This is a genomic window from Bradyrhizobium sp. Ken51 (assembly GCF_055807435.1).
Window position 1 is genome coordinate 223,003 of record NZ_JBVVPB010000002.1, and the last position, 110,459, is coordinate 333,461.

General features: G+C 64.2%; 116 protein-coding genes and 1 pseudogene (1 of these 117 running past the window's edge). 55 read left to right on the forward strand and 62 right to left on the reverse strand.

All coding sequences use genetic code 11. The annotated features are described in order from the left end of the window. Positions 1–47: 47 nt before the first annotated feature. The 3 genes from AC0L27_RS04600 to AC0L27_RS04610 all read right to left on the reverse strand — a co-directional run bounded on the left by AC0L27_RS04600 (position 48) and on the right by AC0L27_RS04610 (position 912). Positions 48–302, reverse strand: a complete 255-nt coding sequence (locus tag AC0L27_RS04600; RefSeq protein ID WP_275171867.1) for a hypothetical protein — start codon at positions 300–302, stop codon at positions 48–50. A gap of 172 nt (positions 303–474) precedes the next feature. Continuing rightward, positions 475–678 carry a hypothetical protein gene (locus AC0L27_RS04605; protein WP_247297420.1) on the reverse strand — a complete coding sequence of 68 codons (204 nt, stop codon included), beginning with the start codon at positions 676–678 and terminating at the stop codon, positions 475–477. 63 nt (positions 679–741) lie between these two features. Next, complete coding sequence (locus AC0L27_RS04610; protein ID WP_275171866.1) at positions 742–912, reverse strand: Flp family type IVb pilin; 171 nt, start codon at positions 910–912, stop codon at positions 742–744. 345 nt (positions 913–1,257) lie between these two features. Between AC0L27_RS04610 and AC0L27_RS04615 the strand changes: the two genes are divergently transcribed. Then, a complete protein-coding gene (locus AC0L27_RS04615; RefSeq protein WP_275171865.1) occupies positions 1,258–2,562 on the forward strand; it encodes a M15 family metallopeptidase domain-containing protein in 1,305 nt (434 codons plus the stop codon). A 10-nt stretch (positions 2,563–2,572) separates the two neighbouring features. Here the strand turns inward: AC0L27_RS04615 and pdxY are convergent, their stop codons facing one another. The 3 genes from pdxY to AC0L27_RS04630 form a co-directional block, all read right to left on the reverse strand. After that, positions 2,573–3,385, reverse strand: coding sequence for a pyridoxal kinase (gene pdxY / locus AC0L27_RS04620; protein ID WP_275171864.1), 813 nt, complete (start codon positions 3,383–3,385; stop codon positions 2,573–2,575). Between the two features lie 46 nt (positions 3,386–3,431). Further along, positions 3,432–4,073, reverse strand: a complete 642-nt coding sequence (locus AC0L27_RS04625; RefSeq protein ID WP_275171863.1) for an FMN-binding negative transcriptional regulator — start codon at positions 4,071–4,073, stop codon at positions 3,432–3,434. A 92-nt stretch (positions 4,074–4,165) separates the two neighbouring features. Then, the gene (locus tag AC0L27_RS04630; RefSeq protein ID WP_473317983.1) at positions 4,166–4,741 is read right to left on the reverse strand and encodes a TetR/AcrR family transcriptional regulator; all 576 of its coding nucleotides are present in this window, start codon (positions 4,739–4,741) and stop codon (positions 4,166–4,168) included. A 156-nt stretch (positions 4,742–4,897) separates the two neighbouring features. Between AC0L27_RS04630 and AC0L27_RS04635 the strand changes: the two genes are divergently transcribed. Both AC0L27_RS04635 and AC0L27_RS04640 read left to right on the forward strand, forming a co-directional pair. Continuing rightward, complete coding sequence (locus AC0L27_RS04635) at positions 4,898–5,563, forward strand: O-methyltransferase (protein WP_354203792.1); 666 nt, start codon at positions 4,898–4,900, stop codon at positions 5,561–5,563. A 164-nt stretch (positions 5,564–5,727) separates the two neighbouring features. After that, complete coding sequence (locus AC0L27_RS04640; RefSeq protein ID WP_275171860.1) at positions 5,728–6,072, forward strand: DMT family transporter; 345 nt, start codon at positions 5,728–5,730, stop codon at positions 6,070–6,072. Positions 6,073–6,140: 68 nt separating this feature from the next. On the opposite strand, the gene AC0L27_RS04645 is transcribed toward AC0L27_RS04640, so the two are convergent. Both AC0L27_RS04645 and AC0L27_RS04650 read right to left on the reverse strand, forming a co-directional pair. Then, on the reverse strand, positions 6,141–6,449 hold the full coding sequence (locus AC0L27_RS04645; protein WP_275171859.1) for a hypothetical protein: 309 nt from the start codon (positions 6,447–6,449) through the stop codon (positions 6,141–6,143). Between the two features lie 84 nt (positions 6,450–6,533). Further along, positions 6,534–6,740, reverse strand: coding sequence for a hypothetical protein (locus tag AC0L27_RS04650; RefSeq protein WP_342761057.1), 207 nt, complete (start codon positions 6,738–6,740; stop codon positions 6,534–6,536). A gap of 111 nt (positions 6,741–6,851) precedes the next feature. On the opposite strand from AC0L27_RS04650, the gene AC0L27_RS04655 reads away from it, so the two are divergent. Continuing rightward, the gene (locus tag AC0L27_RS04655) at positions 6,852–7,130 is read left to right on the forward strand and encodes a DUF3551 domain-containing protein (protein WP_275171858.1); all 279 of its coding nucleotides are present in this window, start codon (positions 6,852–6,854) and stop codon (positions 7,128–7,130) included. 19 nt (positions 7,131–7,149) lie between these two features. Here the strand turns inward: AC0L27_RS04655 and AC0L27_RS04660 are convergent, their stop codons facing one another. The 3 genes from AC0L27_RS04660 to AC0L27_RS04670 form a co-directional block, all read right to left on the reverse strand. Continuing rightward, positions 7,150–7,428 carry a hypothetical protein gene (locus AC0L27_RS04660; RefSeq protein WP_275171857.1) on the reverse strand — a complete coding sequence of 93 codons (279 nt, stop codon included), beginning with the start codon at positions 7,426–7,428 and terminating at the stop codon, positions 7,150–7,152. A gap of 174 nt (positions 7,429–7,602) precedes the next feature. Next, positions 7,603–8,589 carry an SH3 domain-containing protein gene (locus AC0L27_RS04665; RefSeq protein WP_354254948.1) on the reverse strand — a complete coding sequence of 329 codons (987 nt, stop codon included), beginning with the start codon at positions 8,587–8,589 and terminating at the stop codon, positions 7,603–7,605. A gap of 168 nt (positions 8,590–8,757) precedes the next feature. Continuing rightward, positions 8,758–10,680 (reverse strand): FAD-binding monooxygenase, encoded by a 1,923-nt coding sequence (locus AC0L27_RS04670; RefSeq protein WP_354203796.1) that lies wholly within the window; start codon positions 10,678–10,680, stop codon positions 8,758–8,760. A gap of 103 nt (positions 10,681–10,783) precedes the next feature. Here AC0L27_RS04670 and AC0L27_RS04675 point away from each other — a divergent pair, with 103 nt between their 5' ends. Together AC0L27_RS04675 and AC0L27_RS04680 are read left to right on the forward strand one after the other, a co-directional pair. After that, positions 10,784–11,248 carry a MarR family winged helix-turn-helix transcriptional regulator gene (locus AC0L27_RS04675; RefSeq protein ID WP_354203798.1) on the forward strand — a complete coding sequence of 155 codons (465 nt, stop codon included), beginning with the start codon at positions 10,784–10,786 and terminating at the stop codon, positions 11,246–11,248. 177 nt (positions 11,249–11,425) lie between these two features. Next, positions 11,426–11,854 carry a COG4315 family predicted lipoprotein gene (locus AC0L27_RS04680; protein ID WP_354203800.1) on the forward strand — a complete coding sequence of 143 codons (429 nt, stop codon included), beginning with the start codon at positions 11,426–11,428 and terminating at the stop codon, positions 11,852–11,854. A gap of 7 nt (positions 11,855–11,861) precedes the next feature. Here the strand turns inward: AC0L27_RS04680 and AC0L27_RS04685 are convergent, their stop codons facing one another. Then, complete coding sequence (locus AC0L27_RS04685; protein WP_275171852.1) at positions 11,862–12,479, reverse strand: L,D-transpeptidase; 618 nt, start codon at positions 12,477–12,479, stop codon at positions 11,862–11,864. 354 nt (positions 12,480–12,833) lie between these two features. Here AC0L27_RS04685 and AC0L27_RS04690 point away from each other — a divergent pair, with 354 nt between their 5' ends. The 4 genes from AC0L27_RS04690 (at position 12,834) to AC0L27_RS04705 (ending at position 15,310) form a co-directional block, all read left to right on the forward strand. Beyond that, positions 12,834–13,853, forward strand: a complete 1,020-nt coding sequence (locus tag AC0L27_RS04690; protein WP_354203802.1) for a hypothetical protein — start codon at positions 12,834–12,836, stop codon at positions 13,851–13,853. A gap of 371 nt (positions 13,854–14,224) precedes the next feature. Then, positions 14,225–14,455, forward strand: coding sequence for a DUF6894 family protein (locus tag AC0L27_RS04695; RefSeq protein ID WP_007591727.1), 231 nt, complete (start codon positions 14,225–14,227; stop codon positions 14,453–14,455). Positions 14,456–14,546: 91 nt separating this feature from the next. Continuing rightward, positions 14,547–14,936 (forward strand): hypothetical protein, encoded by a 390-nt coding sequence (locus AC0L27_RS04700; RefSeq protein ID WP_275171851.1) that lies wholly within the window; start codon positions 14,547–14,549, stop codon positions 14,934–14,936. Between the two features lie 110 nt (positions 14,937–15,046). Next, positions 15,047–15,310: a hypothetical protein gene (locus AC0L27_RS04705; protein WP_473317987.1), complete on the forward strand. Its 264-nt coding sequence runs from the start codon at positions 15,047–15,049 to the stop codon at positions 15,308–15,310. Between the two features lie 12 nt (positions 15,311–15,322). Here AC0L27_RS04705 and AC0L27_RS04710 read toward each other — a convergent pair whose 3' ends face one another. The 5 genes from AC0L27_RS04710 to AC0L27_RS04730 form a co-directional block, all read right to left on the reverse strand. Beyond that, positions 15,323–15,508, reverse strand: a complete 186-nt coding sequence (locus AC0L27_RS04710; protein WP_219683905.1) for a hypothetical protein — start codon at positions 15,506–15,508, stop codon at positions 15,323–15,325. A gap of 176 nt (positions 15,509–15,684) precedes the next feature. Next, positions 15,685–15,966 (reverse strand): cell division topological specificity factor MinE, encoded by a 282-nt coding sequence (gene minE / locus AC0L27_RS04715; protein ID WP_275171849.1) that lies wholly within the window; start codon positions 15,964–15,966, stop codon positions 15,685–15,687. Next, positions 15,963–16,778 carry a septum site-determining protein MinD gene (gene minD, locus AC0L27_RS04720; RefSeq protein ID WP_007591740.1) on the reverse strand — a complete coding sequence of 272 codons (816 nt, stop codon included), beginning with the start codon at positions 16,776–16,778 and terminating at the stop codon, positions 15,963–15,965. Before minD ends, minE begins: the two co-directional genes overlap by 4 nt. Positions 16,779–16,797: 19 nt before the next feature. Continuing rightward, positions 16,798–17,496 carry a septum site-determining protein MinC gene (minC, locus tag AC0L27_RS04725; RefSeq protein WP_354203809.1) on the reverse strand — a complete coding sequence of 233 codons (699 nt, stop codon included), beginning with the start codon at positions 17,494–17,496 and terminating at the stop codon, positions 16,798–16,800. A gap of 283 nt (positions 17,497–17,779) precedes the next feature. Continuing rightward, positions 17,780–18,796, reverse strand: a complete 1,017-nt coding sequence (locus AC0L27_RS04730) for an ABC transporter substrate-binding protein (protein ID WP_354203811.1) — start codon at positions 18,794–18,796, stop codon at positions 17,780–17,782. A gap of 101 nt (positions 18,797–18,897) precedes the next feature. Between AC0L27_RS04730 and AC0L27_RS04735 the strand changes: the two genes are divergently transcribed. The 6 genes from AC0L27_RS04735 to AC0L27_RS04760 all read left to right on the forward strand — a co-directional run bounded on the left by AC0L27_RS04735 (position 18,898) and on the right by AC0L27_RS04760 (position 24,108). Beyond that, a complete protein-coding gene (locus AC0L27_RS04735; RefSeq protein ID WP_007591743.1) occupies positions 18,898–19,545 on the forward strand; it encodes a TetR/AcrR family transcriptional regulator in 648 nt (215 codons plus the stop codon). A gap of 84 nt (positions 19,546–19,629) precedes the next feature. Continuing rightward, a complete protein-coding gene (locus AC0L27_RS04740; RefSeq protein ID WP_275171845.1) occupies positions 19,630–20,400 on the forward strand; it encodes an ABC transporter permease in 771 nt (256 codons plus the stop codon). A gap of 30 nt (positions 20,401–20,430) precedes the next feature. Further along, positions 20,431–21,468, forward strand: coding sequence for an NAD-dependent epimerase/dehydratase family protein (locus tag AC0L27_RS04745; RefSeq protein WP_354203814.1), 1,038 nt, complete (start codon positions 20,431–20,433; stop codon positions 21,466–21,468). After that, positions 21,455–22,276 carry a GNAT family N-acetyltransferase gene (locus tag AC0L27_RS04750; protein WP_354054953.1) on the forward strand — a complete coding sequence of 274 codons (822 nt, stop codon included), beginning with the start codon at positions 21,455–21,457 and terminating at the stop codon, positions 22,274–22,276. Before AC0L27_RS04745 ends, AC0L27_RS04750 begins: the two co-directional genes overlap by 14 nt. Positions 22,277–22,282: 6 nt before the next feature. Beyond that, positions 22,283–23,338 carry a dihydrodipicolinate synthase family protein gene (locus tag AC0L27_RS04755; RefSeq protein ID WP_473317992.1) on the forward strand — a complete coding sequence of 352 codons (1,056 nt, stop codon included), beginning with the start codon at positions 22,283–22,285 and terminating at the stop codon, positions 23,336–23,338. Then, entirely contained in the window at positions 23,326–24,108 is a 783-nt protein-coding gene (locus AC0L27_RS04760; RefSeq protein WP_354203817.1) for an ABC transporter ATP-binding protein, read from the forward strand. The genes AC0L27_RS04755 and AC0L27_RS04760 overlap by 13 nt, the downstream gene beginning before the upstream one ends. Before the next feature lie 122 nt (positions 24,109–24,230). On the opposite strand, the gene AC0L27_RS04765 is transcribed toward AC0L27_RS04760, so the two are convergent. From AC0L27_RS04765 to AC0L27_RS04775, 3 genes are all read right to left on the reverse strand, one after another. Next, complete coding sequence (locus tag AC0L27_RS04765) at positions 24,231–25,322, reverse strand: TRAP transporter substrate-binding protein (RefSeq protein ID WP_473317995.1); 1,092 nt, start codon at positions 25,320–25,322, stop codon at positions 24,231–24,233. A gap of 144 nt (positions 25,323–25,466) precedes the next feature. Further along, positions 25,467–25,724, reverse strand: a complete 258-nt coding sequence (locus AC0L27_RS04770; RefSeq protein ID WP_275171839.1) for a hypothetical protein — start codon at positions 25,722–25,724, stop codon at positions 25,467–25,469. A gap of 79 nt (positions 25,725–25,803) precedes the next feature. Further along, positions 25,804–26,754 (reverse strand): DUF2778 domain-containing protein, encoded by a 951-nt coding sequence (locus tag AC0L27_RS04775; RefSeq protein ID WP_354203821.1) that lies wholly within the window; start codon positions 26,752–26,754, stop codon positions 25,804–25,806. Positions 26,755–26,988: 234 nt separating this feature from the next. Between AC0L27_RS04775 and AC0L27_RS04780 the strand changes: the two genes are divergently transcribed. Then, positions 26,989–27,429, forward strand: coding sequence for a DUF1810 domain-containing protein (locus AC0L27_RS04780; RefSeq protein ID WP_354203823.1), 441 nt, complete (start codon positions 26,989–26,991; stop codon positions 27,427–27,429). Positions 27,430–27,526: 97 nt separating this feature from the next. Next, a complete protein-coding gene (locus AC0L27_RS04785) occupies positions 27,527–29,608 on the forward strand; it encodes a methyl-accepting chemotaxis protein (protein WP_354054966.1) in 2,082 nt (693 codons plus the stop codon). Positions 29,609–29,736: 128 nt separating this feature from the next. Here AC0L27_RS04785 and AC0L27_RS04790 read toward each other — a convergent pair whose 3' ends face one another. Beyond that, complete coding sequence (locus AC0L27_RS04790; protein ID WP_354203826.1) at positions 29,737–30,327, reverse strand: NADPH-dependent FMN reductase; 591 nt, start codon at positions 30,325–30,327, stop codon at positions 29,737–29,739. Positions 30,328–30,376: 49 nt separating this feature from the next. After that, positions 30,377–31,324 carry an AraC family transcriptional regulator gene (locus tag AC0L27_RS04795; protein ID WP_354203828.1) on the reverse strand — a complete coding sequence of 316 codons (948 nt, stop codon included), beginning with the start codon at positions 31,322–31,324 and terminating at the stop codon, positions 30,377–30,379. A gap of 302 nt (positions 31,325–31,626) precedes the next feature. On the opposite strand from AC0L27_RS04795, the gene AC0L27_RS04800 reads away from it, so the two are divergent. From AC0L27_RS04800 to AC0L27_RS04810, 3 genes are read left to right on the forward strand one after another with little or no spacing between them, the layout of a single operon-like run. Next, entirely contained in the window at positions 31,627–32,733 is a 1,107-nt protein-coding gene (locus AC0L27_RS04800) for a DUF2336 domain-containing protein (protein WP_473317998.1), read from the forward strand. Beyond that, complete coding sequence (locus tag AC0L27_RS04805) at positions 32,730–33,056, forward strand: PilZ domain-containing protein (RefSeq protein ID WP_354203832.1); 327 nt, start codon at positions 32,730–32,732, stop codon at positions 33,054–33,056. The genes AC0L27_RS04800 and AC0L27_RS04805 overlap by 4 nt, the downstream gene beginning before the upstream one ends. A gap of 48 nt (positions 33,057–33,104) precedes the next feature. Continuing rightward, positions 33,105–34,226, forward strand: a complete 1,122-nt coding sequence (locus AC0L27_RS04810; RefSeq protein WP_354203834.1) for an HD-GYP domain-containing protein — start codon at positions 33,105–33,107, stop codon at positions 34,224–34,226. A gap of 363 nt (positions 34,227–34,589) precedes the next feature. Here AC0L27_RS04810 and AC0L27_RS04815 read toward each other — a convergent pair whose 3' ends face one another. Further along, a complete protein-coding gene (locus tag AC0L27_RS04815; protein ID WP_354203836.1) occupies positions 34,590–35,267 on the reverse strand; it encodes a nitroreductase in 678 nt (225 codons plus the stop codon). Positions 35,268–35,395: 128 nt separating this feature from the next. On the opposite strand from AC0L27_RS04815, the gene AC0L27_RS04820 reads away from it, so the two are divergent. Then, positions 35,396–36,358 carry an alpha/beta hydrolase gene (locus AC0L27_RS04820; protein WP_354204547.1) on the forward strand — a complete coding sequence of 321 codons (963 nt, stop codon included), beginning with the start codon at positions 35,396–35,398 and terminating at the stop codon, positions 36,356–36,358. Between the two features lie 40 nt (positions 36,359–36,398). On the opposite strand, the gene AC0L27_RS04825 is transcribed toward AC0L27_RS04820, so the two are convergent. Further along, on the reverse strand, positions 36,399–36,770 hold the full coding sequence (locus AC0L27_RS04825) for a nuclear transport factor 2 family protein (RefSeq protein ID WP_354203838.1): 372 nt from the start codon (positions 36,768–36,770) through the stop codon (positions 36,399–36,401). A 101-nt stretch (positions 36,771–36,871) separates the two neighbouring features. Here AC0L27_RS04825 and AC0L27_RS04830 point away from each other — a divergent pair, with 101 nt between their 5' ends. Next, positions 36,872–37,435: a TetR/AcrR family transcriptional regulator gene (locus AC0L27_RS04830; RefSeq protein ID WP_275171828.1), complete on the forward strand. Its 564-nt coding sequence runs from the start codon at positions 36,872–36,874 to the stop codon at positions 37,433–37,435. A 15-nt stretch (positions 37,436–37,450) separates the two neighbouring features. Here AC0L27_RS04830 and AC0L27_RS04835 read toward each other — a convergent pair. Beyond that, positions 37,451–37,921, reverse strand: a pseudogene (locus tag AC0L27_RS04835) (cupin domain-containing protein). Positions 37,922–38,125: 204 nt separating this feature from the next. On the opposite strand from AC0L27_RS04835, the gene AC0L27_RS04840 reads away from it, so the two are divergent. Both AC0L27_RS04840 and AC0L27_RS04845 read left to right on the forward strand, forming a co-directional pair. After that, a complete protein-coding gene (locus AC0L27_RS04840) occupies positions 38,126–38,374 on the forward strand; it encodes a hypothetical protein (RefSeq protein WP_354203841.1) in 249 nt (82 codons plus the stop codon). Between the two features lie 220 nt (positions 38,375–38,594). Continuing rightward, positions 38,595–39,686, forward strand: a complete 1,092-nt coding sequence (locus AC0L27_RS04845; RefSeq protein ID WP_354203843.1) for a type II asparaginase — start codon at positions 38,595–38,597, stop codon at positions 39,684–39,686. Between the two features lie 129 nt (positions 39,687–39,815). Here the strand turns inward: AC0L27_RS04845 and AC0L27_RS04850 are convergent, their stop codons facing one another. From AC0L27_RS04850 to AC0L27_RS04860, 3 genes are all read right to left on the reverse strand, one after another. Continuing rightward, positions 39,816–40,691, reverse strand: coding sequence for an MBL fold metallo-hydrolase (locus tag AC0L27_RS04850; RefSeq protein WP_354203845.1), 876 nt, complete (start codon positions 40,689–40,691; stop codon positions 39,816–39,818). A 72-nt stretch (positions 40,692–40,763) separates the two neighbouring features. After that, positions 40,764–42,386, reverse strand: coding sequence for an ABC-F family ATP-binding cassette domain-containing protein (locus AC0L27_RS04855; RefSeq protein WP_354203847.1), 1,623 nt, complete (start codon positions 42,384–42,386; stop codon positions 40,764–40,766). A 123-nt stretch (positions 42,387–42,509) separates the two neighbouring features. Next, positions 42,510–44,117 carry a multicopper oxidase family protein gene (locus tag AC0L27_RS04860; RefSeq protein ID WP_354203849.1) on the reverse strand — a complete coding sequence of 536 codons (1,608 nt, stop codon included), beginning with the start codon at positions 44,115–44,117 and terminating at the stop codon, positions 42,510–42,512. A gap of 236 nt (positions 44,118–44,353) precedes the next feature. Between AC0L27_RS04860 and AC0L27_RS04865 the strand changes: the two genes are divergently transcribed. The 3 genes from AC0L27_RS04865 to AC0L27_RS04875 are packed head-to-tail and all read left to right on the forward strand — an operon-like array spanning position 44,354 to position 48,272. After that, positions 44,354–47,125, forward strand: a complete 2,772-nt coding sequence (locus tag AC0L27_RS04865; RefSeq protein WP_354203851.1) for a xanthine dehydrogenase family protein molybdopterin-binding subunit — start codon at positions 44,354–44,356, stop codon at positions 47,123–47,125. After that, positions 47,122–47,646 (forward strand): (2Fe-2S)-binding protein, encoded by a 525-nt coding sequence (locus tag AC0L27_RS04870; protein WP_354203853.1) that lies wholly within the window; start codon positions 47,122–47,124, stop codon positions 47,644–47,646. The genes AC0L27_RS04865 and AC0L27_RS04870 overlap by 4 nt, the downstream gene beginning before the upstream one ends. A gap of 8 nt (positions 47,647–47,654) precedes the next feature. Then, positions 47,655–48,272: an Isoquinoline 1-oxidoreductase subunit gene (locus AC0L27_RS04875; RefSeq protein ID WP_354204549.1), complete on the forward strand. Its 618-nt coding sequence runs from the start codon at positions 47,655–47,657 to the stop codon at positions 48,270–48,272. A gap of 120 nt (positions 48,273–48,392) precedes the next feature. Here AC0L27_RS04875 and AC0L27_RS04880 read toward each other — a convergent pair whose 3' ends face one another. Then, positions 48,393–49,181, reverse strand: coding sequence for an autotransporter outer membrane beta-barrel domain-containing protein (locus AC0L27_RS04880; RefSeq protein WP_473318003.1), 789 nt, complete (start codon positions 49,179–49,181; stop codon positions 48,393–48,395). Further along, positions 49,178–51,484, reverse strand: coding sequence for a pectate lyase-like adhesive domain-containing protein (locus tag AC0L27_RS04885; RefSeq protein ID WP_473318004.1), 2,307 nt, complete (start codon positions 51,482–51,484; stop codon positions 49,178–49,180). Before AC0L27_RS04885 ends, AC0L27_RS04880 begins: the two co-directional genes overlap by 4 nt. 371 nt (positions 51,485–51,855) lie before the next feature. On the opposite strand from AC0L27_RS04885, the gene AC0L27_RS04890 reads away from it, so the two are divergent. Beyond that, positions 51,856–52,653: a helix-turn-helix transcriptional regulator gene (locus AC0L27_RS04890; protein ID WP_473318006.1), complete on the forward strand. Its 798-nt coding sequence runs from the start codon at positions 51,856–51,858 to the stop codon at positions 52,651–52,653. Between the two features lie 68 nt (positions 52,654–52,721). Further along, complete coding sequence (locus AC0L27_RS04895; protein WP_354203858.1) at positions 52,722–53,072, forward strand: hypothetical protein; 351 nt, start codon at positions 52,722–52,724, stop codon at positions 53,070–53,072. Positions 53,073–53,186: 114 nt separating this feature from the next. Here AC0L27_RS04895 and AC0L27_RS04900 read toward each other — a convergent pair whose 3' ends face one another. Next, positions 53,187–53,891, reverse strand: a complete 705-nt coding sequence (locus AC0L27_RS04900; RefSeq protein ID WP_275167139.1) for a GrlR family regulatory protein — start codon at positions 53,889–53,891, stop codon at positions 53,187–53,189. 330 nt (positions 53,892–54,221) lie between these two features. Here AC0L27_RS04900 and AC0L27_RS04905 point away from each other — a divergent pair, with 330 nt between their 5' ends. Continuing rightward, on the forward strand, positions 54,222–54,680 hold the full coding sequence (locus AC0L27_RS04905; RefSeq protein WP_275167140.1) for a hypothetical protein: 459 nt from the start codon (positions 54,222–54,224) through the stop codon (positions 54,678–54,680). A 64-nt stretch (positions 54,681–54,744) separates the two neighbouring features. Here the strand turns inward: AC0L27_RS04905 and AC0L27_RS04910 are convergent, their stop codons facing one another. The 4 genes from AC0L27_RS04910 to AC0L27_RS04925 form a co-directional block, all read right to left on the reverse strand. Further along, positions 54,745–55,566, reverse strand: a complete 822-nt coding sequence (locus AC0L27_RS04910) for a tetratricopeptide repeat protein (RefSeq protein ID WP_473318225.1) — start codon at positions 55,564–55,566, stop codon at positions 54,745–54,747. A 32-nt stretch (positions 55,567–55,598) separates the two neighbouring features. After that, complete coding sequence (locus tag AC0L27_RS04915; protein ID WP_354203860.1) at positions 55,599–56,282, reverse strand: substrate-binding domain-containing protein; 684 nt, start codon at positions 56,280–56,282, stop codon at positions 55,599–55,601. Positions 56,283–56,300: 18 nt separating this feature from the next. Next, a complete protein-coding gene (locus AC0L27_RS04920) occupies positions 56,301–57,002 on the reverse strand; it encodes a GrlR family regulatory protein (RefSeq protein WP_354203862.1) in 702 nt (233 codons plus the stop codon). Between the two features lie 194 nt (positions 57,003–57,196). Next, positions 57,197–58,231 (reverse strand): glutamine synthetase beta-grasp domain-containing protein, encoded by a 1,035-nt coding sequence (locus AC0L27_RS04925; protein WP_354055017.1) that lies wholly within the window; start codon positions 58,229–58,231, stop codon positions 57,197–57,199. Positions 58,232–58,772: 541 nt separating this feature from the next. On the opposite strand from AC0L27_RS04925, the gene AC0L27_RS04930 reads away from it, so the two are divergent. Continuing rightward, positions 58,773–58,973 (forward strand): DUF2735 domain-containing protein, encoded by a 201-nt coding sequence (locus AC0L27_RS04930; RefSeq protein WP_473301368.1) that lies wholly within the window; start codon positions 58,773–58,775, stop codon positions 58,971–58,973. Positions 58,974–59,087: 114 nt separating this feature from the next. Here AC0L27_RS04930 and AC0L27_RS04935 read toward each other — a convergent pair whose 3' ends face one another. Continuing rightward, a complete protein-coding gene (locus AC0L27_RS04935) occupies positions 59,088–59,399 on the reverse strand; it encodes an MliC family protein (protein ID WP_354203865.1) in 312 nt (103 codons plus the stop codon). A gap of 71 nt (positions 59,400–59,470) precedes the next feature. On the opposite strand from AC0L27_RS04935, the gene AC0L27_RS04940 reads away from it, so the two are divergent. Continuing rightward, entirely contained in the window at positions 59,471–60,244 is a 774-nt protein-coding gene (locus tag AC0L27_RS04940) for a tyrosine-protein phosphatase (protein WP_275167146.1), read from the forward strand. Here the strand turns inward: AC0L27_RS04940 and AC0L27_RS04945 are convergent. Beyond that, on the reverse strand, positions 60,234–60,977 hold the full coding sequence (locus AC0L27_RS04945) for an SGNH/GDSL hydrolase family protein (protein ID WP_275167147.1): 744 nt from the start codon (positions 60,975–60,977) through the stop codon (positions 60,234–60,236). The two genes, AC0L27_RS04940 and AC0L27_RS04945, sit on opposite strands and share 11 nt — an antisense overlap. A gap of 117 nt (positions 60,978–61,094) precedes the next feature. Between AC0L27_RS04945 and AC0L27_RS04950 the strand changes: the two genes are divergently transcribed. The 3 genes from AC0L27_RS04950 (at position 61,095) to AC0L27_RS04960 (ending at position 62,975) form a co-directional block, all read left to right on the forward strand. Continuing rightward, positions 61,095–61,775 carry an SDR family oxidoreductase gene (locus AC0L27_RS04950; RefSeq protein WP_354203868.1) on the forward strand — a complete coding sequence of 227 codons (681 nt, stop codon included), beginning with the start codon at positions 61,095–61,097 and terminating at the stop codon, positions 61,773–61,775. 112 nt (positions 61,776–61,887) lie between these two features. Next, positions 61,888–62,574, forward strand: a complete 687-nt coding sequence (locus AC0L27_RS04955) for a DUF2161 domain-containing phosphodiesterase (RefSeq protein ID WP_354203870.1) — start codon at positions 61,888–61,890, stop codon at positions 62,572–62,574. Between the two features lie 95 nt (positions 62,575–62,669). Then, entirely contained in the window at positions 62,670–62,975 is a 306-nt protein-coding gene (locus tag AC0L27_RS04960) for a hypothetical protein (RefSeq protein ID WP_007591844.1), read from the forward strand. Positions 62,976–63,054: 79 nt separating this feature from the next. Here AC0L27_RS04960 and AC0L27_RS04965 read toward each other — a convergent pair whose 3' ends face one another. The 7 genes from AC0L27_RS04965 to AC0L27_RS04995 all read right to left on the reverse strand — a co-directional run bounded on the left by AC0L27_RS04965 (position 63,055) and on the right by AC0L27_RS04995 (position 69,615). Then, positions 63,055–63,684 carry a GNAT family N-acetyltransferase gene (locus tag AC0L27_RS04965; protein ID WP_354055029.1) on the reverse strand — a complete coding sequence of 210 codons (630 nt, stop codon included), beginning with the start codon at positions 63,682–63,684 and terminating at the stop codon, positions 63,055–63,057. A 149-nt stretch (positions 63,685–63,833) separates the two neighbouring features. Beyond that, positions 63,834–64,235 carry a PaaI family thioesterase gene (locus AC0L27_RS04970; protein ID WP_473318011.1) on the reverse strand — a complete coding sequence of 134 codons (402 nt, stop codon included), beginning with the start codon at positions 64,233–64,235 and terminating at the stop codon, positions 63,834–63,836. Between the two features lie 171 nt (positions 64,236–64,406). Then, positions 64,407–65,609, reverse strand: coding sequence for a kynureninase (gene kynU, locus AC0L27_RS04975; RefSeq protein ID WP_354203873.1), 1,203 nt, complete (start codon positions 65,607–65,609; stop codon positions 64,407–64,409). 8 nt (positions 65,610–65,617) lie between these two features. Then, positions 65,618–66,457, reverse strand: coding sequence for a tryptophan 2,3-dioxygenase (gene kynA / locus AC0L27_RS04980; protein ID WP_027569723.1), 840 nt, complete (start codon positions 66,455–66,457; stop codon positions 65,618–65,620). Positions 66,458–66,490: 33 nt separating this feature from the next. Continuing rightward, the gene (locus tag AC0L27_RS04985) at positions 66,491–67,300 is read right to left on the reverse strand and encodes an alpha/beta hydrolase (protein WP_354055036.1); all 810 of its coding nucleotides are present in this window, start codon (positions 67,298–67,300) and stop codon (positions 66,491–66,493) included. A 257-nt stretch (positions 67,301–67,557) separates the two neighbouring features. Next, positions 67,558–68,835: an ArgE/DapE family deacylase gene (locus tag AC0L27_RS04990; protein WP_473318013.1), complete on the reverse strand. Its 1,278-nt coding sequence runs from the start codon at positions 68,833–68,835 to the stop codon at positions 67,558–67,560. A gap of 54 nt (positions 68,836–68,889) precedes the next feature. Then, complete coding sequence (locus tag AC0L27_RS04995; RefSeq protein WP_354055040.1) at positions 68,890–69,615, reverse strand: pyridoxamine 5'-phosphate oxidase family protein; 726 nt, start codon at positions 69,613–69,615, stop codon at positions 68,890–68,892. Positions 69,616–69,689: 74 nt separating this feature from the next. Here AC0L27_RS04995 and pdxR point away from each other — a divergent pair, with 74 nt between their 5' ends. Both pdxR and AC0L27_RS05005 read left to right on the forward strand, forming a co-directional pair. Then, a complete protein-coding gene (gene pdxR, locus AC0L27_RS05000; RefSeq protein ID WP_354203878.1) occupies positions 69,690–71,162 on the forward strand; it encodes a MocR-like pyridoxine biosynthesis transcription factor PdxR in 1,473 nt (490 codons plus the stop codon). A gap of 71 nt (positions 71,163–71,233) precedes the next feature. Beyond that, positions 71,234–71,482, forward strand: a complete 249-nt coding sequence (locus AC0L27_RS05005; protein ID WP_027517580.1) for a DUF6719 family protein — start codon at positions 71,234–71,236, stop codon at positions 71,480–71,482. A gap of 3 nt (positions 71,483–71,485) precedes the next feature. On the opposite strand, the gene AC0L27_RS05010 is transcribed toward AC0L27_RS05005, so the two are convergent. From AC0L27_RS05010 to AC0L27_RS05020, 3 genes are all read right to left on the reverse strand, one after another. Beyond that, positions 71,486–71,848: a hypothetical protein gene (locus AC0L27_RS05010; protein ID WP_354203880.1), complete on the reverse strand. Its 363-nt coding sequence runs from the start codon at positions 71,846–71,848 to the stop codon at positions 71,486–71,488. 35 nt (positions 71,849–71,883) lie between these two features. Beyond that, positions 71,884–72,048: a hypothetical protein gene (locus AC0L27_RS05015; RefSeq protein ID WP_354203882.1), complete on the reverse strand. Its 165-nt coding sequence runs from the start codon at positions 72,046–72,048 to the stop codon at positions 71,884–71,886. A gap of 658 nt (positions 72,049–72,706) precedes the next feature. Then, positions 72,707–73,255, reverse strand: a complete 549-nt coding sequence (locus AC0L27_RS05020) for a CreA family protein (protein WP_354203884.1) — start codon at positions 73,253–73,255, stop codon at positions 72,707–72,709. Positions 73,256–73,463: 208 nt separating this feature from the next. On the opposite strand from AC0L27_RS05020, the gene AC0L27_RS05025 reads away from it, so the two are divergent. From AC0L27_RS05025 to AC0L27_RS05040, 4 genes are all read left to right on the forward strand, one after another. Next, on the forward strand, positions 73,464–75,062 hold the full coding sequence (locus AC0L27_RS05025) for a L,D-transpeptidase family protein (protein WP_354203886.1): 1,599 nt from the start codon (positions 73,464–73,466) through the stop codon (positions 75,060–75,062). A 91-nt stretch (positions 75,063–75,153) separates the two neighbouring features. Continuing rightward, positions 75,154–75,723 carry a glutathione peroxidase gene (locus tag AC0L27_RS05030; RefSeq protein WP_354055048.1) on the forward strand — a complete coding sequence of 190 codons (570 nt, stop codon included), beginning with the start codon at positions 75,154–75,156 and terminating at the stop codon, positions 75,721–75,723. Positions 75,724–75,890: 167 nt separating this feature from the next. Next, the gene (locus AC0L27_RS05035) at positions 75,891–76,919 is read left to right on the forward strand and encodes a polysaccharide deacetylase family protein (RefSeq protein ID WP_354203888.1); all 1,029 of its coding nucleotides are present in this window, start codon (positions 75,891–75,893) and stop codon (positions 76,917–76,919) included. An 8-nt stretch (positions 76,920–76,927) separates the two neighbouring features. Then, positions 76,928–77,479, forward strand: a complete 552-nt coding sequence (locus tag AC0L27_RS05040) for a dihydrofolate reductase family protein (RefSeq protein WP_354203890.1) — start codon at positions 76,928–76,930, stop codon at positions 77,477–77,479. 11 nt (positions 77,480–77,490) lie between these two features. Here the strand turns inward: AC0L27_RS05040 and AC0L27_RS05045 are convergent, their stop codons facing one another. Then, positions 77,491–77,943, reverse strand: a complete 453-nt coding sequence (locus tag AC0L27_RS05045) for a DoxX family protein (protein ID WP_354203892.1) — start codon at positions 77,941–77,943, stop codon at positions 77,491–77,493. Between the two features lie 261 nt (positions 77,944–78,204). Continuing rightward, positions 78,205–80,514 carry an NADP-dependent malic enzyme gene (locus tag AC0L27_RS05050; protein WP_007609425.1) on the reverse strand — a complete coding sequence of 770 codons (2,310 nt, stop codon included), beginning with the start codon at positions 80,512–80,514 and terminating at the stop codon, positions 78,205–78,207. Between the two features lie 245 nt (positions 80,515–80,759). On the opposite strand from AC0L27_RS05050, the gene AC0L27_RS05055 reads away from it, so the two are divergent. After that, positions 80,760–82,730: a hypothetical protein gene (locus AC0L27_RS05055; protein ID WP_473318017.1), complete on the forward strand. Its 1,971-nt coding sequence runs from the start codon at positions 80,760–80,762 to the stop codon at positions 82,728–82,730. A 157-nt stretch (positions 82,731–82,887) separates the two neighbouring features. On the opposite strand, the gene aspS is transcribed toward AC0L27_RS05055, so the two are convergent. Next, positions 82,888–84,660 (reverse strand): aspartate--tRNA ligase, encoded by a 1,773-nt coding sequence (gene aspS / locus AC0L27_RS05060; RefSeq protein ID WP_275167165.1) that lies wholly within the window; start codon positions 84,658–84,660, stop codon positions 82,888–82,890. Between the two features lie 194 nt (positions 84,661–84,854). On the opposite strand from aspS, the gene AC0L27_RS05065 reads away from it, so the two are divergent. Further along, positions 84,855–86,330, forward strand: a complete 1,476-nt coding sequence (locus tag AC0L27_RS05065) for a protein adenylyltransferase SelO (protein WP_354203897.1) — start codon at positions 84,855–84,857, stop codon at positions 86,328–86,330. Between the two features lie 126 nt (positions 86,331–86,456). On the opposite strand, the gene AC0L27_RS05070 is transcribed toward AC0L27_RS05065, so the two are convergent. Then, positions 86,457–86,990 (reverse strand): REP-associated tyrosine transposase, encoded by a 534-nt coding sequence (locus tag AC0L27_RS05070; protein WP_354203899.1) that lies wholly within the window; start codon positions 86,988–86,990, stop codon positions 86,457–86,459. Between the two features lie 198 nt (positions 86,991–87,188). Here AC0L27_RS05070 and AC0L27_RS05075 point away from each other — a divergent pair, with 198 nt between their 5' ends. From AC0L27_RS05075 to rnd, 5 genes are all read left to right on the forward strand, one after another. Continuing rightward, positions 87,189–88,040 (forward strand): phosphodiesterase, encoded by an 852-nt coding sequence (locus tag AC0L27_RS05075; protein ID WP_473318019.1) that lies wholly within the window; start codon positions 87,189–87,191, stop codon positions 88,038–88,040. A gap of 1 nt (position 88,041) precedes the next feature. Further along, positions 88,042–88,989 carry a carbohydrate ABC transporter permease gene (locus AC0L27_RS05080; protein ID WP_354203901.1) on the forward strand — a complete coding sequence of 316 codons (948 nt, stop codon included), beginning with the start codon at positions 88,042–88,044 and terminating at the stop codon, positions 88,987–88,989. Then, entirely contained in the window at positions 88,986–89,855 is an 870-nt protein-coding gene (locus AC0L27_RS05085) for a carbohydrate ABC transporter permease (RefSeq protein ID WP_354203903.1), read from the forward strand. The genes AC0L27_RS05080 and AC0L27_RS05085 overlap by 4 nt, the downstream gene beginning before the upstream one ends. 11 nt (positions 89,856–89,866) lie before the next feature. Next, positions 89,867–91,198, forward strand: coding sequence for an ABC transporter substrate-binding protein (locus AC0L27_RS05090; RefSeq protein WP_354203905.1), 1,332 nt, complete (start codon positions 89,867–89,869; stop codon positions 91,196–91,198). Positions 91,199–91,609: 411 nt separating this feature from the next. After that, positions 91,610–92,761, forward strand: coding sequence for a ribonuclease D (gene rnd, locus AC0L27_RS05095; protein ID WP_007591909.1), 1,152 nt, complete (start codon positions 91,610–91,612; stop codon positions 92,759–92,761). Positions 92,762–92,946: 185 nt separating this feature from the next. Here rnd and AC0L27_RS05100 read toward each other — a convergent pair whose 3' ends face one another. The 5 genes from AC0L27_RS05100 to AC0L27_RS05120 all read right to left on the reverse strand — a co-directional run bounded on the left by AC0L27_RS05100 (position 92,947) and on the right by AC0L27_RS05120 (position 96,502). Beyond that, entirely contained in the window at positions 92,947–94,329 is a 1,383-nt protein-coding gene (locus AC0L27_RS05100; protein ID WP_275167172.1) for an aspartate aminotransferase family protein, read from the reverse strand. A gap of 158 nt (positions 94,330–94,487) precedes the next feature. Beyond that, complete coding sequence (locus tag AC0L27_RS05105; RefSeq protein WP_275167173.1) at positions 94,488–94,658, reverse strand: hypothetical protein; 171 nt, start codon at positions 94,656–94,658, stop codon at positions 94,488–94,490. Between the two features lie 30 nt (positions 94,659–94,688). Continuing rightward, the gene (locus AC0L27_RS05110; RefSeq protein ID WP_275167174.1) at positions 94,689–95,252 is read right to left on the reverse strand and encodes an isochorismatase family protein; all 564 of its coding nucleotides are present in this window, start codon (positions 95,250–95,252) and stop codon (positions 94,689–94,691) included. Positions 95,253–95,277: 25 nt separating this feature from the next. Beyond that, the gene (locus AC0L27_RS05115; protein WP_275167175.1) at positions 95,278–95,898 is read right to left on the reverse strand and encodes a GNAT family N-acetyltransferase; all 621 of its coding nucleotides are present in this window, start codon (positions 95,896–95,898) and stop codon (positions 95,278–95,280) included. Next, positions 95,885–96,502, reverse strand: coding sequence for a hypothetical protein (locus tag AC0L27_RS05120; RefSeq protein ID WP_354203909.1), 618 nt, complete (start codon positions 96,500–96,502; stop codon positions 95,885–95,887). Before AC0L27_RS05120 ends, AC0L27_RS05115 begins: the two co-directional genes overlap by 14 nt. 71 nt (positions 96,503–96,573) lie before the next feature. Here AC0L27_RS05120 and AC0L27_RS05125 point away from each other — a divergent pair, with 71 nt between their 5' ends. After that, positions 96,574–97,614 carry a LysR family transcriptional regulator gene (locus AC0L27_RS05125; protein ID WP_275167177.1) on the forward strand — a complete coding sequence of 347 codons (1,041 nt, stop codon included), beginning with the start codon at positions 96,574–96,576 and terminating at the stop codon, positions 97,612–97,614. 78 nt (positions 97,615–97,692) lie between these two features. Here AC0L27_RS05125 and AC0L27_RS05130 read toward each other — a convergent pair whose 3' ends face one another. Beyond that, complete coding sequence (locus AC0L27_RS05130; RefSeq protein ID WP_473318022.1) at positions 97,693–98,847, reverse strand: autotransporter outer membrane beta-barrel domain-containing protein; 1,155 nt, start codon at positions 98,845–98,847, stop codon at positions 97,693–97,695. Positions 98,848–99,225: 378 nt separating this feature from the next. On the opposite strand from AC0L27_RS05130, the gene AC0L27_RS05135 reads away from it, so the two are divergent. Continuing rightward, positions 99,226–99,432: a cold-shock protein gene (locus AC0L27_RS05135; RefSeq protein ID WP_007591938.1), complete on the forward strand. Its 207-nt coding sequence runs from the start codon at positions 99,226–99,228 to the stop codon at positions 99,430–99,432. Positions 99,433–99,531: 99 nt separating this feature from the next. On the opposite strand, the gene purN is transcribed toward AC0L27_RS05135, so the two are convergent. Both purN and purM read right to left on the reverse strand, forming a co-directional pair. After that, positions 99,532–100,185, reverse strand: coding sequence for a phosphoribosylglycinamide formyltransferase (purN, locus tag AC0L27_RS05140; protein WP_354203914.1), 654 nt, complete (start codon positions 100,183–100,185; stop codon positions 99,532–99,534). Between the two features lie 14 nt (positions 100,186–100,199). Next, positions 100,200–101,273 carry a phosphoribosylformylglycinamidine cyclo-ligase gene (gene purM / locus AC0L27_RS05145; RefSeq protein WP_354203916.1) on the reverse strand — a complete coding sequence of 358 codons (1,074 nt, stop codon included), beginning with the start codon at positions 101,271–101,273 and terminating at the stop codon, positions 100,200–100,202. 155 nt (positions 101,274–101,428) lie between these two features. Here purM and AC0L27_RS05150 point away from each other — a divergent pair, with 155 nt between their 5' ends. The 4 genes from AC0L27_RS05150 (at position 101,429) to ppx (ending at position 106,580) form a co-directional block, all read left to right on the forward strand. Next, positions 101,429–101,971: a CDP-alcohol phosphatidyltransferase family protein gene (locus AC0L27_RS05150; protein ID WP_027569696.1), complete on the forward strand. Its 543-nt coding sequence runs from the start codon at positions 101,429–101,431 to the stop codon at positions 101,969–101,971. Between the two features lie 93 nt (positions 101,972–102,064). Next, positions 102,065–102,742, forward strand: a complete 678-nt coding sequence (locus AC0L27_RS05155; RefSeq protein ID WP_354203918.1) for a P-loop NTPase family protein — start codon at positions 102,065–102,067, stop codon at positions 102,740–102,742. A gap of 127 nt (positions 102,743–102,869) precedes the next feature. Further along, entirely contained in the window at positions 102,870–105,062 is a 2,193-nt protein-coding gene (locus tag AC0L27_RS05160; protein WP_354204551.1) for an RNA degradosome polyphosphate kinase, read from the forward strand. Positions 105,063–105,077: 15 nt separating this feature from the next. Then, positions 105,078–106,580: an exopolyphosphatase gene (ppx, locus tag AC0L27_RS05165; RefSeq protein ID WP_354203920.1), complete on the forward strand. Its 1,503-nt coding sequence runs from the start codon at positions 105,078–105,080 to the stop codon at positions 106,578–106,580. Positions 106,581–106,585: 5 nt separating this feature from the next. Here the strand turns inward: ppx and AC0L27_RS05170 are convergent, their stop codons facing one another. The 3 genes from AC0L27_RS05170 to AC0L27_RS05180 all read right to left on the reverse strand — a co-directional run. Continuing rightward, positions 106,586–107,710 carry a PepSY-associated TM helix domain-containing protein gene (locus AC0L27_RS05170; protein WP_473318025.1) on the reverse strand — a complete coding sequence of 375 codons (1,125 nt, stop codon included), beginning with the start codon at positions 107,708–107,710 and terminating at the stop codon, positions 106,586–106,588. Position 107,711: 1 nt separating this feature from the next. Continuing rightward, the gene (locus AC0L27_RS05175; protein ID WP_354204554.1) at positions 107,712–109,643 is read right to left on the reverse strand and encodes a TonB-dependent receptor; all 1,932 of its coding nucleotides are present in this window, start codon (positions 109,641–109,643) and stop codon (positions 107,712–107,714) included. Positions 109,644–110,265: 622 nt separating this feature from the next. Beyond that, positions 110,266–110,459, reverse strand: the final stretch of a protein-coding gene (locus tag AC0L27_RS05180; protein WP_275167185.1) for a TerC family protein. It continues 667 nt past the right edge of the window; the window shows 194 of its 861 coding nt (coding positions 668–861); the start codon falls outside the window, past its right edge; its stop codon occupies positions 110,266–110,268.

The window sequence follows — 110,459 nt, forward strand, 5'->3', positions numbered from 1 at the left end:
CGAGCCTGCATCACGTTAGCTTGATGTTGGCTTGTGGCGCCCCCAGATCAGCGGGCGCTGCCGGTCGTGACATCAGCCGTCTTCACCTTGCGCGGCGAGAGAACGCGGGCCTGGTGGATCGAAGCAACGTTGGTGGGTGCCGAGGCCTGCTGCTCGACATGCGCGGCACCGAGCACGCGCACCTGCATCGGGGACACCGGAAAGCCGTTGGCCTCATAAGTCGGCAGCTCGCCGGCGAAAGCCGCGGTGCTGCCCGCGATCGTCAGGATGGCGGCGGCGATCGACAGAGTCTTGTTGTTCATGGGTGATGCTCCTTCAGTGGAAGATTCGGAGCACATTTAAGCGCGTTTTGCTGCATTGCGACATGCGTTGTTGCAACGCAACAACGCGCCGGGTGCATGGCAATATGTTTAATGCGCGCGACGCTTTGGCAAAATCACCGCCCGGCGCGACATGACGCTTTTATGGGCGGCGTCAGCCGCCGAGCACGTGGCCCCAGCCGTCGAAGACGTAGGCCTTCCAGATCACGGTTCCGTCCTGGCCCGGCCGGCTGGCACGCCTGAAATCGTCGGCCTGCTCAGCGGTCCACGTGATGATCGTATCGGAGAGCTGGTCGTGCAGGATGGCGGGCTCGGTGGGGTCGAAGGCGTCCATGGGACGAAGCGAGGAATGCGTCATGGGCGCCTAACGCGCTAGCCGCAGCAAAGTTGCCGCAAGGCGTCGGGCGCCACTCCACACAGCTCATTTCAACGCCGTCGCCAGCGATTGCAGTTTTGCGACGAGGTTGGTGCCGAGGGCGTAGATGATCTCGATGATCGCGAGCGCGATGCCTGCTGCGATCAGTCCGTATTCGATCGCGGTGGCGCCGGATTCATCGGCGGCGAATTCAGCCCATTTGCGTTTCAGTGTCATGCGCGTGTCCTTCCCAACTCTGCCGGAATCGCCGGCGCGGGAGACTTGCACGACCACAATCCAAGATTGAGTAAATTCAACCGCCTCAAGTTGACGACAATGATACTGCATTTGCAGGCCCTTTCGGCTGTGCCACCCCTGGAACGCAATGGAACCCGCGTTGCCCGCGCGCAACACTTGCTCGAAAAGCCCGCTTTCGCCGAATTGCGCCATTGCGCCGCCACACCGTCCTCCGAACAATCGACGCGCGGCGTGCCTTTTCGTGCAAGACTGTTTTGTCAAGACTGTTGGTCAAGACTGTTCGGAGAAGACGAGGTTCGACAGAACCGTTTGGAGGCAGGGATCATGAATGATCGGCGGTCTCTTCTGGTGGCGGTCTCCTGCCCCTCGGCGGTTCTCGCCGGCTGGTTGGCGCTCTCTTTGTCCGCCTATGCCCCTGCCCTCATCGAGAACAGCGGCGCCAATGCTTCTGCCGTCTCGCGCGCGAAGGATCTCAGCCGGCTTGACCTCGCAGACATCCCGCACGCTGCGGCCATCGAGGACGGCGTCGCCCTGACCGCCGATATCGCGGCCGCCGTCGCTGCGACACCAGGCACGGTCACCGCTGAAGCGGCAGCGCCCGAGGCGCCAGCTCCGGCCATCAAGCTCGCCTCGGCCGACCCAGTGCTGATCTTGCCGACCGAAGCGCCGCTCGCGCCGCAGATTTCGCCTGACCCGACACCAGTCGCCAGCGAGGTTGCTCCGGCTCCGGCGCCGGAGCCCGTGATAAAGCTCGCATCCGCCGATCCCACCGAGATCGTGACGACGGACGCGCTGTCGCCCGCGACGATCGCGACCGGCCCTGCGCCTGCCGCGAGCAAGGCCTCGCCGTCGGCGGACACGACCGCAGTACTCGACGAATGCTACGTCATGGAAGCCTGTATCGACCGGTATCTCTGGGCGCTCTACCAGCGCACGGCCAAGGAAGACTCGATCAAGGTCACAGATCGCCGCGCCGTCACCGTCAAGCGCAAGGGCAAGGTGGTGACCGTGATGCGCAGCTTCACGAAACTGGTCGACGAGGACTTTGGCTGGAAGGATCCGAAGGCGGCCGACCGCGCCGGCATGTCGATGATGGACTACGTCATCGGCGGCATGGACAAGAGTTTCAAGAAAAAGCTGTTTCGCACGTTGCTCGCGGCTGAGGCTGCCGGGCTTTCGCCGGGCATCACCAGCGCGTTCCGCGACGACTATCGCCAGTCGATCGCGAGCGGCCTGAAGGCCGCCTCCGACCGCTCCTATCACGGCGGCAGCACGCGCGGCGGCTACGGCCACGGCATGGCGGCCGACATCGTCAGCACCAAGGGCGACAACCGCGCGCAACGCTGGGTCTCGACCGAGGTGCTGTGGAAGTGGGTCGATGCCAATGGCAAGGCGCTCGGCATCGGCCGCCCCTATCTTGGCCGCGATCCCCCGCATGTCGGCCCGGTCGACGGGACGGAATACGTCTCCCGCCGAGGCACGTCGGACCGTAAGGAAGCCAACGTCAAGCCCAGGAAGGCGCGGGCCGTGGCAAGCGCAAAGCCGCCAAAGGCGCAGGCGACGCGCGAGCAGAAGGTCCCGGCAAAGCCGCAGAAATCAGCGCAATCGGCCGCGAAGCGCGCGACCTGAGTATGGCGGTCTACCGTCCGGGCGTCGGCAGCGGCACGAGCCGCATTTCGGCGGTGCCGGCCTCCTGCGTGCGCACCAGCACTGCGAAAATGGTTTCGACTGCGAGCCGCACCGCCGCCTCGGTCACTGTGCCCCTAGCCAGATGTGCCGCGATCAGGCCGGTGAGGAGATCACCGGTGCCTGAGGGGCGGATCGGCAGGCGCGGCGTCGCAAAGCGCGACAACTGACCGTCGGCGCACAGAATCGTTTCCACCTGCCCTTCCGCCGTATCAGTGAGCGTGCAACCGGTGGCGACCACGTCGATGCGACCGGTTCCGGCCAGCGCCGCGCACGCCGCGCGCAGACCCTGCGCATCCAATATGTCGAGGCCTGTGAGCAGCCCGAGTTCGAACTGGTTCGGCGTGGTCAGATTGGCAGCCGGCAGCAGCCGGTGCCGGACCACGTCCAGGATGCCGTCCGCGACATAGACCCGGCCGTCATCGCCGATCACGGGATCGCAGAGATAGACCAGCTTTGAATTGCGGGTCAGCGCCCGCTCGACGAAATCGGCAATGACAGCGGCATTGCCGGGCGAACCGAGATAGCCGGTGACGATTACCGCGGCCTCGTCGACGAGATCGCGCTCCTCGACGCCTCTCAGCAGATCTGCAACGAGCTCGGTCTCCAGCACCCGCCCGCGCACGGTCGGATAGCGCGGATGGTTCGACAGCAGCGTTGTCGGCACCGCCGCGACATTCACCCCTTCCGCCTGCATGGCATAGGCAGCGGCGCTGTTGCCGACATGGCCGTGGACCACCTGGCTTTGAATGGAGATGACAAGCATGAAAGTCCGTAGGGTCAAATGCCGCGCGAGACAAGGGTCGCCCGGATCACCAAAGACCATACCCAAGCCCGGGCCGCAGCGCCTGCATCTTCCGCGCCAGCCGCCGATGCCCGGTCTCCTCCGACCGCGCCAGCCGGTCCACGACCGCGACGTGATCCGCATCGCTCTTGTGCTGGTTGAGCTTGGCCTGCCCCTCGACGGTATCTACCACGAGATCGATGACGCGAATGGCGGCCAACATGGTCTCGCGCTTGTCCGGCTCCATCTGTGCCAGGTCCCAGGGCGCCTTCGGCAGCCGCGCTTCGGCGACCGCGAGTAGCGTATCGCCGTGCCCGCGGTTCTCGTCGAGCCCGCGCAGATGCGCCACGCCGGACAGGTGCACGGCCTCGTAAAGCCAGGTCGAGACGTTGTCGCGCGAAGAATACCAGTCATTGGAGATGTAGGCGTCGTCGCCGACAACAATCAGCAGGAAGCGCCGCGTGCCGTCCGCGAGCAGAGCGAGCGGATTCCTGGCGGTGAAATGGATTTGCACGATCGTGCGCCCGTCGCGCTGCTCCAGCACGAACGGCACGTGCGAGGCGCGCGGCCCGCGCTCATCCGCCGCCACGATCATGCCGAAGCCCCGTCGGGTTGCGAATTCCAGCGCTTGCTGCTCCTCGATGCGGAATTGGGGGCGGAGGACATGCATGGCGGCGCGCTCGTTGACTGGCTGGAGGACAAACCGAGGCTAACTCATGATCCAGTCAAGTCGGAAACGATATTGGCCCGCGAACGCGGATGTCAGGAATGACTTCGTCGCCGCGCAAGCTCATCGATATAGGCGCAGAACATGTCGGCCATTGCGTCGGCATGACGCGCGATCTCCGCCTCGTTGCGCGGTGTCTCCGAGAACCGCTTGCCAACCTCGCTCAGCGTCGTCTTGATCAGCTCGCCGGCAAGCTCCCGCGTCGCATCCGGCGCCTCGGGCAGGGCCTCCCGCATGAAGGCCGCGACGATGCCCTTACCGGCGGCCCGCGCGTCGTGTGCTTCGGGCGCGTCGCGATAAAGTGGTGCGGCGTCATCGAGCGCCCCACGGATCGCAGCCTCCTCGCACTCGGAACGAATGAAGGCGTGGACCAGCGCGCGCAGCCGCACCAGTGGCGGTTCCGCCCGGTGCGCCAGGATGCCGCGCAGGAGCTCGCTCGTGCGCCGCCACTCGTCGCTCTGGAGGCGGAACAGGATCGCCGCCTTGTTCGGAAAATATTGATAGAGCGATCCGACGCTCACTCCGGCCCGCTCGGCCACCCGCGCCGTCGTGAAGCGCTGCGCCCCCTCCTTGGCCAGGACCTGAACAGCCGCATCCAGAATGGCCGCCACCAGCTCGTTCGAGCGGGATGTTTTCGTGAGGAAACTGAACGGCTTCGGCGATCGGCCATGGCGCCCTCGGGCAATGCGAATAGCGAATGCGACGAATTAGTCGTATTTCAATTCTCACGCAAGCACTCGCCTCGCGGCGACATCTGGAGACTACACATGACCACCCCGACCATCATATCACTTGCGCCACTGCTCGATCGTCTGTTCGACCAGGACGAAGCGGCGCGCGGCGCGATGCAAGCCGCCTTCGCCGATGTGACCGACGCCGACCGCACACGGATGATGCAGAGCAAGACCGCTTACCGCGACCTCTACGGGCGGCTGAAGGACGCACCGCTCGCAGTCTCCCGCGAGACCGGTCACCTGCTTTACATGCTCGCACGCAGCTCCCGCGCCAAAGCGATCGTCGAGTTCGGCACCTCGTTCGGCATCTCGACCCTGCACCTTGCCGCGGGCTTGCGCGACAATGGCGGCGGTCGCCTCATCACCACCGAATTCGAACCGTCCAAGGCGGCCCGGGCGCGCGAGAACCTCGCGGCCGGCGGGCTGCTGGACCTCGTCGAAATCCGCGAAGGCGACGCGCTGAAGATGCTTCAAGTCGACCTGCCCGACACGATCGATCTCGTGCTGCTCGACGGCGCCAAGGCGCTCTACGCCGATATCCTGGATCTGGTCGAAGGCCATCTCCGGCCGGGCGCGATCATCGTAGCCGACAACGCCGACGACAGCCCCGACTATCTGGCGCGCATGCGCAGGCCCGGAAGCGGCTACATGTCCACGGCCTTTGCCGAGGACGTTGAACTCTCCGTACGGATCAACTAACGCCGCCACCAATGAGCCGCCGCGCGAACCATCGCGCGGCGGTTTCGTGCTGCGCTCCGCCGTGTCGCAGGCTCGTCACTGACACGTGATAGCTGGACCCGGGCAAACGTCACATTCCCCGTACCGCGCGGTATCTTTCTCTGCGCAACACGCCCGAGCCCGTGATGACTTCCGCCTTCAATGCCTACGCAGCGCTTGCGCTCGCTATCGTCCTCGAGGTCACGGCGTCCGCCTTCCTCCAGCAATCCGTGCAGTTCACGCGGCTGTGGCCGACACTGGCGATGGTGCTGTTCTATGTCGCCTCGTTCTACGCGCTGTCGGTCGCGATCCGGGTCATCCCCCTGAGCATCGCCTACGCGATTTGGGGCGGGGTCGGCATCATCCTGACGGCAACCGTCTCCTTCGTGCTATTTCGCCAGATGCTCGACGCTGCGGCCTTCGTCGGCATCGCGCTGATCGTGTCCGGGGTCGTGGTCATCAACCTGTTCTCGGCGACCACGGTGCATTGACGCCGGCAGCACTGTATTCACCGGCAAGGCCTTCGGCTTCGCGACGCCCTGCGGCAGCCGACTCACGCCTACTGGCTTTGCGACGACTTGGGAGGACGCGGCCCGGATCGCTTCGCGCCAGGTTTGGCCGCAGCCGGCGCCGTATCGACCGATTCCAGATAGGCGGCAAGCGCCTTGGCTGTGTCCGAACTGGTTGCGTAATGGTCCTTCAGGAACCAGGACAGCGTCAGGGTGAAGCGTCCCTTGGCAAGGCCGCGCGGGCTGCGATGGCAGGTCGCGCACCCATCGGCGAAGAGCTTTTGCGGCGACTTGCCGGCATCGAGATTTTGCGCGGCGGCAAATGTCGCCGTCAGGACGGCGGCGGCTGCAAGAGTCATCGTTGGAAGAGTCGTCAAGGGCGCGATCAGGCCGCGCCCCTGTCGAAAGTGCGAAATCAATGTCGTCCCTGCCCCGTATTGCGGTCAGGCCGCCAATAGCTGATCGAATTCGGGCGGGGCGTAGGCCTTGCCGTCCTGGTCGGTGATGACGACCTTCCACCCCTCGCTTGCCCAAACCTTTGCCTTCGCCACGATCAGCAACCGGCTCTCACGGGCAAAACTGCACTTCTCATTGTCGCGTTCTGCGATCATCTTGTAGGCCAATGCGCATCCCCTTGCGTTGCCCTGCACCCGGTCTCGTCGTGGCAGCGGGCTTTGGCGGCAATTCGCCGGGAGCGTGGCAATTTGATGCCATCCAAGGCAGCATTGTGCCTGGTTCCGGCCGAACGATGGAGGTTGATTGTGCGTCGCGTCATGAATGCGATTCTGCTTGTCGCGGGCTTGCCTGGTGCGGGCTTGCTCGGCGTGACGCCGACAGCCGCGCAGACCTACGACCCGCGCCATCCCGTCTGCATCGAGATCTACACGATCGACGGCCGCAGCATCGATTGCAGCTTTGCGACGATCGCGCAGTGCGCCGCGACCGCCTCCGGGCAATCCGCGCAGTGCTACGCCAATCCTTATGCCACGCAGAGCCGGCAGCTGAGCTTGGTTCCGTCGCCGCCGCGACGAAGCCGATAGCATCAGGTCTGCGCTCCGATCAGTGGACGCGAATGATGTGGGGGCGGCCAAGATCAATCAGCCCCTGCACCGCCGAGAGGCGGTCGTCGAGGGCTGCGATGGTCAGCAACAGATTGTTGCGGCGTTCGTCGAGAAGGCCCATCTCGGCGCCGGAGAGTTTGGTGCTCGATCGCTCCTTGTGAATCATCTCGAGAGATTGGCGCAATCCGGCAATCAGGCCGGACAGCTGCTTGGCCTCCTTGGTCATCGACCGCTTCGCGACATTGTGGCGGCGCGTCTCCGCCTGGTTCTGTCTCATCGTCGTCATCCTCCCGTGCCCCGCTGCCCCGAGTGGAATGCTTGCAGCTTTGAGTAGACATATTACGATCGATGAAATCTGCCCGCGAAGAACTTTCTTAAATTATACGCGCCGGGAACCCGGTCCGGCCCAAGCAGAAAGCCCGGCGCGAGGGCCGGGCTTTCGTTGGCAAATTTAGTGCTTCTGGTGGCCGCCACCTGGGCCGCCTGCCGGCGCACCGCCGCCGCGCGGCGCGGCGTTGATGTGAGGAGCGCCGCCGCCATGCGGCATCGCGGGCGCAGCCGCGCGCGGCGCCGGTGCCGGCATTTGGGCACGAGCATTCATCGGCGAGCCGTGGCTCAAACTGGGCTGGGCCACATGCGGCATCGCGGGCCGGCTTGCGGGAGCGGCTGACACCCGCGGCGCCTCATGCGGCCGCGCCATCGGTTGCGCACGCACAGCCGCGCGGCTCGCGGCCTGCTCGTGCATGATGCGGGCCTGTGCATCGCGCGGATTGCGGCTCTGCAGATTGGTCCGCTCATGCGCGATGCGCTCGGTTCGTCCAGCACGGCTCCGGTCCGTCGTCACCGCAGTCTCGCGCTTGGCGATGGCGGCGTCGTGCCGTGAAGTTGCGGCATCACGGCCGGAGACCGCGGCCGCGCCCTTGACACTGTCCCTGGCATTCGCTCCGTTGCGCCCGAGTGCGACCGCCGCATCGCGCGTTGCCGCGCGGCCGATGCGAGCCGCGCGCGGATCGATCGTCATCCGCGTCGCTTCGCGCTGATGCGAAGTCCAGTAGCTATTCCAATGGGCATGCCGCCGATACCAGGGCCGCCCCTCATAATACCTCGACCAATACGAGGTCAGCACGAAGGGAACGATCGGCACGTCTATCTCATCGACATAGTCGGGGAGATAGACGTAGTGATTGCGGTAGAGATATTCGAGATATTGCGACGACACCCAGCCACGGTCATCCGAGAAGCTCACGTCGCACCAGGCTTTGCTGCGCAGGCAGCCATGGATGTCGACGCGGGCGCCCTCGGGGATGCGATCGACCAGCGGAAAGCCCGAACCCGGCCCGGCGCGCAGGCCGGTCGAGACGGTGACCATGCCCGGTGCGGCCATTGCGGCCGTCGGGGCGAGCAGCAATGCGGCTAACAACACGCTTCGGAATTTCATGGCGTAGTCCTCCTCTTTCGAGTCGGAACGCGCTAGCGGAACGGGCGTTCCGCGTACGAAGGTCTCATCCGCCAAAAGATCGGGACGGATGCCGCGCGCGGTTCAATATTCATTCGCCGTTCATCGACACCGCGCGCAGAGAGAGCCTACGGGTGCGCCGCCGGCCCGTCAGTTCACTTGCAGCATGAAGCCGTCGAAGTACGCAGCAAGCGCAGCAAAATCGTCCAGCGGCAACACGGTCGCGACGTACTGATCCGGCCGCACCACGACCATGCAGCCGACCTTGCGATCGATGCCGCGCATGGTGAAAACGTCCTGACCATTCTTGAGGTCCGGACAGAACATCTTCTCGTAGTCGATCAGGCCGTACCGGCCCTTGCGCGGAAGCAGCAGCGCGGGCATCGCCTCGACGGCGAGCTCGCGATGATCTTGCTGGAAGACCGCCCGCAGGTCGATCACGCTGTCGACGTCGGCGGCCGCGGGCGTGTAACGCCGGACCGGCGACTCCCGCGCCTCGGAGAGAAAACTGCACAAGGCGCGAATGGCCGAGCCGGCTGCTGCGGGATTCTCAGCGCCAGAGAAAGCGTAGATGCGGAAGCGGCCATCCGCCGGCGCAGCGTGACCGAGATGCACGGGCTTCGCATCCGCAAGCCGGATCACCGGTGCGGAATGAAAGCGCGTGCCGATGACGAACCCTTGCGCGAGATGCTGGTGCGACGTCGCTCCGGTCAGAACCGACGGACGGTAATGCGTCGCGGTGCCCGCGGTGTAGCGACCGTGCCTTACGAAATAGTCCTGCGTCTTGGCGGCATCGGCGCCGCCGGCCTTGGCGGCGGACGCAAGAATCCCCGCCCATTCGCGGTCGAAATCGATCAGCTCTTTCGCGACCGCCTGGCGCTCGGCCGAATAGGAATGCAGCAGGCTCGGCGCAGACTGCTTCCGCAGAACGGCAGCGAGCTTCCAGCCGAGATTGAAGGCGTCCTGCATCGAAACGTTCATGCCCTGCCCCGCCTTCGGGCTGTGGGTGTGGCAGGCATCGCCGGCGATGAAGATCCGCGGCAGACGCGTAGCGATCTCGGTCTCCGGCACGTCGTCGAACTTGTCGGTCAGTCGCTGGCCGATCTCGTAGACCGACCACCAAGCGATCTCCTTCACATCGAGCGCATGCGGCTTCAGGATCCGCTGCGCTTTCGCGATCACGTCATCGGCGGTGATGTTGCGATTGGCGACGCGCTCGCCGATGTCGAGCTTGGCGAGTTCGACGTAGAGGCGGACCATGTAGCCGCCCTCGCGCGGGATGATCAGCAGGCTGCCGTCCTTGGCGGACTGGATCAGGGCCTTGAAGCGGATGTCCGGAAAATCGGTCACCGCCAGCACGTCCATCACGCCCCAGGCATGATTGGCGGAATCGCCAAGCAACTCGCGGCCAATCGATTTGCGCACCATGCTGCGGGCGCCGTCGCAGCCGACGACATAGCGCGCCTTGATGGTCTCGACCTTGCCCTCGTTCCCGGCATCGACCCGTTCGAGCCGCGACGTCACGGCATGGCCGGCGGGCCCCGCGGCCGGATCGACCTGAAGGTCGAGCAGGCGCCGGCTGTAATGGGGCTCGAGCCTGGCCGGCGCTTTGCGCATAACGTCGAGAAAGCCATCATGGATGCGCGCCTGGTTGAGGATGACGTGGGGGAATTCCGACAAACCGTCCTCGACGTCCTGCACCCGGCCGCTGCGGACGATATTTTCCGGCGCCCGCTCGTCCGGTTTCCAGAACGTCGTCTCGTTCACCCAACAAGCTTCCTTCAGGACGCGCTCGCTGAATCCGAAGGCGTGGAACATCTCCATGGTGCGGCATGCGATGCCGTCCGCCTGCCCGACCAGCAAGCGGTCCGGCTTCTGCTCGACGATGCAGGTCTTTATGTCGGCAAACTGCGCAAGCTGGGCGGCGAGCGTCAGGCCCGCAGGGCCACAGCCCACGATGAGGACATCCACTTCGTCAGGCACGGCCCCGGTGGCGCCGGAGGCCTGAATGCGCGCGGCGGGATCGGCGATGTCAGGATCGCCCGGCTGAAATCCATTGAGATGGAATTGCATGAGCACCTCTCCCGTCGATGTTCTGCTTGGATATTGCTCAGTATGCTGACTATCAGTATACTTGTCAACGACACCGGCCGACCTGCCCCAATGGAGAAATTCGGTGAAAGACAACAACGACATGCCCGGACATCTTGCGCGCCGATTCCAGCAGATCGCGGTCGCGGTGTTTCTGGCCGAGGTTGGAGACGCCGGCTTCGACCTTACGCCGGTGCAATACGCCGCGCTCGCGACCATCAAGGCCAATCCGGGCTTAGACCAGGTGACGCTCGCAGGATTGATCGCCTACGACCGCACCACCATCACCGGCGTGATCGACCGGCTCGTGCAGAAGGGGCTCGCGGAGCGCCGCGCCTCGAGCCGCGACCGTCGTGCCAGCGAACTGGAGGTCACCGACGAAGGCCGCCGCACGCTGCGCAAGATCACACCGGCCGTCGAATCCGCGCAACGCATCATGCTGCGCGGCCTCAGCGCCAAGGAAGGTTCGGATCTGATGCGGCTGTTGCACAAGGCCATCGCCGCCGGCAACGAGCTCAGCCGCGCCCCGCTGCGCCAAGCGCAGGCTTAGAGCGGTTTTCGAGAGGGGATATCGGTTCGCGTCAAGAAAACGCGCCAGGACGATCAGCCCCGTAATTCTACCCGTCATTGTCGTAGATCTGCGAAACCAGGAACTAACCTTCGGCTGTTAGGGTCGGCCGCATTCGGCGTTTAACGCGCGATTAACTTTGCCGGTCTGGAGTTTCGGATGTTCAGGTTCCTCATTGCGGCGGCGGCCATCGCACTCTCGACCGTTCCGGCGCTCGCGAATGGCCATGGTGGCGGCGATGCCCCTCCTCCGCCGAAGCCCGCGACCTCACCGGCGAAGGTGATCCTGACCAAGCAGGGTCCGACACTCGTCGACCTCAACGGGATGACGCTCTACTATTACGAGCGCGATACCACCGGCAAGTCGTCGAACTGCAACGGCAAATGCGTCGAGAGCTGGATTCCGCTATCGGCAACGGCCGATGCCAAGGCGATCGGCGATTTCACCGTGATCAGCCGCAACGACGGCAGCAAGATGTGGGCATATCGCTATCGTCCGCTCTACACCTCGCCGGCCGACAAGGCGCCGGGCGAGGCCAACGGCAATGCCACGACGCTGCAATGGCGCATTGCACGTCCCGAGAACTAGGGCGACCTCACCCGCGCCAGCTGGGCCGCGCCTCGACCTGCGCGTTCTGTCCGGGCGGCAGCACCACGACCATCGAATTGAGCTTCACGCGGTCATAGAGATCGATCACGTCCTCGTTGCGCATCCGGATGCATCCGGACGAGATCGCCTGCCCGATATATTCCGGCTGGTTGGTGCCGTGGATGCGGTAGAGCGTGTCCTTGTTGCCGGCATAGAGATAGATGCCCCGCGCACCCAGCGGATTGGCAGGACCGCCGGGCACGCGCGCCGGATAGGGTCCGAGCCGCGCCTGGATGTCCGCCGTCGGAACCCAGTCCGGCCATTCCGCAAGACGACCGACCCGCGCCACTCCGGAGAACGCCATGGCTTCCTCGCCGACCGCGACGCCGTAGCGGATCGCCTTGCCGTCGGGCAGCACGAAATAGAGATAGCGCGCATCGGTATCGACCAGGATCGTGCCCGGCTGCTCCTTGCGCGGATAATCGACGATGTGACGCAGATATTGCTCGGGCACGCTCGCCTGCGCGTAAGGCGTATGCGCGAGCAGCTGCCGGTCGCGCGGCGTCATGCTCGCGTCCGTCGATGGCGAAAGCGTCGTCTGCATGCAGCCGCCCAGCGGAAGCATGGCAAGGACGAATAGAACGAATAAGGATCTTGGCACCGCCGGCCCCGATAGCGATAGCAGCACCCCCAGCAACACCAGATGCTGCCAAAATCGTGCTGAAAACAAGGCATTGCGGAACACGTGCCCGTGTTTGATGTACCGGGTTCCATCACCACAAACGGCGCAAGAGCGTCGCACAGTCTCCATCCCCTCGCCTTGCTTTGGTCAAACCCGGCTGGACTCGTGCGTCATGTGCTTGGGCCTCGGGGAATGGATGGGCTCGTCTCACGGATCCGCTCGCGCGAATGCGGACGGCCAAAACTTCAACTACTCAACACCTGGTCTTCAAAAAACCCAGGCTTTAAAGGAGCTGCGATGCTCGCGACGCTGAACTCTCGGCAAATCGTCGATGAGATCGTGAAGGACACGGTCACGAACAACGACCCGCACGACGCCGTGCAGATTTCGCCTGACATTGTGCTGGCCTCGCGCCCTCTCAGCGTCGCGCCCGCGCTCGCGCCTGAGATCACGACTCGTCCGGAAGTCAAAATAGATCCGGCGTTCACACTGAAGTCCAGAATGGATCCGGAGCCGAAGTTCAGTCCCGTCCGCGAGCCGCAGGCGGCAGCGCCCTCGGTCGACACCGCGGTGCGCGTCGCACCCGGTGATGGTCTCAGCCGGCAGAAGCGCTCCTCCGCCGGTAAATGGCTGCGCGGTGCGTTCGTCACGATGCTGTTTGCGGGCGGAAGCGCGGCCGCCACTGTCGCCTGGGAGAAACATGGCGACACCGCAAAACAGATGCTCGCCGAATGGACCCCGGCAGTGGCGTCGCTGCTGCCTTCGACGTCGCAGACGGCACCGGTCGCCGCCGCACAGGCCGCGCCGCCCGCGGACCAGGCCGCGACGGATCAAGCCGCAACAGATCAAGCGGTCGATCAAGCTGCGGCTCCGCCTGCAACCCAGATTGCAGCAGCGGTGCCCACGGCAACACAATCCGATGCTGTACAATCGGTGCAGTCGATGACGCGCGATCTCGCCGCGATGGCGCAGCAGGTCGAGCAGCTCAAGGCCAACATCGCCGAGTTGAAGGCCGGGCAGGAGCAGATGGCACGCGAGATGGCGAAGCCGCCCGCGGCGAAGCCGGTTGCCGATGCCAAGCCGCGCATCGATCCGCGCGCGCAAATGTCCGCGCTGCCGCCGCGGCCCGCGGCGCCGCCGGTTCGCAAACCCAAGCCGGTCGTGTCGCACACCTACACGCCGGCTTATTCGCCGGCACCGCTCGCTCCGCCGCCGTCGCAGGCTGCCGCAGTGCCTCCGCCAGCTGCCATGACGACGACGCAGGCCGTTGCCGACGACGACGGACCTGTGGTGCGCCCGCCAATGCCGCTGCGCTGAACGATCGCACGCGAGGGCATGAAGCGTCGCGCCAGGGACGCTGTCCGAGTCGATGTGATGCGTTGAGTCCGGGTGACTACGGGAAGCAATGCTTCCATTGTTTTCCATCAAGAGAAAAGGCCGTCGGGATCTATGCCGGCGGCCTTCTCTTGCAGCTGCCGGTTCCCGGAGCCCGGTTCTGCTGCAATTCCATGGCTCATGATCACGCCGACATATTTAATAAAATCTTAACACGCTTGAATGTTGCACATCATTTCTGCGCCATAAGCACAGAGATTGCGCGCGCCGTTCATTCGATAAACATCGACTCAGTGGTACCATCAGTCATGTGTTGAAAGCCGAAGCTCAATTCGTCACACCGGGGAATTCGGATGCCTTACTATTCCTTCGATCTCGTGGTTGGTGAAGAGTTCAAGAACCAGGGCGGTATCATCCTCGAAGACATCGAGGTCGCCTCCGATCGTGCCGTTCAACTGGCCACCGAGCTGTCACAGGTGAAGCCCGAGTTGCAAAGCAAGGGTTGCGCTGTGCGCGTCACCGACCGCGATCACAAAGAGGTCTACCGCACGCCGCTCGATCCCGTGCCGGCCTGGCGGCGCTAGCTCGCCGGCCGCTTCGCTCCCGCACGCCATCCCCATTGCGGAGCGGCGCGCCAGCCGCTAGCCTTCCCGAAAATTCGGGGAGGTACCAAGGATGCGGACTGGTTTTCTGATGACGGCTCTGTTGCTGCTGGCGGCGCCGGCCCAAGCGGCCGACCATCCACGTTCGACCTATGTCACGTTGGTCTTGCAGGCCTTCGCCGCCAAGGTCGAATGTCCCGGCACGGATGTCGTCTACCAGGATCTGGTGCAGAAGGCGGAGCAGATGCAGCTGCCCGAGGGCACCACCGAGAAGGTCCGCAAGGCGATCGCCTGGATGCACACCGGCGGCAAGATGGGCGAGAAGCAGGACGACGATCTGATGGCCGAAGTCGCGGTGGCCACCCAGGCGACCGACCTCAACCAACGCCGCCTCGGCATGCCCAGCTGGTGCGAGGCCCAGAAGACCAACCTCGCCGGCCTGATCCGCAGCAAGGGCGGCTAGGGTTCTCAAGTGGCGTTAAGCACGCCGCGCCGGAACTTTTGCTTCGGCCAATAATCGTCACAATCCTCGCCAGCATGCGGCTCTCTTCGAAACTCGAACAGGGGAGCCCCATGCGGATCAACCATGTCTTTCTCGCCGTCGCGTTTGCCGTCGCTTCGATGCTGACTGCGCCCGTGCTGGCGAAGAATTCCGATGCCCAGAAGGGCGAGGACAAATCGACCTCGTCGTCATCGTGCAGCGCCTATCAGCAGGCGCCGGACGGCTCTTGGGAGCCGCTCCCCTGCAAGGAGACGGGCGAGCGCTCCCAGCCGACACAAATCGCACGTCGCCACAGGGCGCCGATCGCGGGGAGCGTTGAACGCGGGGAACCTTGACGCGCGAGGGTGTCAGCTCTGGTGCGGGCCGCGTATGATCTTCATCGCGTCGGCGATGTGACGCCACTCTTTGGCCTCGTCGCCCTCGCCGCGGCCCTCGCAGGCCCTGGCCTGTTCGGCGGCCTTCGCGATCGCCGCAAAACCATGCTGTTCCAGCATCTGGCGCGCGACGGTGTGGACCTGGACCTCGGTCATCATGGGCGTTCTCCCGTTTGACGAAACCGCGGTGCATCGCGCCGCCGCGGGTTGTTCACAACGATTGAGCCCCTGACCTCGTTCCGCAGCGTTCACGTCAGCAAGCAAAAGCGGCCCGCTATGCCCAGCGGACCGCCTTCTCACCCACCCCAAATTTTGAAGCGTCGCGGCCGAGGTCCCTACCCGACCGCCGCGCGCCTGCGCTCGAAATCGTTGGGCACCTCGATATCGACCTCGAGGGTCGAGACCTCGTCGCCGCGATCGAGCCGGACGATGACCTTGGTCGGGTCCAGCGTGACGTGCCTGGAGACGACCGCGAGAATTTCCTCACGCAGCACACCGAGCAGATCGGGCTGGCCGCGCAGTCCGCGTTCATGGGCAAGCAGAATCTGCAACCGTTCGCGTGCGACGGGTGCAGAGGCCTTGTTGCCGCGGAGAAGCCGAAGCAGACCCATGCTCATGCGGCCCTCCGTCGCAGCAGGCGGTCCATGAAGCCCTTGCGCTCGGTCGGCACCTGCATCGGCACGGTGTCGCCGCAGAGCCGTCGCGCCGCATCGATATAGGCCCGCGCCGGGGCGCCTTCCGCGTTCGACAGCGTTACGGGCGTCCCGACGTTGGAGGCACGCAATACGTCCTGGCTCTCCGGGATGATGCCGAGCAAGGGTGTTGCAAGAATTTCGAGGATGTCCTCGATGGTCAGCATCTCGCCGCGCGCGGCGCGCGAGGGATCATAGCGGGTGATGAGGATGTGCTTTTCGACCCGTTCGCCCTTCTCGGCCCGCACCGTCTTGGAATCGAGCATGCCGATGATGCGATCGGAATCGCGCACCGAGGAGACTTCGGGATTGGTGACGATCACGGCTTCGTCGGCAAAGCGCATCGCCATGGAGGCGCCGCGCTCGATGCCGGCCGGGCTGTCGCAGATCACCCAGTCGAAACGACTGCGCAGATCGTCGATGACCTTGCCCACGCCCTCTTCGGTCAGCGCGTCCTTGTCGCGGGTTTGCGAGGCCGGCAGCAGCCAGAGGTTCTCCAGCCGCTTGTCCTTGATCAGCGCCTGCGGCAGCTTTGCGACCCCCTGCACCACGTTGATGAGGTCGAACACGACGCGGCGTTCGGCGCCCATCACGAGGTCGAGGTTGCGCAGGCCGACGTCGAAATCGACGACCACGACCTTTTCGCCGCGTTGCGCGAGCGCAGCCCCCAGTGCGGCGGTCGTCGTCGTCTTGCCGACGCCCCCCTTGCCTGACGTTACGACCAGTACCTTGGCCATCTCTGAAATCTCCTTCTGGTCAGTTCAGCGCAGTAATTCGCATGGTGTTGCCCTGGAGCCAGGCCTGGGCCGGCTTGCCGCGCAGGGCCGCGTCGATATCGTCGGCGGTCTGGTAAAAGCCATCGATTGCAAGCAGTTCGGCCTCGATCTTCTGACAATAGATGCGTGCGCTCGTGTGACCGTTCACGCCCGCCATGGCGCGGCCGCGCAGCGCGCCGTAGATGTGAATGGAACCGCCGGCGACGACCTCGGCGCCGGAGCCGACAGAACCCAAAATGGTGACATCGCCTTCGGGGAAGATCACGGTCTGACCGGAGCGCACCGGGCTTTCGAGCAGCAGGGACGTCGGCTTGGTTTCGATCTTCGCCTCAACCTTCTTGGGCGCACTCGGCTCGACCACGCAGCTCCGCCCGCCCGAAAGCAGCGGCGGCATCATGGGGGTCAGCCGGCTCTCCTCCACGCCCTCGATCCCGAGCACGCGGATGTTGCGGTCCTGAAGGCTGGTGAGGAGATGGCCGATGCCGGATTGGCTGAGATCGACCGAGGACAGGTCGATCACCACGGGGCGGCCGGCGAAGAAACCCGGCGAGCGCGCGATGGTGGTGTCGATCTCCTGCAGCCAGTCCTGGATGGGAACCGTCGGCACGAACACGAAGGCCACATAGGAGCGCCCGCGTAAGCGCACCATTTGGCGTTGAGGTTTTACTGCAGCCTCCATAGCGGCCGACTCGTTCCCTGTTATTGAATGGTTAACGATGCCGCCGATATGGTTAATGGCCGGTTAATTTCTCCGTGGGGTTACGTGGGGGCGGGCGTCGGGCCGTGGCCCTCGGCGGCGGGCAGCCGCCCCAGATCTCCGGTGTCGTCCTGGCGAAAGCCAGGACCCATACCGCGGAATCCATCGATGCGGACGGTGGGAGTACCGAACCACGAGTCTTCGCCAAACCACGCCCTGGGGTAATGGGTTTTGGCTTTCGCCAGGACGACGATAAGGAAGCCCCCTACTTCTTCACCTTGCTCGCATCCATCTTGATGGCGGGATCGAGCATTTTGGTCGTGAACGCCGTCGTGACGTCGAACGGCTTCTCCATGCCCAAATAGGTCTGGACCAGATCGTAGTCCTTCTTCATGCGCTCGCCGTCGATCCAGCCGAGCGACTTCGTCGTCGTGAATTCGTCGGTCATCAGGAATTTGATGCGCTCCCACTGGCGCTCCTGGTTCTCCTTGTCGAGACCGGAGACCTGATCGAGCAGCGCCTTCAGGCAGGGCGCGGCGTCGGCGACGCAGGTCGCGAAGGCCTTTTGCGTGACCCGCACGAACTCCTCGACCAGCTTCGGGTTCTTCTGCAGATAGCCGCCATTGACGATCAGCGAATTGCCGTAAGGATTGAGCCCGATGTCCTTCCAATTGACGTAGCCGAGATCGCTTCCGAACTCGATCACCTTCAAATCGTGCTCGTTGTAGAAGTCGCTGATGATGTCGACGGTATGGCTCTTCAGCGCAGCGATCTTCGCCGTCGGCCCGACATTGACGAAGCCGACGGAGTCGGGCGCAAGCCCTGCGGCCTTGGCGAAGGCCGGCCACATCACGCGCGAGGCGTCCCCCGGCGGATTACCGATCTTGTGGCCGGCAAAATCCTTCACCCCGTTCACGCCGTAGCTCTTCAGCCAGTAGAAGGTCTGGCCGGTGTTGGCGTAGACGCTCATCACGGCCACAGCGTCAGCCCCCTTGCTCTTCGCCACCAGCATGGTGGCGAGATCGGCGACGCCGAACGGCGAGCCGCCGGAGCCGACCTTGGCGGCGGAGACGCCAGAGCCCTTGCCGACCTCGATGGTCAGATCGATGCCCGCCTTCTCGTACCAGCCTTGCGCCTTGGCGTAATAATAGGGCGAGTGATCGGCCGTCGGCGCCCAGTTCAGGATCAGATTGACCGCCTCGCCCGCGCTCGCCGGCATCGCCGGTGAACCGAGCATCAGGGCCACAGCCAGGGCCGAGCCCGCCGCCTGCAAACGCTTCATCGCATCTCTCCTCGTTGCCCGCGACCCGGCTTGTCGCTCTCCCCCTGTGAGGATACCAATGCAACAAGGCCGCCCTTCACTTGTCAACTGTTTGGTTGGAAATGCCCGCAAAACGTTCAGGCGACACCGTGCCGCAGCGGCGCGACCCGGTCGCCACGCGCAAGAAGCTGCTCACGGCGGCGCGCGAGGAGTTCGCCCGGCACGGCTTTGCCGGCGCCCGCGTCGACGAGATCGCGGAGCGCGCCGGCGTCAACAAGCAGCTCGTCTACCACTACTTCGGCGACAAGGACGCGCTCTATCTTGCCGTCCTCGAATGGGTTTACGCCGATATTCGCGAACAGGAGCGCCAGCTCAATCTCGAAGGCCTGCCCCCGGAAAAGGCGATCCGGAAACTGATCGAGGCCTCGTTCGATTACCTCGCGACAAACCCCGATTTCATCGTGCTTCTGAACGACGAGAACCGCGGCGGTGCCCGCCACGTCCGCGGCTCCACGCGGCTCGAGGCGATGCATTCGCCGCTGGTGAAGAGCGTGTCCCACATCCTTCACGAGGGCGTTCGCGCCGGCATGTTCCGCAAGGGGATCGACCCGATCCAGCTCTATATCTCCATCGCGGGCCTCAGCTATTTCTATCTCTCGAACACGCCGACGCTGTCGGCGATCTTCGGCAAGGACCTGTCGAGCCGGGCCGCGCGCCGCGCCCGCCGCCGGCACGTCGCCGATCTCGTGCTGCATTCGCTCCGGCCGTAATCAACCAACTGGTTGAAACTTCCCTCCGGGACGGGTAGGCTTGCGACCAGCGGCAAGGTGGCCGCTGATAACAGGGAGCAACCGGTGACAGGAGACGGCGCCCGCAATACGCGCAGCTTTGCGATCGTCCTGATCGTGCACCTCGCCGTGCTCGTGCTCTGGCAGGTCCTGGTCGACGCCTTCCACGTGCCGAAGTTCATCCTGCCCTCGCCGCTCGCGACGATCCAGACGCTGGGAACCGCGAGCTACGCCTGGGGCGCCAATACGCTGGTGACCGCGATCGAGATCCTCGGCGGCTTTGCGCTCGGCGCATTCGTCGGCGTCACGTTTGCCGTCATCTTCAGCTGGGCACCGTTGCTCAGCCTCGTGCTGCTGCCGCTGTTCGTGACGCTGAACATGATTCCGAAGGTCGCGCTCGGCCCGCTCCTCATCGTCTGGTTCTCCTACGGCATCGTGCCGAACATCCTGATCGCCTTCAGCATCTGCTTCTTTCCGATCCTGCTCACCACCGCGCGCGGCTTGCGCGAGGTCGAGCCGGATCTGCTCGATCTCGTCAAATCGCTGCGCGGCTCGCGCTGGACGCTATTCCGCAAGATCCAGCTGCCGGGATCGCTGCCTTACATCTTCTCCGGCATGAAGGTCGGCGCCATCCTCGCGGTGGCCGGCGCCATCGTGGGCGAGTTCATCGCCTCCGAACGCGGGCTCGGCTACCTCATGATCCAGGTGCAGTCGTCGCTCGACACGCCCGCGATGGTGATGGCCGTCGTGCTGCTGACGCTGCTCGGCGTCGCGCTTTACGGCTTCGTGCTCGTCCTCGAACGCATGTTCGTGGTCGGTGACGCAACACCGACATGAAACGGCAGAGCCAGACCAAGGACCAAAACCATGCTCCTCACCCGCCAGACACTGCCGAAGACCATCCCTGATATCGCCGCGCTCGACGATCTCCTGTGCCGGCCGACGCAGGCACTGATCGACGACCTCGCCAGGGTCGAAGGCGACATCATGATCCTCGGCGTCGCCGGCAAGATGGGGCCGACGCTGGCGGGGCTTGCCAAAGCTGCAGCGCCCGATCGCCGCGTCATTGGCGTCGCCCGCTTCAGCGACGCCGGCGTCAAGGACTGGCTGCACGCGCGTAGCGTCGAGACCATCAATTGCGACCTGATGGACGAGACCGCGATTCAGGCGCTGCCGAAGGCGCCCAACATCGTCTTCATGGCCGGCCGCAAATTCGGCGCGGAAGGCGATCTGTCGCTGACCTGGGCGATGAATGCGCACGTGCCGGCGCTGGTCGCGCAGGCCTTCCCGTCGTCGCGGATCGTGGCGTTCTCGACCGGCTGCATCTATCCCTTCGTTCCCGTCGACGGCAAAGGCTCGAGCGAGGACATGGCGCCGAACCCGCCCGGCGAATACGCCCAGTCCTGTGTCGGCCGCGAGCGCATGTTCGAGTATTTTTCGCGCAAGCTCGGAACGCCCGGGCGGCTGTTCCGCCTCAACTACGCGATCGACATGCGCTATGGCGTCCTCCACGACATCGCACTGAAAGTGCTCACGGGCACGCCGATCGATGTCAGCATCGGCCACGTCAATTTCATCTGGCAGGGCGATGCCTCGTCCCAGGCGCTGCGCTGTCTCGCGCATTGCACGGCGCCGACCTCGCCGATCAATGTCAGCGGCCACGAGATTTTGGCGGTGCGCGACCTCGCAGCACGATTCGGCGCCAGGTTCGGCCGCGCGCCGGTCCTGACAGGAAACGAACAGCCGACGGCATGGCTGACCGACACGTCCAAGGCAGTCGAGCTGTTCGGCCTGCCGGTCGTCGACACCGAGCAGCTGATCGCCTGGACCGCGGATTGGATCTCCCGCGCCATGCCGAGCCTCGGCAAGCCCACCAAATACGAGGTGCGCGATGGACGCTACTGACGCTCCGCGCGTCATCCGGCTTGGCGTCGAGGATGCTGCGGCAGGCCTCGCGCTCTCGACAGAGGCGCACTGGAACCAGAATGAAGACGACTGGCGCTTTTTCCTAAGCGACGGCATCGTGTTCGGCATCCGTGATGGCACGCAACTGGTCGCGACCGCGGCGCTCTTGCCCTACCCCGGCAACAACGCCTGGATCAGCATGGTGCTGGTGACGGCAAGCCACCGCCGGCGCGGTCTCGCCACGCGGCTCGTCGACGCCTGCCTGGCGACGGCACGCAAACGCAACCTGACGAGCTGGCTCGACGCTACGCCGGATGGTGCCGCCGTCTATGGGCCGCTCGGGTTCACGCCGACCCTGCAGTTGCGCCGCCTCAGGCTGGTGAAATCCGCTTCAACGTCGGAGCAGGCACCTTCATCCGCGCCGCTCGACGCGCTCCGCGCGCGTGACCGGCGCGCTACGGGCCTCGATCGAACCGCCCTGCTCTCTGCCTTTGCGCAGCGGCCCGGCTCACGCATCGTCTCCGCGAGCGGCGCCATCGCGCTGGTTCGCGACGGACGCACGGCGCGCCATATCGGCCCGCTGTTTGCCGACGACGCCGCAGCCGCGCTGACCTTGGTCGATGCCATCGCGCGATCGGAAACCGGCCCGCTGCTGCTCGACGCCGTCGCGTCGCAACCTGGGTTCCCTGAAGGATTGACCGCATCGGGCTGGAGCATCGAACGTCCGTTCCAGCGCATGCGGTTCGGCCCCGCCACTGCCACAGGTGAAGAAATGCCATTCGCCGTCGCCGGCCCTGAATTCGGATAGGACATCATGCACCACAGCCAGATCAACAGCGAGATCCGCAAGCTGATCGCCGACGGCACCGTGCTGCCGGCGCATCCCCTCGCGCTCACCGCCGAACGCCAGCTCGACACAAAGCATCAGCGCGCGCTGACGCGCTATTACATCGACGCCGGCTCCGGCGGCCTTGCGGTCGGCGTGCACACCACGCAGTTTGCGATCCGCGATGTCGGCCTCTACCGTCCCGTGCTCGAACTCGCCGCCGAGACTGCGGCGAACTGGACCAAGCGTCCGCTGGCGCTGGTCGCGGGCCTCGCCAGTCCGACCAGGCAGGCCACCATCGAAGCCCGCACCGCGCGCGACATCGGCTACCACGCAGGGCTCCTCAGTCTCGCTGCGATGAAGGGCGCGTCGGAGGACGAGATCATCGCGCATTGCGCAGCGGTCGCTGCCGAAATTCCGCTGGTCGGCTTCTATCTTCAGCCGGCCGTCGGCGGCCTGGTCCTGTCGAGCCGGTTCTGGCAGCGTTTTGCCTCGATCGACAATGTCATCGCGATCAAGATCGCGCCCTTCAACCGCTACAGGACCCTTGATGTTCTGCGCGGCGTCGCGGCGGCCGGCGCGCTCGACCGCGTTGCGCTCTATACCGGCAATGACGACCACATCCTGCTCGATCTGATGCTGCCGTTCGACCTCCGTGACAACGGAATCACCACGCGCACTTATTTCAAGGGCGGACTGCTCGGCCACTGGTCGGTTTGGACCGCGAGCGCCATAAAACAGTTCGAGCGCTGCAGAGCGGCACGGCACAAGGACAGCGTCCCGGCCGATTTGCTCGCGCTCGATACCCGCGTCACCGATTGCAACAGCGCATTCTTCGACGTCGCCAACGATTTTCACGGCTGCATCGCCGGCTGCCATGAGGTGCTGCGACGGCAGGGCCTGATGCAGGGCCTGTGGTGCCTCGATCCGAACGAGGGCCTTAGCCCCGGCCAGAAGAATGAGATCGACCGCGTCTACCGCGAGCATTCCGACCTCAGCGACGACGCGTTCGTGGCCGCAAACTTGAACAAATGGCTGGCATGAGCTCAAACCCCTTCATCAGCCTGCAAGGCGTCCGCAAGGTGTATCGCAGCGGCGGAGCCGAATTCCTGGCGGTGTCCGACGTCACCATGGACGTGCAGGAGGGTGAGCTTGTCTCGCTGGTGGGCCCATCCGGCTGCGGCAAGACCACGGTGATGAAGATTTTGGCCGGCCTGCACGACGCCGACGGCGGCACGGTGAACATCGGCAATGCCAAAAGCCCGTTCGATCCGACCCGCGACATCGGCATGGTGTTCCAGCAGGCGCTGCTGCTGAAATGGCGGACGATCCTGGACAATGTGCTGCTGCCGGCGGAGATCGTCGGCCTTCCCATGAAGGCCGCGCGCGAGCGGGCGCGCGATCTGCTCAATCTGGTGGGACTTGCCGGCTACGAGCAGAAATATCCGCGAGAGCTCTCCGGCGGCATGCAGCAGCGCACCGCAATCGCGCGCGCCTTCATTCACGACCCGAAACTGATTCTGATGGACGAGCCGTTCGGCGCGCTCGACGCCTTGACGCGCGAGCAGATGAACCTGGAGATGCTGCGGATCTGGCGCGAGAGCGGCAAGACCATCATCTTCATCACGCACTCGATCCAGGAGGCCGTGTTCCTGTCCTCGCACTGCGCCGTGCTGACGGCAGGCCCGGCGAAGATGGCCGATTATTTCCCGATCGACCTGCCCTTCCCGCGGGCTCTGCCGCTGAAGACGACGGACGCGTTCGGCGCCTATGCACGGCGGATTTACGAGAAGCTGGGTCTGGGCGCGGCTTAATTCACCACACGATAGATGCCGTAGGGTGGGCAAAGCGAAGCGTGCCCACCATGGCGACTCAAGCAAGCAGTGGTGGGCACGGCGCAAGCGCGCCTTTGCCCGCCCTACAGGAGTTTGCGCACTCAAGCCTTGTTGCGCATCTTGCCGAGCAGATAATTGTCGTAAAAATTCTCCGCGATCTGCGTGTAGAACAGCAGCTCCTTCATATAGGCGTCGTGGCTTTCCTTGGTGCGCTTGAACAGGTCGCTCTTGGTGGCGAGCTCGTTCAGATGCTCCTGGGTCGCGGCGTAGCAGGCCTCCAGCACCGGCTGCGGAAACGCCTTCAGCTCCGCGCCATTGGCGATCAGCCGCTTCAGCGCCGCCGGATTGACGCTGTCGTATTTCTCGAGCATCCAGGCGCCAGCGGCTGACGCGGCCTGGTTGACGATCGCCTGGTACTGCTTGGGCAGCGACGCCCACTTCTCGTCGTTGACGATCATGTGCAGCATGGCGCCGCCCTCCCACCAGCCCGGGAAGTAGTAGTATTTGGCGACCTTCTGGAAGCCGAGCTTTTCGTCGTCATAGGGGCCGACGAATTCGACCGCGTCGATCGTGCCCTTCTCCAGCGCCGGATAGATGTCGCCGCCCGCGATCTGTTGCGGCACCACGCCGAGCCGCGCCAGGACATGGCCGCCCATGCCGGCGATGCGGAATTTCAGACCCTTGAGATCGTCGACGGTCTTGATCTCCTTGCGGAACCAGCCGCCCATCTGGGTGCCGGAATTGCCGCAGAGGATCGCATGCGCCTTGAACGGCTTCAGCGCCTCGTTGGTAAGGTCGGCGCCGCCGCCGAAATGCCACCAGGACTCCTGATGGCGATGGTTCATGCCGAATGGCGCGCCGGTCGCATAGGCCAGCGCCGGCTCCTTGCCGATGTAGAAATAGAGCGGGGTCTGCGCCATGTCGACAGAGGCTGTGCTGGCGGCGTCGAGCGCCTGCAGGCCGGGGACGAGCTCGCCGGCAGCAAAGGTCTGGATCTGGAATTTGTTGTCGGTGGCCTCGGCAACATATTTCGCAAAAGTCTGCGCGGTGCCGTAGATGGTGTCGAGCGATTTCGGGAAGCTCGACGTCAGGCGCCATTTGATCTCGGGCGCGCTCTGCGCAATCGCGGGTGCGGCAACCAGCGTCGTCGCGCCGGCGACAGCGCCGCCCTTGAGAAATGTACGGCGTTTCATGATGGGTCTCTCCCTGAACTATGTTTCAACGTATCGGCTTGAGCGCGATCTTCGCAGACCATTGCCTGTTGCTATAGCGGAGTTCAACCTGTGCGCGGTAGCCCGGATGGAGCGCAGCGCAATCCCGGCCACGCAGGGTTGCTCCTAGAGCAGCTTTGCGCTCACGAACAGCGCGCGCACGGCGTTGGTCGCCTGCACGACGAGCATGGCGTTCTCGGCGGCGCCTTCGAGCGCTGCGACCGCGTCTTCATGCAGCGAGCGGAATTCCATCCACTCGACCGATTTGAAGTTGGTGAGGAATTGATAGGCCTGGCCGACGGTCGCAATCGCCAGCGTGTCGCCGTTCAGCTTGATCTTGAACGTCGTGCGCAGCGGGGTCTCGGAATTTTGCGGATCACTCATGGGCTGCTTCTGGACGATGACGGCTTAACGAAGGGAAAACGGCAGCCCCGCCGTAGCAGGCAAATATCAGGCGCAGATATCAGGACTCAGTGCTCGCGCGCTGCGAGGCAGTCGCCGACGGGGTCAGCCGGGGCACCACGACCAGACGGTTGAACTCACCGTTGTCGTAGGCCTTCATGAATCGATCATAGTCCTTGATCGAAACGCAACCGTTGGAGTCGCCACGGGGCCCGAGCATGTAATTATGGGTGAGCAAGCCGACGCGGCCGAGCGCGCTGGTGCCCTCGGTGGGCGTCAAGCGCAGTGCGCGGACGCCGTGAAACAGTTTCTCGCGCGGCTTCAGGTCGTAGGTCGCGGGCGGGGTGGCGCCAACCATGCGCTGGTCGACGTGCTCCGGGTCGTCCATCAGCGCGCCCATGCCCGAATGCGCTTCCAGCGCGAGGCCGCTCGGCAGGTAAAGCGCCTTGGCCGAGATGTCGTAGACCGCGGTGCGCGAATCGTAACCGAGCGCGGCGAGATCGGGCGCCTTGCCGAACAGGCCGCTGTCGGGCGTCAGCGAGGCCAGCCTGATCTTGTCGGTGAATTTTTCGAAGAAGTTGCGGTTGTCGACCCGGGGGTTGGTCTCGGCATAGGCCTGGCTCGAGGCGATCTGGGCAGAGATGTCGGCTTGGGGCGGGCGCGAGCGCGGCATCGGGATGGCGTCAGCACGCTGCGAGAGTCTCGCCTCCTCGGACATGTGCCGGTCGTCGTCGGTCAGGGTCGAGCGCCAGTCGTCGCCCTGGAGCTTCTGGGCGAGCATCGCCTTGGCGTCGCGCAGCTTGAGCTGGACTGCACTCACTGCCGAGCGCTCTAGCGTCCGCAGGCCTAGCTCGCGGGCGGGCGGGCTGCCCGATGCCGAAGCGAAACGATCATCGAATGAAGGCGCATTGGCCGGCGGCAGTGCGGCGGTAACGAGCGAGGCCGAACCGCCGATATCCGCGACCCAGGCGGCGGCGCCCAGTGCCAGCGCGACGGCGGCCAGGGACAGCAATATCGTCTCGGCTCGCCCAATACGGCGGCGCGACAATAGCCTCTCGGCTTGTGCCCGGTCGGAAACCATCAGCTCCCCAAAATCGTCCCCCCGGGGGGACCCACCCCCACCCGGAGATTCTATACCAGCTACCACATTGGGAGCCAAAAGTTAGGCATAATCGGGGCCGGCAGGGGTCTGGCAAGGGTCTGGCAAGGCTCCGGCAAGCCATTCCGGGGTATCCCAAGGTATCTTATGACCGATCCGTTCGATCTGGAACGCTTTGTCCGGGCCCAAGACCCGGTCTATGGCGACATCCAGGAGGAGCTGACCCGGGGCCGAAAGCAGAGCCACTGGATGTGGTTCGTCTTCCCCCAAATCGCCGGCCTCGGCTTCAGCGCCATGTCGCAGCGCTACGCCATCGCCTCCCGCGCCGAGGCCAGCGCCTACCTCGCCCACCTCATCCTCGGTCCGCGCCTGATCGAATGCACGAGGCTCGTGCTTGCCGTCGAGGGCCGGACCATCAACGCCATCCTCGGCGCGCCCGATGACGCCAAATTCCGCTCGTCGATGACGCTGTTCGACGCGGTGTCCGATGAGCCCGTTTTCGACGAGGCACTCGCCCGATATTTTTCGGGCAAGCGCGATCAGGCAACGCTCGATATCCTCGCCGCCCTCGACCGCAAGGCCAGGTGACCGCGGCTGCCGGCGGCCACCAGCGTAAACCCGGGATTAACATCGCCTGCCTATTGTCCGTGCAAACAATTTCCCGCGCCAGTTGCCGGACACAATCATGAAAATCGGTACGCTCCTGACCACCGCCATCGTTTCGCTCTCGACTGTGGGCGGCGGCCTCGCCGTCTACGTCGCCGTGACAAAATACCAGACGATGGAGCGGATCACCGAAGCCCAGGGGCGGCTGGCGATCGTCCGGGCCGTCAGCGACATCCCGCGCTACCTCAATCCCGAGCGCGGCTTTTCCACCAACATCCTGTATGGCCCTCCCGCCGTCGACCCGGCGCTGCTTGCCGAGCAGGGCAAGCTGCGAAAGCAGACCGATGCCGCCCGCGACACGATGAACGCGCTGCGCAAAGACCTGCCCGGCCCGTTTGACGACGGCAACACGACCGGCGGCAACATCGACGCCATCAACTCGAAGTTCACCGCACTGCGCGAGGCCATCGACAAGGCGATGTCGGGCCCGCCTGAGGCGCGCAAGGACGCTGCCAAAAAGATCGTTGCCGACAACGCCGTTCTTAACGCCGGCGTGACCGCGCTGCTCAACGAGCAGGTCCGCCGCATGGCGATCCTCAACGGCGATGCCTATCGGCAGGCCAGCTACGCCAACATCGCGATGACATTGCGCGACGTGGGCGGCTTCAACTCCAGCCTGCACAAGAATCTCGTCGGGGGCAAGAAGCCGGCGACCGACACCGAGAAGGCCGAGATCAGCCGCTCGCAGGGCCGCAACGATCAGATCGTGATGTCGCTGCTGGAGTTGCGCGGCAATCCCGCAACGCCGGCGAACGTCGCCGCCGCGCTTGAAAAATTCAACGCGATCTACATCGAGGAGTTCGGCCGCGAGCTCAAGCTGGTGAAGGAGGGTGCGGTCAGCGGCAAGTACGAACACGACATGGACACCTATTACACCGCTACGCAGCGCGGCCTCAGCACTATCATCGAGGTTCGCGACGCGTTCTACGACAACGCCGAGCAGATTCTCGCCGGTGCCTCGACCGCCGCCCACACCAGCTTCACCATCGCACTCGCGGGCCTCCTCGCCGTGCTGATCGCCAGCGCCGGCCTCATCGTCACGGTCCGCCGCCGGGTCTGCGCTCCGATCGTCAACCTGACGACGCGGATGTCGCGGCTTGCCGACGGCGAGGTCGCGGAAGAGATTCCCGGCGCCGAGCGTTCCGACGAAATCGGCGCGATGGCCGCGGCTGTCCGGGTCTTCAAGGACAACATGATCCGGGCCGACAGCCTCGCGGCGGAGAAGCAGGCCGAGAACGACGGCAAGATGCGCCGCGCACAGGCGCTCGACGGGATCACCCGCGCGTTCGAAGCCAAGGTCACCGAGCTCGTCGGCGGACTATCGAAAGCCTCCTCCACCATGGAAAGCACGGCGCAGTCGATGACCTCGACGGCGGCCCAGACCAACAGCCAGGCCGCGGTCGTCGCCGCCGCCTCGCAGCAGACATCGAGCAACGTGCAGACCGTCGCGAGCGCCACCGAAGAGCTGACCTCTTCGATCTCGGAGATCGGCCGTCAAGTGGCCCAATCCACTGAGATCGCGGCCCGCGCCGTCGACAACGCCCGCCGCACCGGCGACACCGCCCGCGCGCTGGCCGAGGGCGCGCAGAAGATCGGCGACGTCGTGACGCTGATCCAGAGCATCGCCGAGCAGACCAATTTGCTGGCGCTGAACGCGACCATCGAGGCCGCCCGCGCCGGCGAGGCCGGCCGCGGCTTTGCGGTGGTTGCTGCCGAGGTGAAATCGCTGGCGGGCCAGACCGCCAAGGCCACCACCGAAATTTCCGAGCAGATTTCGGCGATCCAGGCCGCGAGCGACGAGACCGTGACCGCGATCCGCAACGTCGCCGACGTGATCGGCGAGATCGACCAGATCGGCACCGCGATTGCGGCCGCGATCGAGGAACAGGGCTCGGCGACCAAGGAGATCGCCCGCAGCGTCCAGGAGGCCGCGCGCGGCACCCAGGAGGTCAACACCAACATATCGGGCGTGCAGCGCGCCGCCGACGACACCGGTACGGCCGCGCGGGAGGTGCTGGGCGCCGCCGAGCAGCTCTCGACCCAGTCACGCGACCTCGCCGGACAGTTCGACCGCTTCCTCGGTGAGGTCAGGTCGGCGTAAGCGCGGCAAACGCGCAGCTTCGTAGCCCGGATGGAGCGAAAGCGTAATCCGGGAATCGTGCCGCAAACACCGGCGGCCCCGGATTGCGCTGCGCTCCATCCGGGCTACGGGACCGTCAATACGGGACGTCAATAAGGCGGCGCCTTGCGCGCCCGTTGCGCCTTGGCGGCCTCGATCCACCAGGCGAGATCGTCGGCGAAGCGCGGGAACGAGCGTTCCAGCGCCTTGCCGCCTTCGCCGATCGGTTCGCCCGCCTCCGACAGCGTCTGAGCGATCGGGCCGACGCCGATGGTGCTCGACACCACCACCATGCCCATCTCCGAGAGCGTGCCATGCCAGGCGGTCGAGGCACGCGCGCCGGACAGGCGGCCGGCCGAGTAGCTCACGATGGCGGCCGGACGCCAGAACCACTCCTCGAGGAAGTGGTCGGTAAGATTCTTCAGGCCGGGCTGGATTCCCCAATTGTATTCGCCAGTGACGAACACGAAACCATCCGCGCCGCGGATATCTCCGGCCAGCTTCTCCAGCGCCTCGGGTGCGGTGCCCTTGGGATATTCCTTGTACATGCGATCGAGCATCGGCAGGCCGATCGCCTTGGCGTCGATCAACACGACGTCGTCGCCGCGGGCGCGCAGGCGATCGATGACGAAATTCGCAAGGCGGATGCCCATGCGGTCGGAACGGTAGGAACCGTAGAGGACGAGGATGCGATTGCTCATGACCGGTACTATAGCACGGATCATCAGACCGGCCTCAACGTTTTGACGGCTAGGTTCGCCGTCCGCATTCAAGCGTTTGCGACGGTGTCTCGCCGAACTGGTCCCGATAGCTTCTGGAGAAGTCGCCGAGATGCCAGAAGCCGAACGCCAGCGCAACGGCCTTGACGCTGTCGGCACCGGCGAGCAGCCGCTGGCGCACCAGCCACAGCCGCCGCAGGCGCAAGTAGCGGTGCAGGCTCATGCCGCGATAGCGGCGGACGACGTCGTGCATGGTGCGAACGGACAGACCGAGCTTGCGCGCGATCTCGTCGCTGTAGATGGGCTGCGAGAGGTCGTCGGAAAGCAGCGCGCGGATGTCCTGAAAGACCTTGAAGTTGCGCTCGTCATTGGGGCGCAGGGTCCATCGCGCAGGAACGATGCTTTCGAAAACTGCGTCCACAGCGCCGAGCAGGGTCTCCTTCATGGCGGCCGCCTTCAGCGGCACGTCGGGCGCATCGACCGGCTCCGAAGCGGCTGCCAGCACCTCCCGAACCACACCGCGGAGCCGGTTCAAGCCCGCCGCGGTCGTTTCGAAGATGTTGAAGCAGAAGGCTGCTTGTGGCCAACCGCGATCCGTCACCTCCGGCCTGAACACCACCGAGGCGATTTGCCGCTGCACCTCCTCGATGGTGGTGTAAGCCGCGCCGCCGCTGCCGATGACGATGACGGGTCGTGTGCGCTGCGTGCCGTTGAATCGAACCGGCACATCCAAATCGTCCATCGTGAATCCGATCGCCGTACAATTCTCGACGAGCTGTGCGTCGACGACCCGCGGAAATGCCCGCGTCAGATTCACGTCGCAGCCGGGCAGCGACAGAATGGTCTGCTCGGCCGAAATCCTCCGTACGAAAGGCGTGAACTCGAAGTTCAGGCCTCGTATGGCACTTCGAAATTCATCGACGTCGGTGAAACGAAATACCTTCGGCGCCAGCGTCGGCGCATCATCACTTCTGTTCATGGCAATGTGAAACTTCGCGTCGCAACACACGCGCGTCCGGCGACGATGCTGGCCCAACTTCCCCGTTCCGGTGTCCCCTTAAGTCTGAAAGAATCACTTCGAACTATGCTGACCAGTTGGCGAGCGTTGAAGTCCAAGGACAAGGCGACGCATCAAATCTCGCCAATTTTCGATAGCGTTTCCCGTGTGGCCTGCGGTGCACATATACCTAGACGAGCAAAATCCAAATTTCAAATTAACGTTTGTCGAGCGGAATAGGCGCAGTTCGATAATCCAAATTAATTTTGAGTCAGGCCCCTGCCATGATGGCAAATTCGCCTGCTGATATTCTTGCTGAATTGGAAGAGACGGTCGCAACGTGCCCGGCGGAGCGTTGCGCACGCATTCTCTCCGGCATGGTGCAGTTGCTCATTGGCAGCCGCGACCAGTGCCGGGAATTGCTCAGCAACGTGGTCGACGGCGTTCTGCTGCGATTGACGGAACGGGTCGAGGCCAGCGCACTGGTCCAGCTCAGCACGGCGCTCGCCGAGCTTGACATCGCGCCTCCCGAAACATTGTGGCGTCTCGCCTCGCACGATAATCCGGACGTGGCATGTCCTGTGTTGCTCAAGTCGCGTGCACTTTCCGCAGCCGATCTCGAGGCTGTCATTGACTCCCGTGGCGAGTGGCATCGACGCGCGATCGCCGACCGCAGCGACATCGCGCCGGCCGTGACCGAGGCGTTGATCAAGCACGGCGGCCCGATCTGCCTTGCCCTGATCAAGAACCCGGGAGCGAAATTCTCTGACGCAGCCTATGCAGCGCTGATTGCCAAGGCCGACCAGGACGGCGAGATCACGAAGGCGCTGGTACTCCGGCCCGGCACGCCCGACCTGGTCGTGCGCAAGCTGCTCTCCGTCCCACCAATCCGGAAGGCACCGGCGACGCCCAACCCATCCGCCGCGGCGCCGGTGCCGGAAGCGGAGCCGGCTGCGCCAAAGCGGCCTTGCCGGGCCGACTACGCAAGCGCGAGGCCGGAGATCGTCGTCCTCAACCGAATCGGCAAGCTCAATGATTCCACGGTGAACCGTTTTGCGATCCGCGGCGAGACGGCCAACCTGTTCACGGCGCTGTCGGTGCTTTCAGGGGCGCCGCTTGAAATCATCGAGCATGTCCTGAGCGACGACGATTGCGAGGGGCTGGTCATGGCGTGCCGGGCTTCGCGGCTGAACTGGCAGACCACCCTTACCATCCTGAGCAACCGCAGCCGCAAAAGGCTCTCCTATGCCGAGCGCGAGCGCGCGCAACGGATCTTCGAGACGCTGCTTCTGTCCACCAGCCAATGGACAGTGCGATGGGGGGAAATAGCGGCAAGCGCCAACACGAGCGATCCGGCAAATCGCGGCGCGAAGATGGGGGTTGGCCGATGAAGTTCGACGGTCGCAAGGCGCAGCGCGTGAAAATGGATCACAAGCAGCCGGTCAATCTGATGGGCTCGGACGGCACGTGGCGGCGCAGTTGCGTTCTGCTCGACATATCGCAAAGCGGTGCGAAGATCGAAGTCGAGGGCACACTCGACGTTCTGCGGGCCAAGGAATTCTTCCTGCTGCTGTCGTCGACGGGGCTCGCCTACCGGCGCTGCGAATTGGTCTGGATCGACGGCACCACGGCCGGCGTGCACTTCGTCACCGTAGACGGAAAGAGGAAACCGGCAGCCGCCGCTGCCGCTGCCGCTGCCGCTCAGAGCAAATAGGCCCAAGGATTCATCGGTCACATCCACTCAGCATAATTCAGGTCAACCGTGCAGAACGCGCAAATTATATCCCGCCCCGTCAAAGGCGACGGCGGCATCCGAGAGAAGGAAGCGGCACGCCCGTGCGTGCATGTGCTGGCTGATTCCTCAGACAAATTATCGAGCGTCTGTTCGATTCTCGAGCAGCAGTTTGCCGTCTCAGGCGAACGGCTCGACGCGGAAGCCAAGCTGTCCCAGATGCCGTTCGCGATCGTCATCCGTGCGGAATTGCGTGACGTCCGCACCATTGCGGCCATCAAGAAACGAGCCGTAAAGCTCGCGAAGGCAACGAAGCGCATCTTCCTGGTCGAGCACTCCTCTCACATGAGTATTTCGCAGGCCTACGCGCTCGGGGCCACGCTCGTCCTTCCCGGAACGATCGACAAGATCAAGCTGCTGGCAGCGCTGGCGGAGCCCGCCGAAGTGGCGTCTGCTTTCTCAGGTCACGCGGCGCAGCCGGACGATGCAGTCGAGACCGCGGCGACCGCGATCGCATCGATGTTCACCTCGGTGACATCGGGCCAGCCGATCGACGTCAACGGCGCCAGAGAAGCCGGCCGCCAAATCGCCGATCGCATCAGCCAGCATGGCCTGTCGGAATGGCTCACGACGGTGCGGCGCCATCACGAGGGGACCTATCAGCATTGTCTCCTCGTCACCGGCGTCACCATCGACTTCGGCCTGAGCCTCGGCGTCGGCAGGCCCGATCTGGAGCGCCTGTATACGGCGGCCATGTTCCACGACATCGGCAAGGCCCGGATCCCTCTTGCCATCCTCGACAAGCCCGGCCGTCTCGATCCGGAGGAACGTGCGATGATCGAGACTCACCCGGCAGCGGGCTACGATTTTCTGAAAGACCACGATGATATCTCGCCGGAGATCCTCGATGCCGTGCGGCATCATCACGAATATCTCGACGGCAGCGGCTATCCGGATGCGCTCGGGGCCGAGAGCATTGGCGACATCGTGCGGATTCTCACGATCTCGGACATCTTCGCGGCCCTGATAGAGTATCGGCACTACAAGCCGACGCTGCCACGCGGCGAGGCCTATGACATCCTATGCGGGATGAGCGGAAAGTTGGAGAAGGCACTGCTGATCGCGTTCAGGCAGGTCGCGCTCACGCGATAAGCGCGTCACACCCGTCTCGACTCCAGTCTAGTGCGCGGCGCGATGTCTGGTGCGGCGCGGAACGGACCGGCAGGCGAGCCCGTTGGCCAGCAGCTTCATGTCCTCATGCCGGCCGCTACGGATCAGCCGGCCGAACTCTTCGGGGGTGAAAGGAAGACTTGGATCATCATCGATCGGACGCCGCACTCGCGGGCCGAAGAACCGTCGAACCAGGCTAGCGAGCCGCCGCATGTCAATTCCCTCGCGCCAGCATCAAACCTTTCAGTCCGCACATTGTTCCTCCCGCACGATCGAGATTGCAAGAGGCCGCCAAGCGGTCCGCACCAAAAATTTCAGGCGAGAGAATAATCTCCTCTGCCTGCACTACTCCGCGAATCCGACGTAGCGCACGAAATCGTCGTTGCCCTCACGATCGGAACGCACGGCGTTCGCGGCAAAGTTGTCGTCGGGATAGCCCATCGCGACGCAGGTCATGATCACCTCGTCCTCCGGAATGTTCGCGACCTCGCGCACGATGTCGGAACGCATGATGCCCTGCCCGTTGATCACCGAACCGAGACCACGGTCCCAGGCCGCGAGCACGATGCCGTAGCAGAGCGCGCCCAGATCGAAATGGCAGACCGCGCCGGGATCGAGCACGCGGTCATAGGTCAAGACCAGCGAGACCGGCGCGTCGAACTGGCGGAAGCCGCGCAGCACCCAGTCCTGCCGCATCGGCTTGTCGTCGCGCGCGATTCCCATCGCGCCGAACAGTTTCTTGGCGACGTCGACTTGCCGCGTGCGGTGCACGCCCTGATATTCGCCATGGCTGACGATGTCGCGCTTGACCTTGGCGCCGCCGACCATTTCCTCCATGTTGCGGCGGCGCAGCTGTTCCAGCGGTCCGCCTGTGAGCACGTGGACATGCCAGGGCTGGGTGTTCATCGACGACGGCGCACGTTTGGCGCTGTCGATGATCGCCTCGATCACCGCGCGCGGCACCGGCTCGTTCTTGAAGCCACGCACGCTGCGGCGCGACTGGACCAGCGTTTCGAATTCCACCTCAAGACCTCCCTGCCCGTTCATTCCCGGCATTGCCACATGCGAGCGGTTGCCGATGCGGCGCGCAAAATCTATGCTAACCCTCAACCAAGACCAAGAACCCTGTGAGGATCCCCATGAAAGCCAAGATGGCCGCACCGCTCGATCCCGTCATCGCCCAGATCATTCCGCTGCTGCCGATGCGCGATCACACGACGATGACGCCACAGAGCGCCCGCGATTCCTTGCGCGCACTGGCTGCCTCGCGCGCGGCCATACCGCCGCCGCCGGTCGACATCGTCTCGGATATCAAGGTGAAAGGCGGCGCCGGCCCGCTCGATGCACGTGTCTACCGGGTCGGCACCACGCCGGCGCCGACCGTGGTGTTCTTCCATGGCGGCGGCTGGGTCGCGGGCGACCTCGAGACCCACGACCGGCAGGCACGCAACCTTGCGATCGAGACCGGCGCGGTCGTCGTCTCCGTCGACTATCGCCGCCCGCCCGAAACGCGCTTTCCCGGTGCGTTCGAGGACGCCTTTGCCGCGGTCAGCGACGTGTTTGGCCGCGTTGCGGAATTTGGCGGCGATGCAAAACGTCTCGGCGTTGCCGGCGACAGCGCCGGCGGCAATCTCGCAGCCACCACCGCGATCGCCTGCCGCGACGCCGGCATCAAGCTCGCGGCGCAACTCCTGGTCTACCCCGTGACCGACGTCCTCGGGAGTTATGCGGACGCGCGCGAGAACGCACGCTTTCCCTCGCGCGCCGAGAATGCCGAAGGCTACTTTCTCTCACGCGCGGTGATGGAGTGGTTCTGCGGCCATTATCTCGCCGATCCCTCGCACGCCACCGACTGGCGCGTTTCACCGCTGCGCGCGAAGTCGCTTGCCGGCGTCGCGCCCGCGATCGTCACCACCGCCTGGTTCGATCCCCTGCGCGACGAAGGTGCCGCCTATGCACGCGCGCTGGAAGCCGCCGGTGTGCCGGTGAAGCATCATGAGGGCCCCGGCCTGATCCACGGCTATTTCGGCCTCGGCGACGCCTCCGAGGTGGCGCGGGCCGAAGCGCGGCGTGCACGGGCGGACTTCAAGGCGCTTCTCGCGCGGGGCGTATGATGTCGGGAGCGGCAGGGTCGACCGCCGCGCCGGCCAGCGGTCAGACCTTGGCAGCGGGCACCTCGAAGAAACCCGTCGCCTGAACGAGCCGGCCGTCGTCGCCGAAGCGGCCGAAGCTCTCGCCCGTGACGAACACGTCACCGGCGCCGTCATACATTGTCCAGCGAAAAAGCCCCTGATCATGGTGCTCGAGGAAGCTGTCATTCCTGAAATGCGCGCCAGGAAACTTGAGCTGGGTTTGACCAATGCGCGCCATCAAGGCGTCACGTCCCTCAATCTGCGAGCCCGGATCGGTATACACGCAGTCCGCGGCAACGCTTTGCTCGAGCAGCCGACGCCGCTCGTCCTCATCGATGGGTCCCCACGCCGCCTGATAGGTGTTCCAGGTCTTCAATCGCGCTTCATCGTTCATCTCGCAGAACCTCTCATGGCCTCATGCAGCTTTCTGCAAATTGACAATTATCGTTATTTTGTCAATATGGCCGACGTTCAGTTCCGACCCTCGTGAGGCTCATGGCTCGTTCCGGCATTTCGAAAGAAGAGCTCGCCGTCGGGGCTGCGACGGAAGTCTTCTCCCGCTACGGCCATGCCCGCACGACGATGGGCGACATCGCCGCCAAGGCGGGAATGTCGCGGCCGGCGCTCTATTTGCTCTTCCCCGACAAGGATGCCGTGTTCGCGGCGGTGATCCAGCGAATGGACGAGCAGAAGCATCGGGAGATCAGGGCCGCCATCGCGCGCCTCGACGGCCTTCACGCCAAGCTGCTCCATGCCTGTAAATCCTGGGGATCGCATGGCTTCGACCTGATCGAGGCGCATCCCGATTCGGCAGATCTGTTCGACCTCCGTTTCCCCGCGGTTCGGAAGGTCTACGACAACTTCCAGTGTTTGGTCGCCGACCTCATCCGCGATCAGGTGAAGGCCGCTGGGATAGCGGACGAGCCGGAAGTGCTGGCGCGATGCCTGGTGTTCGGCATGCGGGGGCTGCGCGAAACCGCCCGAAGCGGCAAGGAGATGCGGCGGCTGATCGCCGTTCAGGTCACCGTGCTCGTCAGAAGCATCGATGACGGCCGTTGAGCTGCGAAGAGCCGCCTATCGGGCGCTCCGCGCCCGTTGCGCGTCGGTGTGCCCCCACGTCTGGTCCCAATCCTGACCGGCGGCATCGACGACGCGGCCGTCGGCTTCGAAGAACTTGTTCGGCACCTGGAAGATCGCCAGGATCAGGGCGCCCTCCGGGCACTAGGCAGCATGCCGGCTGCCCGCCTCGCGCCAGATGAATTCGCCGGCCTTGCAGGCGATGCCGCTGGCCGGTCCCTCGTTGTCGACGAGAGCGCCCTCGATGACATAACTCTGCTCGACGCCGACATGCTCGTGATCGGGCAGCACCGATCCCGGCGCAAAGCGCATCAAGGCCGTCATCAGACCGCTGCTGCGATCGAACAGCAGCGTCTTGGCCTCGCAGCCGGGAAAGCGCGTCTTTTGCCATTCCATCTCTTGCGGCCGAACCAGGTGAGAATGCCGGTCGGAAGCGGCATTCGGCATGTTCGCAATCAGGGTCTCCATCACAATGCTCCCTCCGGCTAAACTCGCCCGAAGCTAGCAGGATTGCCCGGCCCGGTCAGCGAGCAGTGCAGCAGGCGGTGGGCCCTGTCGCACCCGCGCTCGGAAAATCGCTGGGAAGACCGGACGGCAGGCGCTCATCCAGCTTGATTGCGCCACGATTCCCGGCTCCAATCCGCGCGCCATTTCTGGTTTAGGGAGACAATTATGATGAAGCGGATTTTCCTGGCTGCGATCGTTGCCACGTTTGCAGCGGGTTCGGCCTTCGCGGACGACACCTGCGAAAGCAGGGCCGTCGGCAAGGACGGCAAGGCCCTGGCGGGTGCCGCGAAGACCTCGTTCATGAAGAAGTGCAAAGCCGACGCCTGCGCGCCCAAGGCCGTCAGCGCCGAGGGCAAGCCGCTCGCCGGTGCCGCAAAGAACAGTTTTATGAAGAAGTGCGAGATGGGCGCGTAAGGCGTCGCGAATTCGCTGCATCTTTAGCGGGCAATCGCCAAACGAACACTGTCATGGCCGGGGCTTGTCCCGGCCATTCGCGTTTGTGCTTCCAATGCCGGCGTCCAGACCAAATCATCCGAAAGTCGCCACCCTAGACAGGAGCTCTCGACTGACCGATCATGCGGTGCTGAGCGAAGCGGGGCGCATCGACAGGGCTTTCTAGGAAAGGGACGTCAAGATGTGGCAACCTCGAGTGCGTCATCACTTCATCGCGGCAATGAGCTTGCTCTTCGCGCTGCTCATCGGACTTGAAGCCGCGAACGCGCGGGGCCCGGGACTGCCCAACGTCATGGTGCTCGCAACCGGCGGCACGATCGCCGGCAGCGGGGCGAGCAGCACCACCGTGGTCGGCTACACCGCAGCCACGGTGGGCATCGAGACCCTCCTGAATGCCGTCCCCGAACTGAAAACGGTGGCCAACGTCAAGGGCGAGCAGGTTTTCCAGATCGCCAGCGAGAACATGAACAATGACTACTGGCTCAAGCTCGCAAAGCGCGTCAACACGCTGCTCGCGCAGGACGACGTCGATGGCATCGTGATCACGCACGGGACCGATACGATCGAGGAAACCAGCTATTTCCTCGACCTCGTCGTCAAGAGCAAGAAACCGGTCGTCGTCGTCGGCGCGATGCGGCCGTCGACAGCGATCAGCGCGGATGGGCCGATCAACCTCTTCAACGCGGTGATCCTCGCAGGCAGTGACGAGGCCGTCGGCAAGGGCGTGCTCGTTGCTCTCAACGATCAGATCAACGCGGCTCGCGATGTCACCAAGAACAACACCTCGACGGCAGACACCTTCCGGACACCGGAACTTGGCTTTCTCGGCTACATGCAGGGCAACAAGCCGTACTTCTATCGTCAATCGACGCGCCGGCACACGGCAGACTCCGAATTCGACGTCTCTGGCCTCGATGTCCTGCCGCAAGTCGACATCGTCTACGGCTACGCCAACATGAACCGGGTCGCGATCGACGCCTTTGTCGCCGCCGGAGCCAAGGGGATCGTGCATGCCGGCGTGGGGGACGGCAGCCTGGCTCGGCCCGCGGTCGAGCCGGCCCTCGACGAAGCCCGCAAGAAGGGTGTCGTGATCGTGCGCAGCAGCCGTGTCGGCAACGGCATCGTCGCGCGCAACGGCGAGGCCAAGGACGACGAACACGACTTCGTCGTCTCGGATACGCTCAATCCCCAAAAAGCGCGCATTCTGCTGATGCTGGCGCTGACCAAGACGACCGACACGAAAGAAATCCAGCGGATGTTCTTCAGTTACTAGACCGTCCGACGTGCGGTCCCTCCACGAACTCGTCATGCCCGGGCTTGTCCCGGGCATCTACGTTCTCGTTTCCGCGTAGAAGGTCGTGGATGGCCGGGACGAGCCCGGCCATGACGGCGAGGCGGTCGCCTACTCCCGCTTGAAATGGTAGTCAAAGGCGGCGCCGAGCGGCTTGATCAGCCCGACGGTCGGCGTTGGAAAATGAATCGGCAGGATCAGCGTGTCGGTGTCGGCGACGGAAGCAAAAAACTTTCGCCGCGACACCGCCGACTGCTTCGCATCCCAATCCGGCTTGGCCGACCAGTCCGGCTCGCGGCACTGAATCTGGTGGTGCATGAGGTCGCCGGCGACCACCGCGCGGCGCCCCTTCGAGAAGATGTTCACGCAGCAATGACAGGGCGAATGCCCCGGCGTCGGCGTCAGCGTGACGGTGTCGTCGAGCGCGTAGTCGTCATCGACCAACAGCGCTTGGCCTGCCTCGACGATCGGCAGGCAATTGTCGCGGAACACGGTGCCGGGCGGGTTGCTGCCCTTGGCATGCTCGGCCTCCCAGGCCGCATATTCACCCTTGTGGAAGACGTATTTCGCATTCGGAAACGTCGGCACCCAACGGCCGTCGCGCAAGGTCGTATTCCAGCCGGTATGGTCGATATGAAGATGCGTGCAGAAGACGTAGTCGATTTGGTCGAAGCCGATGCCGAGCGCGAACAGCTCGCTGCGCCAGCGCGCCTTGCCCGGAAAATCGAACGGCGGCGGATGGCCCTTGTCCTCGCCGGTGCAGGTGTCGACCAGAATGGTGTAGCGCGGCGTGCGCACAACGAACGTCTGATAGGTGATCACCATCATGCCGCGCGCTGCGTCGAACACCTCCGGCTCCATCGTCGGCAGATGGCGCTTGAACACGCCCTCGTCATAGGCCGGGAAAAAATCCTGCGGCCGCCGCCACGGCCCTTCCCGCTCGATCACTGCATCGATGGTGATGTCGCCGATGCGCAGCTGCTTCATGATTGTTTCGCTCCCGCCTTTTTAAGCAGCGTAGCGAGCGGCAGCAACGCGTCAAGGCGGCGTAGCGGAATGCTAGCTCCGCAACCCCGGCGCTTCGTGCCCTGTGCGCGCGACATATTCGGTGTAGCCGCCGCCGAACTGGTGGATGCCCTCGGGCGTCAGCTCCAGCACGCGGTTCGACAGGACGCTGAGAAAATGCCGGTCATGCGAGACGAACAGCATGGTGCCCTCGAAATCCGACAGCGCCGTGATCAGCATCTCCTTGGTGGCGAGGTCGAGATGGTTGGTCGGCTCGTCCAGCACCAGAAAGTTCGGCGGATCGAACAGCATCTTCGCCATCACCAGGCGCGCCTTCTCGCCGCCCGACAGTACGCGGCAGCGCTTCTCGACGTCGTCGCCGGAGAAGCCGAAGCAGCCGGCGAGCGCGCGCAACGAACCCTGCCCCGCGGTCGGAAACGCGTATTCGAGTGACTCGAACACCGTCTGCTCGCCGTCGAGCAAATCCATCGCATGCTGGGCGAAATAGCCCATCTTGACACTGCCGCCGACCGCCACCGTGCCCTCGTCCGGCTCGCTCGCACCCGCGACGAGCTTGAGCAGTGTCGATTTGCCGGCGCCGTTGACGCCCATCACGCACCAGCGCTCCCTGCGGCGGATCATGAAATCGAGCCCGTCATAGATGCGCTTGCTGCCGTAGCCCTTGAACACCTTTTTGAGCGCAACGACGTCCTCGCCGGAGCGCGGCGCCGGCGGGAAGTCGAATGCCACGGTCTGGCGGCGGCGCGGCGGCTCGACCCGCTCGATCTTGTCGAGCTTCTTCACCCGGCTCTGCACCTGCGCTGCATGAGAGGCGCGCGCCTTGAACCGCTCGATGAACTTGATCTCCTTGGCGAGCATCGCCTGCTGGCGCTCGAACTGTGCCTGTTGCTGCTTCTCGCTCAGCGCCCGCTGCTGCTCGTAGAACTCGTAATTGCCGGCGTAGGTGGTGAGCGATCCTGAATCGATCTCGACCACTTTCGAGATCACGCGGTTGATGAACTCGCGATCGTGCGAGGTCATCAGCAGCGTGCCTTCGTAATCGTGCAAGAACTTCTCCAGCCAGATCAGGCTTTCGAGATCGAGATGGTTGCTGGGCTCGTCGAGCAGCATGACGTCCGGGCGCATCAGGAGGATGCGGGCGAGCGCCACGCGCATCTTCCAGCCGCCGGAGAGCTTGCCGACGTCGCCGTCCATCATCTCCTGGCTGAAGCCGAGGCCGGACAGCGCCTCGCGCGCGCGGCCGTCGAGCGCGTAGCCGTCGAGCTCTTCGAAGGCGTGCTGCACCTCGCCATAACGCGCGATGATCTCGTCCATCTGGTCGGCCTTATCAGGATCGGCCATCGCCGTCTCGAGCTCGTGCAGCTCAGCCGCGACCGCACTCACCGGCCCCGCCCCGTCCATGACCTCGGCCACGGCGCTGCGGCCGGCCATCTCGCCGACGTCCTGGTTGAAATAGCCGATGGTGATGCCGCGATCGGTCGAGACCTGCCCCTCATCGGGCAGTTCCTCGCCGGCGATCATCCGGAAGAGCGTGGTCTTGCCGGCGCCGTTCGGGCCGACGAGCCCGATCTTCTCGCCCTTGTTGAGGGCGGCGGACGCTTCGATGAACAGGATCTGGTGGCCGGCTTGCTTGCTGACGTTGTCGAGGCGGATCATGGGGTCTTTTTGGGGGAATTGTTGCGTTGCAGCGTCAATAGGCCATGCGGGCCGTCAGGGGAAGCCCGGCCGGACCCGGATCAGCCCTGCCCGCCGCCAAATTCCCGCAATTCGACCCGCAGCTTACGGCTTATAGACCTCCACGGTCTGCATCATGCCCATCTCCTCATGGTTCATCATGTGGCAGTGGAGCATGTAGACACCGGTGAAATCGATGAAGCGCGAGCGGAACACGACCACCCCGCCCTTGCGCTCCACGATCACGGAATCCCGCCATTCCGGCACCGCCAGCGCCTTGCCATTGGCCGAGATCACCTGGAACGGGTTGGTATGGATGTGGAACACGTGGTCATCATGCTCATGCGTGTTGACGATGGTCCACTCCTCGACCGCGCCCAACTTGACCCGCTGATCGATGCGGCTGGGGTCGAACTTCTTGCCGTCGACGAAGAACTGGAATTCCTGCCAATGGCCGGCCGCATCGGCCTCTGGCGCGGTGGCCGACAGCACCACCTTGCGGCGGTTGGTGATCTCGGAATCCTTGATGGCCGCGAGCGGCGCCGGCGGCAGGGTGCGCGGCAGCTTCATGTCCATCGGCGCGCCTGAGACCACGACCCGGGCCAGCGGTCCCACCGGCGACGGATGCCCCTGGTCGTAGGGCGCGGCATTGAAGGCGTAGGTGCCGGGGGCGCCTGCCTTCACCAGAATGTCGGCGCGCTGCCCAGGCGCGATCAGGACCTGCTTGAGCGGCTGCATGGCGCCGAGCTGGATGCCGTCATAGGCGATCGCATGCAGATCGTGCTTTTCCAGGTCGAGCAGCATGTCGTCCTGATAGGCGGCATTGAGGATGCGCCAGCGCTGCACTTCGCCTGGCCGCATCTCGATCATCGGCCGGCGCTGGCCGTTGATGGCGAGAAAGCGCGTGGCAGTCTCGGGAAACAGCGTCTCGAAATTCTCGACCATGCCGTTGGCATCGTAGACCACCTGGGTGAGCACCATGAGCCGTTCGCGAGCCGTAGCGATCTCGGGAATTTCGGCGAAATCGCCCTCGATGATGACGGCGCCGACCATGCCGGAGGACATCTGGATGTCGGCGCTGCCGTGGTGATGCGGGTGATACCAGTAGGTGCCCCTGGTGTGATCGGCCGGCAGGGTGATTTCGATGTTGTAGCTGCGGCCCGGCGCCATCGACCGCATGACGTTGTCGGAAATCCCGCTCGGGCTGGTATGCGCGCCGTGGAAATGGAAATTGGTGTTGTTGAACTGGTGCGGATGGCTGATGTCGGCCGGCAATCCATCGCGGTTCGGCGGCAAATCGTTGATCATCTTGATGCGCAGGGTTTCGCCGGGCTTCATGCGCAGGGTCGGTCCGGGGCTGCCGCCTTCATAGGATCTGACATAGAGCCTGACGCCGCCGATCTGGCGATAGGCATAGCCGACGCGCAACGTCGTGCTCAGCACGCCATTGACGGACCGCCGCACCTCGGGCTCGACCAGCGCTTGGTCCATGGCAGGAACGGGCGTTTCAGCGACCATCCCCATGCTCGGCGACATGTCCGCGGTGTGGGACGTGCCCGCATGGTCGTGCATGGCGTGCTGGGCATTTGCGGCACCTGCGAACAGCGACAACGCGCCGGCTTTGAGACCGCAATCCAGCAATTGGCGGCGCGACAATGTCGTCGTACCCATCGCCCTGGTGACTGAAGACGCACCGTTCGGATCCTGCTGCATTTGAATTGCGCCCCCCTGTTGCCGGACCGTCTTCCGTTCGATTCGATTCTAAAGCAAGCACGAAACCACAATTCGATCTGCGAGCGCACGACATTCAGCGGTTGTAAACCTTCTCACCCGTTCTATCGTCGCATGATGCATCGTGACGGATTCGCGCTGGCGCGCGCCTATGCCCTTCGGACATCGCATGCTGACGGCATCCCGATGTTCTCGAAATTCTGTACAAGGATATGATCATGGGGACTTCGCGACGCGAGTTCGTGAAGTGGTTGTCGGCGGGAGGCATCTCGGTCAGCCTGTCACATCTGGCGTCCGCGGCCGGTGTGCCCTTCGCAGCGCACGAGACGCTGCCTGGACGCGGCAAGTTCAATCCCGCGACAACGGGCGCCGGCCGTGTCGACGGCGTCGCCAAGGTCACCGGCGCAAAACTTTACGCCTCCGACTTCCGCGCCAACGATCTCCCCGGCTGGCCGCAGGCCACCTCGCACGCCATCCTGGTCCGCGCCAACGACGCCACGCATGTCTATACCGGGCTGGACCTCGCCCGCCTCGGCGGCGCGCTCAAGCCGTCGGTGGTGGTGACTGCCGCCGATCTCGACCGGATCGGGACACAGGTGCCGGAATTCTATGCGGGCGACCTGTTGTGTCCGATCGGCAAGACGCCGCTTTATCTGGGACAGCCGGTCGCGCTTTTGATCTTCGAGAAGTTCGACGCCTTCGACCAGGCGCGTCTGGCGCTGCGCGACGGCACGTTCGTCCAGTTCGGCGAGGAGACCGGGCCCGTCGTCGTCCCCGATTACGGGGCCTTCCGCTTCACCCGCGTGGCCGGTCCCTCACCTGACAAACCGGATGTCTATTCGCCGCTCCAGGCCGGCTGGGTCTCGCCCAAGAAGGTCCAGAGCGCGGCGCTGCCGGTGTGGTCGCCGCTCGCGAAGGACATGCCGGCGGATTACGCCAAGGCGGCGAAATATGGCGAGCAGATCCGCGGCGAGCTTGCCGCGGATGACGCCTCGATGCTGGTGCTCGACCGCGAGTTCGAGACGCAATCGGTCGACCCGATGTTCCTGGAGCCGGAATGCGGGCTCGCCTGGTACGACGGCAAGGGCGGCAATCTCGAACTGCTGCTCGGCGTCCAGTCGCCTTACGAGGCGGCGGAGTCGATCGCGCATCTGCTCGGCAAGGCCCGCGCGCCCTACAAGCCGGCGCACATCAACGCGCAGTTCGCCCATGTCGGCGGGGGCTTTGGTGGTCGCGATCACACGCCTTTTATTCTCTATGTTGCGCTTGCGGCGGTCTGCTTTCCTGGCAAGCCGGTGCGGCTGGCGCATGACCGCTACCAGCAGTTTCAGGCTGGCATCAAACGCCACGCGATCAAGATGCGCTCGCGCATCGGCATCGATCGCGCGACCGGCAAGATCAAGGGGTTCGCCGCCGATCACGTGCTCGACGGCGGCGGGCTCGCCCATTTCTCGGCCAGCGTCGCCGTCGTCGCAGCCACCGGTGCAATCGGCATCTACGACATTCCGAAGGTCGACGTCAGGACCGTCGCGGTGCACTCGCGCGGTGTGAGCGCGGGCTCAATGCGCGGCTACGGCATCCTGCAAGCCATGACGGCGCTGGAGGTCCTGATCGACGAAGCCGCGTCCGAGCTCAAACGCGATCCGATCGAATTCCGGCGGCGCAACGCGCTGCCGCAAAACGGCCGGACCATGACGGGCAATCCCTACATCGTCTCGGTGCGCACGCCCGAAATCCTCGACAAGCTCGAGAAGCACCCGATCTGGCAGCAGCGGGCGCAGTTCAAACAGACCTCATCGGATCGACTGGTCGGCACCGGCGTCGCCTGCGTGACGAAAGACTATGGCTCCGGCGCGGACGGCTCGCTCGGACGCGTGGAGCTTGGACCTGACGGCAAGATCGTCATCTATTGCGATCATGTCGAAATGGGCAACGGCATCGGGACGGCGCTGGCCAACCGGGTCGCCGGTCATCTCGGCGCCATCGCCGACGAGGTCTCGGTCGCCCGCGTCGACAGCTATGACGTGCTCGGGCTGGTCACATCAGGCGATCCCTCCACCATGGACCAGAAGACCCAGGATGCCGCGGAGAAAAATCCGCGCTGGGTGCCCGCGATCAGCTCGCCGACAAGCTCCTCGATCGGCGCGCATGTCGGCACGCATTCCGCCGCGGAAGCCGCCCGCGTGATTTTCCGCTTCGGCCTGTGGCCGGCGGCGCTCGAGCTGTGGCGCATCGCAAAGACTGATCCGCGCGCGCGGCAATGGGCCAGCGCAAGTTGGCAGAATGGCCAGCTCACAATGCCCGGCCTCGAACCGCTCGCCCTTCCCGTGCTCGCGGCAACAGCTCACGCGCGCGGCTTCGTCACCGGTGCGGTCGCGCACAGCTTCTCGCGCTGGGCGTGGTCGCGGGCACGCTTTCCGCTGTCCGGCGAGCAATACCGCGCCGACATCGACGCGCTGGCGATCCGCAAAGGCAACGGCAAGTTCGAGCGGATCAACCGCACCAGCGTCAAGTTTCCGCCGACCGACAACAACCGGATCGGCACCGCCTACACCTCGATGTGCGGCACGGTCGTTCGCGTCGAGATCGAGCGCGCAACCGGGAGCTTGCGCATCGCCAAGGCCTATAGTGTGCTCGAATGCGGCACCGCGCTCGTGCCCGAGGTGGTGATGGGCCAGGCCCAGGGCGGCTTCGCCATGGGCGTCGGCTACGCGCTGCTCGAAACCCTGCCCCCGTTCGAGGGCGGGCCGGGCAACGGCGAATGGAATCTCGGGCGCTATCTGGTCGCACGCGGCTCTGACCTGCCGCTCCGCGATCTCGAGATCGAGATGCTGAAGCCGCAAACGGCAGACGAAGCACCGAAGGGCATGGCGGAGGTCGTGATGATCCCGATCGTGCCGGCGCTGATCAACGCCATCCACGACGCCACCGGCCATCGCTTCCGCGCGCTGCCGGTCACCGCAAGCCTATTGAAGGGAGTGCTCGCGTGACGACCCTCAGCCTCACCATCAACGGCCAGAAGCACGGCCCGATGGACGTCCGCGAAGATCTCTCGATGAACGATTTTCTGCGCGAGATGCTGGGCATGACCGGCACCAAGTTCGGCTGCGGCGCCGCGCAATGCCTGAGCTGCGCCGTCATCATCGATGCGCCCGACGGCACCAGCACCACCAGCCCGACCTGCGTCGCGCCCGCCGTGAATTTCGACGGAAAGTCGATCCGCACCGTCGAGGGGCACGCGAGGGACGGCGAGCTCTCGACCCTGCAAAAGGCCTTCATCGCGCATTTCGCCTTTCAGTGCGGCTATTGCACCGCCGGCTTCCTCAATGAGGGCCAGGTCTTGCTGGAGCGCCTGTCGCGGACACCGGTCGCGCGCGAGGCGCTGGAGCAGACCATCGCGGATGCGCTCGACGGCCATCTCTGTCGCTGCACCGGCTACATCAAATATCACGAGGCGGTGCGCGACGTGATCCTCGCCGACTCGAAGCGCTACCTCATGGCCACCAAGTGACACGCATCATGATCTTCGACGTGCGGTTCAAGATGATTGCCGTGGTCGCCGCCCTCGCCGGCAGTCTCAGTGCGGGCTACGCGGCGTCGGAGACGGCAGGCTACGCCCTCGCCTCACCCGAGAGCTTTGCTTCGATCGGCGACACAGACAAGCGTTCGGCCGCAATCTTCACCGAGCTCGGCAAGGTGCTGACGCATCCGCGCTGCACCAATTGTCATCCGGCCGGCGACAGGCCGCACCAGGGCGACAATGCCCGCCTGCATCAGCCGCCGGTCACGCGCGGCGCTGACGGCCACGGGCTCGAGGCGATGCGCTGCAACACCTGTCACCAGAAGGCCAATTTCGAGCCCGGCCGCATGCCCGGCCATCCCGAATGGCATCTCGCCCCGCGCGAGATGGCCTGGGAGGGCAAGACCGTCGGCGAGATCTGCGAGCAGATCAGGGATCCCGCGCGCAATGGCGGGCGCAAGGTGGAAGACCTGATCGACCATATCGGCAAGGACACCCTCGTCGGCTGGGCCTGGAAGCCCGGCTTCGGCCGCACGCCCGCCCCGGGCACGCAAGAGCAGGCCGGCGCGCTGGTCGAGGCCTGGGTGAAGACCGGAGCGGCGTGTCCGGCGCCGTGACGACGTCGAAGTGGTCCGGTCCGCGAACGGCGTTCAATCAAACTTGTCTTCCACGCCGAGCGTCATCATGTCATGGCGCGGCTTGATCGTTTCCGACGGCACCGCTGCCACCCGAGGAGTTCACCACACATATCGCACCACGCCCTTGCCGGCGTAGCTGCGCGTCACGTTGGAGAACTCGCCGTCGAAAGTCGCGGCGGTCGACCAGCCGTTCATCCATTTGGTTTCGGCGGATGCGGTGAGAAGCGCGGAATCGCTAGCCTGCGGGGCGCCGTTGACGAATAAGCTGGCGCCCGGCAGCGTCTGGAACGTCGCACCGATGCCGCGGTCGGAACTGAAGTCATGCGCCCAGGCCACGCGGCCGCGCAGCGTCAGCATCGCGCTCTGCATGGCGAAGGATTTGTCGGCGCGCACGCCGAGTTCGCTGCGGGTGTCGGTCACGCTCTTCGCCGTATAAGCGAGCGTAAAGGTGTTGTTGCCCGAGATGACACCTTCCGCATAGGCCGGCAGTTCGAACGTGGTGAACTGGCCCGCCCCGTAGGGCGTGAAGCCAATTCCGCCGATCAGGGGCGCCACGAAGCGGTAGCCGCCCTCGACGCGGCCCGACCAGGCATTGGCGTTGAACTGCGCGCGCAGCCGATCGATGCCGGCGACGGTAACGGTGCGATCGGTGGTGACGTCCTGCCAGCCATAGGCGAGCGCGCCGGAGACATAGGCGGCGTCGATAGTGTGCCGAACGAACGCGCCGGCCTGGAACAGGTCGGAACGCCCGGTGCCGTTATTGGCGACGCTGAAACTGGTGCCGCCGCCGGCCAGCGAGAAGCCGGCGATGGTAAACGGCGAGAAGCGATAGTCGGCGCCAACAGCTGTGCCATAGACCTGCGACGTCGCCGCATTGGAGCCGGTCACGTTGTTGCCATCCGTCGTTTGCGAGCCGCCGAAGCCGGCCGCCCATACGCTCCAGCGCTGCTGGAATGGCACCGCAGCTGGCGCCTTGGTGTAAATCGCCGCCAGCGCATCGCTCGGATTGCGTTTCTTCGCGGCATGCGCCAGCGCTTCCGCGTCGGCGTAACTGGCGCCGTGCCGGGCGTGTTCGCGCCTTCGTCCCTCCCGGCAATGAACGGGTCGGTCATGACGCCCATGAACTGGTTCATCGCGTTGAACGTGGATTGCTGCGATCCCGTTCCGGTCTCGCCGGCCGCCTGCGAGAGCCCCTTCGGCGACATGTTTGCGAACACTGCGGGAATGCCGCCGGTGGTGTTGAAGAACTTCGTCAGCGCGTCGCCGACCGCCTGCTGATTGGGGTTGAGGCCGCCTGGAATGGCGAAACTCAGCACCATGTCCAGGTAGACGTTGTTGGCATCGTAGCTCAACGTCGAAGAAAAGTTCGATGGCGCACCGGAAGTAATCACGCCACCGAAGGTACCGCCGACGCCACCGGTCGCGGTGAGGATGGTGTACTTCTTCTGCACATAGGTCCCGGGCGCAAAGCTGGCGCCCACCGCAGCGCCGCCAAGCGTCGCTGTACCGTTGACGACCGCAAAAGAGGCGGTCGTGGGGTCGATTTGGACCAGATATTGCGCGGCCGCCTGGAACGCGAGATTGCCTGTTATCGCCATCGACGAACCTGGCGTGCCGTTGCCAGGCGCAAAGATGCCGGAGATCGTGCTGTTGGCGCCGGTCACTGTGCCGGCGCCTTGCAAAACGGCGAATGTCTGGTTGAAGCCGTTCAAATCCAGCGTCGCGCCGCCCGCGACCGAAAACTGGTCGCTGGTCCCGAACGCGGCGGCATGTCCGGCGCGCAGCGTTCCGCCGTCTACTATCGTTGCGCCGCTATAGGTGCTGGCCGCCGAGAGCACCAGCGTGCCGACGCCGTTCTTGTTCAGTCCCCAGGTTCCGGCGTCGACACCCGTGCCGCCAGAACCGGTCTGGTCGGCGATGCCGTCCGAAAGCGTTTGCGTCGCACCGCCGCCGGGCTGGAAGTTGAGGATGCCGTTGCCTTGAAGGAAGATGCCGGCTCCGAAGGCAGAACCGCCACTACCCGCCGTGCCATTGTCCACGCCGCCAAAACCGTTGCCGCCGGCGCCGCCGACTCCCCCGGCGACGCTGCCGCCGTTGACGTTGAACGCGCCGGCGATCGTTAGCGAGCCGCCCTCCTGAACGAACAGCGCGCCGCCCAATCCGGCACCGCCGCCTCCGCCGCCGCCTCCGCCACTCCCACCGTTCGCCGCGATGCTGCTGCCGTTTCCGGCGCCGCCACCGCCAAATCCTCTACTCCCGCCCGTTCCGGCCACCTCACCCAAGTGGTCGGCCCCGCCGCCGCCGCCGCCGCCGCCAACGCCACCAGCGCCTCCCTGATGGCCCGCTATCGAGTGCCCCCCTGCGCCGCCGCCGCCAAATCCCCCTGTGCCGCCTCTGTCGTCCGCAGCGCTATGACCGCCGCCGCCGCCGAATCCGCCTTGGCCATTGCTGAATATAGGACTTCCACCGATCCCGCCGGCGCCTCCATCGCCGGCACCTCCGCCGTTAATGCCACCGGGGGAACCGCCGAAACCTTGTCCGCCACTTGCCGCGCCCACGACAATGCCCGCTCCACCTCCGACCCCTGTGTCGCCATCGGCGCCGCGTCCGACACCGCCACCGGCCCCACCCCCTGCATTGCCGCCGAGACCGCCGCCTCCGCCGCCGGCCGTTCCTGCGCCCGGCACGCCGTCACCGCCGACAGCGCCGGCGCCGCCCGTTGCGTTGTTGCCCGAAAGAACGACGTTGCTCACGGTCACATGGCCGCCGCTCGCCACGAACAGCGCGCCGCCGGCACCGAGTCCGCCAGCGCCGCCCCCGCTACCGAATCCAATGGTGCCCCCATTGCCGCCGAGCGCCTGGGTGTTCTGGATCGTCAGATTGTTGACGGCGACAGTGCCTGCGTAGACAAAGAACCCGCGCTGCACACCACCGCCGTCCAGCCTGAAGCCGCCGCCATTCACCGTGACGTTGCTGGTGGTGTTGAAGGCGCTCAGCGTGTCGGCCGCTGCGCCAGTCAGCGTTATGTTGTTCTGGAAATTGATGACATAACTCGCGCTGGCATTGCTGTCGGCCTGCGCGATCGCCGCCGACAGGCCGGCGCTGTCGGACACATTGATGACCGTCTGGGCGTGCGCACAGGTGCAACCGATCAGGGCATAAGCCGTGCCGCTCAGGAGAGCTGATCGCATTAGAAGCTCGCGGCGCTGTCGACGGGCAGGCAGATTCTTCACTTCATTGCTCCACCGCCGGCACCCTGGCCGGTGGAAGCTGCGAGTGCCGGAATAGCGCCTGAGAGGACGAAGAAAGGGTCGGGCCATCGCCTGTCCGTCCGGCCTTCGCCGGGCCATCTAAGCCGGGCGCGCCCGTCGTCGTACGCATCGCTGATCTCCCAATGTCGCTACGCTGAGAGAATCCGTCTTCCCAGTCACGCCGCCGAATATCGCGCCGCTGGATAGGTCTGAGAACTACCTAGAAAGGTGGTTCGCCGTGCTTTATGTATGCCCGCGCAGGTCGGCGACCTCTGAGGTCGGAGAAACTCTGCACGCGCACTGGGAATGACATGCTTCTCTCCACGGATCCCATCGATCCGCAAAATCAAGAAATCTATGCGCTCTGGGATCAGTTGGCCGACTTCTCGGTTGCCGATGGTGATGCGGCGCTGACCCACCTGATGTCCGCACTGCGAACCATGTTGTCGGCACGCAATGTGCTGTGGGGCGTGGTCGTGCGATTGCCTTCGCCGAAGCGGGCCGATCCCCTGCTCGGCTGGCGTCCGCGCTTCGTCAGGGTGCTGGACCCGATCCCCGCGGTCGCGGCATCCGTGCAGAAGCAGTACGATACGCTCTGGTCCGACGACGTCGACCTGTCGCAGATCCTGTCAATGTCGGGCGATGAGCCGTTCCGCGTCCGCCTGCTGTTCGAAACGCTGCCGCCGGAATGGTTCGAGGGCAAGCACTATCGGCGGCACTATCTGGATGTCAGCTTCGCCGACAGCATTTCCGTGCGCATTGCGCTCAATGACGATTTGAGGATTCGCCTGTTCGTATTTCGTGATGCGCAGCAACCCCGCTTTACGGCACAGGACGGCCAGCGTCTGGGCTTCGTGATGCGCGCCTTGAGATGGTTTCACCGTCAACAATTGCTCAGCCACGGACTGCTCATCGCCAACGCGCCCCTCACACCCGCTGAACGCCGGGTGCTGCTCGGACTGCTCGCCGGGGACACGGAAAAGCAGATCGCACAGAAGCTCGACCAAAGTCCGAACACCACGCATTTCCACGTCAAGTCGATCTACGCCAAGTTCGCTGTGCGCAGTCGCCAGTCGCTCGCCGCGCTGTGGCTCGGCAGGCTGCGATAATGGGCGAGCAAATGTATTGCTGCTCGATTGTTTCGCCGTAGGATGGGAGCACAAGCTGGAGGGGTGAAATGACTTCTTTTCGAAGGTTGGTGATGGGGATTGTCGAAGCAATGGCGGTGCTCTCGATACTTTTCGGCACGATTGTCGGAGGACTTTATGGTGCAGCGTCTGGAGCGGTTTGGTCGAGCATTTTCGGAATTTCTCCCAACGTTGACATCCGGTTGCAAGGCATGGGCCAGGTAGCGACTACTGGAGTCGTGTTAGGGGTTATCATTGGCGCTATTCTAGGATTTGTTGTCTCGTCAACATTTGGAGGCACCGTCTTCTTTTTTGCCCAAATTGAACGGAACACCCGTAGTCCATTGGAAAGAGAACGCTCTGAAGAGCCGACACAGTATCGGATCGCCCCGCGCTTCTAAGCATCCGCTGACGACTCAATGTCGTAGTTGGGTCACTTGCCGATATCGGCCCAAGTCGCACGTCAGGCCTGCTCTACCTTCGCAAGCGGACACCCAGAATTCTAAGCAACCGCCCTACGCCCGCCGCATCAGCTTGAGCGAGGCCGCCAGCCGCAGGCTGCGCTTGCCGGCAAGTGCGATGCCTTCGAGCTCACCGCTGTCGGCGGTGCAGGTTCCGGAGAAGCCGATCCCGACCTCGTTGCCGCCGAACACGGGGTTCTCGCCTTTCGCCGGCGTGTGCTCCTGGTTGAGCATCTCGCCCTTCCAGCGGCCGTCCGCCGAGGAATAGGAGCCGAGGTAGTAGAAGAACGCATCTCCGCCCAGGATGCGGCCGTCCATCAGCAGCATGACGCCGGAGAGCCCGGCATCGACGCCGTCGAGCGCGCGCAGATGGATCGCATAGAGCCCGTTCACGACCCCGCCCGGACCAACCGTCCCCTGCGGCGGCAACCCCTCGTCATCGAGCCGCGTGAGATTGGCCCAGAAGCCGGCGCCCGGCATCGTGTCCGCGCTGCCCGCGAGACGGATCTGGTTGCCGACGAGCCGGCCGCGTGCGCCGATCGAGGCGACGTCAGCCCCCATCAGCGGCTGGTAGTTGGGATCGTCGTTATGCCGTTCGGTGATGACTTCGGCGATGATCTCGCCGTCGCGCTCGAAATAGCTTCCGAGATGCGCGAAGGCCGAATTGCCGCCCAGCAGCTTGCCCTCATGCATGCACATGATGCTGCGGCCGAAGGCATCGTTGACGCCGTATTCAACCTTGTAGAGCCCGTCCAGCAACGCAAGTGACCCGCAAAATCAGAAGGAAAGCACGCGCTACCTAGCACCGCCATCGCATCAAGGCCATCGGGCTTTTTCGCGCAGGGCCATTCGCGAAGCCACACCCTGCAATGATGCCATCATGCGCCTGTTTTGCCCGACGGCGCAACCGATTTCGGCATTTCCGTAGGTGGCGATTTCAACAGCATTGCAGAGCTGTGATTTCAACTACTTGGCTACTGTGCATGGGGTTGTTTTTCGACTTTTTGTTTTGGCCGGGTCGCGAACGGCCCTTATGCACTGACCAAAGCCGGCTTCGAACCCGCCGGCTGAGGCGCACGACAAAGCAGCATGGATCAAATGGAGCCATCAGCCGAGGCGCAGATCGCAACCCTCATCGCAAGCGCGGCGAAGCTGCCGCTGCTCGATGCCGCGTTCGAGCTCTGGCTCCGACGCTATCAGCTGGACTCGATCGAGGGGCGCCCGACCGCCGCAGAGGTCCGCGTCAACCGCACCCTCACGCCGGAGCGGAGCAGCGCGAAGTACCGCCGGGATCGCGACCACGCCCATAAGGGACCGACGTTCGGTTATGTGAAGCGTGCTCATCCCGGCGCCGATGACACTGCGATCAGGCGGGCCATCATCACCGCCGTCAGGTTCGAGGACGCGACCTTCACGCATTTCAGCTGGGACGGCGATTTCTGGGACTGCGTCGTCCGCGCGGTGGCAATGGCCTCCGCGCACTATCCGGATTTTCTCGAGACGAGCTATCGCGACGCCCGCAACAACGTCGCCTACTCCTACAAGTGAAGCTAGAGCATGATCCGGAAAAGTGCGCGGCGGTTTTATAAACCTAAAGCGCGTTCATCGCGCTTTAGAAGCACAGCGTGGTGACGAGCTTGCCCTGCTTGTCCTTGATCGCATAGGGACAGCGCAGCCGCTCCAGCGCCTGCTTGGCATCCTCATCGCCGAGCGCCGCGGCGCGCTCGTAATAGGATTTCGCGGCGTCCTTGTCCTTTGGCCCGCCGCGGCCTTCCTGCGCGAAGGCGCCCATCCGCTCCAGCGCGCCGGGATGGTTTTGCGCCGCCGCCTTCTCGAACAGCGCGCGCGCCGCGGCGTCGTCCTTTGTCCCGCCCGTGCCTTCGGAGAGCATCATGCCGAGCTGATACTGCGCCTCCGCATTGGTCTCGGCGGCCTTGCCGAGCAACGCGCGCGCCTGTGCTGGATCGGCCGGCGCGGCACCGCCGGTGCCGCCGAGCGCGGCGAGATTGCTGATGCCGCGGGGATTGCCGGCCTGTGCCGCCTTCTCGAACAGTTTGCGCGCCTGCGCTTCATCTCTGGCGACGCCGGAGCCGGTGCCGTAGGCCACACCGAGCTCGACCATCGCCGCACTCGATCCCTTGTCGGCGGCCTTGCGCCAGGCAGCCATCGCTTCCGCCGTCTGCCGGTTGGCCGCATAGGCGCGGCCGAGCGCGAACATCGCGCGCCGCGATGATGGCGCAGCCTGCTTGCAGAACTTGATGGCGGTCGCAACGTCGGAGGCCGCAATCTCCGTCACGCCCCTCATATCGGCCGGCTTGTCGGGATCGCTGGGATCGGCGGCGACGCGGTCGCATAGGACGAGATCGGCCGATTGCGCATGCGCCGATAACGGTGCCGCTAGCGTGAGAAGGATGGCAACGAGGAAAGTTCGCATGGACACCAGGTTGCTTCGCAGTCCCGGCAAATTCAAGGCTCGAGTCCCGATTGGCGCAGCACCGGGACGACCTCGGGCGATGCCAGATAGCGCAGCAGCCGATCCGCGGCGTCGGCGTGCTCGGCGCTTGTCATCCTGCCGGCGGAGAACACAGCCGGCGTTTGCAGATCGTGCGAAATCGGGCCGACCAGCTCGATGCCTTCGACCTGCTTCAGCTCGCTGATCTGCTGCACGGCGAGGTCAGCCTCGCCGCTCACGAGCCGCTCCGCGGTAAAGCCCTGCTCGACGATGGTGGCTTTGGCGTTGATCTCCGCCGCGATCCCCATCTGCGCGATCAACCGGGCGAAATAGACCCCGCTCGCGCCCAGCCGCGAATAGGCCACGGACCGCGCCGCGAGCAGCGTGTTGCGCAGTGCGGATTCCGTGGCGATGTCGGGATGTGCTTGCCCTGCCCGCACCGCGACGCCGACGAAGGAGCGCGCGAGATCGGCCGCGCTCCCTGCGACGACGCGGCCCTCGCCTATCATCTCGTCGAGGCCTTCGCGGGTGAGGATGACGAGATCGGCGGCCTCGCCGTCGCGCAACCGCTTGAGCAGTGCCAACGTTGGCGCGAAATCGGCGTCGATGTGGACGCCGGTCGCGGTCTCGTAGGCGGAGGACAGGCTGCGCATCGCGCCCATCAGGCCGAGCGTCGAAAGCATGCGAATCTTTTCCATCAGCAATTCCCGTGGCGATCAGGCGCGGTGCATCAGCTTGAGCGCGGCGGTCAGGCGCAGGCTGCGCTTGCCGGCGAGCGCCGTTGCCTCCAGCACTGCCTGCTCGGCATCATAAGTGCCGGAGAAGCCGATGCCGACCTCGTGGCCGCCGAAGATCGGATCGTCCTTGGCCGGCGTGTGCTCCTGATTGAGGATCTGGCCCTTCCAGCGCCCGTTGGCGGCGGTGTAGCTGCCGAGATAATAGAACGATGCATCGCCGCCGAGGATGCGGCCCTTGTTGAGCAGCATCACGCCGGTGAGACCGCCGTCGACGCCATCGAGCATGCGCAGATGCGCCGAGTAGAGCCCGTCGGCGATGCCGGCCTCGCCGACGCCGCCGGCGATCGGCATCTCGTCCTCGGTGATCGGCGTCATCAACGATTGAAAGGGTACGCCGGGCAGCTCCTTGAGCTCGCCCTTGAAGCGATAGAGATCGCCGTCGGCCCATCCCTTGGCGAGCAGGGTCGCATCGTCCGTGCCCGCCATGGCGCGATAGTTCGGATCGGGGTTGTGGCGGACGGTGTCGATCACGACATCGACGCCTCCTTCGGTCTTCGTGTAGGTGCCGATATGGGCGAAGGCCGAATTGCCGCCGAGCATCTTGCCGTTGCCGGCATGCATCACGCTTCGGCCGACCGTGTCGCCGAGCTGAAATCTCACCTTGTAGAAGCCTTCAAACACCAGCCGTCCCCGGCCTTGCGCGCACCCAGACGCACTCTATCCCGCTTTCGGCGGCGAAGGACAAGTTTTCCGCCATGAGGTCCGAGGAGTCTCCGCAACGGCTGTCATCAGAATGAAAAATCCGCCGAAGCCTTTCGGCTTCGGCGGATCGAAGTCCAACCCGGGCCAGCCCCCCAGCCCGGGCCGGGAGGATCTTAGGCGGCGGCCTTCTTGTCGGCCGGCACGGAGGCGATCGTCTTCAGGATCTGCGAAGCGATCTGGTATGGGTCGCCCTGCGAGTTCGGACGACGGTCTTCCAGATAGCCCTTGTAACCGTTGTTGACGAAGGAGTGCGGCACGCGGATCGAAGCACCGCGATCGGCAATGCCGTAGCTGAACTTGTTCCAGGGCGCGGTCTCGTGCTTGCCGGTCAGACGCTTGTCGTTGTCCGGGCCGTAGACGGCGATGTGGTCCATCAGGTTCTTGTCGAAGGCCGCCATCAGCGCCTCGAAGTACTCCTTGCCGCCGACCGTACGCATGTACTCGGTCGAGAAGTTGGCGTGCATGCCGGAGCCGTTCCAGTCGGTGTCGCCGAGCGGCTTGCAGTGGAACTCGATGTCGATGCCGTACTTCTCGGTCAGGCGCAGCATCAGGTAGCGGGCCATCCACATTTCGTCAGCGGCCTTCTTGGAGCCTTTGCCGAAGATCTGGAATTCCCACTGGCCCTTCGCGACTTCCGCGTTGATGCCTTCATGGTTGATGCCGGCTGCCAGGCAGAGGTCGAGATGCTCTTCGACGATCTTGCGGGCGACGTCGCCGACGTTCGAGAAGCCGACGCCGGTGTAGTACGGACCCTGCGGGGCCGGATAGCCGGAGGCCGGGAAACCGAGCGGACGGCCGTCCTTGTAGAAGAAGTATTCCTGCTCGAAGCCGAACCAGGCGCCGGAATCGTCGAGGATGGTGGCGCGCTTGTTGGTCGAGTGCGGGGTCTTCCCGTCCGGCATCATGACTTCGCACATCACGAGCACGCCGTTGGTGCGGGCGGCATCCGGGAACACCGCGACCGGCTTCAGCACGCAATCGGAGCTGTGGCCTTCAGCCTGCTGGGTGGAGGAGCCATCGAAGCCCCAGAGCGGAAGCTGCTCGAGCGTCGGGAACGACGCGAATTCCTTGATCTGAGTTTTGCCGCGCAAGTTCGGAGTCGGCGTATATCCGTCGAGCCAGATGTACTCGAGCTTATACTTGGTCATTGAGCCTCTCTGTAGATGATGCGAAAGGTGGGGGCCGCAGGCCCCCGCACGATTGTTTACCCGGCCAACATCGGCCGACCCTTTCCAAGCATTTAACGTGCCAAAAGGCCGCAGCGCGGGAGGTTTTCCACCGCAACCGGCCTCCGCTCCCACCCGGCGGGTCATCCAGTCCGCCGTGCGTCATAGCGGCGCACCTTTGCGTGAAGCTGCACCGCAAAAATCCCGCGGAAAACGCCCGATTCTGGAGCAGGCAGGCTGGCGCCTGAGGTTGCCGACTAAACGCGCATCAACGTCCGGCAATATTCGCCAAGTCTGTGCCCGTCGCCCGCAACCTTCGCAATGGCCCACGCGTTAGCCACCCGACCGCTGCCTCAGAGGAAGCAGAATGCAGTCTGCCTACAAAATAGGCCAAGGCTGATTTCCTTTTCAGCACTTTGCATTTCGGAATGCACGGCCGATATGGGGATTCCAGTAACCACAAGCCAACGAGTCGGGCGCACCATGGAGGCCCAGCGCTGCGATCTCGGGAGATACCGCAATGATGAACAATGGACTGAGTCACGGATCTGCACAGATCTATCAATTCCCTGTCGGGGGCCGCTCGGCTCTCGGGGGGCGCCGCAACGGTGAGACCCGCCTTCCCGCCAACCACGCCTCGCTCCCCGCGAACGAGACGATTTGCAGCGGCAGCTGGTACCATCAGGAAGCAGTCGATGAAGCCAAGCCGAAATGGGATCGCTGATGCCTGCGTTCGGTTCAATACCGCCGCGCCCTCTCAAGCGTCCGGCGTCAGTTTGAAAAAGGGTCGAAACAACGAAGTTTCGGCCCTTTCTGATTTTTGTGGAAATGCCGCCGTTCAGATGCCCGCGCAGGCCGTGACCGGCCGCTTCAGATGCTTGACCGTGGTGCTGCCGGTCTTGCCGATCACCAGCGTGATCCCCGCCCCCGAATAGCGCGCGCCGGAGACCGTGATCCGCTTGGCGAGCGTAACAGGCTCGCCGTCGATCTGGAGGAAGGCGCGCTTGTCGGCATCATAAAACCCAACGATGAACTGCGTACCATCGACGCACCGATAGGTCCGGAACGTCTGCGCATCGGCCTGCCGCGCTCCGATCATTGCGCCCGCCAGCATGGCGACCGTCAAAAGAATGGCCTTGTGCCGGCCCATGATCGCCCCCTGTAATAGATCTCAAGGACGCCCGTCGTGCGTCCAATGGAACCATAACGCAAGCTGATCTCATGCAAGACAAGTCCCCGCAAGACAACTCCGGACAAGACGCCCCTGCCCGCCATCTCGCCCTGCAGGGCGCCAGCAATTTTCGCGACCTCGGCGGCTATCCGACCGCAGATGGCCGTACCACGCGCTGGCGGCACATCTTCCGCTCCAACCATCTCGGCCAGCTCACTGCTGCCGATGTCGAGATCGTCCGCGCGCTGGGCGTGCGCAGCGCCTTCGATTTTCGCGGTGTCGAGGAGCGCGCGGCGGGCGTCTGCGTGATCAACGAGATCGCCGTGCATTCGCTGCCGATCGAGCCGACGGTCGTGGCTGCGCTGCGCGGCGAGCTCGCCAGGGGCAGGCTGACCGCGCCGGTCGCGCTCGAGCTCATGCGCGAGTCCTATCGCAATTATGTCCGCCACAACACAGCCAGTTTCCGCACCCTGTTCGGGCATCTCCTGGAGGACCGCGCGCCGCTGGTCATTCACTGCACCGCCGGCAAGGACCGCACCGGCTTTGCCAGCGCGTTGATCCTGCATGCGCTTGGCGTGCCGGATGACGTCATTGCCGAGGACTATCTGCTGACCAACCAGCACTACAAGCGCGATGCGACGGCTGCCACCGATCTGCCCGAAGACGTACGCAATGCCATCGGTAGCGTAGAGGCGTCGTACCTTGCCGCAGCTTTCGAAGCTGTCGGCGCCGAATATGGCGATCTCGAAACCTATCTGCGCGACGGGCTCAAGCTCGGCGCGGCCGAGCGGAGCGCGCTCAAGGAGCGCTATCTCAAGTCGTAATCAGGCATGGGCATCTTTGCGTTGCACCGGTCGCCGTTAGGATCGCCGAACGCAGAGCCCGCGCGACTTGCATGGTGCTCCAGTCGCTCTGGTGCAGCTTCAACTCGTCGTCCGGCGCGAGCAGTTGCTCAAGCGAGGCGTTGTTGTGCTCGTTCCAGTGCCGCATCAGGGCCCAGCGCTGGAACAAATTGACTTTGGCCTCTTGCGCGGCGGCCCGGATGGCCGAGACCATCTTCTCCGAGAGCTTGGCATTGTCGCCGAGCATGGCCGTGACGTATTGCGGGTTGATAAGAATGACATCTGTGGCCGGATGATCGCGCAGGCGGGCCAATCCCTCGGTGATCTTAGCCACCACCTCATCGAAGTCGAATTCGTTGCTGCGAAACACGGCGTTGGTTCCGACCTGCCAGAGCACCAGCGAAGGATTGTCGGCAAAGATGTCGTCTTTGAACCGAGCCACTTCTTGCGGCGCCTCTTCGCCGCCCTTGCCACGGTTGAGCACGTCGATCCGGATGTCCCGATGGGGATCGTCATCCTTGTAGTGCGTTCTCAAATACAACTCGAGCCGCGCAGGATATGCGACGACGTTGCCAAGTCCGGCCGTCGAAGATGACCCCATCGCCACGATGCGCACGGGCCCCCTTCCGCTCAATGCCTTCCTGAAGTTCGGCAGCGGATACTGCAAATCAACGATCGCAGCAGGAAACTCGAGGGTCGGCAAATTGTCGGTCATGAAACAGCCTCCTCCACGATCTAAAGTTGCATCTTAGCCCAATTTGGAGCCGGCCGCCATTGCAAGTCCAATTCGGGCCGCGCAATAGTCGGCGACAGGTGAAGGACGGAGAGTCTCGTGCAGGGAAAAGTCGTTGTGGTGACCGGCGCACTCGGCTCGCTCGGCAAGGTGGTCGCCGAGACCGCACTGGCACGCGGCGCGCGCGTTGCCGGCATCGACCATGCGCCGTCGCAGATCCCCGCAATGCCCGAGCGCATCGAGATCGGCGGCGTCGATCTGTCCGACGCAGCACAAGCAAAGACGGCGGTCGAGGCGGCGGCGAAGCATTTCGGCAAGCTCGATGCGCTGATCAACATCGCCGGCGGCTTCGCCTTCGAGATGGTCGGCGACGGCGACGTGAAGACATGGCAGCGCATGCATGCGCTCAACCTGCTGACGGCTCTCAACGCCTCGCACGCGGCGCTGCCCCATCTGGCCGCGTCCAAGGCCGGCCGCATCGTCAATATCGGCGCCATGGGTGCGCTTCAGGCCGGCTCCGGCATGGGCCCCTATGCAGCGTCGAAAGCCGGCGTCCATCGTCTTACCGAGGCGCTGGCGAGCGAGTGGAAAGGCAAGGTGACCGTGAACGCGGTGCTGCCCTCGATCATCGACACCAAGGCCAACCGTGCCGACATGCCAAAAGCCGACTTTGCCAAATGGGTGACACCGCAGGAGCTCGCCGAAGTCATCCTGTTCCTCGCCAGCGATGCCGCCAGCGGCGTCACCGGCGCGCTGATCCCAGTCGGCGGGCGGGTGTAGTTGCATACCGGTTTGCTTGTCTCTGCGCCGGCTCCGATTCTATCGAAGCCAGGAAAGCTCTACACTGCCCGCAACTGATTCCCCGATCGGACGTGATACTCGGAAGCCTCCTTTGGAAACCACGCTCTACCTGCCTGTCAAACGGTTCCTCGAAGAGCTCGGCTTCACGGTCAAGGGCGAGATCGGCGGCTGCGATCTCGTGGGCCTCAGCGCCGGCGATCCGCCGGTGGTGGTGATCGGCGAGCTCAAGCTGAGCTTCAATCTCGAGCTGATCCTTCAGGCAGTCGATCGCGCACCGGCCGGCGACGACGTCTGGATTGCCGCAAAAATGTCAGTGCGCGGCAAGGGACGCGAGACCGACGCACGCTATCGCAATCTCTGTCGCCGCCTCGGCTTCGGCATGCTCGGGGTGACCGACCGCGGTCAGGTCGAGGTGCTGGTGAAGCCGCCGACGGCAGCCCCACGCCGCGAGCCGAAGGTCCGTTCGCGCCTCGTCGCAGAGCATCAGCGCCGCCGGGGCGATCCGGTGCTGGGCGGCAGCACCCGCGCGCCGATCATGACGGCCTATCGGCAGCAGGCGCTGGCATGCGCCTCGGAACTCGCGGCGGGCCCGCGGCGGGTGAGCGAATTGCGCCAACGCTGTCCCGATGCCGGGAAGATCATGCTTAACAATGTGTATGGCTGGTTCGAACGCATCGAGCGGGGAGTCTACGGGCTGACGGAAGCGGGTCATGCGGCGCTGAAACGCTGGCCACAACGGCGGGTTGAGGATGTTGCCGCTGTCGCGTCACCACCCTGACACCCAACCCGTGCATAGCTGAGATGCCACACCGATTTCATATTGCAATGCAACATGGACGGCACTAGGTATCCCGGCATCGAAACGAGGCCGTTATGAACGCAGACTGGAATACCAAATATGGCACGCGGCGCGTGCGCCACGATCCCCCGACTTTGGACGAGGCGATCTTCGCCGCCGTCGGCATCACCGACGATCAGGAGCAGCAGGCCGAGATCGCCGCAGCCCTGATGGGAATGCCGCTCGATGTCGTCCAGGCCGAGGTCAAGAAACAGGTTCGCACCAACAGCCGCATCACCTCGACCCGCGTGATCGCCGGCGAACAGGGTGCGCAGCGCTCGGTAGTGGTCGAACGCCGTGTCGTCCGCCGCTTCGGCAACGACAAGCGCACCGGCACCTGAACGCTTAGCTCGTTATTTTGAATACGAAAGCGGACCGGTTTTGCCGGTCCGCTTTTTGATTCCAGTCGGCTTTTTCAGGTCAGGCGGCGCGATTGCCATAGATGCTGGAGATGATCTTCCAGCAGGTCGAGTTGAAACTGATAAGAGCGCGGCCGGCCGTGAATGGCGAGGCCGCGAGATCAGCAAGTTCGTCCCCAGGCGCCTTGGCAAGATCAATCGTACCGGTCGATTCGCCATGACGGAATTGCAGATGCGCCCCGAATTTCCTGGCGAGCGCCCGCATTGCGTGGTTCTCGGCGCCGGTGGTGATGCGCAGGCGCTTGTAGCCTTTCCAGCGCGCTTCCGCGATCAGGCGGCTGAACAGCACGGTGCCGACGTTCTGGCGCCGCGCCGAGGCTTCCACGCTGAAGGCGACCTCGGGCAGCGAATCCCCCTCGGGCGGATGCAGCTCGGCCGCACCGCGGACCACGCCGTCGACGATATAGGCGACGATCACGGTGCCGTCCTCGGCACAGCGGGCGGCGTAACGCTCGATAAAACTGTCATCGAGAAAACCGTTGAAGCGGTCGTGCCGGCTTTCGGCATCGAGCCTCAGCAGGTGATCGCGCAAGAGCGGCAATTCTTCCTGCTGGCTCAAGGTGCGCACGTAGCCCTGAACGGACTTCGGGCGATTGGTTAGTTCAAGTCCAAAATCTGCTGCGAGTGACAAGTCAAAACTCCTCTTGGTATCCCTCGAGGAGGCGTTCGAATCCCTAGGCCTCCAATATTGTGCATCGCAACAAACTTTTCAAGACGGGAACCTGCCCAAGTTTCGGGCATTGGAGGCGACTAATTCGTTAATAAAATCAAGCCCCGTATTCATACGAGGAACAGCTGGGTCTGCGTCACCACGGCGACCAGCTTGCCGTCCTCGGTCTCCAGCCGAGTGGTCCAGACCTGCGTCCGCCGGCCCCTGTGGATTGGGGTGGCGGTCGCGATCACGGTGGTTCCCTCCTTGGCCCCGCCGATGAAGTTGGTCTTGCTCTCGAGCGTGGTCGTACCCTTGGCGTCGTCCGGCAGATTGATCACGGTGGCCGCTGCGCCGACGGAATCGGCCAGCGCCATCACCGCGCCGCCGTGGATGGTCTGATGAAGCGTGCAGAGATCGGGCCTGACCGTCATCCGCGCCACCACGCGATCTTTCCCGGCCTCGACGAACTCGACGCCCTTGAGTTCGGCAAACGGCATCTTCATCGCTTTAAGTTTCTCGAGCGGCGTCATCGGATCTCCTCCCAAATCATTCTGCTCGCAGGGTGAATTGCTCCACGCGGCAAAGCAATGACGTCCGAGGTAATCAGTGCGAGCGCGGCGAAGCAATCCAGACTCTTTCCGCGGATACATTTCTGGATTGCTTCGCTGCGCTCGCAATGACGGGGGAGACAGCCTTCGACCTCACGTCACCGCATTCACTACCTGATACTCCGGACGCCGCCACACCTCGCCCGCAATCACCTCCTCGATGATCTCGGCTGCCTTCATCACCTCGGCCTCGCCGATATACAGCGGCGTGATGCCAAACCTCATGATGTCAGGTGCGCGGAAATCGCCGATGACGCCACGGGCGATGAGGGCCTGCATCGCGGCGTAGCCGCCGTCGAAGGCGAAGGAGACCTGAGAGCCGCGGCGCTCATGCGGGCGCGGCGTGACGAGCTTCAAGGACGGGCAGCGGCGTTCGACCTCGGCAATCAGGAGATCGCCGAGCGCCAGCGAACGCGCGCGGACTTCCCTGATATCGACGCGATCCCAGATGTCGAGCGAGGCCTCCAAGGCCGCCATCGCCAGCACCGGCGGCGTTCCGACGCGCATGCGCTCGACGCCGCCGGCGGCCGCATAGGCAAGCTCGAACGCGAACGGCTTTGCGTGCCCCATCCACCCCGACAAAGCGGCGCGCACGCTGTCGGCATGGCGCGGCGCGACGTAGAGGAAGGCCGGCGCGCCAGGGCCGGCGTTGATGTATTTGTAGGTACATCCGGCGGCGAAATCAGCGCCGGTGCCGGCAAGGTCAACCGGCAGCGCGCCGGCCGAATGCGCGAGGTCCCACACCGTGACGATGCCGAGCGCATGCGCTGTTGCAGTCAGCTTCGCCATGTCGTGGCGCCGTCCGGTGCGGTAATCGACCTCGGTGATGTAGAGCACCGCGATCTCCACCGATAACGAAGCCTCGATCTCCTCCGGCGCCACCAGGCGCAATTGATGGCCACGGCCGAGCGTCGCGATCAGGCCTTCAGCCATGTAGAGGTCGGTCGGAAAATTGCCGGTGTCCGACAGGACGATTTTGCGCGATGCGTTCATGTCGAGCGCGGCGGCGAGCGCCTGATAGACCTTGAGCGACAGCGTATCTCCGACCATGACGGAGCCGGCTTCCGCACAGATCAGTCGCGCGATGCGATCGCCGACATGACGCGGCTGGACGTACCAGCCCGCCGTATTCCAGGAGCGGATCAACTCATCGCCCCACTCGGCGGTGATGACGCGGCTGACGCGCTCGGCGACACCAAGCGGCAACGCGCCGAGCGAATTGCCGTCGAGATAGATCACACCGTCCGGCATATGGAACAGCGCTTTGGTGTCGTCGTAGACGCGAAGCTTGGTCATGAAAATCTCTACAGGATCGTGCGCACGCGCCAGAGTTCAGGAAACAGCTCGACCTCCAGCATGCGCTTGAGATAGCTGACGCCACCGGTGCCCCCGGTGCCGCGTTTGAAACCGATGACGCGCTCGACTGTCGTCACATGGTTGAAGCGCCAGCGCCGGAAGTAATCCTCGAAATCGACCAGCTTCTCGGCGAGCTCGTAGAGCATCCAATGCGTTTCCGGCGCCTCGTAGACGATACGCCAGGCCTGCAGCACACCTTCGTTGAAACTGTGAGTCTCGCGAACATCGCGCGCCAGCACGGCCGCGGGCATCTTGAGTCCGTTGCGGTCGGCGAGCCGCAGCACCTCGTCGTAAAGGCTTGGGGTCGCAAGCTCGGCTTCGAGCAGTTGCGTGGTTTCCAGATCGTGCGCGTGCGGCTTGAGCATGGCGTGGTTGCGGTTACCAAGGAGGAATTCGATCAGCCGATATTGCCGCGACTGGAAGCCTGAGGACTGGCCAAGCTGCGAGCGGAAGCGCGTATACTCGCTGGGCGTCATGGTGCGCAGCACGTCCCAGGCGCCGTTGAGCTGCTCGAAGATCCGCGACATCCGTGCCAGCATCTTCATCGCAGGCTGCACCTCATCCTTCGCGATCGAACGGCGTGCGGCGCTGAGCTCGTGGATGGCGAGCCGCATCCAGAGTTCGGTGGTCTGATGCTGGATGATGAACAGCATTTCGTCATGGGCTTCCGACAGCGGATGCTGCGCGCCGAGGATCGCATCCAGCGCCAGATAGTTGCCATAAGACATGCGCCGGGCGAAATCGGTCTCGGCGCCTTCGCTTGCGGGATCGTATTCGCTGGACGTCATGGCAGGCCCTTTCGATCGATCGTTATGGCCTCGTCAGTCGAGGCCGATCAGGCGCGCGGTGATTGGCGACGACGGGTCCTTGAGGGCGTCGATCACGGTGAAATGGTTCAGCCCGGGATCGACGACAAGACGCGTCGGCACGTCGAAGCCAGTCCAGACATTGGCCATCAGATCGGACTGGCGGATGAATTCTGGCCGCTCATTGCCGCCGACCCAGGCGGTCACGGGGGAAGGCCCACGCGGCAGATGCAGCGCTGCGCTTTCCAGCGTCGCCTCCTCCATCGTCATGCGCAGGGTGTCGTTCATCCTGGTCTTGAGCAGCGGACGCAGATCATGCAGGCCGCTGACGGAGAGCGTGCCGGCGATGCGGTTGAAGATGGCGGGATCGAGCCGGCTATCATTGCACAGCATACGCGTGACGAGATGACCGCCCGCGGAATGGCCGGCGAGCCGGATCGGACCCGCGACGAGAGCGGCCGCCTTGGCGATCGCTGCGGCAATTTCCGTCGTAATGTCGGAGATGCGCGCGGCCGGCGTCAGTGTGTAGCTTGGCAGTGCCACCGTCCAGCCATGATGACGCGCGCCTTCGGCAAGATCGGTCCATGTCGATTTGTCGAAGCGCATCCAGTAGCCGCCGTGGACGAACACGACGAGGCCCTTGCTGTCGCCGTCTGGCAAGATCAGGTCGAGGCGCTGGCGCTCGCCGGGGCCATAGGCGATGTCGGCGCGAAACTCCTTCAGCCCGGCACGATAAGCCGCCGCCCGCTCCGCCCATAACGCCGGGATCTTGTCCGAGCCTGGGATATGGGCCGAATTGGCGTAAGCGTCATCCCAATCGCGCATCGTTGCTTCCTCGACGGACTCGGGTCTTGTGCAGCTGGCGCCAGTCTGCCACCGGCGCGGGCGGCATCCTAGTCTTTAGTTTAAGCTTAAAGGATTTGGGGGCGCCGCTGGATTGGGCAGGCGGAAGATGGTTCGTTCCCCGGGCGCAGCGCAGCGTGAAACGATGCGCAGCTGAACCGGGGTCCAACTGTGCGGTGACGTGGGTCCCGGCTCTGCGGCGCACCGCTTCGCGCTGCGCCGCGTCCGGGACACGAGAGCTACCCCTTCTCGACCCCGCACCAATCCGCGATGAACAACGCCATCGCCTTGGTCGTCTTCTTCAGCGAGTCCAGATCGACAAATTCATTGAAGCCGTGCATCTCGCCGCCACTCGCGCCGAAGCACAGGCTCGGGATACCGTGATTGAGGCCGTAGAAGCGGGTGTCGGTGAGCGCGGTGAAGACGAGGTCTTCGATTTCGCCGCCATAGACGGTGTTGAAGGCCTTGCCGAACGCCGCCTCAGGCGCGGCGGCGTCGGTCAGCTCATAGCCTTCCGACAAGAAGCCCGACCATTCGACCTCCGGCGGATTGTTGGCGAGGAAGCGGTGGTTGCGTGCGGCAGCCGCAACGCAGGCCATGATCTCTTTCTGGTGATCGGCGATCGACCAGCCCGGCAACACAGCGATCCGGCAGTCGACGTCGCACCAGGCCGGCACGCTGGAGGCCCAGTCGCCGCCCTTAATGATGCCGGGGTTGAAATTGATGGGATGGTTCAGCGCCTTGAAGTGACGATCGGCTTTCGCGCGCTCGTTCCACTCGATCTCGAGTTTTTGCAGCGCCTGAATCAAATGATAGGCCGCCATGATTGCGTTCGCGCCGGAGCCGGCGAAAGCGACATGGGTCGGATGGCCCTTCACGCGCAGGCGGAACCAGATCACGCCGACCTGCGAGCGCACCATCTTGCCGCCGGTCGGCTCAGGGACGAAGCAAGCATCTGCACGATAGCCGCGTTGAAGCGTCGAGAGCGCGCCGACGCCGGTGCTCTCCTCCTCGATCACCGACTGGAAGTGGATCCGCGCCGTCGGCTTGAGGCCCGCAGCCTTGATCGCATCCAAAGCATAAAGCGCGCCGATGGTGCCCGACTTCATGTCGCAGGCACCGCGACCGAACATCTTGCCGTCCTTGATGATGGGCGAAAATGGCGGGGTATCCCACAATTCCAGCGGCCCCGCCGGTACCACGTCGCAGTGGCCCTGGAGGATCAGCGATTTGCCCGCCTCGGTTTTGGGCCGGTACGTGCCGACAACAGTGCGCGCCTTCGAAAAATCATGCTCGATGGGGCCGAAGCCGCGCAAATCCTTGAGGTCGTCGACATCGATGTGCCAGTCGTCGACCTCGTAGCCGCGCGCGCGCAGGAGGTCGCCGATCATGTCCTGGCATGGCCCCTCCGCCCCACGGGTCGAGGGGATCGCGACGAAATCGCGTGTGGTCGCGAGCTGGGCTTCGAAGCCGGCATCGACGGCGTCAAGAATCCTCTGCTGCGTTTCGGCATTCATCAGGCAACTCCAATCGGGCATTGAGATCATCGAAGGAGCGCAAGCTAGCCGATTTCAGCCGTTCGGGTACTCTGCAAAATAGGCATCCCGCAATGCATCTTCGAGCAGCCGACCCTCCGAATAGCCATTCAGTGTCGCCGGCCGGCGCACGCCGTCGAGCAGCCGCGCGCAAGGCTCCGGCGCGCCCAGCACGGTGCGCACGGGGATGCGCTCGGCATAGATCGGCAATGCATAGTCCTCGTCGTCGTCGGCGACACCCTTGGCCCGGACTTTCGCGGAGGCTTCCTCGATCTCCATCGCGATAAAGGAGGTCGCCTTGATCTCCTGCGCATTGCTCGCCCGCAGGCTCGCGGTCCGATCCGGGAAGAAGCGGTCGACCATGGCAATCACCGCGCGCTCTTTCTCCTCGGGATCGGTCACGAGATAGGCGGTGCCAAACGCCATCACGGCGCGGTAGTCGGCGGAGTGATTGAACCCGCAGCGCGCCAGCACCAGACTGTCCAGATGGGCGACGGTCAGGCACACACGCTCGCCCCTTGTCTGGTTGCGCAGCATGCGGCTGGCGCTCGAGCCGTGCCAGTACAGCTTCGTCCCTTCGCGCCAGAAGAAGGTCGGCGTGCAATAGGGTTGGCCGTCGATCGCGTAGGAGACGTGGCAGAGCATCGAGGAATCCAGGATGCGATGAACGGTGTCGTGATCGTAAAAGCCGCGGTCGTGACGGCGCTTCACCTGGTTGCGCGCGGACGTCGGATAGGAATTTGGGTTCTCGGTCTGGCTCACGGCCGCTCCTGTCGGATTGGAACAATTCCAAGGCAGTTGTAGCCGCAGATTTGGTCTGCGATAGTGCCAATTCCATGCGAAAAATTCCGACCAATTTAGTCCCCTCCCCGGCCAAGGCCGAGCTGCCGCTCGATCTCGCAGGCCCGCACGTCACGGCTGGCGCCTCGTCGGCGCACCGGCTGTACCAAGCGCTGTGCGAGATGATCGTTGCCGGCCTCGTCAAGCCGGGCGAGCCGCTGCCGCCGTCGCGCACGCTGGCTAAACAGACCGGCTTTCGGCGCAATGCCGTCGTCACCGCCTATGAGCGGCTGATCGCCGACGGCTTTGCCGACGCCACCGTCGGCTCCGGCACCTTCGTCGCCGCGCGCATCCCCGCACGCGCGGCCGAGCCGAAGCGGCCGAAGATCATCGTCGAAACGCCGGGGCAAGGCGCGTTTTCGCTCGGCTGCACCCATATCGACGCGCGCGCCGTGCAGCGCTTCCGGGCCTTTGTCGGCCGCCGCATGCGCGCCTTCGGCGCGGAGCATCTGCACTATGGCGACCCCCGCGGCAGCCGCGAGCTGCGTGCGGCGATCGCCGATCATCTGTTGTCGGCGCGGGGCCTGCGCTGCGATCCCGATCAGATCATGCTGACGTCAGGCACGCTGCACGCGCTACGCATCGTGCTGAGCGCGATCCTGAAGCCCAACGACCAGGTCTGGTGCGAGGATCCAGGGTACCCCGCCGCGCGCAAAACCATCGCGCATTGCGGCTATCGTGCCGTGTCCGTTCCCGTCGACGCGCAAGGCATGCGTGTCGCCAGAGGCCGCGCAGCGGCGCCGTCCGCGCGCGCAGCCTATGTGACGCCGTCGCACCAGTTTCCGCTGGGTGTGCAGATGTCGATGCCGCGGCGGCTCGAGCTGCTGGACTGGGCCAGGCAGGCCGACGCCTTCGTGCTGGAAGACGATTACGACAGCGAATTCCGTTACGACGGCGCGCCGCTGATGTCGCTGGCCGGCATCGATCACCTCCAGCGCGTGATCTACATGGGCACGTTCGCCAAGACGTTGTTTCCGGGCTTGCGCATCGGCTATTGCGCCCTGCCCGAGCGCTTGATTGCGGATGTCACCGCGGCGCGGGCCGCGCTCGACCGCTTTCCCGGCACGCTGATGGAGGGTGCGGTGGCCGACATGCTCAATTCCGGCGCGTTCGCGGCGAACCTGAAGCGCGTGCGCAAGCTCTACCGCGAGGCGCGCGACGCGCTGGCCGGGACGCTCGAAGCCGCATCCCACGGCGTGCTGTCGGTGCCGGTCCCATCGCAGGGCCTGCATCTTGTCGCCCGGTTCGATTCCTCGGTCGATCTGGCTGTGGCGGCAGACGCCAAGCAGGCCGCCGGCGCCGAAGGCTGGCTATTGGCCGACACCTATTCACGCGCGCGTCCTCTGCCCGGTTTCGTGCTGGGATTTTCCGGCCACGCGATTCCGAAGCTCGTGGCATCCGCCGAGCGGCTCGCGCGGGAATCGAGAGCGGCCTTGCGTGCGAGGAGCAAGCCGGCCCGGTGGGCATGACGAACGTTCACTATGAGAATCGGCTGCCGCTCCCTACATTGCGGCATCGATGCCGGGAGCGAGCTCACACCATGCTGCTACGCCGTGCGACTTGCCTCTCGCTCCTGATCTTCATCGCACTCGCCGCGACGGCGCGCGCAGGCACGGTCGGACGCGAGCAGGACATCGTCGATCTCAAGCTCGGCCAGCGCGTGCAAGTGGACGACGGAACCTGCCCCGCCGGACAGGTCAAGGAAGTCCGCGGCGCCAAGATGACCGACAAGGGCGTCGCACGGACGAGCACCTGCGTGTCGCGGTTTGGTCCGAAATCAAAGCGATGAGCGCTACTTCGCCGGATCGAACATGCATTGCAGGGTCGGCTTGGCTATCTTGGTGAAGGTCGGGCCGATTTCGGTCTGCTTTGCGGCCGGCACCCAGTCGGTCTCGATCGTCGGCACCCCGGTCTCGCTGATGCCCCGCAGCAGGGCCTCGCGGAGATCGCGATCCTCGACGACGGCGGCAGCATGATCGTGCAGGCAGCCGCAGACCTCTTCCGGATGCTCCCATCGTCCGAGCATGCGCGGCGCGCATTGCCTCACGAACTCAGTACGTGGATCGGGTAATCTGGAGGGAGAGCGCACCTGCGCCTGAGCGGCACTGATCGTCAGAAGGGATATGAACGCCGCAGCGCAGAAACGAACAAGCATGACGGCCTTTATCGGCTGATTTTTCTTGTTGACGATCAGAAGCGCGCGGCAACCACGATCGGCTGCGGCGCCGGGGTCGTGATCGGCGAGCCGCTGTACTGGAAAGTACCGATGCCCGGGACATTGCCATCCGGCGAGCCTGCGAACGAGGAGCCGGCGAGCACGAAAGCGAAAGCAAGGATGAGGCTGAGCGTGCGCATGGAGTTCTCTCTGAATTCGGTGGCCGGCGTGCGCCGTCGTCGTTGTGAGGTTGATAACCATGGGCGGTTTCGCGCGTGATGCGCCAAAGCCGGAAAATGGTTTCATCTCCGTGAGAATTGTTTCGTCCCGCTCGCGGCGACGACATATTCGACGGAAAATCTCAATCTTTTCAGATGGGTCATGCGGCCACCCAATATGGCCTGGCAGGTTCCGGGCGAGTTCGGATGCGCGCCGGAACGCCGGCGCCGTCATCATCCCGCCTCACACCCTTCACATGCGTTTTACGTTTTTCTGTTGAAGAGAAGCCGAACGACGGCTGGGTCCTGTCGAACCGGGGGCGCTTCGACTGCGACCCAAGCTACCGAGACCGAGACGCCCGGGCATCGCCGAGCGCGTTCATGTGAGGAACGGCCATCATGACGGCGCAGAATCGCGCAACGACGCGCGATGCGGACCAACGAACGGACCGCCGGGAGCAACAACCTGTTCGCAGCAGCGCCAATTCGCCTGGCGAAATGGCGCTGCAATCGAGCCGGGGCTTTGAGGCAACGCCGCAGTCATTCGTGCGGCTGACCGGCTCCCATCTTGCAAAACCGCGTGGCAGCCGGGCTGACGTCACCGGGTGAACGCAAGCGCGTCACCGTGAACGCAAGAGCGTCACTGAGTGAAGAACTCGCCGCACTTCTGGACGTTCGCGTCCGCCGGTCCCCACGGCATGACCGGGACGGTCGAGGTCGAGTTCTTCGGCGAACCCTCGATCAGCCTGTCTGAATAGACCATGTAGACCAGCACGTTGCGCTTAGCGTCACAGCCGCGCACGATCTGCATCTTCTTGAAGAACAGCGAGCGGCGCTGGCGGAACATGTCGTCGCCCTGCTCCATCTTGTTCTTGAACTTGATCGGGCCGACCTGACGGCAGGCGAGCGAAATGTCCGAGACCTCTTCGGCAAGGCCCAGCCAGCCCTTGAAGCCGCCCTTCTCCGGTACCGTGAAATGACAGGCCACGCCCTCGACTTCGGGGTCGTCGAGACCATAGGTCGCAAGCTTGTCGTTCGGGCTCATCCATTTGAACACGGTTGAGCGGCGGAAGATCAGATCCGGCTCGTCCGCGGCGAAGGCGAACGCTGCCGGCACGGTCAGCGCCAGGAGGAATAAAGCGAGGCCTTTCAAGCGGATGCTGGAAAGACTGGGGAAACGAGATGACATGAAGTTCTCCGATAACAAGTCCCAGCAATGTAGGCATGAGGCGACCGATCAGGAAGACGATCGGCAGGCCGATACGGCCGCCGTTTACCGCTCCGTGAGGCTTTTTTGCTACGCTTTGGACAAAATTAGCTGATCGCAGAACCGCCGTGCTGGTGAACGCGTATCCCCTCTGAGAGACTAACATCTGATTTGGATTGTGGATTCGATGATGAACAGCGTGAACGGGTCTGGTTTTTCTGCCAAGCCGGCGCGATTTTGGCAGGTCGCCATTTTGACGGCGGCGGGTGCGATCGGCACGGCGAGCCAGGCGGACGCAGCATTTTATTACTGGACGGATTATTCCGACGGATCGTACGGGCGCCAGGAGCGCCATCCCGAAGTCCCGCGCCAGAAGCCCCAGAAGCGCGGTGCGGCCGGCAAGAAAGACCTCGTTTCCGAAAAAGAAGCGGGCACAAAACCGCAAGGTCCCCTCGTCATCGTCGTCTCGATCGACCGGCAGAAGGTCACGGTCTACGATACCAACGGCGTGTTCGCGGAATCCCCGGTGTCGACCGGCATGAAGGGCCATTCGACGCCGATGGGTGTGTTCAGCGTCATCCAGAAGCACAAATTCCACCACTCCAACATCTATAGCGGCGCGCCGATGCCGTACATGCAGCGGATCACCTGGTCGGGCGTTGCCATGCATGCCGGCGTGCTGCCGGGGTATCCGGCCTCGCACGGCTGCATCCGCATGCCGATGGCGTTCGCCGTGAAGATGTGGAACTGGACCAGGATGGGCGCGCGCGTGATCGTTTCGCCCGGTCAGATGTCGCCGCAGAACTTCTCACATCCGCTACTTGCCTCGGTGCGGGTGCCGCCGCAACCCGCGGCCAGCCTCGAGCCGCAGACCAATGCCGGCGACAAGGCCGATAAGGTCGCGGCCAATACCGGAGCCGCCGAAGCAAAGCCGGTTGAAACGAAGACCGCCAGCGCGGACGGCGTGCTCGAGCTGCGCTCGTCGGTCGGCCACACCGTGATGTCGGACGTGACCACCGGATATGCCCCGGGCCGCGAGGAGTCCGCGACATCCGCCGACCAGACCGAGACAACGGCAAAGCCCGAGACCAAGACCGCTGAGGCGGCGGACGCGGCCAAGTCTCAGGCCGGAGACGCCGCGCAGCCCGCGAGCACTGAAGCGAAGCCTGTCGAGGCCGCGGAGACGCCGAAATCCGAAACGGCCAAGTCCGAACCCGCGAAGACGCCCGATGCGCCGGCCGTGGCGCCAGCGCAGGCGGCAACGCCCGACGTCAAGAAGGACGAAACCCGCGTTGCCGATCCGGCGCCCGTGGCAAAACCTGACGCGCCCAAGCGGGCGGGCCAGATCGCGGTCTTCATCAGCCGCAAGGATTCCAAGCTCTACGTGCGGCAGAACTTTGCGCCGCTGTTCGAGGTGCCTGTCACGATCGCCGCGAGCGATCGGCCGCTCGGCACGCATGTCTTCACCGCCGAAGTCGACAAGGCCGATTCCAATGCGCTGCATTGGTCGGTGGTGTCCTTGCCAGTGTCCGTTCGCTCTGCCGCGCGCCAAGATGACGGCCGCCTGACAGGCCGCCAGCGTGGCGCGGCCGTGATTCCCGTCGCTGCCAAGCCTGTGGTCACGCCGGACAGCCCGGCCGAAGCCCTCGACCGCGTCTCGATCCCCGCCGACACGATCGCGAAGATCAACGAAATGCTGACGTCAGGCGGCTCGATCATCGTCTCCGACCAGGGCATCAACCAGGGCGAGACCGGCGAAGGCACCGATTTCATCGTCCGCCTGTACTAACGCGCTTTATCGCGGCAGATAACGCGGTGTTGACGACGCCGCTCGCACCGGAGGGGTAACATCCGCCCGGATCATTTCGGGGGACGCCGTCATGATGAACCGCAGGACCATGCTCATCGCCGCCTTTGCAAGCACGCTGGCGCCGGCGACGCGTGCACTGGCGGATGGCGGCATGAGCCGAATCTCCGCCTACGCCTTCTCTTTCCCGGCATTGTCAGGCGACGACATCCGGCTTGCGGCCTTCACCGGCAAGCCGCTGCTGGTGGTCAACACCGCTTCGCTTTGCGGTTACACGCCGCAATATGCCGGTCTGCAAGAAATTTGGGGCGAGTTTCGCGAGCGCGGCCTCACCGTCATTGGCGTGCCCTCCAACGATTTCGGCGGACAGGAGCCCGGCGGCACCAGCGAGATCTCGGAGACCGCCCACCACCAATACGGCGTTACCTTCCCTATTGCGGCCAAGGCTGTCGTCGTCGGTGCAAAGGCGCATCCGTTTTACAAATGGGCGGCAGAGGCACGCCCGCGGGAAGTTCCGCGCTGGAACTTCCACAAATATTTGATCGGCCGGGACGGCTATATTGCCGACGTCTTTGCATCCACCGTGGAGCCGGCCGACACGCGGATCAAAACGGCAATCGCCAAGGCTCTGGCCGACACTTGACGCCACACGTCTCCCCAACCCGGTTGGGCACAATTGTGTTGGGGCGCCAAACAGCCGTTGCAATGGCGAGGGCCCACCATCTAGGCTAGGATCGTTAGGGGCAGGATGGTTTTGCCGGAGGCGAAAAGCCGCGGCGGAACAACGGGATCAATCTCGAGGACAACACCATGCGTGTGGCGGCAGGACTGATTTTGGCAAGTGCGATGTCTCTTGCGATGACGGGCGCGGCATGGTCGCAGACCCCACCTGCAAAGCCCGCTGCCGCGACGCAAGCCCCTCCGGTGGCAACGCCGGCTGCGGCTGCGCCCGCTCCGGCTCCGGCACCCGCTCCTGCAGTAGCGGCCGCCGCGCCGGCGGGTTTCGTCAATCCTCCCCCGCCCAAACAAGCTCCGCAACCCGCCCGCGCAGCCTGCAACACGCCGGGCGCGCTCGGCGTCGCCCGCACTGTCGAGATCGACACCACCGGCGGTCCCGGCTTCGGCTTCGAGCATTTCAAGGAGCTCGATTTCCTGCGCGACCACGAGGTGGTGCTGACCTTCGATGACGGCCCCTGGCCTAAAAACACGCCCGCGGTGCTGAAGGCGCTCGCCGACGAGTGCACCACCGGCATCTTCTTCTCTATCGGCAAGCACGCGACCTACGAGCCGGAGATTCTCAAACAGGTCTACGCGGCCGGCCATACCGTCGGCACCCACACCTGGTCGCACGCCAACCTCAACAACAAGAAGCTCACGGAAGCGCAGCGCAAGGAAGAGATCGAGAAGGGCCTGTCTGCCGTGAAGTGGGCGCTCGGCGGCATTTCGCCCTCGCCGTTCTTCCGCTTCCCGGCGCTCCAGCATCCGCCGGAGATGGTCACCTATCTCGGCAACCGCAACACCGCGATCTTCTCCTGCGACATCGACTCCTTCGACTTCAAGGCTTCGAAACCCGAGAAGGTGGTCGAGACCGTCATGAAGAAGCTGGATACCAAGGGCAAGGGCATCATCCTGATGCACGACTTCCAGAAGCACACTGCGGAGGCCCTCCCCGAATTGCTCAAGCGCCTGAAGGCCGGCGGTTATAAGGTGGTGGCGATGCGCGCCAAGTTCCCGGCCTCGACGCTGCCGGAATACGACCAGGAGCTGCTCAAGGACGTCAAGCTGCCGACGGTGAGCACCCGGCCGGTCAACAGCGTCGTGACGACGGTTTCCGAATAGCCGCGCCATTGTCCTTTCGGATCGAAGGCTACGTCATCGTCTCCGCGGACGGCATGCTCGCCGACGCTGACCATGTCATGCCCGACAGCCTGAAATTCGAAGGCGACAAGCTGTTCTTCGAACAGGCGCTCGATCGCGCGGCGCTGATCGTGCACGGTCGTCACTCGCACGAGCAGCAGCCGAATTCACCCAAGCGCAAGCGCCTGATCCTGACGCGCAAGATCAAGGCGCTGACCGTCGATCCCGAGATGCCGAACGCGACCTTGTGGAATCCGGATCACGCCAGCTTCGAAGACGCCTGCGCGTTCGCCGATGTCGCTTCCGGTACCATCGCAATCATCGGCGGGCCCGTCGTGTTCGACATGTTCATGGACCGCTACGACACGTTCTGGCTGTCGGAAGCCCCGCATCTGCGGCTGCCCGGCGGCGAAGGCTGTTTTGTCGAAGTACCGTCGCGTACACCTCGGGAAGTGCTGGCCTCACACGGGATGAAGCCGGGAGCGCCGTATCTGCTCGATGCGGCGCATGACGTGACCGTCACGCCGTGGCGCAGGACGTAGTGGTTTAACCTTCACACGTCCCCGTAGGCTGCCTCCGCCGGACGCGTGACGCGGCCGTAGCCCATGATCATGAACAGCGCGCCGATGATCGACAGGTTCTTGAGGGCGTCGACCAGCATCTTGCCGTTGTCGGGCGGAACCTGGTTCCAGAAGTCGTAGAACAGGAAGGTCGCGACCGCGAGATAGACGATCATCAGCATCGCGAAGAAGCGCGCGCCGAAATTCAGAGCGATCATCACCCCCGCGACGATCTCGAGCACGCCGACCGCGATCGCCAGCAGTTGCGGCGTGGTCATGGCCGTCGCCGTCTCGATCTGCTTGGTGTAAGGCGCAATCATGTCCGGCACGACAACCTTGGCGGCGATGAAATCAACCGTCGACTGCATGGCAAACAGTCTTGCCGCACCCGTGTAGATGAACAGCACGGCGAACAGGATCCGCCCGAAAGTCACGAACGCTGGCATGATCGGCCTCTTTGCTCAGGCTTTTTGAAACCGGATTTTTGGCGAAAGCACTAAGGGATTATGGAGAGTCATTCGCCGGTTTACAAACGGGGAAATGGAAAACTGCGAGCAATTCAAAGTTGGTGGCGCGCTATTCGCTTGGCGCTCCCTAGCGGAATCGAAAAAAGCAGCGACCGCACCGCGCTCGGCGTCATGGCCGGGCACGACGAGCCTGCGGAACGATCGCGGCTCCGAGAGACGCCCAACGCGCCGCCCCGCCCCTTACGTAAACAACGTCGGCTGCTGCCGCGACGCGCGCTCCTGCGCTTCCACCACAGCCACCGCGGTCATGTTGAGGATGCCTCGCGCCGTCACCGACGGGGTCAGGATGTGGGCCGGGCGCGCCGGGCCGATCAGGATCGGACCGACGGGCAGCGCGTCCGCCAGCGACTTGATCATCTGGTAGGCGACGTTGGCGGTGTCGAGGCTTGGCATGATCATGATGTTGGCCTCGCCCTCGAGATTGGAGTGCGGCAGCACCATTTTGCGCGCAGCGGCCGAGAGCGCGGTGTCGCCCTGCATCTCGCCGTCGGCCTCGAGTTCCGGATGCTTCTCCTTCAGGAGCTGGGTTGCCCGGCGCATCTTGCGCGAGGATTCCGTGTCGTAGCTGCCGAAATCCGAATGCGAGACGAAGGCGATCTTCGGCTTGATGTTGAAGCGTTGGACGTGGACCGCCGCGAGCGAGGCGATCTCGGCGAGCTCTTCGGCGCTCGGATTGGGCCGCACCTGGGTATCGGCGATGAAGAAGGCGCCCTTGCTCGTGATCAGCAGCGCCAGCGCCGCATAGTCGCTGATCCCCGGCGTAAACCCGACGATCTCGCGGACATGGCGCAGATGACTCATGTAGCGGCCCTCGACGCCGCAGAGCATGGCATCCGCCTCTCCGCGCACCACTGCGAGCGCCGCGATGACGGTGTTGTTGGTGCGCACCACCGTGCGCGCCGCATCCGGCGTCACGCCGCGGCGGCCGGCGACCTCGACATAGGACTGCACGTAGGAGCGGTAGCGCGGATCGTCCTCGGGATTGACGAGGTCGAAGTCCTTGCCGGCCTTGATCGACAGGCCGAAACGCTTGATGCGCGCCTCGACCACCGAGGGACGTCCGACCAGGATGGGGGTCGCCAGCTTCTCTTCCAGCACCACCTGGGTCGCGCGCAGCACGCGCTCATCCTCGCCTTCGGCGTAGATCACGCGCACCGGCTGGGTCTTGGCCTTGGCGAACATCGGCTTCATGACGAGGCCGGAGCGGAACGCGAAGCGCTCGAGCAGCGCGGTGTACTCGTCGAAATTGGTGATGGGCCGGGTCGCAACGCCCGATTCCATCGCGGCCTTCGCCACCGCCGGCGCGATGCGCAGGATCAACCTCGGATCAAAGGGACTCGGGATCAGCGAGCCCGGGCCAAACCCTTGCGTCTCGCCGGTGTCGAAGCCTTGCGCGACCGCATCGGACGGCGCCTCGCGCGCGAGCTGCGCGATGGCCTCCACGGCCGCGTGCTTCATCTCCTCGTTGATGGCGCTGGCGCCGACGTCGAGCGCGCCGCGGAAGATGAAGGGAAAGCACAGGACATTGTTGACCTGGTTCGGAAAATCGGAGCGGCCGGTGCAGATCATGGCGTCGGGACGCACTTTGCGCGCCTCCTCCGGCATGATCTCCGGCGTCGGGTTCGCGAGCGCCATGATGAGCGGCTTGTCGCCCATCGCCTTGGCCATCTCGGGCTTGAGCACGCCCGGTGCGGACAGGCCGATGAAGATGTCCGCGCCGCCGATCACGTCGGCGAGCGTGCGCTTGTCGGTCTTCTGCGCATAGACCGCCTTCCAACGATCCATGGTGGTGTTGCGGCCTTCGTGCACGAGGCCGTCGATGTCGCAGACCCAGATGTTCTTGCGCTGCGCGCCCATCGACACCAGCAGGTTCAGTGTCGCGAGCGCTGCGGCCCCTGCCCCCGATGCCACGATCTTGACGTCCGACAGGTTCTTGCCGTTGAGGCGCAGCCCGTTGGTGATCGCGGCGGCGACGATGATCGCGGTGCCATGCTGGTCGTCATGAAAGACCGGGATCTTCATGCGCTCCTTGAGCTGCGCCTCGATCTCGAAGCATTCCGGTCCGCGGATGTCCTCGAGATTGATGCCGCCGAAGGTCGGCTCGAGCGCGGCCACCGTCTCGACCACACGCTCGATGGTGTCGGCCGCGATCTCGATGTCGAACACGTCGATGCCGGCGAATTTCTTGAAGAGGACCGCCTTGCCCTCCATCACCGGCTTCGAGGCCAGCGGGCCGATATTGCCGAGGCCGAGCACGGCGGTGCCGTTCGAAACCACGGCGACCAGATTGGAGCGGATTGTCAGCGTCGCCGCTTCCGCGGGGTTCTTGGCGATCTCCATGCAGGCGGCGGCGACGCCCGGCGAATAGGCCAGCGCGAGGTCGCGCTGGTTGGCAAGCGGCTTGCTTGCCTGGATCTCGAGCTTTCCGGGGCGCGGCAGCCGATGATAGGCCAGCGCCGCCTGGTGGAGATCATCAGAATAGGACGACATGCGGTGTCTTGCCTCGCGTTACCGGCCTCAAACTACATTGTCCTGACCGGTCCGCCTTCGGGTGGTATTTCCGGGTCATGGAAACGGGATGAAGCACGCCGGGCGCCCCGGTGGCAACATCCGATTGCGGCCCCATCAACAGGGCGCGCGGTCAAATATCTGATAGCGCTAGCTTTCCCTGGACCGCGCGTTGCTTTGCGAATATGGCAGGTTGCCTCGTGCAACGCGGGCAACTGGAGCTGGGAATGAAGCGAATCCTGATCGGCCTGATCGTCGTGACCGTGGTCGCCGCGAGCGGATGGTTCGGCTTCAGCTTCTACGCAAAACATCGCGTCACTGCCGAGATCGAGGCGGCGTTCGAGCAGATCCGGGCCAGTGGCGGCAAGGCGAGCCACGGCAAGGTGGCGTTCGATCTGACGAGCCGGACGTTGACGATCGAGGATATCGCGGTTGAGCCTGCCAACCAGCCACAGGCTCATGTCAAGATCGCCGCTATCAAGGGCGTGGGCATTCGTCAGGTCGAAGAGACACGCTTCGCGGCCGACAGCATCGATATCTCGGGCTTCGAGGTCGCGCTGGACGAAATCGGCCCCGCGAAGCTGAAAGTCTTCTACAAGGTGCCGCAGTTGACCATGCGGGATTACGTCGGTCCCATTCATGCTCAGAACGCGCCGACGTCAGGCTCCCTGATCGACATGTACCGTTTCGTGCTCGATCAGTACGCAAACGTGACGGCTTCTTCCATCATAGTGCCGACCCTCGCAGTCGCCTTCGATGCGGGCAAAAGCGCCGGAGGCAGTGGCGAGGTCGCCTATTCGGGTCTTGCGATCCAAAAGCTCGGCCAGGGCAAGATCGCCACGATCAAGGCGGAGCGCGCCAGTTTCACGATCAACGTGCCGCAGCCGGGCAAGGCGGACAAGCTGACCGGCGAGGTGTCCGACATCATCATCAATGATTTCGATTCTACCGCGATGGCCGCCGCGCTCGATCCCCAGAAGGCCAACGACGACAGCTATCATCGTGTCTACGGACAGATGTCCAGCGGCACTTATGTCGTGACGTCGACGCTCGGCATCCGGATGCAGGTCGATGGGATCGCCATCACCGACATTGCGGTGCAACCGTCGAAATTCCGGCCCGCCGAGATCCTGGCGCTGCTGCCGGCGGACAGCTCGGTCCCGCCGACGCCGGCGCAATCGCGCTTGATGATGGAAAAGCTCGCCGGGTTCTACGAAGGCCTTCGCGTCGGCAAGATCGAGATCGGCACCATGTCGATGACGACCCCGCAAGGAACGCCCCGGCTGAGGGCCATCAGATACCAAGAGGGCGAGTTCGCGCTCGAGGGCCTCGATGCGCCGACGCCGCAAGGTCAAATCAAGATGGAGCGCTTCGCACTCAAATCGCTCAGCATCGCGAATTTGATGCGTTGGGCGGCAAGCCTCACCACTCCCGGGCGGGCGCCCTCGCCGGATCAGATGCTCGGGCTGTTCGGCGTGCTCGCAGGCGCGGAGATCAAGGGCGTGACGGCGCCGTTCAAGACCACCAAGAAGCTGGTCACGATCGACACGCTGAGCCTGGACTGGGGGCAGCTGGTCGGCTCGATCCCGAGCAAGGCGCATGTGGTTGCCAAACTTGTCACGCCCACCGATCCTTCCGATCCGAATCAGCTTCCATTGCTAGCCGCCGGCGTCGACAAGCTCGCCATCGACCTCGATCTCGGCGCCGCCTGGACCGAACAGTCCAACAGCTTCGCCCTGACGCCCGCGACCCTCGACATCGGAGGGATCGCAAGAGCGCAACTGCGTATCGGCCTCGGCAACGTACCACGCGAGGTGTTTTCGGCCGATCCCGCCCAGCTCATGGGCCAGGCGGCCCAGATCGAGGCGGGCACGCTCGAATTTTCATTGCGCGACGGCGGCGTCGTCGATCTCGTCGCGGCACAGTTCGCGCGCATGCAGAATGTCAGCCGCGATACCGCACGCCAGGCGCTCGTCGAGAGCATCAAGGCTAAACGCGAGCAAGTTGCTTCCGCCAATCCGGATGCAAACGCGGCCGTGGACGCGATCGCCCGCTTCGTCGAGACACCGGGCCAGACGCTTTCCATCAAGCTGTCCCCGCGCGCCAAGGCACCGCTGATGCAATTGATGCAGCTCTTGCAAACCGACCCACAGAGCGCGCTTGCGCAGTTCAGGATCGAGGCGTCGACGGGGCTGTAGGGCGAGCCGGCCCGCGCACGCCTCACTTGCCGTCATGGCCGGGCTTCTCCCGGCCATCCACGTTCTCTCATGCAATCCTAAAAACGTGGATGCCCGGGACAAGCCCGGGCATGACGAATCCGTGGCCCTCTCCCGCGTGAGAGGAGAGGCGTTGCATTCACTTCTGCGGCAGATTCACCTTCACATGCAGCTCGCGGAGCTGCTTGGGGCTGGGCTCCGACGGTGCGCCCATCAAGAGGTCCATAGCCTGCTGGTTCATCGGGAACAGCGAGATCTCGCGCAGATTGTTGGTGCCGCACAAGAGCATGACGATGCGGTCGACGCCGGCGGCCATGCCGCCATGCGGCGGGGCGCCGTACTGGAAGGCGCGGTACATGCCGCCGAAGCGATCGACGACTTCCTGCTCGCCATAGCCGGCGATCTCGAACGCCTTCACCATCGCTTCCGGCACGTGGTTGCGGATTCCGCCGGAGGCGATCTCGTAGCCGTTGCAGGTGATGTCGTACTGGAACGCCTTGATGGTCAGCGGGTCCTGACCCTTCAGCGCCTCGAGGCCGCCCTGCGGCATCGAGAACGGGTTGTGCGAGAAGTCGACCTTCTTGTCTTCCTCGTTGTACTCGTACATCGGGAAGTCGACGATCCAGGCGAGCTCGAACCGCTCCTTGTCGGTGAGGTTCAACTCCTCGCCTACCTTGTTGCGGGCCAATCCTGAAAACTTCCAGAACTTGTCGGGATCGCCGGCGACGAAGAACGCGGCATCGCCTTCCTTCACGCCGATCTGCGCGCGGATCGCGGCGGTGCGCTCAGCACCGATGTTGTTGGCGAGCGGACCGGCCCCCTCGCCGCCCTCGCGCCACATGATGTAGCCGAGGCCCGGCTGTCCCTCGCCCTGCGCCCAAGAATTCATGCGGTCGCAGAAGGCGCGAGAACCGCCGCCCGGCGCCGGGATCGCCCACACCTGGTTCTTGGGGTCCTCCAACATCCGCGCGAACACCTTGAAGCCGGAGCCGCGGAAGTGTTCGGAGACGTCCTGCATCTCGATCGGGTTGCGCAAGTCCGGCTTGTCGGAGCCGTATTTGCGCAGCGCCTCGGCGAACGGAATGCGGCGCCAGCCCTTGGTCACCGGCTTGCCCTTGGCGAACTCCTCGAACACGCCGGTGATGACAGGCTCCATCGCGGCGAAGACGTCGTCCTGCGTGACAAAGCTCATCTCGACGTCGAGCTGGTAGAACTCGCCCGGCAGACGATCCGCGCGCGGATCCTCGTCGCGGAAGCAGGGCGCGATCTGGAAGTAGCGATCGAAGCCCGACATCATCAGGAGCTGCTTGTACTGCTGCGGCGCCTGCGGCAGTGCATAGAACTTCCCGGGATGAATGCGCGATGGCACCAGGAAGTCGCGCGCGCCCTCCGGCGAGGACGCGGTCAGGATCGGGGTATTGAACTCGAAGAAGCCCTGCCCCTCCATGCGCCTGCGCATCGACTTGATGATTTCGACCCGCGTCATGATGTTCTGGTGCAGCTTCTCGCGACGCAGGTCGAGGAAGCGGTACTTCAGGCGGATGTCTTCAGGGTATTCCTGGTCCCCGAACACCGGCAGCGGCAGGTCGCCGGCCGGGCCCAACACCTCGATCTCGCTGACATAGATCTCGATCTTGCCGGTGGGCAAATCGTCATTGTCGGTGCCTTCGGGACGGCGGCGGACCTTGCCGTCCATCTTGACCACGAATTCCGAGCGCAGCTTCTCGGCCTGCGCAAACGCCGGCGAGTCCGGGTCGACCACGCACTGGGTCAGGCCGTAATGGTCGCGCAGGTCGATGAACAGCACGCCGCCGTGGTCGCGAACGCGATGGACCCAGCCTGACAGGCGGACCGTCTCGCCGATGTTGCTCTCGCGGAGCGCGCCGCATGTATGTGACCGGTAGCGATGCATGGTCGTCCCAAATTCAATGTCGGAGGATCGAATCGAACCGCCGAGACGGCAGGCCCAAAGTTGCGGCAGGGTTTACCCGACGAGGCCGGGTGCGGCAACCAATGGAACGGCCCGTTTTCGGCTGGAAGTGCCCATTTTTGCCCAATCTGGGCTCAAGCCTTTGCCATCAGGCGTTCCACGCCTATCTTGAGGCCATGACAGTCCATTTCCCGTTCCAGAACTCCTATTCGGCGCTGCCCGACAGCTTTTTCGCCCGGGTCGCACCGACGCCGGTGGCGGCGCCCCGGCTGATCAAGCTGAACCGGCCGCTGGCGGTCCAGCTCGGGCTCGATCCAGATGTGCTGGAGACCCCTGAGGGCGCCGAAATCCTGGCGGGCAAGACGGTTCCCGCCGGTGCCGATCCAATCGCCATGGCCTATGCCGGCCACCAGTTCGGACAGTTCGTGCCTCAGCTCGGCGACGGACGGGCGGTGCTGCTCGGCGAAGTCATCGACAAGGATGGCATCCGCCGCGACATCCAACTCAAGGGCTCGGGACCCACCCCGTTCTCCCGCCGCGGCGATGGCCGTGCCGCGCTCGGGCCGGTGCTGCGCGAATATATCGTGAGCGAAGCGATGTTCGCACTGGGCATCCCGACCACGCGCTCACTCGCTGCCGTCGTCACCGGCGAGCACGTCATCCGCGAAACCGCGCTGCCCGGCGCGGTGCTGACCCGCGTCGCCTCGAGCCACATCCGCGTCGGCACCTTCCAGTTCTTCGCGGTCCGCCGCGACACCGACGCCATTCGCCGGCTCGCTGACCATGTGATCGCCCGCCATTATCCGGAGCTATCAGGCGCCGAGCGGCCCTATCACGCGCTGCTGTCCGGCGTGGTCGCGCGCCAGGCCGATCTGGTCGCACGCTGGCTGCTGGTCGGCTTCATCCACGGCGTGATGAACACCGACAACAGCTCCATCTCCGGCGAGACCATCGATTACGGCCCGTGCGCCTTCATGGACGCCTACAACCCTTCGCAGGTGTTTTCCTCGATCGACGAGATGGGCCGCTATGCCTATGCCAACCAGCCGCGCATCGCGCTGTGGAATCTGACGCGGCTGGCCGAATGCCTGCTGCCGCTGTTCTCCGACGATCAGGAAAAGGCGGTCGCCGAGGCCCAGGACATTCTCGGCGCCTTCTCCGACACGTTCAGCAACGCCTATCAGGCGGGCCTGCGCAAGAAGGTCGGCCTGTTCACGGAGCGCGACGGCGACGATGCGCTGATCCAGGACCTGCTCGACGCCATGGCGAAGAACCAGGCCGACTTCACCCTCACCTTCCGCAAGCTTGGTGATGCCGCTGGCGATCCGGCTGCGGACGATGCACGCGCCCAGTTCATGGACCCCGGGGCGTTCGATGAGTGGGCCAGGCGCTGGCACGAGCGCACAGCCCTGGAGCCGCAGAGCGCAGCCGAACGGCAAGCCGCCATGCACGCCGTCAACCCGATGTTCATCCCGCGCAACCACCGCGTCGAGGCCGTGATCCAGGCCGCCGTCAACAACGACGACTACACGCCGTTCGAGGAATTGGTGAAGGTGCTGGCAATGCCGTTCGAGGACCAGCCGGACTACGCCGCCTACGCCGATCCCCCGCTGCCAGACCAGCGAGTGCTGCAGACGTTTTGCGGGACCTAGAGGCAAATTCGGTGCGTAGGGTGGATTAGCCGAAGGCGTAATCCACCACCTGTCTCTCAACAAGCGGAAGTAAAGCGGTGGATTACGCTTCGCTAATCCACCCTACGACTGACGCTGCCGCGATCATCAAGCCCGCTCTCCGAACTCGCCTGTCATGTTGAGATCGCCACCCCAATCCTCGGGAAACAGTCCGTCGCGGACATCGCGATGAAACGACGAGTACGGCCAGTCACCCACGTTCGAAACGTGCCCGTGCTTGACGGGATTGTAGTAGCAGTACTCAACGTGACGTGCGTAATCGGTCTCGTCGCGGATGAGATGCTCCCAGAAGCGGCGCTGCCAGATTCCGCGCTCGTTTCGTGCAGCGCGGACGGCACTTAGACGCTCGTTCATTGGTAGCGCTTTGGCGAAACGCGTCTTGATCAATCGCCAACGTACCGAAAAATTCGCATCGTCTGGTGGCAGCTTCCAGATTGCGTGGATATGATCCGGTAGAACGACGAAAGCATTGATGGAGAACGGGTGGCTTTGGCGCGTTGCGGCGACTGCATCTCGCAACAACTCGATCCGGTCAGTCAGCAGAGCTTTCCGCCTATCAAGCAGATTCACCGTGAAGAACCAGCAACCTCCCGGAACGAATGCGCGGCGGTAGTCCGACATAGAGCAGCAAATACCACAACTTGCAGTTGGCTCACAGTGGTGGATTACGCCTTCGGCTAATCCACCCTACCGAGCCGAGCTTGTGGACGCCTCGCGCCACCGGAACCGCTGTCATCAAACTGAAACACTCGCACTCTAACGGCCTGTCAGGGTCGTCTTGCCGGAGGCGCCCACCCTCCAACGATCCTGACAAGCGCCATGCCCTTCAAGTTCATCCACATCACCGACACGCATCTCGCGAACCCCGGGTTGAAGCTGTATGGCCTCGATCCGCGCGCCCGGCTTGACGCTGCGATTGCCGACATCAACAAGCATCACGTCGATGCCGCCTTCGCGGTCGTGACCGGCGACCTCACCCATTGGGGCGAGGCCGAATCCTACGCCAATTTCGCCGACGCAATGGCGGCGTTGAAAATCCCCTACATCGCCATGGTCGGCAATCACGACCGCCGCGTCACCTGCCTCGATAGTCTTAAGTCCGCCCCGCGCGATTCCAACGGTTTCGTGCAGGGCACGCGCACCACCGAGCACGGCCTGTTCGTGTTTCTGGACACGCTGGACGAGACCAGCCACGCCGGTGAGATGTGCGCCAAGCGCCTGGGGTGGCTCGCAAGCACGCTGGCAGCCGCGCCGGCGGACATGCCCTTCGTCGTCTTCATGCATCATCCGCCGTTCCCGGTCGGCGTCCACGCGATGGACGAAATCTCGCTGGCACAGAGCGCCGAGTTCGCCGAGGTGATCGCGCCCTATCGTTCGCGCATCCGCCACCTCTTCTTCGGCCACGTGCACCGGCCGACCTTCGGCAGCTACGGCAAGATCCCATTCTCGACGCTTCGCGGCACCAACCACCAGGTCTGGTTCGAGCTCGACGCTGCTGCGGCCGAGCATCTCGCCAGCCATGAGCCGCCGGCCTACGGCGTGGTGCTGATCGACGGCGAGAACCTGGTCGTGCACAGCCACGACTTCCTCGACACCAGTCTGCGCTTTCCCTTCGAGCCACCGGCGGGAGTGGACGGCCGCGACTATGCGCTCAATTTCCCGGCGCGATGAGATGAGCTTCGCAGAACCCGCGGCTCTCCCGGTCGCGGCCTCGGCGCCACCGCGCCTGCATATCCTGAATCGGTTCTCTCACCGCTTCAAAACCTCGCTGCCGGCCTATCTGCTACTGCTGCCATCGCTCGTTTTCCTAGCGCTGTTCACCTACGGTGCGATGGGCCGCGTCCTCGTCGACGCGCTGTATCAGCGCGCCACGCCCAGGGCGCCGGTCCGTTTCGTCGGTCTCGACAACATCGCAGCGGTGCTTGCGGATCCCGCCTTCACCGGCGCGGTCGTCAACAATCTCGTCTATGCCGTCGGCACCGCGGTCCCGAGCATCGGACTTGCGTTGCTGTTCGCGCTGGCGCTGTCGCGCACCAACGCCGTGACCAGCGTGCTGCGCGCCGCGCTGTTTCTGCCGGTGCTGATTCCGATGGTCGCGGCCTCTGCGCTGTTCCTGTTCATCTTCCTGCCCAATGTCGGACTGCTCGACTATTACATTGGCAGCCTGCTTCCGGTGCTGCCGAACTGGCTCGGCGATTCCGACATCGCGCTTTATGCGATCATGGTCATCACGATCTGGAAGAACGCCGGCTACTACATGCTGTTCTTCCTGGCCGGCCTGCAGGCGGTGCCGGAAGATGTCATGGAAGCCGCCCATCTCGACGGCGCCGGTCCGTACCAGCGGCTGCGCCACATCATCCTCCCCGAGCTCAAGCCCACCTTCCTGTTCGTCACGGTCATCGCCACGCTCAACGCGGTCACGCAGGTCGACCACGTCTTCGTCATGACCAAGGGCGGCCCGTCCAACGCGACCAATCTCGTGCTGTTCTACATCTACCAGCAGGCGGTCGAGCACTACGACATCGGCAAGGCCTCGGCAGCGACACTGCTGACGCTTGCGGCGCTGATGGGCCTCACCGCGCTCTCTTTCCGGACCATGGCAAACCGCGAGGGGTCATGAAGCTGGTCGACCGTCTGTTCAGGGACGCCCCGCTCGCCACGCGCCGCGAGATCACGCCAAAGCTCGGCTTTGCGCTGACCGTGCTGCTCGCGGTCATCTGGCTGATCCCGTTCCTGTGGATGGGCGTGGCGACGTTGCGCCCGGCATCTGACGGAATCAATCTGATGGCCGAGCTGATGCCGAGCCTGAAGCCGACACTCGACAACGTCAGGGACGCCTGGGAGATCGGCGATTTCCCGCGCTACACCCTCAACACCATCATCATCTGCACCGGCATCCTCCTGGTGCAGGTCTTCACGATCACGCTGGCGGGCTTTGCCTTTGCCCGGCTCGACTTCGCCGGCAAGACGCTGATCTTCTATCTGTTCCTGATGCAGCTGATGCTGGTGCCTGTGCTGCTGATCGTGCCCAATTTGAGCCTGGTGGCGCAGCTCGGCCTCTACGACACGCTCACCGGCGTGATGATGCCGTTCTTCGCTTCGGCCTTCGGCACCTTCCTGATGCGGCAAGCGTTCGAGGCTATACCGACCGAGCTGGAAGACGCCGCCCTGATCGACGGCGCCAGCCTTCTCCAGCGCATCCGCCACATCTACGTGCCGCTGTCGATGCCGAGCTTCTCGGCCTTCGCCATCATCTCCGTGACCAGCCATTGGAACGACTTCCTGTGGCCTCTGATGGTGATCAACTCGCCGGACAAGCGGCCGCTCACGGTCGGGCTCTCGGTATTCACCGCGACCGCGGAAGGCACGCAGGCCTGGGGCACCATCGCCGCCGGCACGCTGATGGTGATCGCACCGCTGCTGATCACCTTCCTGATCTTCCAGAAACGCTTCATCAGCTCTTTCGTCACCTCAGGCATCAAATAGGAGATTTCTCGATGCAATTTTCCCGCAGGCTCATGCTTGGCCTTGCCATCGCAGGCACTTTGGCAAGCGCCCTCACCTTCCCGGCGCTGGCCGAAGGCCCGACCGAGATAGACCTGTTCTTTCCCGTTCCCGTCGACGGCAAGCTCGCCCGCGACATGGGCACCCTGATCAAGGAGTTCAACGAGACCCATCCCGCGATCAAGGCGACCGCCGTCTACACCGGCTCTTATGACGACACGCTGATCAAGACGCGCGCCTCGATCAAGGCCGGCAAGCCGCCGGCTGCCGTGATCATGTCGGCGAACTTCCTGCTCGATATGCAGATCGAGAACGAGCTCACAAACCTCGATCCCTTGATCGCCTCCGACGGCACCACCAAGGAGCAGTTTCTGGGCCAGTTCTTTCCGGCGCTGCAGGGCAACGCGGTGATCAACCGCTCGGTCTACGGCGTGCCATTCCATAATTCGACGCCGCTGCTCTACATCAACGCCGACAAGGCGAAGGAAGCGGGCCTCGATCCGAGCAAGCCGCCGCAGACCTGGGCCGAATTGACCGACTGGGCCAAAAAGCTCACCAAGCGCGAGGGTGACAAGGTGACCCAATGGGGCATCGCGATCCCCTGCGCCTACGACTATTGCGGCTGGATGATGGAAACGCTCACCATGACCAATGGCGGGCGCTACTACAACGAGGAGTTCGGCGGCGAGGTCTATTACGACGCGCCCTCGATGCTGGGCGCGCTGACCTGGTGGAACGACCTCGTCACCAAGCACAAGGTTCACGCACCCGGCGCTACGCCCGGCCCTGCCGTCAGCACCTCTTTCATCTCCGGCAACGCCGCGATGATGATGCTCTCGACGGGCTCGCTGACCTATGTGCGCGACAATGCCAAGTTCGCCTACAAGGTCGCGTTCATCCCGCGCAACGTCCGCAACGCCGTGCCGATCGGCGGCGCCTCGCTGATCGTTCCGGCGGGCCAGGAAGCCGACAAGCAGAAGGCCGCCTGGACGCTGATCAAGTGGATGACCTCGCCCGAGAAGAGCGGCTGGTGGAGCCGCGCCACCGGCTATTTCGCCCCGAACATGGCCGCCTACAAGACGCCTGAGATGGTCGAATTCCTGAACAAGAACCCGGACGCCAAGACCGCCGTCGAGCAGCTCGACGTCGCAAAACCGTGGTTTGCGACCTACAAGACCGTGCCGGTGCGCAAGACGCTGGAGGACGAGGTCATGCTGGTCCTCAACGGAAAGAAGCAGCCGAAGGAGGCCCTCGTCGCCGCCCAGAAGGCCGCGGACGAGACGCTGAAGCCGTACAATGCGGAGACATCGCTGAAGCTGCCGTAAGGCCGGCGACATCGGCAAGACAAGCCTCGGCGCTCCGTCATGCGGGGCGCCGAATTCGTTGGACGGCCGCCCCCGTTAACCCCGCGTCCACCATCCGGCCCACCCCGGGCGCCGGTAACCACGAGAATTAACAAACCCTCAATTCGCCCCAGACAAGTTTAGCGATGTTTCTGAGGGGTTTTGCCGTGGATCTGTTGGTTTTCGAGTTCCTGGGGCTGGCGCTGGTCGCCATGTGCGTGGTCGTGGTGGCGCTGCCTTGTGCGCGCAAACCCTCCCGGCGGGTCCGCTACGAATAGGATTTTCGTCGGAAAATGCGATTCCGGCCCAAATGCAAGGCTCGAATTCGCTTCGAGCCCCTTGACATCACAGCGCTTTCGGCAGAACGGCTGATGGACTTGTCATGGGCCGTTCATGGATTTAATTACCACCACCGCTGACCTTGCGGCTGCCTGCAGCCGGCTGGCCAAGCACCCCGTCATTACCGTCGATACCGAGTTCCTGCGCGAGACCACCTATTACCCGCTGCTGTGCGTGGTGCAGATGGCCAGCGCCGAGGAAGCGATCGTCATCGACACCCTGGCCGCGGGCATCGACCTCAAGCCGTTCTTCGAGCTGATGGCCAATGAGGCCGTGCTGAAGGTGTTCCACGCCGCCCGGCAGGACATCGAGATCATCTGGCACCAGGCGGGCATCATCCCGCACCCGGTGTTCGATACCCAAGTCGCGGCCATGGTGCTCGGCTACGGCGACAGCATCGCCTACGACGCGCTGGTCGAGAAGGTCACCGGACACCGTCCGGACAAGACCCACCGCTTCACCGACTGGTCGCGCCGGCCGCTGACCAAGGAACAGATGCATTATGCGGTCTCCGACGTCACGCATCTGCGCGACGTGTTCGCCGCGCTCGATGCCGACCTCAAGAAGCGCCGCCGCAGCGAATGGGTCTCGATCGAGATGGAGGTCCTGACCTCGCCCAAGACCTACGACTTCCACCCCGAGCGCGCCTGGGAACGGCTCAAGACGCGAGTGCGCAAACCCAAGGACCTCGCGGTCCTGATGGAGGTCGCCGCCTGGCGCGAGCAGGAGGCGCAGAGCCGCGACGTGCCGCGCGGCCGCGTGCTGCGCGACGAGGCCGTCAGCGACATCGCGACCCACGCGCCGAATACGATCGAGAAGCTCGCAAACCTGCGCTCCGTGCCGAAGGGTTTTGAGAAATCCAAATGGGGCGCCGACATCGTCGCCGCCGTCGAGCGCGGTCTGGCGCGCGATCACGCCACGCTGCCGAAGCTGGAAAAGCCGCGCAACAACAACAATGGCGCCGCGATCGTCGAGCTGTTGAAGGTGCTGCTGCGCATGACCGCGGAGCGCCATGCGGTCGCCAGCAAGGTGATTGCGACCGTCGACGATCTCGAGGAGATCGCGGCCGACGACGAGGCCGACGTGCCGGCGCTACGCGGCTGGCGCCGCGAGCTGTTCGGCGAGGCCGCACTGAAACTGAAGCGCGGCGAGCTGGCGCTGGCGGTCGAGAAAGGCCGCGTGATCGGGGTCCAGCGGGCGGAATAGGCCCGATGCCTCCTTGTCGTCATGGCGAAGGCCGGGACCCATACCACGGAATCTATCGTGGCGGGCGGTGGCTGTACCGAACGACCAATCTTCGCCAAACCACTCCCTGTGGTGATGGGGTCCTGGCTTTCGCCAGGACGACACCGAGAGCGCGGCGGATCGCTCCGCCTGCACTGACGTTTCCCTTACGCCGGCGTCAGCTTCGCCACTTCGCCCTTCATGTCGTCCAGCACGCCTGATATCGCCGTAACCAGCTCGTCGATCTGGGCCTTGGTGACGATCAGCGGCGGGCAGATGGCGATGGCGTCGAGCATGTTGCGCGAGATCACGCCGCGCTCCTGCAGCATGCGGCTGGCCATGCCGCCGACGGCGCCCGGCGTTGTCGCTGCGGTCTTGCGCGCCTTGTCGAGTACCAGTTCGATCGCTGCGATCATGCCGACGCCTCGGACTTCGCCGACCAGCGGATGGCTGGTGAGTTCACGCAGCTTGCCTTGCATGTAGCCACCGAGTTCGGCGGCGTGCGCAACCAGGCCCCGCTCCTCGATGATCTTCAAATTCTCCAGCGCAATCGCCGAGCCGACCGGATGGCCGCCCGCGGTGAAACCATGGCCGAGCACGCCGATCTTGTTGCTCTCATCGGCGATCGGTTCGAACATGCGATCGTTCATCATGATGGCCGACAGCGGGAAATAGCTCGAGGTGATCTGCTTGGAGACCACGATCGCGTCGGGCTTGATGCCGTAGGTTTCGCAGCCGAACATCTTGCCGGTGCGGCCGAAGCCGCAGATGACCTCGTCGGCGACCAACAGGATGTCGTACTTGTTCAAAACCTTCTGGATCTTGTCCCAATAGGTTGCCGGCGGCACGATGACGCCGCCCGCGCCCATCACCGGCTCGCCGAAAAACGCCGCGATCGTGTCCGGGCCTTCCTTCTGGATCAGCGCATCGAGCTCTTCGGCTCGCCGCGTCGCGAAGGCTTCCTCGCTCTCGCCGGGTGCACCGTCCTTGTAGAAATGCGGCGAGCCCGTGTGCAGGATGTTCGGGAGCGGCAAGTCGAAAGAGCGGTGGTTGTTCGGCAGGCCGGTGAGGCTGGCGGACGCAATGGTGACGCCGTGATAGGCGCGCATCCGGCTGATCACCTTCTTGCGCTGTGGCTGGCCGAGCGCATTGGAGCGATAGGCAATCAACTTCAGAACGGTGTCGTTGGCCTCCGAGCCGGAATTGGTGAAGAACACCTTGCTCATCGCAACCGGCGCGAGCGCGACTAGCTTCTCGGCGAGATCGATCGAGGGCCCGTGCGATTTGGCGGAGAACGTGTGATAGAACGGCAGCGCCTGCATCTGCTTGTGCGCAGCCTCGACCAGCCGCTTCTCGTTGAAGCCGAGCCCGACGCTCCACAGGCCTGCCATCGCCTCGAAATAGCGCTTGCCCGAGGCGTCGAACACGTAAGGGCCCTCGCCGCGTTCGATCACGAGGGGACCGGCCTGCTGATGGGCGCGCGCGTTGGTATAGGGATGGAGCTGATAGGCCACATCCCGGGCCTCTTGCGAATTGGGTAGCATGGACATTTGCAGGCATCCTTGAAAGCGTCACGTCGCCGGCGCGGCCGGCGTCATCACTCGATGATCCAGCTCCTTGGCTATTGCCACCGCGCAAAACTTGCAACGTCAATCCGTGGGCGGCAAGCGCTCAGCAGCGTTGCACAAAGCCGCACATCGGGAAGCCGTCACGCCGCGCCGTCGTCATTCCCCTCATTAACGGCGGCAGCGGCCTCCCGCACCTCCACCAGTGCCATCGAGAGCAGATACACCGTCGTGGGCAGACCAAGACGGCGCGCCGCCTCGGCGGCATGCGACAGGTCGCTTGCCAGCTCCTCGAGCTGATCTCCCCGTGACAATGTCCCACTCCATCCGTCGATCGCGGCCGCCTACACCGCAACGGCGCCGCTGGTTCTGATCAGTTCGGCGCTGGACTGGATTGTAGCAAAATTCCCGATCACATTCACTACCGCATGCTTGTAGGCGGCAGCATCGCCTGTCCCCGGCTGCCGGCAGGCCACCGCGTCGGCCACTATCTGGTAGCGATGGCTGCGGTGAAACCCGTCGATAGCGGTGGCCAGAATGGTTTCATCCAGGGAAAAGCCCGCGAGCACGCAACGGACATTGCGGATATTGGACATGTAGTCCACAAACCGCGACGAGCTGTAGGCCGACGGCAGCGGGTGCTCGAACGTCATTTCTCCCGGCCGCGGCTTCGCCTCCGCGATCCAATCGGTCAGCCTGGATGCCGGATTGAACCAGGCCGCCTGCGCGATGCGCTTCAGATGCATCACCGGCCAGAGATTGACGCGCCACAGCGTCAGCATTTCCACGCAGCGCGCGGTGGCGTCATCGCCGTCGAGGATGACGTGGCGACGTCCTGGGGTCAGGTATTCGACCTGGAGATCCGCGCAGACCAGGATCGGCGGATCGTCGGTGATGGAAACCAGCATGGTTTTGCGCGCAGCTGCACCAGTTTCAGCGGCCGGCGAGCGCGACGTCCCGCAGCGGCGACGTCACGGCCCGTCCTGCCGAGGCGTCGAGCACGCCCGGCCGGTCCCAATCGCCTTCGGGGCGGATGATCACGTATGGATCGCTGTCCAGGGTAATGGCATCCGGGCCCGGCTCGATCTCCAGCAGCATTTCCGTATAGGAGAAGTCGGAGAAGGTGATCTTGCGATTGTGGCCGAGCGGCTTGGCGCCGAAATGGGCCCAGAAATCGACCAGACGGTCCTGCGCCTGGCCGTAGATCTTGCGAAAGCCCTTGCGCTTCACATAGTCGACGCTCGCCTGTACCAGCTTGAACGAGACGCGCGAGCGCCGATATTGGTGCCGCACCGCAAGCCGTTCCACCTTGGCGAAATCGCCGAAGAACCGCACCCGCAGACAGCCCGCAGGCTCGTTGCCGACATAGCCGATGAAATGCGCGGCGACCATGTCGTTGCCGTCGAACTCCTCATCGAACGGGCAATCCTGCTCGGCGAGATAGACGGCTGAGCGGATCGAGGTGACCAGCATGAGATCGCTGAGATCGCGTGCGAGGCGAACGGTGATGGCGCGGGAATCGGGCTTCGCGAGAGGAATCCTAGTACCGTGCATCTGCAAAACTCCTTGCTTGAATGATCGCGCCGGGCATGCGCATCGGCTGCCGATGCCAGGGCCGCTCGTAGCACCACAGATCGGGTTGGAAGCTTGGAACAGGCTCGAAGCCTGTCGCCTTCATGATGTCGCGTCCGGCCACGGTTGACGGCTGCGCATAGCAATCCGAGTTGCGAAACCTTAGCTGTCTCAGATGAGCCGCGGCTTTGCCGAGACCGGCGACGCCGCGCCCCGTCGCCGCGATCGCCCAGATGTAGATGGCGGAAACGTCCTCGTTCGCGGACGCGAGATGGCGCGTCTCCGGCGCGGTGAGGCAGATCTCGTCGAGCAACAGCCCATCATGCCCGCGATCGTTGAGAAACAGGAAAGCCATTCCGCCGACGAGGTTGCCCTTCCGGCTGAAAGTCAGGATGCTGTCGGGATCGAAGGCGAAATATTTTGCAAGCTCAGCCGCCCCGATCCGAACGCCCGGCACCAGCCGGTGCGCCAACTGCGAAAGCGCGGCTATTTCGGAAAATTGGGCGCGACGGACGTCGACATCCGGACTGAGCGGCAGCGCGTCGAAATCATGCCTTGCGGCAAACGAGCCCCTTTCCATACCCATGTCACCCCTCTATCGTTCGCGGCTTTCGTGCCCCGCTATGACAAAGAGCTTAGCGGCTGGGGATCAGGCGTATGCAGCAGTTATTGCACCGGGGTGCTGCGATGATGCAGCACCGTGAAGAAGCCCTGGACATGTCCTGGGACGATTTGAAACTGTTTTTAGCTTGCGCAAAATATAAAAGTTTCCGCAACGCCGCCGAAGAGCTCGGGCTCACCTCCACCACCCTGATGCGCAGGATCGACCGGCTCGAAGAGAGCATCGATTGCAAGCTGTTCCTGCGCGACCAGAGCGGGCTCACGCTCAGCGACGAAGGCAGCGCGATGATCGCCGACGTCGCGCACATGGAGCGTCATGCCTTCAACGTGTTCCGGCGTGCCTCGCGATCGTCGAATGACATGTCAGGCACCGTACGCGTCGCGGTGACGGAAGGCCCCGGCAATTTCTGGATCCTGCCGCGACTGATCGACTTCCAAAAGACCTATCGCAAGATCACCGTCGACCTGCGCTGCGCGATGGAACAGGCCGATGTCGCGCGGCTCGAATCCGATATCGCGATCCAGCTCGAGCCACCGACCAATCCCGATCTGATCGTCGCCAAGCTCGGCCGGCTGCACATCTATCCGTTCGTCTCCAAGGAGTACGAAAACCTCTACGGCGTGCCCGCGAGCCTGGCCGAGCTGAAGAACCACCGCATCATCAAGCAGAGCGCCCCGCAGGTCGACGACGGCGCTTATGCCCGCGTACTCGGACTTAAGTCGCTCGAGGGCATCGTCGGGATCAAGACCAATTCCTCGGTCGGCGTGCTCTATGCAGTGGAGCGCGGCGCCGGCATCGGATTCCTGCCGACGGTCTCAATCGCGCTCGGCGCCCCGCTCGTTGCCGTCGATCTCGGCGTCAGCCACCATGCCGATCTCTGGCTCACCTATCACAAGGAGTTCCGCACCTCCGAGCGCCACAAGATCGTGGTCGATTGGCTGAAGAAAATCTTCGATCCCAAGACCCACCCCTGTTTCCGCGACGAGTTCATCCACCCGAACGCGCTTGCGCCGATGATGACGGCCGCGCGCGAGGGCTTTGGATTGACGGGATATGTCGCGGCAATGCCGACGTAAAGCTTGAGCGTGATCTTTTCGGAAAACCGCTTCGCGGTTTTCCGATCCTGCTCTGGGCGGACGTGGGCAGGCTTCGCCTCACCAACGATATTCAAAGCCGACCGTGCCCTGATGCGACGTCAGTTCGTTGCGGAACTTGCCGTCGTAATTGACGTAGAGCCGCGCCGTGTTGGTCAGGCTGAGCGAGGCCGAGGCGCCGGCATCCATGCCGTAGCGGCTCTCGCCGATGCCGGGCACGACGATGCTCTGGGTCCCGAGGCTGACCTGCACCGATCCCAGGTCCTGATGGAAATTGTCGACGAACTTGCCATAGGCGGACAGGTCCAGGATCTTCTGGTCGAAGATGAAGTAGCGCCCGATCTCGGCTCCGATCATGACACGCGCGCGCGAGAGCGCCGTCGAGCCGACATTGAGTGGATCGAGGCCGCCAACCTCCTGGAATGCGACGCTGGTGGCGCGGACATATTCCAGTGCGCCCTTGGGCACGATGCGCATCTGGTCCTTGGTCCAGTAATAGCTGATCTCGGTCAGCGCGCCGTCAACTGCGGCGCGATAACCCGCGGTCGCCAGTCCCAGGCCGGTGTCCCGGCTGGAGCGGACCTTGCCGAAGCCGTGCACCACCGCGAACGCCCAGGTCCAGGGACCCTTGTCGACCGAGCCGCTGAAGCCGAGTTGGGTCAGGTCCAGCGTCGCGGACTGAAGTGCGAGCGGCACGTCGACGTCGGTGTGGCTCTGGTCGACGGAGAAGCCGAGATTGACACCCGGCGCGAGCCGCGCGCCGAAGCCTGCGACACCGCCAAACGTCTTGCGCTTGTCGCCGACAAAGTCTCCTTGCGCATCCGTCCGAACCGTGATGCCGTAACCCTCGAACCAGGTGCGGTAGCGCGGGTCTTCCGTGCTCGCCGACGCGCCGCCGCCGCCGGGATTGGTCCGAAACGCCCGGTTCACGCCGCCAGATGCTCGGTCGCCGAGCCGCTCCAGGAAATTCGAGCCGAGATTGAGCGCGCTGTTGCCGGCCGACTGGTCGTAATTGGTCGCGGTCGGCATCGGAATCGGCGTCGGTGACGGCGTGGGTGTCGGGGTCGGCGTGGGCGTGGGCGTCGGACTTTGCGCAAAGCCTGACGTCGTCGACAGCACCATGATGAGCACAAACGCCACGGCAGCCGCGATCCGGCGGACGCGGTTCAGCCTGATCGCCTGCCGTGTCTCTGAGGGCTGCGACGTGCAGCACATGGCGACAAATCCCGAAGCAAAGGGCGGCGCGCAAAAATGCAACAGGAGCGGCGCACGCGTGCCGCGATTTGTGCCGAACTGTTACTGAGGGTCAACCGGCTGGCGCGTCAAGGCAAAGGCATTGCTTTCGATTGTGGTTCCGCGGCCACAGGTCGCAAATTGCGGACGGGCACTCCGGTCGGGCTCTTGAAATTCGCGCGCGGCTTGCTAACGGGCGATTTTCATGTTGCAATATCGGACACAATCGGAATTGGCCGCTCGACTGTGCGTTTCGCGACATTGAGACTCAAGACTCGAACAGACTACCGGAAGCCCGTTTGTGGCGTGGCACGCGAAAAGCGGCCGCGTCGTTTTTGTATCTAGCGGAGGAGACTGAGGATGCCGCAAAAGGGCACCGTCAAATGGTTCAACCCGACCAAGGGCTATGGGTTCATCAAGCCGAACGGCAGTGACAAGGACGTCTTCGTCCATATCTCCGCCGTCGAGCGCGCCGGACTCTCGACCCTCAATGAAAATCAGGTGGTTGAATACGACCTCGTGGAGAACCGCGGCAAAGCATCCGCGGAGAACCTCAAGGTCTCCTGATTTCTCTCGCGGTCTGCGCAAGAGATCATGACGTTGCCCCCGGCTCTGCCGGGGGTTTTTTGTTTGAGTATGACGAAGTATTCCGAGTGCGACGGCGCTTCACCGCGCCAAAGGCGCTATCAGAAAATTCTCCGACGGCCCGCTGCCCGCGGTCTTGCACACATCGCCCTCGATCCGGACCTTGCCGGCCGCGAGCAGGCTCAGTGCTGCGGGATAGATGCGGTGCTCGACTTCGAGGATGCGCTCCGACAGCGTGTCCGCCGTGTCGTGGTCGCTGACGGGAACCGCGCCTTGCATCACGATTGGGCCGGCGTCGGTCTCGGGGATCACGAAGTGCACCGTCGCGCCGGACAGCTTGACGCCGGCGCGCAACGCTTGGCCGTGTGGGTCGAGACCGGGGAACGACGGCAGCAGCGAGGGATGGATGTTGAGCATCCGCCCGTACCAGGCCCTGGTGAACTCGGCCGTGAACAGCCGCATGAAGCCGCCGAGGCAGATCAGCTCGATGCCGTGCTGATCGAGCGATGCTTGCAGCGCCTTCTCGAAGCCGGCGCGGTCCTTGCCGAATGGCTTGCTTTCGATCACGAGTGTCTTCACGCCGCTCGCTTTGGCCCTTTCCAGCCCCTGCGCATGGGCCTTGTTCGAGATGACGAGCGAAATCTCCGCCGGAAAATCCGGCGCGGTCGCGCCCTTGATCAGCGCAGCCATGTTGGAGCCGCGGCCGGAAATCAGGATGGCGACGCGGCGTTTCATCACAGCGCCGGTCACTACAGCGCCAAATCGAGATGGCCGTTATAGACGACGCGATGCTCGCCCTCGGCCGGGATCACGGTACCGAGCTGGGCCACGGTCTCACCGGCATCGGCGAAGACCTCCACGACCTCGTCGACCTTGTCCGGTTCGACGATCGCGATCATGCCGATCCCGCAATTGAAGGTCCGCAGCATTTCGAGTTCGGCGATGCCGGCCTGCGCGGCCAGCCATTTGAACACCGGCAGCACTGGCAGACGCGCCAGATCGATACCCACACCGAGATGCTTCGGCAGCACGCGCGGAATGTTGTCGGTGAAGCCGCCGCCGGTGATATGGGCAAGCCCCTTCACCGCGCCGGTCTCGCGGATCGCGCGCAGGCAGGATTTGACGTAGAGCCGCGTCGGCGTCAGCAGCGCGCCGCCGAGCGTCATGACGGGCGCAAACGGCGCCTGCGCTCCGAAGCCGAGGCCCGATTGTTCCACGATCTTGCGCACCAGCGAGAAACCGTTGGAGTGCACCCCCGACGAGGCCAGCCCGATCACGGCATCGCCGGCGGCGACGTCCTTGCGCGGCAAGAGCGTGCCCCGCTCCGCGGCACCGACGGCAAAGCCGCCGAGGTCGTAGTCGCCGTCCTTGTAGAGGCCGGGCATCTCGGCCGTCTCGCCGCCGATCAGGGCGCAACCGGATTCGCGGCAGCCTTCGGCGACACCGGCGACGATCGACGCGGTCGCCTCCGGATCGAGCTTGCCGCAGGCAAAATAGTCCAGGAAGAACAGCGGCTCGGCGCCCTGCACCACGAGGTCGTTGACACTCATGGCGACGAGGTCGATGCCGATCCCGCCATGCAGGCCGGTCTCGATCGCGATCTTGACCTTGGTGCCGACGCCATCGGTCGCGGCCACTAGGATGGGGTCCTTGAAGCCGGCGGCCTTGAGGTCAAACAGGCCGCCAAAACCGCCGATTTCGGCGTCGGCGCCAGCACGCGCGGTGGCGCGCACCATCGGTTTGATCAGGTCGACCAGGCGGTTGCCCGCGTCGATATCGACGCCTGAATCGGCGTAAGTGAGGCCGTTTTTGCGGTCGGTCATGCCCGATTTCCAGTGGGTTTGCGGCTGGTTACGTCGAATTCCGGGGACACGCAATGGCTCGCATGGCGCGCCTCCGTATACTATGTAGAGATATCAACCGGTTCAGCCTCCAAAGGGCCGAATTCGAGGTCAGGCCGGGTGCCGGGAAGCGCCGTGTGAGTATACCGAACATCATTACTTTGGGCCGCATCATGCTGGTCCCGATCATCGTCTGGGCCATCGTGTCGAGCCAAATGGAGGTGGCGTTCGCCGTCTTCCTGATCGCCGGTATCAGCGACGCGGTCGACGGCTTCCTTGCCAAGCGCTTCAACATGACCAGCGAGCTCGGCGCCCTGCTCGACCCGCTCGCCGACAAGGCGCTGCTGGTCTCGATCTACATGGCCTTGGGCATCTGGGGCGCGATTCCGCGCTGGATCGTCATCTTGGTGGTCTCGCGCGATATCATGATCGTCGCTGCCGTGATCATATCTTGGCTGTTCGACCGCCCTGTGGAGATGAAGCCCTCGAAGGTATCCAAGCTCAACACTGTGGCCCAGGTGGCATTCGCGGCGCTGGTGCTGGCCGCCCTCGCCTTCGGCTTCAAAGCCGGTCCTTATGATATCATCCTGATGGGCCTCGTCACGGTCTTCACGCTTTCCTCCGTGTCGCTCTATCTCGTCGAGTGGTTGCGGCACATGAGCACGATCGAGGCCAAATGAGTTGGGAAGCGGCCCCGCAAAAGGCCAACTCCCGCTCGATGAAGTCGCATCTCTTGAAACGAAGCCGGCCCGCCGGCACGGAGCAAAGCAAGCGTGCCAGGCCGCGTTCATCCCCGACAATTGGCGTTTTCGCTTCCGCACGCGGAGAGCCTGAGCCGGGACAATTTCCTCGAAGGCCCCGTCAATGCCGCCGGTCTTGCCCTCATCGACGCCTGGCCGGAATGGCCGAACCGGATCATGTGGCTGGCCGGCCCGGAAGGAAGCGGCAAGAGCCATCTCGCCGCGATCTGGGCCGAGGCCTCAGGCGCCCGCTCGACCACGGCGAATGGGCTGACCGCCGAAGCCGTCCCGGCTGCGCTCGCCACCGGCGCGCTGGTGGTCGAGGATACCAAGGCCGGGGAATTCGACGAGCGCGCCCTGTTCCATCTGATGAATCTGGCCCGCGAGGACGGCGCCTACGTCCTCTTCACCGGACGCGAGGTGCCCGCATCTCTCCAGATCGAGCTCCCCGACCTGCGCTCGCGGCTCCGCGCCGTCCCCGTTATCTCGCTGCTGCCGCCTGACGACCAGCTCTTCCGCGGCCTGATCGTCAAATTCTGCGCCGACCGCCAGCTCGCGGTGGACGAGAGCGTGGTCAGCTACCTCGCCACGCGCCTGGAGCGGTCCTCGGCCGCCGCCCGACGGGCCGTGGACCTGCTGGACAGCGAGGCCCTGCGCCTCGGCCGCCCCGTCACCCGGGCCTTGGCCGCCGAGCTGCTCCGGGATGTCTGACAAGGCGGCTTGACGCGGCCGGACGGCGGAACATCAATGTCATCGAAACGTCATCGCTCTAACACATGCTCCCGCGGGTTTTGCGCGTAAGTCGCAAATTGGGGCGAACTGGATGGACCGACTTCTGATGGATTCTGCGCAAGCTGTTGAAGTTAAAGAAAAAGCCCCGGAAGCCGAGGGCCCGCCTGCGATCGCATCGAACCCCGAGCGGTTCATCAATCGCGAGCTCTCCTGGCTGCACTTCAACCGCCGCGTCCTGGAGGAATCGGTCAATCCCAGCCACCCCATGCTGGAGCGGGTGCGATTCCTGTCGATTTCGGCGAATAACCTCGACGAGTTCTTCATGGTCCGCGTTGCCGGCATCAAGGCCCAGGTCCGCGAGGGCATTGCCGAGCGCAGCCCCGACGGCCTGACGCCATCCGAGCAGCTCGCGCTCATCAACCGAACCGTCTCGCAGCTTGCCTCGGACCAACAGGCAATCTGGCGCGACCTGCGCGGCACGCTCGCCGACGAGGGCATCGTGCTGGTCGAGGGCAAGGAGGTCACCAAGGCGGAACGAACCTGGGTTGAGGACTACTTCCTCAGTAACGTGTTCCCGCTGCTGACCCCGCTCGCGATCGACCCCGCCCACCCCTTCCCGTTCATTCCGAGCCTCGGCTTCACCATCGCGCTCCAGCTCACGCGCGCCGCCGACGGCAAGCAGATGAACGCGCTGATCCGCATGCCCGGCAAGATCGACCGCTTCATCCGTCTGCCGGCTGACGGCAAGGTCGTCCGGCTGATCTCGCTGGAGCAGGCCACTGCGCTGTTCATCAACCGCCTATTCCCCGGCTACAATCTGCACGGCCAGGGCGCCTTCCGTGTGATCCGCGACTCCGAACTCGAAATCGAGGAAGAGGCCGAGGATCTCGTCCGCCTGTTCGAGACCGCGCTGAAGCGCCGCCGCCGCGGCTCGGTGATCCGGCTCGAGATCGACGCCAAGATGCCGGAGCAGCTGCGCAACTTCGTGCAGCACGCGCTGTCGACCGCCGACGACGAGGTATTCCTGGTCGACGGCGTGCTCGCCATGAACGAGCTCTCGCAGCTCACCCGCCTCGACCGGCCCGATCTGGAATTCACCCCTTATGTACCGCGCCATCCCGAGCGCGTGCGCGAGCAAGGCGGCGACATCTTCGCCGCGATCCGGCAGAAGGATCTCGTCGTCCATCACCCCTACGAATCCTTCGACGTCGTGGTGCAGTTTCTCCAGCAGGCGACGCGCGACCCCGACGTCGTCGCCATCAAGCAGACGCTCTACCGCACCTCCAGCAACTCGCCGATCGTGCGCGCGCTCGTGGAAGCCGCCGAAGCCGGCAAATCGGTCACCGCGCTGATTGAGCTGAAGGCGCGCTTCGACGAAGAGGCCAACATCCGCTGGGCACGCGACCTCGAACGCGCCGGCGTGCAGGTCGTCTACGGCTTCCTCGAATTGAAGACGCACGCGAAACTCTCGATGGTGGTGCGGCGCGAGGGCGGAAGCCTCACGACCTACGTCCACACCGGCACCGGCAACTACCACCCGGTGACCGCGCGCATCTACACCGACCTCTCCTACTTCACCTCGGATCCGACCATCGGCCGCGACGCCGCGCGCGTGTTCAACTTCATCACCGGCTACGCCGCGCCGAGCGACCTGGAAAAGATGGCGGTCTCGCCGCTGACCTTGCGCAAGCGCATCATCGAGCACATCCAGGGCGAGACCGCGCATGCGCGGCACGGCCGGCCCGGTGCGGTCTGGATGAAGATGAACGCGCTGGTCGACCCCGACATCATCGACGCGCTCTACGAGGCCTCACAGGCCGGCGTGCAGGTCGAGCTCGTGGTGCGCGGTATCTGCTGCCTGCGACCCGGCATTCCCGGATTGTCTGAGAACATTCGCGTCAAGTCGATCATCGGACGCTTCCTCGAACACGGCCGAATCTACTGCTTCGGCATGGGCCAGGGCCTGCCGAGCGCGAAAGCGGCTGTGTATATCTCCTCAGCCGACATGATGCCGCGCAACCTCGACCGCCGCGTCGAGGTGCTGTGTCCGCTGCAAAATCCCACGGTGCATCAGCAGGTTCTCGAACAGATCATGGTCGCCAACCTCAAGGACAACGAGCAGAGCTGGCAATTGTTGCCGGACGGGTCCTCAACGCGTATGAAGACCGCGAAGGGCGAGGAGCCTTTCAACGTCCACAACTACTTCATGACAAATCCGAGTCTGTCTGGCCGTGGTAAGTCGCTCAAGGAATCCTCGCCGCGCCGCCTCACGCGCCGTAATGAACGTCATCAATCCTGATCCGGGATCGTCGACGTGAAGCGGCCGCGCAAGCGCGGCTCGAGCGTCGCGGTCATCGACATCGGCTCCAACTCGGTCCGTCTCGTCGTCTACGAGGGACTGACGCGGAGCCTGATTCCGATCTTCAACGAGAAGACGCTGTGCGGCCTCGGGCGCGAGGTGCAGAGCACGGGACTGCTCGCGCCTGACGCCGTCGACAAGGCGCTGACCTCGCTCAAGCGCTTCCGTGCGCTGTGCCGGGTCATGCAGGTCGGACGGGTGTTTGCGATTGCGACCGCCGCCTGCCGCGACGCCTCGAACGGCCCCGACTTCATCGCGAAAGCCGAGCGCATCTGCGCGGTGAAGATCGAGATCCTGTCGGGCCCGCGCGAGGCGCGGCTGTCGGCGCTTGGCGTGATCTCCGGCATCCATCATCCCGACGGCATCGTCGGCGACCTCGGCGGCGGCTCGCTCGAACTGATCGACGTGCGCAAAAACACCGTGCGCAGCGGCGTGACGCTGCCACTCGGCGGCCTCGCGCTGCAGGACCTCGCGCATAAATCCCTGAAACGCGCCGACCGCATCGTGCGCGAAGCGCTCGACGGGGTGCCGCAGCTCAAGGCAGGGAGCGGCCGCAGCTTCTACGCGGTCGGCGGCACCTGGCGCGCGCTTGCGCGCATCCACATCATCCAGAGCGGCTATCCGCTCCAGGTAATGCACGGCTATTCGATTTCGGCTGCCGAGGCGCTCGATTTTTCGCGTCGTCTCCGCCGGCTTGCAGCCGCGGGCATGCTCGCCGACATCGAGATCGTCGCCGATGCCCGGCGCCCGCTCCTCACCTATGCCGCACTGGTGCTCGAGCACATCATCCGGGTGGCGAAGCCGAAAACGATCGTGTTCTCGACCTTCGGCGTGCGCGAGGGCCTGCTGCACGAGAAGCTGCCGGAGTCCGAACGCAACAAGGACGGACTGATCTGCGCGGCCGAGGAGCTGAACCAGCTGCTGTCGCGTTCGGCCAAGCATGCGCGCGAACTGATCGCCTGGACCGACCGCCTCGCGCGCGTGGTGAAGCTGCGCGAGACCCAGGAGGACCGCCGCCTCCGCCACGCCGCGTGCCTGCTGTCCGACATCGGCTGGCGCGTGCATCCCGACCATCGCGGCGAGCAGACGCTGAGCCTCGTCGTCAACGGCAATTTCGGCGCGATCACCCACACCGAGCGCGCCTTCGTCGGGTTGTCCGTGTTCTATCGCTATGCGGGCCTCAGCGAGGAAAACCAGCCGCCGGTCGCCATGCAGGAGCTGCTGACGCCGGCGCAGCTCGAACGCGCCCGCCTGCTGGGCGCGGCCTTCCGCGTCGCGCATCTAATCTCGGCGGCGCGTCCGGGCGTCTTGCCCGCGACGCATTTCCGCAGCCTGGGCCGCAAGCTGTTGCTGGTGTTCGAGCACCGCCTCGGCGACCTCGTCGCGGATCGCGTCGGCAGCCGCTTCCGCGCGCTCGCCCGGCTGATCAACCGCGCCGGCTCGATCGTCCGGCGGTAGATCGGCTAGCCTAACCTGATCCTGCCCGGACGTTTCTTGAGCCACATGATCCCGCCGCTGATGAACAGAACGAGGGGAGCGAAGCCGGCTGCGAAGACGAACAGACGCCCGACGAGTCCGAACGTCGCACCGTTGTGGATCCAGAGCTGTTCGGCCAGATAGCGATCGCCCATCGACGTGGCGCCCGAAGTGCGATCGTGCACCACCGCACCGCTCCATGGATCGAGCCAGATCGCCCCCCGCGCACGTACCGCGGGATCAGCGCCTTCGGCCCGGAACTGCACGCGCCAGGTGTTGCGCGTTTCGGTTGGCGGATCGAACATGGCAATCGTCGTATCCGGCCTGGCCGTTTGCACGATTCGCACGATCGCATCGGCTGAGAGCTGCGGCGTCCCTGCGGCCGGCAGTTCGATCCGCGGCGAAGGATCAGGTGTCGGTTGCGACACGAGCCCGATAATGGGACGCACTACGCCAGGAAAAATGATCCCGACACCAGTGATCGAGATCATCGTGAGCGCGAACAGCGCCCAAAAACCAGCCATGCCGTGGACGTCGAAAACAAATCGAAGAAGCGAAACGTCCTTGCTCACCGATACCGAGCGCCAGAACCGCCCCGGTTTCGGCCACCACAAGAACAGGCCCGAGACGGCCAAGCCGAGCAGTACGAACCCGACAATGCCGACCAGCTCCTTGCCCCACCACTCATGGAGCAGCAGCGTATAGTGGAGACGGTAAACCTGGAGGGCGAACGCATTTATGTAGTCACGCCGTCCGAGAACCTTCCCGTTCGACGGATCGACCATGGTCGTCCAGCGATTGGGGTATCGACCTGTCGCGGTTTCGTGCGCGTGTATCACGACCCAGACCGGCCAAGTCCGGTCCGGAGCCAGGATCGTGGAAATCGGCGCGGTATCCGCCGCCGCGGCGGCGCGCATCACCTCGCTCAAGGTGACCTTTTGTGCGGGACCGGCGGGGACGTAAAGCGCGGAATTAAGAACAGCGTCGATTTCCCGATAGAAGACGATGAAGCTTCCCGTGAGGCCTATCAGCACCACGACGATGCCGCCGGTCAACCCGAGCCATCGGTGAGCCCAGAGAAGCCTGCGCCTTACGCGTCCAGGCCGCTTCAACTCAGAAATCCGTGGACATCGACAACAGCAGGGTCCGCGGAGCCCCCTGTGAGAGCGCGGAGAAGCTTGCCACGCCCGACCAGTAATTTTTATCGAACACGTTCTGGACCAGCGCCCGCAACGTGACAGGCCGGTTGTTGATGCGCGTGTTGTAGCGGGCACCGAGGTCGAGCCTCGTCCACGCCGGAACGACCTGCGTGTTTGCCGCATCCAGATACTGGTATCCCGTATAGATGGTGCTTGCGACCAGCGTCAGCCCGGGCGCGAATGGGGCGTCCCATTCGGCGGACAAATTGGCTTGCACCTGAGGTACACCGATCGGCGTCTTGCCGAGATTGGAAGGCGTGCTCGTCTTCGTCAGCTCCGGGTCGATCAGCGTCACGCCGCCAAGCACGCGAAGGCCTGTCTGCACCTCTCCGAATACCGTGAACTCCAGGCCGCGATTGCGCTGTTCGGCGTCGGCCCGGAAGACTTTGTCGACACCCAACTGCCCCGACGGCTTGGTGATCTCGAACAGGCTGATCGTGGTGGCCAGCATGCCGAAATCGATCTTGACGCCGGCTTCGTGTTGCTTGCTGAAATAAGGTGCAAGAACTTCTCCGGAATTGCTCGCCGTCGTTGGTGCGACATCCCCCTTGCTGAGTCCTTCGATGTAGTTTGCGTACAGGGAGACGTGGCTCCAGGGCTTGACGACCAAGCCGACCATCGGCGTAAGCGCCGTTTGATCGTAAGAAGCGCTAACGGCACCCGTGGCGGTGTTGTAGTTGTTCGACTTCACGCCCTGTTGCCGGACGCCGACGGTCAGCTGAATGCGCTCCTGAAAGACCGACAAGGTGTCGGCCAGCGCGAGGCCGGTGAATTCGGTATCGGAAAGCTTTGGAACAGTCGCGGGAGCCGGAACGAGCTGCTCCGGACGGGCGATCGGGGCATAGATATTAGACAGCACCGGCGCGCCGGAAACAGAACCTCGCGACAATTGATCGGTGTAGTAGCTCCCCTGGAAGCTCACGGCATGATTGATCGCACCGGTCTCAAACCGGGCGCGCACGCCGGCGTCGGCGACGTTCCTGTCAATATCGAATTTGAAGCGGCCGGGTGTCGAACTGGTATTGCCGACCGAATTCAGGATCGTCGGCGTACCAAACAGACGATCGACCTGGGTCCTGCCGCCACCGCCGTCGGCGAACACCGTCACGGAATCGGTCACGTCGTATTCGGCGCGTGCTAGCAGCGAGTTGTCATGGACCTTAGCGAACTCCCAGGCCTGCGTGACATTGCGTCTCCCGACCGGAGCGGCCGGGACAGCGACGCCTGTCGCAACCAGAAACGGCCTTGCGGGCGCGTCGAACTTTTCTTCCTGGTCGATGAAGTCGAGCGAAGCCCTGAACTTCTCGCCGCGATAATCGAACGCCGCAGAGCCGACATGCGCCTGGCGGCTCTGGTTGTCGAGCGGCGTATCGCCGTTGTGATAACTGCCATTGACGCGAATTCCGAATTCGCGGTTCTCGCCGAACCGTCGGCTCACGTCGAGATGCGTGCCGAACTGGGAGTTCGTGGCGTAGTCGGTGGTAACCCGCGTGAGATCGACGTCACCTGCGCGTTTCGGAACGATGTTGATGGTGCCGCCGACGCTGCTGTTCGGAGCCATACCGTAAAGCAGCGCGGTCGGGCCTTTGATGATTTCAATGCGTTCGACGTAGTCGGTGAACACACGGTAGTTTGGTGCAACACCATAGACGCCATTGAAGGCAATTTCTCCGACATTCCCCTCGCCGATCGGAAAGCCGCGGATGAAGAAGGAGTCGAGAATGCCACCGGTCTGCCCCGTGAAACGGACCGAGGGATCGTTGCTGACGACATCGGCGACCGTGGTGGCCTGTTGATCTTCGATCTTCTTCGCCGTGTAACTGGTGATGTTGAACGGGGTGTCCATGAAGTCCCTGTTGCCCAGCAAGCCAATTTGCCCTCCGCGGGCCACCTGCCCGCCTGAATAGGCCGGCGGCAGCGTGCCGGGCTTCGGCGCTGCGGGAGTTCCTTCCGCTTGCGTCGTGACCTGCCCAACTGCGGGCGAGCTTCCGCGGGCTGCTCTTCGGCCGGGATTGGAACGTGCGCGTGCGCGCTGCTTCGGCACGTCTGCCGTAACGGTCACCGCCGGCAACGTTGTCGCCCGCTCTGTCTCCGGCACAGCGCTCTGCGCGTTGCTGCCGTGAAGGAAGCCGTCGCTGAACAAGGCGATGGAAATCACAGAGGCCGCGAAAGCTGTCGGTCTGGAGATCCTCGGTCGGGATCTGAAGGCAACAGCAAGAACAGCAACAGGGCGGCAAGTGACTCTCGGCGGCATCTCTTAACAGCTTCCGGTTTGATTAAATGAATACCGGAGCGACGTGCAGCGGGAACAGTCACCAAGTCAACGAAAACGGTTTTGTTTTCAGTACTTTAGAATAAGACAACGTCTAATTATGGAAGGATCGCCATGGCAATGCTGCGCCGTTCCAGTCCGGCGCGGCTTCCGTAGGCGACAACAGGCTTGGTGCGGACGGAGGCTGCCGCAGAGATCACTCCGCCGATGCCTTGGCGTGGCGTTCGGAGGACTCCAGAGCGGCCGCGCTCATGCTGCGGCGGCGCCAGATGGAGCCGACGACCAGCACGACGACGACCCCGAGAGCTGCGCAGAGATATTCGCCGCCTCCGCCGCCATGGGCGAATTGCGGCGGGATGCGCAGGGCGCCGAGCATGTTGTCGAGCGAGG

Coding starts and splice junctions, on each gene's coding strand:
- AC0L27_RS04905 (WP_275167140.1), top strand. CDS start 54,222: ATGGATCAAATGGAGCCATCAGCCGAGGCGCAGATCGCAACCCTCATC.
- AC0L27_RS04940 (WP_275167146.1), top strand. CDS start 59,471: ATGCAAGACAAGTCCCCGCAAGACAACTCCGGACAAGACGCCCCTGCC.
- AC0L27_RS04890 (WP_473318006.1), top strand. CDS start 51,856: ATGCTTCTCTCCACGGATCCCATCGATCCGCAAAATCAAGAAATCTAT.
- AC0L27_RS04960 (WP_007591844.1), top strand. CDS start 62,670: ATGAACGCAGACTGGAATACCAAATATGGCACGCGGCGCGTGCGCCAC.
- AC0L27_RS04845 (WP_354203843.1), top strand. CDS start 38,595: ATGTGGCAACCTCGAGTGCGTCATCACTTCATCGCGGCAATGAGCTTG.
- AC0L27_RS04610 (WP_275171866.1), bottom strand. CDS start 912: ATGACACTGAAACGCAAATGGGCTGAATTCGCCGCCGATGAATCCGGC.
- AC0L27_RS04850 (WP_354203845.1), bottom strand. CDS start 40,691: ATGAAGCAGCTGCGCATCGGCGACATCACCATCGATGCAGTGATCGAG.
- AC0L27_RS04820 (WP_354204547.1), top strand. CDS start 35,396: ATGGCCGCACCGCTCGATCCCGTCATCGCCCAGATCATTCCGCTGCTG.
- AC0L27_RS05025 (WP_354203886.1), top strand. CDS start 73,464: ATGAACAGCGTGAACGGGTCTGGTTTTTCTGCCAAGCCGGCGCGATTT.
- AC0L27_RS04765 (WP_473317995.1), bottom strand. CDS start 25,322: ATGAAACGCCGTACATTTCTCAAGGGCGGCGCTGTCGCCGGCGCGACG.
- AC0L27_RS05175 (WP_354204554.1), bottom strand. CDS start 109,643: ATGGACACCCCGTTCAACATCACCAGTTACACGGCGAAGAAGATCGAA.
- AC0L27_RS04705 (WP_473317987.1), top strand. CDS start 15,047: ATGCGGATCAACCATGTCTTTCTCGCCGTCGCGTTTGCCGTCGCTTCG.
- AC0L27_RS04855 (WP_354203847.1), bottom strand. CDS start 42,386: ATGATCCGCCTCGACAACGTCAGCAAGCAAGCCGGCCACCAGATCCTG.
- AC0L27_RS04700 (WP_275171851.1), top strand. CDS start 14,547: ATGCGGACTGGTTTTCTGATGACGGCTCTGTTGCTGCTGGCGGCGCCG.
- minE (WP_275171849.1), bottom strand. CDS start 15,966: ATGAGCATGGGTCTGCTTCGGCTTCTCCGCGGCAACAAGGCCTCTGCA.
- AC0L27_RS05125 (WP_275167177.1), top strand. CDS start 96,574: ATGCAGCAGTTATTGCACCGGGGTGCTGCGATGATGCAGCACCGTGAA.
- aspS (WP_275167165.1), bottom strand. CDS start 84,660: ATGCATCGCTACCGGTCACATACATGCGGCGCGCTCCGCGAGAGCAAC.
- kynU (WP_354203873.1), bottom strand. CDS start 65,609: ATGACCAAGCTTCGCGTCTACGACGACACCAAAGCGCTGTTCCATATG.
- minC (WP_354203809.1), bottom strand. CDS start 17,496: ATGGAGGCTGCAGTAAAACCTCAACGCCAAATGGTGCGCTTACGCGGG.
- AC0L27_RS04790 (WP_354203826.1), bottom strand. CDS start 30,327: ATGAGCAATCGCATCCTCGTCCTCTACGGTTCCTACCGTTCCGACCGC.
- AC0L27_RS04660 (WP_275171857.1), bottom strand. CDS start 7,428: ATGAGACAGAACCAGGCGGAGACGCGCCGCCACAATGTCGCGAAGCGG.
- AC0L27_RS05080 (WP_354203901.1), top strand. CDS start 88,042: ATGAGCTTCGCAGAACCCGCGGCTCTCCCGGTCGCGGCCTCGGCGCCA.
- AC0L27_RS04690 (WP_354203802.1), top strand. CDS start 12,834: ATGCTCGCGACGCTGAACTCTCGGCAAATCGTCGATGAGATCGTGAAG.
- AC0L27_RS04680 (WP_354203800.1), top strand. CDS start 11,426: ATGTTCAGGTTCCTCATTGCGGCGGCGGCCATCGCACTCTCGACCGTT.
- purN (WP_354203914.1), bottom strand. CDS start 100,185: ATGAAACGCCGCGTCGCCATCCTGATTTCCGGCCGCGGCTCCAACATG.
- AC0L27_RS04840 (WP_354203841.1), top strand. CDS start 38,126: ATGATGAAGCGGATTTTCCTGGCTGCGATCGTTGCCACGTTTGCAGCG.
- AC0L27_RS05070 (WP_354203899.1), bottom strand. CDS start 86,990: ATGTCGGACTACCGCCGCGCATTCGTTCCGGGAGGTTGCTGGTTCTTC.
- AC0L27_RS04640 (WP_275171860.1), top strand. CDS start 5,728: ATGACTTCCGCCTTCAATGCCTACGCAGCGCTTGCGCTCGCTATCGTC.
- AC0L27_RS05100 (WP_275167172.1), bottom strand. CDS start 94,329: ATGTCCATGCTACCCAATTCGCAAGAGGCCCGGGATGTGGCCTATCAG.
- AC0L27_RS05115 (WP_275167175.1), bottom strand. CDS start 95,898: ATGCACGGTACTAGGATTCCTCTCGCGAAGCCCGATTCCCGCGCCATC.
- AC0L27_RS05005 (WP_027517580.1), top strand. CDS start 71,234: ATGCTGCTACGCCGTGCGACTTGCCTCTCGCTCCTGATCTTCATCGCA.
- AC0L27_RS04970 (WP_473318011.1), bottom strand. CDS start 64,235: ATGACGCCGCTCGAGAAACTTAAAGCGATGAAGATGCCGTTTGCCGAA.
- AC0L27_RS04915 (WP_354203860.1), bottom strand. CDS start 56,282: ATGGAAAAGATTCGCATGCTTTCGACGCTCGGCCTGATGGGCGCGATG.
- AC0L27_RS04925 (WP_354055017.1), bottom strand. CDS start 58,231: ATGACCAAGTATAAGCTCGAGTACATCTGGCTCGACGGATATACGCCG.
- AC0L27_RS05160 (WP_354204551.1), top strand. CDS start 102,870: ATGGATTCTGCGCAAGCTGTTGAAGTTAAAGAAAAAGCCCCGGAAGCC.
- AC0L27_RS04895 (WP_354203858.1), top strand. CDS start 52,722: ATGACTTCTTTTCGAAGGTTGGTGATGGGGATTGTCGAAGCAATGGCG.
- AC0L27_RS05030 (WP_354055048.1), top strand. CDS start 75,154: ATGATGAACCGCAGGACCATGCTCATCGCCGCCTTTGCAAGCACGCTG.
- AC0L27_RS05055 (WP_473318017.1), top strand. CDS start 80,760: ATGAAGCGAATCCTGATCGGCCTGATCGTCGTGACCGTGGTCGCCGCG.
- AC0L27_RS04645 (WP_275171859.1), bottom strand. CDS start 6,449: ATGACTCTTGCAGCCGCCGCCGTCCTGACGGCGACATTTGCCGCCGCG.
- AC0L27_RS05120 (WP_354203909.1), bottom strand. CDS start 96,502: ATGGGTATGGAAAGGGGCTCGTTTGCCGCAAGGCATGATTTCGACGCG.
- AC0L27_RS04910 (WP_473318225.1), bottom strand. CDS start 55,566: ATGCGAACTTTCCTCGTTGCCATCCTTCTCACGCTAGCGGCACCGTTA.
- AC0L27_RS04600 (WP_275171867.1), bottom strand. CDS start 302: ATGAACAACAAGACTCTGTCGATCGCCGCCGCCATCCTGACGATCGCG.
- AC0L27_RS04625 (WP_275171863.1), bottom strand. CDS start 4,073: ATGCATGTCCTCCGCCCCCAATTCCGCATCGAGGAGCAGCAAGCGCTG.
- AC0L27_RS04990 (WP_473318013.1), bottom strand. CDS start 68,835: ATGAATGCCGAAACGCAGCAGAGGATTCTTGACGCCGTCGATGCCGGC.
- AC0L27_RS04665 (WP_354254948.1), bottom strand. CDS start 8,589: ATGAAATTCCGAAGCGTGTTGTTAGCCGCATTGCTGCTCGCCCCGACG.
- AC0L27_RS04800 (WP_473317998.1), top strand. CDS start 31,627: ATGATGGCAAATTCGCCTGCTGATATTCTTGCTGAATTGGAAGAGACG.
- AC0L27_RS04635 (WP_354203792.1), top strand. CDS start 4,898: ATGACCACCCCGACCATCATATCACTTGCGCCACTGCTCGATCGTCTG.
- AC0L27_RS04615 (WP_275171865.1), top strand. CDS start 1,258: ATGAATGATCGGCGGTCTCTTCTGGTGGCGGTCTCCTGCCCCTCGGCG.
- AC0L27_RS05090 (WP_354203905.1), top strand. CDS start 89,867: ATGCAATTTTCCCGCAGGCTCATGCTTGGCCTTGCCATCGCAGGCACT.
- AC0L27_RS04745 (WP_354203814.1), top strand. CDS start 20,431: ATGCTCCTCACCCGCCAGACACTGCCGAAGACCATCCCTGATATCGCC.
- AC0L27_RS05035 (WP_354203888.1), top strand. CDS start 75,891: ATGCGTGTGGCGGCAGGACTGATTTTGGCAAGTGCGATGTCTCTTGCG.
- AC0L27_RS04730 (WP_354203811.1), bottom strand. CDS start 18,796: ATGAAGCGTTTGCAGGCGGCGGGCTCGGCCCTGGCTGTGGCCCTGATG.
- minD (WP_007591740.1), bottom strand. CDS start 16,778: ATGGCCAAGGTACTGGTCGTAACGTCAGGCAAGGGGGGCGTCGGCAAG.
- AC0L27_RS04795 (WP_354203828.1), bottom strand. CDS start 31,324: ATGAACAGAAGTGATGATGCGCCGACGCTGGCGCCGAAGGTATTTCGT.
- AC0L27_RS04710 (WP_219683905.1), bottom strand. CDS start 15,508: ATGATGACCGAGGTCCAGGTCCACACCGTCGCGCGCCAGATGCTGGAA.
- purM (WP_354203916.1), bottom strand. CDS start 101,273: ATGACCGACCGCAAAAACGGCCTCACTTACGCCGATTCAGGCGTCGAT.
- pdxY (WP_275171864.1), bottom strand. CDS start 3,385: ATGCTTGTCATCTCCATTCAAAGCCAGGTGGTCCACGGCCATGTCGGC.
- AC0L27_RS04805 (WP_354203832.1), top strand. CDS start 32,730: ATGAAGTTCGACGGTCGCAAGGCGCAGCGCGTGAAAATGGATCACAAG.
- AC0L27_RS04605 (WP_247297420.1), bottom strand. CDS start 678: ATGACGCATTCCTCGCTTCGTCCCATGGACGCCTTCGACCCCACCGAG.
- AC0L27_RS04885 (WP_473318004.1), bottom strand. CDS start 51,484: ATGCGATCAGCTCTCCTGAGCGGCACGGCTTATGCCCTGATCGGTTGC.
- AC0L27_RS05065 (WP_354203897.1), top strand. CDS start 84,855: ATGACAGTCCATTTCCCGTTCCAGAACTCCTATTCGGCGCTGCCCGAC.
- AC0L27_RS04865 (WP_354203851.1), top strand. CDS start 44,354: ATGGGGACTTCGCGACGCGAGTTCGTGAAGTGGTTGTCGGCGGGAGGC.
- pdxR (WP_354203878.1), top strand. CDS start 69,690: ATGCGAAAAATTCCGACCAATTTAGTCCCCTCCCCGGCCAAGGCCGAG.
- AC0L27_RS04755 (WP_473317992.1), top strand. CDS start 22,283: ATGCACCACAGCCAGATCAACAGCGAGATCCGCAAGCTGATCGCCGAC.
- AC0L27_RS04935 (WP_354203865.1), bottom strand. CDS start 59,399: ATGGGCCGGCACAAGGCCATTCTTTTGACGGTCGCCATGCTGGCGGGC.
- AC0L27_RS05135 (WP_007591938.1), top strand. CDS start 99,226: ATGCCGCAAAAGGGCACCGTCAAATGGTTCAACCCGACCAAGGGCTAT.
- AC0L27_RS05020 (WP_354203884.1), bottom strand. CDS start 73,255: ATGTCATCTCGTTTCCCCAGTCTTTCCAGCATCCGCTTGAAAGGCCTC.
- AC0L27_RS04780 (WP_354203823.1), top strand. CDS start 26,989: ATGACCGATCCGTTCGATCTGGAACGCTTTGTCCGGGCCCAAGACCCG.
- AC0L27_RS04930 (WP_473301368.1), top strand. CDS start 58,773: ATGAACAATGGACTGAGTCACGGATCTGCACAGATCTATCAATTCCCT.
- AC0L27_RS04830 (WP_275171828.1), top strand. CDS start 36,872: ATGGCTCGTTCCGGCATTTCGAAAGAAGAGCTCGCCGTCGGGGCTGCG.
- AC0L27_RS05130 (WP_473318022.1), bottom strand. CDS start 98,847: ATGTGCTGCACGTCGCAGCCCTCAGAGACACGGCAGGCGATCAGGCTG.
- AC0L27_RS04860 (WP_354203849.1), bottom strand. CDS start 44,117: ATGCAGCAGGATCCGAACGGTGCGTCTTCAGTCACCAGGGCGATGGGT.
- AC0L27_RS04685 (WP_275171852.1), bottom strand. CDS start 12,479: ATGCTTCCGCTGGGCGGCTGCATGCAGACGACGCTTTCGCCATCGACG.
- AC0L27_RS04945 (WP_275167147.1), bottom strand. CDS start 60,977: ATGACCGACAATTTGCCGACCCTCGAGTTTCCTGCTGCGATCGTTGAT.
- AC0L27_RS05010 (WP_354203880.1), bottom strand. CDS start 71,848: ATGCTTGTTCGTTTCTGCGCTGCGGCGTTCATATCCCTTCTGACGATC.
- rnd (WP_007591909.1), top strand. CDS start 91,610: ATGGATTTAATTACCACCACCGCTGACCTTGCGGCTGCCTGCAGCCGG.
- AC0L27_RS05015 (WP_354203882.1), bottom strand. CDS start 72,048: ATGCGCACGCTCAGCCTCATCCTTGCTTTCGCTTTCGTGCTCGCCGGC.
- AC0L27_RS04735 (WP_007591743.1), top strand. CDS start 18,898: ATGCCCGCAAAACGTTCAGGCGACACCGTGCCGCAGCGGCGCGACCCG.
- AC0L27_RS04695 (WP_007591727.1), top strand. CDS start 14,225: ATGCCTTACTATTCCTTCGATCTCGTGGTTGGTGAAGAGTTCAAGAAC.
- AC0L27_RS04785 (WP_354054966.1), top strand. CDS start 27,527: ATGAAAATCGGTACGCTCCTGACCACCGCCATCGTTTCGCTCTCGACT.
- AC0L27_RS05110 (WP_275167174.1), bottom strand. CDS start 95,252: ATGCTGGTTTCCATCACCGACGATCCGCCGATCCTGGTCTGCGCGGAT.
- AC0L27_RS04875 (WP_354204549.1), top strand. CDS start 47,655: ATGATCTTCGACGTGCGGTTCAAGATGATTGCCGTGGTCGCCGCCCTC.
- AC0L27_RS05045 (WP_354203892.1), bottom strand. CDS start 77,943: ATGCCAGCGTTCGTGACTTTCGGGCGGATCCTGTTCGCCGTGCTGTTC.
- AC0L27_RS04760 (WP_354203817.1), top strand. CDS start 23,326: ATGGCTGGCATGAGCTCAAACCCCTTCATCAGCCTGCAAGGCGTCCGC.
- AC0L27_RS05075 (WP_473318019.1), top strand. CDS start 87,189: ATGCCCTTCAAGTTCATCCACATCACCGACACGCATCTCGCGAACCCC.
- AC0L27_RS04825 (WP_354203838.1), bottom strand. CDS start 36,770: ATGAACGATGAAGCGCGATTGAAGACCTGGAACACCTATCAGGCGGCG.
- AC0L27_RS04985 (WP_354055036.1), bottom strand. CDS start 67,300: ATGCGCGATTGGGATGACGCTTACGCCAATTCGGCCCATATCCCAGGC.
- AC0L27_RS04670 (WP_354203796.1), bottom strand. CDS start 10,680: ATGCAATTCCATCTCAATGGATTTCAGCCGGGCGATCCTGACATCGCC.
- AC0L27_RS05050 (WP_007609425.1), bottom strand. CDS start 80,514: ATGTCGTCCTATTCTGATGATCTCCACCAGGCGGCGCTGGCCTATCAT.
- AC0L27_RS04750 (WP_354054953.1), top strand. CDS start 21,455: ATGGACGCTACTGACGCTCCGCGCGTCATCCGGCTTGGCGTCGAGGAT.
- AC0L27_RS05085 (WP_354203903.1), top strand. CDS start 88,986: ATGAAGCTGGTCGACCGTCTGTTCAGGGACGCCCCGCTCGCCACGCGC.
- kynA (WP_027569723.1), bottom strand. CDS start 66,457: ATGACGTCCAGCGAATACGATCCCGCAAGCGAAGGCGCCGAGACCGAT.
- AC0L27_RS04770 (WP_275171839.1), bottom strand. CDS start 25,724: ATGAGTGATCCGCAAAATTCCGAGACCCCGCTGCGCACGACGTTCAAG.